The organism is Enterococcus sp. DIV1316a, assembly GCF_050536915.1.
GTDB lineage: Bacteria > Bacillota > Bacilli > Lactobacillales > Enterococcaceae > Enterococcus > Enterococcus faecalis.
Genome location: NZ_CP172913.1, coordinates 1,669,285 through 1,784,627, shown reverse-complemented (window position 1 = coordinate 1,784,627; position 115,343 = coordinate 1,669,285). Strand labels below are relative to the sequence as shown.

Annotated in this window: 95 protein-coding genes, 1 tRNA gene, 1 other RNA gene, 1 pseudogene, 1 CRISPR repeat array and 2 other annotated features (2 of these 101 only partly in view); of the genes and pseudogenes, 79 read left to right on the top strand and 19 right to left on the bottom strand. The window is 36.3% G+C overall.

The window, feature by feature from the left end; translation table 11 throughout:
• The 7 genes from IGL56_RS08550 to IGL56_RS08520 form a co-directional block, all read left to right on the top strand.
• On the top strand, positions 1-3,642 hold the 3' portion of the coding sequence (locus IGL56_RS08550; protein ID WP_375344977.1) for an isopeptide-forming domain-containing fimbrial protein. Its footprint begins 48 nt before the window's first position; the window shows 3,642 of its 3,690 coding nt (coding positions 49-3,690); its start codon lies off the left edge, out of view; the stop codon is at positions 3,640-3,642.
• Between the two features lie 538 nt (positions 3,643-4,180).
• Positions 4,181-5,137, top strand: coding sequence for an ABC transporter permease (locus IGL56_RS08545; protein ID WP_002356852.1), 957 nt, complete (start codon positions 4,181-4,183; stop codon positions 5,135-5,137).
• A gap of 11 nt (positions 5,138-5,148) precedes the next feature.
• Complete coding sequence (locus tag IGL56_RS08540) at positions 5,149-6,072, top strand: carbohydrate ABC transporter permease (protein WP_002359877.1); 924 nt, start codon at positions 5,149-5,151, stop codon at positions 6,070-6,072.
• A 23-nt stretch (positions 6,073-6,095) separates the two neighbouring features.
• Positions 6,096-7,562: an ABC transporter substrate-binding protein gene (locus IGL56_RS08535; protein WP_002356854.1), complete on the top strand. Its 1,467-nt coding sequence runs from the start codon at positions 6,096-6,098 to the stop codon at positions 7,560-7,562.
• 70 nt (positions 7,563-7,632) lie between these two features.
• Entirely contained in the window at positions 7,633-8,268 is a 636-nt protein-coding gene (locus tag IGL56_RS08530) for a YesL family protein (RefSeq protein ID WP_002362905.1), read from the top strand.
• Complete coding sequence (locus IGL56_RS08525) at positions 8,222-9,952, top strand: sensor histidine kinase (RefSeq protein ID WP_029655778.1); 1,731 nt, start codon at positions 8,222-8,224, stop codon at positions 9,950-9,952. Before IGL56_RS08530 ends, IGL56_RS08525 begins: the two co-directional genes overlap by 47 nt.
• Before the next feature lie 11 nt (positions 9,953-9,963).
• Positions 9,964-11,445, top strand: a complete 1,482-nt coding sequence (locus IGL56_RS08520; RefSeq protein ID WP_002356858.1) for a response regulator transcription factor — start codon at positions 9,964-9,966, stop codon at positions 11,443-11,445.
• A gap of 40 nt (positions 11,446-11,485) precedes the next feature.
• Here the strand turns inward: IGL56_RS08520 and IGL56_RS08515 are convergent, their stop codons facing one another.
• Positions 11,486-13,627, bottom strand: coding sequence for a GH92 family glycosyl hydrolase (locus IGL56_RS08515; RefSeq protein ID WP_002364393.1), 2,142 nt, complete (start codon positions 13,625-13,627; stop codon positions 11,486-11,488).
• A gap of 172 nt (positions 13,628-13,799) precedes the next feature.
• Between IGL56_RS08515 and IGL56_RS08510 the strand changes: the two genes are divergently transcribed.
• The gene (locus IGL56_RS08510) at positions 13,800-14,912 is read left to right on the top strand and encodes an FUSC family protein (RefSeq protein ID WP_002364392.1); all 1,113 of its coding nucleotides are present in this window, start codon (positions 13,800-13,802) and stop codon (positions 14,910-14,912) included.
• Positions 14,913-14,955: 43 nt separating this feature from the next.
• On the opposite strand, the gene IGL56_RS08505 is transcribed toward IGL56_RS08510, so the two are convergent.
• Complete coding sequence (locus tag IGL56_RS08505) at positions 14,956-15,438, bottom strand: SRPBCC family protein (protein WP_002356863.1); 483 nt, start codon at positions 15,436-15,438, stop codon at positions 14,956-14,958.
• A gap of 21 nt (positions 15,439-15,459) precedes the next feature.
• Positions 15,460-15,840: an SMU1112c/YaeR family gloxylase I-like metalloprotein gene (gene gloA2 / locus IGL56_RS08500; RefSeq protein WP_002356864.1), complete on the bottom strand. Its 381-nt coding sequence runs from the start codon at positions 15,838-15,840 to the stop codon at positions 15,460-15,462.
• 211 nt (positions 15,841-16,051) lie between these two features.
• On the opposite strand from gloA2, the gene treP reads away from it, so the two are divergent.
• Positions 16,052-17,518, top strand: a complete 1,467-nt coding sequence (gene treP, locus IGL56_RS08495; protein ID WP_002383776.1) for a PTS system trehalose-specific EIIBC component — start codon at positions 16,052-16,054, stop codon at positions 17,516-17,518.
• Between the two features lie 127 nt (positions 17,519-17,645).
• Positions 17,646-18,650, top strand: coding sequence for a nucleoid-associated protein (locus IGL56_RS08490; protein ID WP_002356866.1), 1,005 nt, complete (start codon positions 17,646-17,648; stop codon positions 18,648-18,650).
• Between the two features lie 37 nt (positions 18,651-18,687).
• On the opposite strand, the gene IGL56_RS08485 is transcribed toward IGL56_RS08490, so the two are convergent.
• Entirely contained in the window at positions 18,688-19,041 is a 354-nt protein-coding gene (locus IGL56_RS08485) for a YxeA family protein (protein WP_002387247.1), read from the bottom strand.
• Positions 19,042-19,239: 198 nt separating this feature from the next.
• On the opposite strand from IGL56_RS08485, the gene IGL56_RS08480 reads away from it, so the two are divergent.
• Both IGL56_RS08480 and IGL56_RS08475 read left to right on the top strand, forming a co-directional pair.
• The gene (locus IGL56_RS08480) at positions 19,240-19,944 is read left to right on the top strand and encodes a zinc metallopeptidase (RefSeq protein WP_002384290.1); all 705 of its coding nucleotides are present in this window, start codon (positions 19,240-19,242) and stop codon (positions 19,942-19,944) included.
• Positions 19,945-20,027: 83 nt separating this feature from the next.
• The gene (locus IGL56_RS08475; protein ID WP_002356871.1) at positions 20,028-20,366 is read left to right on the top strand and encodes a hypothetical protein; all 339 of its coding nucleotides are present in this window, start codon (positions 20,028-20,030) and stop codon (positions 20,364-20,366) included.
• A 26-nt stretch (positions 20,367-20,392) separates the two neighbouring features.
• Here IGL56_RS08475 and IGL56_RS08470 read toward each other — a convergent pair whose 3' ends face one another.
• Positions 20,393-21,238, bottom strand: a complete 846-nt coding sequence (locus IGL56_RS08470; RefSeq protein WP_002356873.1) for a PhzF family phenazine biosynthesis protein — start codon at positions 21,236-21,238, stop codon at positions 20,393-20,395.
• A 56-nt stretch (positions 21,239-21,294) separates the two neighbouring features.
• Positions 21,295-22,146, bottom strand: coding sequence for a PucR family transcriptional regulator (locus IGL56_RS08465; RefSeq protein WP_002383772.1), 852 nt, complete (start codon positions 22,144-22,146; stop codon positions 21,295-21,297).
• Positions 22,147-22,223: 77 nt separating this feature from the next.
• On the opposite strand from IGL56_RS08465, the gene tadA reads away from it, so the two are divergent.
• Together tadA and ffs are read left to right on the top strand one after the other, a co-directional pair.
• Positions 22,224-22,745, top strand: a complete 522-nt coding sequence (gene tadA, locus IGL56_RS08460) for a tRNA adenosine(34) deaminase TadA (protein WP_002362126.1) — start codon at positions 22,224-22,226, stop codon at positions 22,743-22,745.
• A 39-nt stretch (positions 22,746-22,784) separates the two neighbouring features.
• An RNA gene (gene ffs, locus IGL56_RS08455) (signal recognition particle sRNA small type) lies at positions 22,785-22,871 on the top strand.
• Between the two features lie 91 nt (positions 22,872-22,962).
• Here the strand turns inward: ffs and IGL56_RS08450 are convergent.
• Together IGL56_RS08450 and IGL56_RS08445 are read right to left on the bottom strand one after the other, a co-directional pair.
• Complete coding sequence (locus tag IGL56_RS08450) at positions 22,963-23,343, bottom strand: PH domain-containing protein (protein WP_002356881.1); 381 nt, start codon at positions 23,341-23,343, stop codon at positions 22,963-22,965.
• Positions 23,344-23,600: 257 nt separating this feature from the next.
• Positions 23,601-24,839, bottom strand: coding sequence for an aminopeptidase (locus IGL56_RS08445; RefSeq protein ID WP_002356882.1), 1,239 nt, complete (start codon positions 24,837-24,839; stop codon positions 23,601-23,603).
• Positions 24,840-25,089: 250 nt separating this feature from the next.
• Here IGL56_RS08445 and IGL56_RS08440 point away from each other — a divergent pair, with 250 nt between their 5' ends.
• Positions 25,090-25,662: a TetR/AcrR family transcriptional regulator gene (locus tag IGL56_RS08440; protein WP_002356883.1), complete on the top strand. Its 573-nt coding sequence runs from the start codon at positions 25,090-25,092 to the stop codon at positions 25,660-25,662.
• A 157-nt stretch (positions 25,663-25,819) separates the two neighbouring features.
• On the top strand, positions 25,820-26,293 hold the full coding sequence (locus IGL56_RS08435) for a TspO/MBR family protein (protein ID WP_002356884.1): 474 nt from the start codon (positions 25,820-25,822) through the stop codon (positions 26,291-26,293).
• Positions 26,294-26,367: 74 nt separating this feature from the next.
• Here IGL56_RS08435 and IGL56_RS08430 read toward each other — a convergent pair whose 3' ends face one another.
• The gene (locus IGL56_RS08430; protein ID WP_002356885.1) at positions 26,368-26,811 is read right to left on the bottom strand and encodes a flavodoxin; all 444 of its coding nucleotides are present in this window, start codon (positions 26,809-26,811) and stop codon (positions 26,368-26,370) included.
• Between the two features lie 174 nt (positions 26,812-26,985).
• On the opposite strand from IGL56_RS08430, the gene map reads away from it, so the two are divergent.
• From map to IGL56_RS08370, 12 genes are all read left to right on the top strand, one after another.
• Entirely contained in the window at positions 26,986-27,750 is a 765-nt protein-coding gene (gene map, locus IGL56_RS08425; protein WP_002356886.1) for a type I methionyl aminopeptidase, read from the top strand.
• A 15-nt stretch (positions 27,751-27,765) separates the two neighbouring features.
• Positions 27,766-28,674, top strand: a complete 909-nt coding sequence (locus tag IGL56_RS08420) for a YihY/virulence factor BrkB family protein (protein ID WP_002383768.1) — start codon at positions 27,766-27,768, stop codon at positions 28,672-28,674.
• Between the two features lie 110 nt (positions 28,675-28,784).
• Positions 28,785-29,921: an MraY family glycosyltransferase gene (locus IGL56_RS08415; protein WP_002366956.1), complete on the top strand. Its 1,137-nt coding sequence runs from the start codon at positions 28,785-28,787 to the stop codon at positions 29,919-29,921.
• 121 nt (positions 29,922-30,042) lie between these two features.
• A complete protein-coding gene (locus tag IGL56_RS08410) occupies positions 30,043-30,831 on the top strand; it encodes a glycosyltransferase family 2 protein (protein WP_002356889.1) in 789 nt (262 codons plus the stop codon).
• Positions 30,831-31,658 (top strand): glycosyltransferase, encoded by an 828-nt coding sequence (locus IGL56_RS08405; RefSeq protein WP_002356890.1) that lies wholly within the window; start codon positions 30,831-30,833, stop codon positions 31,656-31,658. The genes IGL56_RS08410 and IGL56_RS08405 overlap by 1 nt, the downstream gene beginning before the upstream one ends.
• A gap of 3 nt (positions 31,659-31,661) precedes the next feature.
• Positions 31,662-32,375, top strand: coding sequence for a glycosyltransferase family 2 protein (locus IGL56_RS08400; protein ID WP_002356891.1), 714 nt, complete (start codon positions 31,662-31,664; stop codon positions 32,373-32,375).
• A 121-nt stretch (positions 32,376-32,496) separates the two neighbouring features.
• Positions 32,497-33,363, top strand: a complete 867-nt coding sequence (rfbA, locus tag IGL56_RS08395; protein WP_002364387.1) for a glucose-1-phosphate thymidylyltransferase RfbA — start codon at positions 32,497-32,499, stop codon at positions 33,361-33,363.
• A 12-nt stretch (positions 33,364-33,375) separates the two neighbouring features.
• Positions 33,376-33,948, top strand: coding sequence for a dTDP-4-dehydrorhamnose 3,5-epimerase (gene rfbC / locus IGL56_RS08390; protein ID WP_002356893.1), 573 nt, complete (start codon positions 33,376-33,378; stop codon positions 33,946-33,948).
• A gap of 24 nt (positions 33,949-33,972) precedes the next feature.
• Positions 33,973-35,001: a dTDP-glucose 4,6-dehydratase gene (gene rfbB, locus IGL56_RS08385; protein WP_002356894.1), complete on the top strand. Its 1,029-nt coding sequence runs from the start codon at positions 33,973-33,975 to the stop codon at positions 34,999-35,001.
• Between the two features lie 92 nt (positions 35,002-35,093).
• A complete protein-coding gene (gene rfbD, locus IGL56_RS08380) occupies positions 35,094-35,936 on the top strand; it encodes a dTDP-4-dehydrorhamnose reductase (RefSeq protein ID WP_002356895.1) in 843 nt (280 codons plus the stop codon).
• 58 nt (positions 35,937-35,994) lie between these two features.
• Positions 35,995-36,720: a glycosyltransferase family 2 protein gene (locus tag IGL56_RS08375; protein WP_002356896.1), complete on the top strand. Its 726-nt coding sequence runs from the start codon at positions 35,995-35,997 to the stop codon at positions 36,718-36,720.
• Complete coding sequence (locus tag IGL56_RS08370) at positions 36,720-37,070, top strand: DUF2304 domain-containing protein (RefSeq protein WP_002356898.1); 351 nt, start codon at positions 36,720-36,722, stop codon at positions 37,068-37,070. The genes IGL56_RS08375 and IGL56_RS08370 overlap by 1 nt, the downstream gene beginning before the upstream one ends.
• Positions 37,071-37,143: 73 nt before the next feature.
• Here IGL56_RS08370 and IGL56_RS08365 read toward each other — a convergent pair whose 3' ends face one another.
• A complete protein-coding gene (locus IGL56_RS08365; protein WP_002356899.1) occupies positions 37,144-37,485 on the bottom strand; it encodes an EamA family transporter in 342 nt (113 codons plus the stop codon).
• Between the two features lie 247 nt (positions 37,486-37,732).
• Here IGL56_RS08365 and IGL56_RS08360 point away from each other — a divergent pair, with 247 nt between their 5' ends.
• The 24 genes and pseudogenes from IGL56_RS08360 (at position 37,733) to glnA (ending at position 71,604) form a co-directional block, all read left to right on the top strand.
• Positions 37,733-38,527 carry an ABC transporter permease gene (locus IGL56_RS08360; protein WP_002356900.1) on the top strand — a complete coding sequence of 265 codons (795 nt, stop codon included), beginning with the start codon at positions 37,733-37,735 and terminating at the stop codon, positions 38,525-38,527.
• Positions 38,528-38,539: 12 nt separating this feature from the next.
• On the top strand, positions 38,540-39,757 hold the full coding sequence (locus IGL56_RS08355; protein ID WP_002356901.1) for an ABC transporter ATP-binding protein: 1,218 nt from the start codon (positions 38,540-38,542) through the stop codon (positions 39,755-39,757).
• Positions 39,747-42,890, top strand: coding sequence for a glycosyltransferase (locus IGL56_RS08350; protein ID WP_002356902.1), 3,144 nt, complete (start codon positions 39,747-39,749; stop codon positions 42,888-42,890). Before IGL56_RS08355 ends, IGL56_RS08350 begins: the two co-directional genes overlap by 11 nt.
• A gap of 11 nt (positions 42,891-42,901) precedes the next feature.
• Positions 42,902-45,043, top strand: a complete 2,142-nt coding sequence (locus IGL56_RS08345) for a glycosyltransferase family 2 protein (protein ID WP_430599729.1) — start codon at positions 42,902-42,904, stop codon at positions 45,041-45,043.
• Entirely contained in the window at positions 45,044-47,047 is a 2,004-nt protein-coding gene (locus IGL56_RS08340) for a DUF7657 domain-containing protein (protein ID WP_002383759.1), read from the top strand. It abuts the gene before it with no gap.
• A 28-nt stretch (positions 47,048-47,075) separates the two neighbouring features.
• Complete coding sequence (locus tag IGL56_RS08335; protein WP_002356908.1) at positions 47,076-48,377, top strand: EpaQ family protein; 1,302 nt, start codon at positions 47,076-47,078, stop codon at positions 48,375-48,377.
• 105 nt (positions 48,378-48,482) lie between these two features.
• Entirely contained in the window at positions 48,483-49,880 is a 1,398-nt protein-coding gene (locus tag IGL56_RS08330) for a sugar transferase (protein WP_002356909.1), read from the top strand.
• A gap of 134 nt (positions 49,881-50,014) precedes the next feature.
• A complete protein-coding gene (locus IGL56_RS08325) occupies positions 50,015-50,773 on the top strand; it encodes a glycosyltransferase family 2 protein (protein ID WP_002356910.1) in 759 nt (252 codons plus the stop codon).
• 27 nt (positions 50,774-50,800) lie between these two features.
• Positions 50,801-50,992 (top strand): annotated as a pseudogene (locus tag IGL56_RS08320) (LicD family protein); the annotation flags it as partial.
• Between the two features lie 243 nt (positions 50,993-51,235).
• A complete protein-coding gene (locus IGL56_RS08315) occupies positions 51,236-53,692 on the top strand; it encodes a DUF5776 domain-containing protein (protein WP_104859209.1) in 2,457 nt (818 codons plus the stop codon).
• A 1,440-nt stretch (positions 53,693-55,132) separates the two neighbouring features.
• Positions 55,133-56,110: a glycosyltransferase family 2 protein gene (locus IGL56_RS08310; protein ID WP_430599728.1), complete on the top strand. Its 978-nt coding sequence runs from the start codon at positions 55,133-55,135 to the stop codon at positions 56,108-56,110.
• A 10-nt stretch (positions 56,111-56,120) separates the two neighbouring features.
• Positions 56,121-57,101, top strand: a complete 981-nt coding sequence (locus IGL56_RS08305) for a glycosyltransferase family 2 protein (protein ID WP_002356915.1) — start codon at positions 56,121-56,123, stop codon at positions 57,099-57,101.
• A gap of 25 nt (positions 57,102-57,126) precedes the next feature.
• Complete coding sequence (locus IGL56_RS08300; RefSeq protein WP_002356916.1) at positions 57,127-58,332, top strand: CDP-glycerol glycerophosphotransferase family protein; 1,206 nt, start codon at positions 57,127-57,129, stop codon at positions 58,330-58,332.
• A 28-nt stretch (positions 58,333-58,360) separates the two neighbouring features.
• Positions 58,361-58,762, top strand: coding sequence for a glycerol-3-phosphate cytidylyltransferase (tagD, locus tag IGL56_RS08295; RefSeq protein ID WP_002356917.1), 402 nt, complete (start codon positions 58,361-58,363; stop codon positions 58,760-58,762).
• A gap of 45 nt (positions 58,763-58,807) precedes the next feature.
• Positions 58,808-60,019 carry a CDP-glycerol glycerophosphotransferase family protein gene (locus IGL56_RS08290; RefSeq protein WP_002385799.1) on the top strand — a complete coding sequence of 404 codons (1,212 nt, stop codon included), beginning with the start codon at positions 58,808-58,810 and terminating at the stop codon, positions 60,017-60,019.
• A 14-nt stretch (positions 60,020-60,033) separates the two neighbouring features.
• Positions 60,034-61,419 (top strand): O-antigen ligase family protein, encoded by a 1,386-nt coding sequence (locus IGL56_RS08285; RefSeq protein WP_010816005.1) that lies wholly within the window; start codon positions 60,034-60,036, stop codon positions 61,417-61,419.
• Between the two features lie 47 nt (positions 61,420-61,466).
• Positions 61,467-62,891: a lipopolysaccharide biosynthesis protein gene (locus IGL56_RS08280; protein WP_002385800.1), complete on the top strand. Its 1,425-nt coding sequence runs from the start codon at positions 61,467-61,469 to the stop codon at positions 62,889-62,891.
• Between the two features lie 1,640 nt (positions 62,892-64,531).
• Positions 64,532-65,482, top strand: a complete 951-nt coding sequence (locus IGL56_RS08275) for a GDP-mannose 4,6-dehydratase (RefSeq protein ID WP_002372081.1) — start codon at positions 64,532-64,534, stop codon at positions 65,480-65,482.
• 132 nt (positions 65,483-65,614) lie between these two features.
• Entirely contained in the window at positions 65,615-66,595 is a 981-nt protein-coding gene (locus IGL56_RS08270) for a glycosyltransferase family 2 protein (RefSeq protein ID WP_010816004.1), read from the top strand.
• Between the two features lie 119 nt (positions 66,596-66,714).
• Positions 66,715-67,461, top strand: a complete 747-nt coding sequence (locus tag IGL56_RS08265) for a glycerophosphodiester phosphodiesterase (RefSeq protein WP_002356924.1) — start codon at positions 66,715-66,717, stop codon at positions 67,459-67,461.
• Positions 67,462-68,391 (top strand): tRNA (adenosine(37)-N6)-dimethylallyltransferase MiaA, encoded by a 930-nt coding sequence (gene miaA, locus IGL56_RS08260; protein ID WP_002356925.1) that lies wholly within the window; start codon positions 67,462-67,464, stop codon positions 68,389-68,391. It begins immediately after the preceding gene.
• Positions 68,392-68,394: 3 nt separating this feature from the next.
• On the top strand, positions 68,395-69,636 hold the full coding sequence (gene hflX, locus IGL56_RS08255; RefSeq protein ID WP_002356926.1) for a GTPase HflX: 1,242 nt from the start codon (positions 68,395-68,397) through the stop codon (positions 69,634-69,636).
• A 201-nt stretch (positions 69,637-69,837) separates the two neighbouring features.
• Positions 69,838-70,221 (top strand): MerR family transcriptional regulator, encoded by a 384-nt coding sequence (locus IGL56_RS08250; protein ID WP_002388239.1) that lies wholly within the window; start codon positions 69,838-69,840, stop codon positions 70,219-70,221.
• Positions 70,222-70,263: 42 nt separating this feature from the next.
• Positions 70,264-71,604, top strand: a complete 1,341-nt coding sequence (gene glnA, locus IGL56_RS08245; protein WP_002356929.1) for a type I glutamate--ammonia ligase — start codon at positions 70,264-70,266, stop codon at positions 71,602-71,604.
• Between the two features lie 25 nt (positions 71,605-71,629).
• Here glnA and IGL56_RS08240 read toward each other — a convergent pair whose 3' ends face one another.
• Positions 71,630-73,132 (bottom strand): DUF6056 family protein, encoded by a 1,503-nt coding sequence (locus tag IGL56_RS08240; RefSeq protein WP_002356931.1) that lies wholly within the window; start codon positions 73,130-73,132, stop codon positions 71,630-71,632.
• A gap of 160 nt (positions 73,133-73,292) precedes the next feature.
• Here IGL56_RS08240 and nifJ point away from each other — a divergent pair, with 160 nt between their 5' ends.
• The 11 genes from nifJ (at position 73,293) to IGL56_RS08185 (ending at position 89,310) form a co-directional block, all read left to right on the top strand.
• A complete protein-coding gene (gene nifJ, locus IGL56_RS08235; RefSeq protein WP_002385805.1) occupies positions 73,293-77,024 on the top strand; it encodes a pyruvate:ferredoxin (flavodoxin) oxidoreductase in 3,732 nt (1,243 codons plus the stop codon).
• 196 nt (positions 77,025-77,220) lie between these two features.
• Positions 77,221-78,105, top strand: coding sequence for a diadenylate cyclase CdaA (gene cdaA, locus IGL56_RS08230; protein ID WP_002389035.1), 885 nt, complete (start codon positions 77,221-77,223; stop codon positions 78,103-78,105).
• Positions 78,102-79,265 (top strand): CdaR family protein, encoded by a 1,164-nt coding sequence (locus IGL56_RS08225; RefSeq protein WP_002356934.1) that lies wholly within the window; start codon positions 78,102-78,104, stop codon positions 79,263-79,265. Before cdaA ends, IGL56_RS08225 begins: the two co-directional genes overlap by 4 nt.
• The gene (gene glmM, locus IGL56_RS08220; RefSeq protein WP_002356936.1) at positions 79,258-80,613 is read left to right on the top strand and encodes a phosphoglucosamine mutase; all 1,356 of its coding nucleotides are present in this window, start codon (positions 79,258-79,260) and stop codon (positions 80,611-80,613) included. Before IGL56_RS08225 ends, glmM begins: the two co-directional genes overlap by 8 nt.
• Before the next feature lie 229 nt (positions 80,614-80,842).
• Complete coding sequence (locus IGL56_RS08215) at positions 80,843-81,394, top strand: ECF-type riboflavin transporter substrate-binding protein (protein WP_002356937.1); 552 nt, start codon at positions 80,843-80,845, stop codon at positions 81,392-81,394.
• A gap of 100 nt (positions 81,395-81,494) precedes the next feature.
• Positions 81,495-83,201: an ABC transporter ATP-binding protein gene (locus IGL56_RS08210; RefSeq protein ID WP_002356938.1), complete on the top strand. Its 1,707-nt coding sequence runs from the start codon at positions 81,495-81,497 to the stop codon at positions 83,199-83,201.
• Positions 83,198-84,031 (top strand): energy-coupling factor transporter transmembrane component T family protein, encoded by an 834-nt coding sequence (locus IGL56_RS08205; RefSeq protein ID WP_065813924.1) that lies wholly within the window; start codon positions 83,198-83,200, stop codon positions 84,029-84,031. Before IGL56_RS08210 ends, IGL56_RS08205 begins: the two co-directional genes overlap by 4 nt.
• Positions 84,032-84,473: 442 nt before the next feature.
• A complete protein-coding gene (glmS, locus tag IGL56_RS08200; protein WP_002356940.1) occupies positions 84,474-86,282 on the top strand; it encodes a glutamine--fructose-6-phosphate transaminase (isomerizing) in 1,809 nt (602 codons plus the stop codon).
• A 310-nt stretch (positions 86,283-86,592) separates the two neighbouring features.
• Positions 86,593-87,831 (top strand): aminoacyltransferase, encoded by a 1,239-nt coding sequence (locus tag IGL56_RS08195; protein ID WP_002356941.1) that lies wholly within the window; start codon positions 86,593-86,595, stop codon positions 87,829-87,831.
• Between the two features lie 47 nt (positions 87,832-87,878).
• Positions 87,879-88,169, top strand: a complete 291-nt coding sequence (locus tag IGL56_RS08190; RefSeq protein ID WP_002356942.1) for a hypothetical protein — start codon at positions 87,879-87,881, stop codon at positions 88,167-88,169.
• Between the two features lie 175 nt (positions 88,170-88,344).
• Positions 88,345-89,310, top strand: coding sequence for a hypothetical protein (locus IGL56_RS08185; RefSeq protein WP_002356943.1), 966 nt, complete (start codon positions 88,345-88,347; stop codon positions 89,308-89,310).
• A gap of 87 nt (positions 89,311-89,397) precedes the next feature.
• On the opposite strand, the gene IGL56_RS08180 is transcribed toward IGL56_RS08185, so the two are convergent.
• The 3 genes from IGL56_RS08180 to IGL56_RS08170 form a co-directional block, all read right to left on the bottom strand.
• Complete coding sequence (locus IGL56_RS08180) at positions 89,398-89,577, bottom strand: hypothetical protein (RefSeq protein ID WP_002383739.1); 180 nt, start codon at positions 89,575-89,577, stop codon at positions 89,398-89,400.
• A 213-nt stretch (positions 89,578-89,790) separates the two neighbouring features.
• On the bottom strand, positions 89,791-91,281 hold the full coding sequence (locus tag IGL56_RS08175) for a glucosyltransferase domain-containing protein (protein ID WP_002385810.1): 1,491 nt from the start codon (positions 91,279-91,281) through the stop codon (positions 89,791-89,793).
• Between the two features lie 157 nt (positions 91,282-91,438).
• Positions 91,439-91,511 (bottom strand) — tRNA-Thr (locus IGL56_RS08170).
• Between the two features lie 263 nt (positions 91,512-91,774).
• Positions 91,775-92,020, top strand: a binding site (T-box leader).
• Positions 92,021-92,497: 477 nt separating this feature from the next.
• Positions 92,498-92,748 (top strand) — a binding site (T-box leader).
• Between the two features lie 85 nt (positions 92,749-92,833).
• Between IGL56_RS08170 and IGL56_RS08165 the strand changes: the two genes are divergently transcribed.
• The 5 genes from IGL56_RS08165 to IGL56_RS08145 all read left to right on the top strand — a co-directional run bounded on the left by IGL56_RS08165 (position 92,834) and on the right by IGL56_RS08145 (position 98,572).
• Complete coding sequence (locus IGL56_RS08165) at positions 92,834-93,904, top strand: methionine ABC transporter ATP-binding protein (RefSeq protein ID WP_002356948.1); 1,071 nt, start codon at positions 92,834-92,836, stop codon at positions 93,902-93,904.
• Between the two features lie 18 nt (positions 93,905-93,922).
• Positions 93,923-94,603, top strand: a complete 681-nt coding sequence (locus IGL56_RS08160; protein ID WP_002356949.1) for a methionine ABC transporter permease — start codon at positions 93,923-93,925, stop codon at positions 94,601-94,603.
• A 19-nt stretch (positions 94,604-94,622) separates the two neighbouring features.
• Positions 94,623-95,456, top strand: coding sequence for a MetQ/NlpA family ABC transporter substrate-binding protein (locus IGL56_RS08155; RefSeq protein ID WP_002356950.1), 834 nt, complete (start codon positions 94,623-94,625; stop codon positions 95,454-95,456).
• A 14-nt stretch (positions 95,457-95,470) separates the two neighbouring features.
• A complete protein-coding gene (locus IGL56_RS08150) occupies positions 95,471-96,664 on the top strand; it encodes an amidohydrolase (protein ID WP_002356951.1) in 1,194 nt (397 codons plus the stop codon).
• 369 nt (positions 96,665-97,033) lie between these two features.
• Entirely contained in the window at positions 97,034-98,572 is a 1,539-nt protein-coding gene (locus IGL56_RS08145; RefSeq protein ID WP_002362078.1) for an ABC-F family ATP-binding cassette domain-containing protein, read from the top strand.
• Between the two features lie 54 nt (positions 98,573-98,626).
• On the opposite strand, the gene IGL56_RS08140 is transcribed toward IGL56_RS08145, so the two are convergent.
• From IGL56_RS08140 to IGL56_RS08130, 3 genes are read right to left on the bottom strand one after another with little or no spacing between them, the layout of a single operon-like run.
• The gene (locus IGL56_RS08140; RefSeq protein WP_002356954.1) at positions 98,627-99,553 is read right to left on the bottom strand and encodes a metal ABC transporter substrate-binding protein; all 927 of its coding nucleotides are present in this window, start codon (positions 99,551-99,553) and stop codon (positions 98,627-98,629) included.
• Entirely contained in the window at positions 99,540-100,409 is an 870-nt protein-coding gene (locus tag IGL56_RS08135) for a metal ABC transporter permease (protein WP_002364373.1), read from the bottom strand. Before IGL56_RS08135 ends, IGL56_RS08140 begins: the two co-directional genes overlap by 14 nt.
• On the bottom strand, positions 100,406-101,155 hold the full coding sequence (locus tag IGL56_RS08130) for a metal ABC transporter ATP-binding protein (RefSeq protein WP_002356956.1): 750 nt from the start codon (positions 101,153-101,155) through the stop codon (positions 100,406-100,408). Before IGL56_RS08130 ends, IGL56_RS08135 begins: the two co-directional genes overlap by 4 nt.
• A 212-nt stretch (positions 101,156-101,367) precedes the next feature.
• Here IGL56_RS08130 and IGL56_RS08125 point away from each other — a divergent pair, with 212 nt between their 5' ends.
• The 4 genes from IGL56_RS08125 (at position 101,368) to mnmA (ending at position 105,406) form a co-directional block, all read left to right on the top strand.
• The gene (locus tag IGL56_RS08125; RefSeq protein WP_002356957.1) at positions 101,368-102,342 is read left to right on the top strand and encodes a ribose-phosphate diphosphokinase; all 975 of its coding nucleotides are present in this window, start codon (positions 101,368-101,370) and stop codon (positions 102,340-102,342) included.
• 156 nt (positions 102,343-102,498) lie between these two features.
• Positions 102,499-103,644, top strand: coding sequence for a cysteine desulfurase family protein (locus IGL56_RS08120; RefSeq protein WP_002356958.1), 1,146 nt, complete (start codon positions 102,499-102,501; stop codon positions 103,642-103,644).
• A 67-nt stretch (positions 103,645-103,711) separates the two neighbouring features.
• A complete protein-coding gene (locus IGL56_RS08115) occupies positions 103,712-104,056 on the top strand; it encodes a DUF1831 domain-containing protein (protein WP_002356959.1) in 345 nt (114 codons plus the stop codon).
• Positions 104,057-104,281: 225 nt separating this feature from the next.
• On the top strand, positions 104,282-105,406 hold the full coding sequence (gene mnmA, locus IGL56_RS08110) for a tRNA 2-thiouridine(34) synthase MnmA (RefSeq protein ID WP_002356960.1): 1,125 nt from the start codon (positions 104,282-104,284) through the stop codon (positions 105,404-105,406).
• A 179-nt stretch (positions 105,407-105,585) separates the two neighbouring features.
• On the opposite strand, the gene IGL56_RS08105 is transcribed toward mnmA, so the two are convergent.
• A complete protein-coding gene (locus tag IGL56_RS08105; protein WP_002356962.1) occupies positions 105,586-106,824 on the bottom strand; it encodes a multidrug efflux MFS transporter in 1,239 nt (412 codons plus the stop codon).
• Between the two features lie 16 nt (positions 106,825-106,840).
• A complete protein-coding gene (locus IGL56_RS08100) occupies positions 106,841-107,356 on the bottom strand; it encodes a YbhB/YbcL family Raf kinase inhibitor-like protein (RefSeq protein WP_002356963.1) in 516 nt (171 codons plus the stop codon).
• A gap of 132 nt (positions 107,357-107,488) precedes the next feature.
• On the opposite strand from IGL56_RS08100, the gene IGL56_RS08095 reads away from it, so the two are divergent.
• From IGL56_RS08095 to cydD, 7 genes are all read left to right on the top strand, one after another.
• The gene (locus tag IGL56_RS08095; RefSeq protein WP_002356965.1) at positions 107,489-108,058 is read left to right on the top strand and encodes a TetR/AcrR family transcriptional regulator; all 570 of its coding nucleotides are present in this window, start codon (positions 107,489-107,491) and stop codon (positions 108,056-108,058) included.
• A gap of 97 nt (positions 108,059-108,155) precedes the next feature.
• The gene (locus tag IGL56_RS08090; protein WP_002356966.1) at positions 108,156-108,521 is read left to right on the top strand and encodes a DUF1033 family protein; all 366 of its coding nucleotides are present in this window, start codon (positions 108,156-108,158) and stop codon (positions 108,519-108,521) included.
• A gap of 130 nt (positions 108,522-108,651) precedes the next feature.
• A complete protein-coding gene (locus IGL56_RS08085) occupies positions 108,652-110,733 on the top strand; it encodes a DNA topoisomerase III (protein ID WP_002356968.1) in 2,082 nt (693 codons plus the stop codon).
• A gap of 84 nt (positions 110,734-110,817) precedes the next feature.
• Positions 110,818-111,681, top strand: coding sequence for an AraC family transcriptional regulator (locus tag IGL56_RS08080; protein WP_002356969.1), 864 nt, complete (start codon positions 110,818-110,820; stop codon positions 111,679-111,681).
• A gap of 157 nt (positions 111,682-111,838) precedes the next feature.
• A CRISPR array of direct repeats spans positions 111,839-112,402; the repeat unit is 36 nt; unit sequence GTTTTAGAGTCATGTTGTTTAGAATGGTACCAAAAC.
• Positions 112,403-112,874: 472 nt separating this feature from the next.
• Complete coding sequence (locus IGL56_RS08075) at positions 112,875-114,293, top strand: cytochrome ubiquinol oxidase subunit I (RefSeq protein ID WP_002356974.1); 1,419 nt, start codon at positions 112,875-112,877, stop codon at positions 114,291-114,293.
• The gene (cydB, locus tag IGL56_RS08070) at positions 114,290-115,303 is read left to right on the top strand and encodes a cytochrome d ubiquinol oxidase subunit II (RefSeq protein ID WP_002356976.1); all 1,014 of its coding nucleotides are present in this window, start codon (positions 114,290-114,292) and stop codon (positions 115,301-115,303) included. The genes IGL56_RS08075 and cydB overlap by 4 nt, the downstream gene beginning before the upstream one ends.
• Positions 115,304-115,307: 4 nt before the next feature.
• Positions 115,308-115,343, top strand: the 5' end (the start) of a protein-coding gene (cydD, locus tag IGL56_RS08065) for a thiol reductant ABC exporter subunit CydD (protein WP_002364369.1). It continues 1,698 nt past the right edge of the window; only the first 36 of its 1,734 coding nucleotides appear in the window; the start codon lies at positions 115,308-115,310; its stop codon lies off the right edge, out of view.

Genomic DNA, 115,343 nt, shown 5'->3' with positions numbered 1-115,343 from the left:
GGGAGTTATACGTTGGCAGATATTCCTATGACAAGTAGTTTAAATGGTCAATATCAATATTATAACTTTAGTGGTTGGAGTTTGTTTGTTGTTACAAAGGATCAGGCAAGTAAGTCAAGAGCTTTTAGTATTTACTATGGAGCACGTGGTAATGCTGCTGGAACCAATAATGAATTTACTATGAGCAACTTTTTAACAGCAAAACAAGGAAATCTTGATCCAATTGTGACCTGGTTTACTGTTCAAGGAGATAAATACTGGACTGGAGACAACGCACAAATTAAAAATAGCGCAGGAACTTGGGCAAATATTTCGAACACGCTTAATCCAGTTAATAATGCTATGAACGCAACTGTGACAGACAACGATGAACATATGGTAGATAAGTATCCAGGAAAATTTGCGCCGGATCATCCTAATTTTTTAGATATTGATATCGATCGTATGGCAATTCCCGAAGGTGTTTTAAATGCTGGACAAAACCAAATTAATTTTAGAACAACAAGTAGTGGTGACGATTATTCTACGAATGCGATTGGTTTTGCTGTAAACGCAGAAACGCCTGAATTTGAAATTAAGAAAGAAATTGTGGAACCAAAAGAAACTTACAAAGTTGGTGAAACGATCACGTATCGTGTCTCACTAAAAAATACAAAAACTGATTCTGAAGCGATAAATTCAGTCTCGAAGGATGCACTAGATGGTCGCTTAAATTATTTGCCAGGCTCTTTAAAAATTATTAGTGGACCAAATTCTGGTGAAAAAACGGATGCTTTAGGCGATGATCAAGCTGAATATGATGAAACCAATAAACAAATTATAGTCCGTGTCGGCAATGATGCAACTGCTACACAAGGAGGTAGCTACAAAGCTGATACAGCTGAAACAATTTACGAATTTAAAGCGCAGATAAATGAACGAGCAAAAGCAAATGAATTAGTGCCTAATAGCGCAACCGTTGAGGCAGTAGATATTTTAACATCTGCAAAAGTCAACGAAACTTCTAATATAGTAGAAGCAAAAATTGCGGACGAACAAGTAACTGGCAAATTAACCGCAACAAAAACCGTTAATAACGCTAAACCAAAACTAGGCGAAACTATCGAGTACACAATTAGCTTCCGCAATACCATCGAAAACGGCGTCCTAAACAAAGTGGTTATCACAGACCAACTACCAAAAGGACTGACGTATGTCAAAGATAGCCTAACAAGTGTCGGTGATGAACCAAAGCCAACCAACTTGAAAGAAGCCAACGGCACAATCACAGCGGAATACCCAAGTCTCACTGATACGAAAGAACGGAGTATTCGTTTCAAAGTGATCGTTAACGAAGAAGCGAAAGCGGGCGAAACAATTCTCAACAAAGCCAAAGTAGATGACACAGTTAATCCGCCCGAAGAACCAGAGGTGCCGGTGGTACCAGAAGCGAAAGAAGGCAAATTAACAGCAACAAAAACCGTTAATAACGCTAAACCAAAACTAGGCGAAACTATCGAGTACACAATTAGCTTCCGCAATACCATCGAAAACGGCGTCCTAAACAAAGTAGTTATCACAGACCAACTACCCAAAGGACTGACGTATGTCAAAGATAGCCTAACAAGTGTCGGTGATGAGCCCCAGCCAATCAGTTTGAAAGAAACTAACGGCACAATCACAGCGGAATACCCAAGTATCACTGATACAAAAGAGCGGAGTATTCGCTTCAAAGTAATCGTTAACGAAGAAGTCAAGGCAGGCGAAACAATTCTCAACAAAGCCAAAGTAGATGACACAGTTAATCCGCCCGAAGAACCAGAGGTACCCATTACACCCGAAGAACCAATCACACCTCGAGTAAAAGAAGGCAAATTAACCGCAACAAAAACCGTTAATAACGCTAAACCAAAACTAGGCGAAACTATCGAGTACACAATTAGCTTCCGCAATACCATCGAAAACGGCGTCCTAAACAAAGTAGTTATCACAGACCAACTACCAAAAGGACTGACGTATGTCAAAGATAGCCTAACAAGTGTCGGTGATGAACCAAAACCAACCAGCTTGAAAGAAGCTAATGGCACAATCACAGCGGAATACCCAAGTATCACAGATACGAAAGAGCGGAGTATTCGCTTCAAAGTGATCGTTAACGAAGAAGCCAAAGCGGGCGAAACAATTCTCAACAAAGCCAAAGTAGATGACACAGTTAATCCACCAGAAGAACCAGAGGTGCCTGTGGTACCAGAAACGAACGCAGGCAAACTAGCCGCAACAAAAACCGTTAATAACGCTAAACCAAGACTAGGCGAAACTATCGAGTACACAATTAGCTTCCGCAATACCATCGAAAACGGCGTCCTAAACAAAGTAGTTATCACAGACCAACTACCAAAAGGACTGACATATGTCAAAGATAGCCTAACAAGTGTTGGTGATGAACCAAAACCAACCAGCTTGAAAGAAACCAACGGCATAATCACGGCGGAATACCCAAGTATCACTGATACAAAAGAGCGGATTATTCGTTTCAAAGTGATCGTTAACGAAGAAGCCAAAGCGGGCGAAACAATTCTTAACAAAGCCAAAGTAGATGACACAGTTAATCCACCAGAAGAACCAGAGGTGCCTGTGGTACCAGAAACGAACGCAGGCAAACTAACCGCAACAAAAACCGTTAATAACGCCAAACCAAAATTAGGGGAAGCAATCGAATACACAATCAGTTTCCGCAATACCATCGAAAATGGCATCCTAAACAAAGTAGTTATCACAGACCAACTACCAAAAGGACTGACGTATGTCAAAGATAGCCTAACAAGTGTCGGTGATGCACCAAAACCAACCAGCTTGAAAGAAGCCAACGGCACAATCACAGCGGAATACCCAAGTATCACCGATACGAAAGAGCGGAGTATTCGTTTCAAAGTGATCGTTAATGAAGAAGCCAAGGCAGGCGAAACAATTCTCAACAAAGCCAAAGTAGATGACACAGTTAATCCACCAGAAGAACCAGAGGTGCCTGTGGTACCAGAAACGAACGCAGGCAAACTAGCCGCAACAAAAACCGTTAATAACGCCAAACCAAAACTAGGCGAAACTATCGAGTACACCATTAGCTTCCGCAACACCATCGAAAACGGCGTCCTAAACAAAGTAGTTATCACAGACCAACTACCAAAAGGACTGACGTATGTCAAAGATAGCCTAACAAGTGTCGGTGATGAACCCCAGCCAACCAGCTTGAAAGAAACTAACGGCACAATCACAGCGGAATACCCAAGTATCACCGATATGAAAGAACGGAGTATTCGTTTTAAAGTGATCGTTAATGAAGAAGCCAAGGCAGGCGAAATCATTCTCAACAAAGCCAAAGTAGGTGATGGCATCAATCCACCAGAAGAACCAGAAGTGCCCATTACGCCTGAAGAACCAGCGAAAAATAAAAAGGAAACAAAAAAAGTTGTTACAGACCAGAACAAACCTACAAAAAATAGTAAAAATGAAATTGCCATAAACAAGAAAGAAACGTCTAAATCATCCTATTTACCAAAAACAGGAGAAAAAGTCCAAAAAATATTTGCGTATCTGGGTGTAGGACTGATCTTAATTGTATTAATTCTCTATGTTATAAAGAGAAACAAAGAAAAAGAGGAGTAAACAAAATCGATTGTTTTAGAACGACTAATTAGCTGAAAATTTAAGAGTTGACGACATAAGTCAAAATGACCTATGTCGTCAACTCTTTTTGATTTATAACAAGAAATCCAACATATTGTGTGTGCATAAAGGCAAATAGAAAAATAGTAGTGAAATAGCTAGTAATAATAAAGAACCAGCTTGCATTAAAACTGCAAAAAAATAAACTACAATTAAACGAATTGCTCTAGTGTTTTTTACGGATAAAATTCAAAAATAGTCCTCCTCAAAAATAATTAGAGGATATCCTTTGTGAAACTATCAAGTTCTCAGATTTTATAAAACAAATACACGCTAGCAAAATCGCTTTATGAGTGAGGTTTAGCCAATTGTTTTTAAGGTTCTTAAACAGTTGTAAAAAAAATATCAGATAAACGTTTTCACAAAGAACAGTCATTTCGGTAAATTTTTACCTTAAAATGACACAAAATCTATAATTTGTTTCTCAAATCCTATAATTTGTTCCTTAAAAAGATATTATGAAAACGCTATTATATTTATGAAAGGAGCGAAACGAATGAAGAAGAAAAACGGGTTTTTTCAAAATGTATGGCGTTATAAGGCCTTAATCCTTATGGCGTTACCAGGATTTATCTGGTTTATATTTTTCTTCTATATACCAGTCTTAGCCAATGTGGTCGCATTTAAAGATTTTCATATTTCACCAGATGGTTTCTTAGCTAGTCTAAGAGAAAGTCCTTGGGTTGGTTTTGAAAACTTTAAATTTTTATTTGCGTCAAAAGATGCTTGGTTAATTACTAGAAACACCATTTTGTACAATGTCGTCTTTTTAGCCTTTAACTTATTCTTCGCGATTGCTTTTGCTATTATTATGAGTGAATTAAGAAATCGTCGCTTGGTTAAAGTTTATCACACGATGTCATTGCTACCATATTTCTTATCTTGGATGGTTATTAACTATTTTGTTTATGCCTTTTTAAGTCCAGATAAAGGGATTTTGAATCAATGGATTACTGGTAATGGCGGCACAATGATTAACTGGTATGCAGATCCACGTTGGTGGCCAGTAATTTTTGTCTTCCTAAATGTTTGGAAGAGTCTAGGCTACAACAGTATTATCTACTATGCTTCTGTGATGGGGATTGATCCGACCTACTATGAAGCAGCGATGGTGGATGGTGCCAACAAATGGCAACAAATAAAAAATGTTACGATTCCACAAATTTTGCCAATGATGTCTGTTTTATTAATTTTAAACATCGGCGGTATCTTCAGAGCAGACTTTGGTTTGTTCTACATCGTACCAAGAAACTCAGGTGCGCTTTACAACGTGACAAGTGTGTTAGATACCTATATTTACAATGGCTTAACGGCTACTGGTGATGTAGGCATGACGGCAGCTGCAGCGTTATATCAATCTGTCGTTGGGGCATGTTTGTTATTAATTGCGAATTTAGTTGTTCGTCGAATTGAACCAGATTCAGCACTATTTTAGGAGGAAGGATTATGAAAAAGAAAAAAGTCACTAGCGTTAACGTTCGATCCTTCAACCCGACAGCGAATTTGATTTTCAATATTGTCATTGCGATTTTTGCTATTTCCTGTGTGGTTCCGTTTTTCTTTGTTATTATGATTTCATTGACAAGTGAAGGATCATTAGCAGCAAACGGCTACCGGTTTTGGCCAAAAGAATTTTCATTGGAGGCCTATCGTTACATTTTCCAAGGGGCAATGAGTCAACGCATTATTCATGCCTTAGGGGTAACGGTCTTCATTACGGTGACAGGGACGATTGTCAATGCAACAATGACGTCATTATATGCCTATGTCATTTCTCGTTCCAACTTTCCATTTAAAAAATTCTTTACATTGTTTGCGTTAATTACAATGTTATTTTCACCAGGGATGGTTGCGAACTATTTAGTAATGACAAACTTATTGCAATTGAAAGATACAATTTGGGCGTTAATTTTGCCTTTAGCTTTAGGACCATTTAATATTTTAGTGATGCGAACGTTTTTCAAGAAAACCGTGCCTGACAGTATTATTGAATCGGCACGTATTGATGGCGCAAGTGAAATGCGCATTTTTGTCAGCATTGTGTTACCACTAGCCGTTCCAGGGATTGCCACAATTAGTTTGTTTGCGGCTTTGGGTTATTGGAACGATTGGTTCAATGCGTTACTTTACATTCAAAAAGATACCTTGGTACCATTACAGTATTTATTGATGAAAATTCAAAACAACTTAGAGTTCTTATCAAGAAGTACGGATATGGGTGCAGCAGCACAAGAAGGCTTAGGCGTTCTACCAAGTGAATCGGCTCGAATGGCGATTGTTGTCTTATCTACGTTACCAATTGCGTTAACTTACCCATTCTTCCAAAAATATTTCGTGGGTGGTTTAACAATCGGCGGCGTGAAAGAATAAAATTGTACAGGAGGAAATAAGGAATGAAAAAATGGCAAAAAGGATTAGCCGTAGCTGGCGCAGCAGCTTTAGCTGTAGGATTAAGCGCGTGCGGTAAATCTTCAAAAGATGCAGCGTCAAAAGGTGATGATAGTACACCAACGTTATTAATGTATCGTGTTGGGGACAAACCAGATAATTATGACCAATTAATCGATAATGCGAATAAAATTATCGAGAAAAAAATTGGGGCAAAATTAAAAATGGAATTTGTTGGTTGGGGCGATTGGGACCAAAAAATGTCAACAATCGTTGCTTCTGGTGAAAGCTATGATATTTCATTAGCACAAAATTATGCAACGAATGCACAAAAAGGCGCCTATGCTGATTTAACTGATTTAGCACCTAAATATGCCAAAGAAGCCTATGATCAATTACCAGATAACTATATTAAAGGAAATACGATCAATGGAAAACTGTATGCGTTCCCAATTTTAGGTAACTCTTACGGTCAACAAGTTTTAACTTTTAATAAAGAATATGTCGATAAATACAATTTAGATATTAGTAAAGTTGATGGTAGTTATGAAAGTGCAACGGAAGTTCTAAAAGAATTCCATAAAAAAGAACCAAATATTGCTGCTTTTGCTATCGGCCAAACATTCTTTGCAACAGGTAATTATGACTTCCCTATTGGTAACCAATATCCATTTGCAGTGAAAACAACTGATACTGGCTCACCAAAAATTATTAACCAATATGCCGACAAAGACATGATTAATAACTTAAAAGTCTTACATCAATGGTATAAAGATGGCTTGATTCCAACAGATGCTGCTACAAGTACAACACCATATGACTTAAATACCAATACTTGGTTCATGCGTCAAGAAACACAAGGACCTATGGATTATGGTGATACAATCTTAACACAAGCAGCTGGTAAACCACTTGTTTCTCGTCCACTAACAGAACCATTAAAAACAACATCACAAGCGCAAATGGCTAACTATGTTGTTGCAAATACGTCTAAAAACAAAGAAAAATCTGTTGAATTGCTAGGCTTATTAAACAGCAATCCAGAATTGTTAAACGGACTTGTTTATGGTGAAGAAGGCAAACAATATGAAAAAGTTGGCGATGATCGTGTGAAATTATTGAAAGATTACACACCAACAACTCACTTGAGTGCTTGGAACACAGGAAATAACTTAATCATTTGGCCAGAAGAATCTGTCACTGAAGACATGGTTAAAGAACGTGATAAGAGCATCGAAGAAGCAAAAGATTCACCAATTCTTGGTTTTACTTTTGTAAATGATAAAGTGAAAACTGAAATCACTAACGTTGCTACAGTTATGAATCGTTACGCAGCAAGCTTAAATACAGGAACTGTTGATCCAGAAGAAACACTTCCAAAATTAATGGATGACCTAAAAACAGCTGGCTGGGATAAAGTTCAAAAAGAAATGCAAACACAATTAGACGAATATATCCAATCTCAAAAATAATCACAGGAGGCTGAGGCATTAGCTGAGCGCTTTTGGCTCAGCCTTTTACATAATAGAAAGGAAGAGGAAGATGGAAAGTACAGGGATTCAACGGTTGTTTTACCTTTCCTGGACAGTAATCAAACTAAATTTACTGTTTGTTTTATTTAGTTTAGCTGGAGGGATTATTTTTGGTGTTGGTCCAGCACTCCAAATGATGACTGATTTCATTTTGGAAGAGGGCATGAATTATCAAGCAATCACCGTTAAACGAGCATTTGAATCATGGAAAGCACATTTTAAAAGAAGTAACTGTTATTTTTTACTTTTTCTCTTCACTTTAGGATTTGTTTTTTATAATATTTATTTAGCCGTTCAATTTACCGGAATAATGTGGTTAATTATTACATTTATTTTATTTTTTGTTTCCCTAATACTCGTTATTTTTTACATTTATATGCTACTATATGAAGGAAGCTATTTTATCTCAACTATTGATTTAATGAAGCTTTCATTTATCAGTATCTTTTTAAACCTCGGTGTATTTTTTAAAGTCTTATTCGGTGTAATTAGTATCGTTGCTTTAACTTGGAAAATGAAAGGACTGCTACTATTTGCTTCGTTTGCCTTAATTATGATGTGGTGTGCCTATGTCACGCGCAAAAATCGCCAGTTTATTGATGGAAAGTTGGAACAAAATGAAGCGAATCTTCAAAAAACTGTTTAAAAAAAAATATTTATTAAATCGATTAGTACAAAAATACAGTCTACTGTTAACAAGTATTATTTTGTTAACGGTGGCTGCTTTGTGCGTTTATGTTACTTATACAATTAACTTATCAATTGATTCACAAAAAAATAACGCCGTTTCCCAAATTGACAGCTATGTAACGAATAAAAATAATGCGGCGACGAATATGATTAATGAATTAGCTGGCTCTGCAAGTAAAATTGAAAACATGCGAAAATATATGGAACTTTCTCCTCCTGAGTATTTTGACTATACTTACAGTCAATGGTCGGAAGATCGGGTCAGTACCCACTTTGGAAATAATTTAAGTACATTATTTAGCACCTTTCCTGACTTAGAAGAAGTGATTATTCGCTTAGATGAATTTGATCAGGTTTTGTTCGCCAATCGCACAGCTACAAATGGGAAAAAAATGGATATGTCATCAATTAAAAAACATGGCTTTCAACTAATGCGAATTATCTCCGATCCTTATACAGGACAACCACTGGGAGAGTTGTACACTGTGTTTTCAAGTCAAGAGTTGCTAGGCAACCAAGCAGACTTATTGAAAAAATCAGGTATTAATGCGTTTATCTATGATAGTGCTGGAAATCAAATTTTTTCTGAAAAAGCACAATTTACTAAAGAAGAAGAGCGGCAACTAGATAAAAGAATGCACACCGATAGTGACATTCAACAGGTTTTTCATAATCGCTACGATATTACGGAAATAGAAAGCAGTGGCCGGAGTACCATTCTCTTATTAACAAGCCGCCGAGTCTTATTTCAACAATTGTTTATGAATTATGCGGCCATTTTAGGGATTGGGTTACTTTTGATTGTTATTTTATTAGTGGGCTTAAACCGCCTATTTAAACGCTATTCTCAACAAGTCCAATTAATTTTAGAAGCGACACGAGCCATTGGCGATGGCAATTTAAAAGAACGAATTGACACGAATCAAGTTCAGGAAGAGTTGAATGATATTGCTTCCGCGATTAATTTTATGGTAGACAGTTTAGATCAATACATTCACGATATTTATACTTTAGAAATTAAGCAACGCGATGCTCACATGAGAGCGTTACAGTCGCAAATTAATCCTCATTTTCTTTATAATACGTTGGAATATATTCGTATGTATGCCTTGAGTCGGCAACAAGAAGAACTAGCTGATGTTGTCTATGCTTTTTCAACGTTACTTAGGAATAATATTAACCAAGAAAAAACCACGACCTTGGCAGAGGAAATCTTATTTTGCGAAAAATATGTGTATTTGTATCAAATGCGTTATCCCGACCAATTTGCCTATAAGTTCGAAATAGAAGAAACAATTGCTGATGTTGAAATTCCTAAGTTCATCATTCAGCCGCTTGTCGAAAATTATTTTGTGCATGGAATTGACTATCAACGACAAGACAATGCTATCAAGGTCCACGCCTACCGAGAAGGCGAAAAAATTATTGTGGCTGTTGTGGATAATGGAAAAGGAATCACCGCCAATCGGTTAGAGGAAATTCGCGAACGTTTAAATCAAACAGAAATAGAAACGGAACAATCCATTGGATTAAGAAATGTTCATGAACGTTTACAACGCTTTTTTGGGGAGAGTTATGGTTTAACCATTGAAGGGAAAGAAGGAGAAGGGACGACAATTCGTCTTTCGTTTGTAGCATAAGGGGTGAAAAGATGTATCGAGTGATGTTTGTTGATGATGAATATATGATTTTAGAAGGCTTAAAATGGATTATTCCTTGGCAAGAGTTAGGCTTTGAAATTGTTAAAACAGCGCGTAGTGCGCAAGAAGCATTGGCTTTTTTAGAAACAGAATCCATTGATGTTTTATTAACAGATATTACGATGCCGGAAATGAGTGGGATCGAATTAATTGAGCAAGCAAAGAAAAAAGGACATCAATTTATTAGTTTAATTTTATCAGGTTATCAAGAGTTTGATTACGTCAAAAAAGGCATGGCTTTGCAGGTCCAAGATTATCTTTTGAAACCAGTCAATAAGCAAGAACTATTAGCCAATATCCAGAGAATTAAAACAGAATTGGACCAACAAAAAAAATCCCATGCCCGCGTGCGTCTATATCTAGAAAATGGCTTGATGCGTTGGCTTAATGATGAAATCAGCGAAGGGGAATACGAAGAGTTAATGCAGCAATTTACGACTATAAAACCAGGTGATTTTACCGTTTTATTGGTTGAAGCTGAGATGCCATTTTTAGAAACAATCAAGGAACTATTTATGAAAAAAGGTCAACTGTTATTCATTGAAAGTTGGATGAGTACGTACCACCAATTGTTACTTATCTATAAAGGGGCTAGACAAGAAGCGTTCTTATTTATTCGTGAAATTGAAGCGATTCTAGCTGGTCAAGGTCAGATTTTTGTAGGGGAATCTGTCAATGAATGGGAAACGGTTTATGAAAGTTATGAGAAAGTAAAACAGTTGCAAGCAATTGAAACGTTTTATCAAGAATTTCTGCCAAATAATCAAAAAGAACAAATGAATCGTTCGGCAGAAGATTTTACTTTTCTAGCGTTTAACCAAGCCTTGATGATTGGGGATATGCAGACCATTCAACGGGAATTAGATGCTATTTTCAATCAGTTAAGTCAACAACATGCTACGCCAGAATATGTACGCTATGTAGTCTTCTTACTTTTTTCAGATATCTCCCGTCAGTATCCAACTGTGTTAGAAGAAAACTATGAAAAAATCGTGGAAGAAATTCGAGCTAGCAACAATCTTAATACACTGTATGCGTTAATGCAGCAAGTCTTGGCAGAAGTGAAAAATAAACCTAAAATAAAAAAATATTCAGAAAGTGTTAGCCAAGCTGTAGAAAGAATTGAACAAGGCTATTTAGAAGAATTAAACTTAAAAACGGTGGCGGATGAGCTTCATTTGAACCCTAGTTATTTAGGCCAAATTTTTAAAAAAGAAACCAAGCGGAGTTTTTCTCAATATTTGAATCAAGTGCGTACCAAGCATGCCCAGAAATTATTATTGTACACGGATGATACAATCAACGAAATTTCAGAAAAAGTAGGATTTAACAATACCAACTATTTTTCAAAAATGTTTAAAAAATTAAATGGAATTACGCCAAAAGAATTTCGAGAGCAATACCAATCAAATTACGCAGGTGTCGAAGAATAAAAAGAAAGATGTTCAATTTTTATGAACATCTTTCTTTTTATTATTTTTCCGTACTTAATGAAAACGGTCGTTCTGCTGTGGTTTGTGGATTCGGGACGATCCCTAATTGATAATCTAAAGTCCCGCCGTTTAATAGTTCTTGATGAGTAAAGTAAGGCGCAGTATGTTTTTCTTGGTTTAACTGAATTTCATGAATAAATTGTTGTTGGACTTTGTTTGGTGATGTCTGAATGGTTAATTGTTTACCATTTGACAGTTTTACTTCCGCCGTCTGGACTAAAGGCATCCCGATTACATATTCACCAGCTCCTGGTGTGACGGGATAAAAGCCTAAGCTATTAAAAATATACCAAGCAGACATGCTGCCATTGTCTTCATCACCTGGATAACCAGTTGGTGAAGCATCAAATGTTTGCATTAGTTGTTTTAAAAGTGGTTGAGCCATCTCTGGTTTGCCGATGTAGCTGAATAGAAACGGATAATGGAAACTTGGTTGATTTGAGATGGCTAATTGACCAAAATCAATTGCCGCCATTTCACTCATTTCATGAATTTCAAAACCATAGCCTTCAACGTTAAAGTTAGGCGCTTGATTGCATAGCTGAATTAATTTTTTTTCGAAAGCTAACTCGCTACCATATAGCTTAATCAAACCTGCAAAATCTTGATAAACCGCAAAACTTGATTGCCAAGCACTTCCTTCGGCGTAATCTTTGCCCCAACGAATATCTAAAAAGTCAGGACGGAAATTGCCTTCAGTATCCTTGGCTTGCATAAAGCCAGTTTCAGGATTAAAAAGTTGTTGATAATTCAAGGCTTGTTGACGATAAAACGTTGCGGTCTCTGAATCATTCAGTGTTTTTGCAACTTGTGAAATGCAGAAATCGCTGTACGCATAATCTAAGGTATGATTTACAGATTCATGATAGGTTGAAGGAACATAGCCATATTTTAGATAATCCAGAGTTCCTTGACGTCCATAATTTTCTCGTTCGCTTTGTTGTGTAGCGCCTTTTTTCATCGCTTCTAGGAACTGAGGCATCAAGTCAGGACGAATCTTTTTCACGGCGGCATCAGCAATGACAGCGTCAATCAAGGTGCCGGGCATTAAACCACGCTCATCTGGAGATAACCATTTTGGCAAGAAACCTGTTTCGTTGTAACTATTTAAAAAGCCTTCTAGCATCTCTTCGTATTTTTCTTGAGCAATTAGTGAGAACAATGGGTAGACCGTTTTATAAGTATCCCAAAAGCCATTATTGGTATATAGTACACCAGGACGAACCGTTTGCGAGAACGTATCATAATGAATCGGCTGCTGATTTTCGTCCAATTCATAAAAGGTTTGCGGAAATAGGAATGTTCGATACAGTGTATGATAAAACGTTTTAGTATGTTCAGGGTTTTCATGCGTTACTTTAAGGCGATCGAAATAATTATGCCAATCTGCGATTCCTTGTTGCAGCATCTCAGTAGAACGCAAAGAGATTTCTCGCGCTAAATTTAACTGCGCTTGTTTTTCAGAAATAAATGAACTACTAAAATGAACAACTTGTTGAGCAATATTTCCAAAAGAAAGAAGGATTTTGCCATCTTCACCTGAAGAAGGGGCAAACCATTTGGTTAAAGGCTGTTCAAAATGAAGCACAAAATAAAAACTAAAATCTGGATCTTCACAACCAGAATAGTTGATGACTTTTACAGCCACTTGATGGTCATCTAATTGTTTTACTTGATAACGTCCAGGCAGAGTTAGTAGTAAGTGATTATCTTTTTGTTGATAATCAATGGTTAAGATACCACCATACATGCTTGGGATTAATTGAGAAGTTATTTGATAGCGTAATTGAGTTAAGTTAATTTCGACAGGAGAAAAAAGGCTTTCTTCTGGACGATAAGAACTTTGGGCATGGAATAAAGAAAGTTCCGACAATGAACCACTGACAGGGGTCATTAATAAATGGCTAAAATCACCCATCCAAGGACTTGGTTGATGCGTTACTCGATAGCCTTGAAATGTTCGATCTTCTGGATGAAACCACCAGCTGCCTTTTTGGTCAGTTGTTTGCGGGGCGTAAAAATTCATCCCAAATGGCACGCCAGTATAGGGTAGACAATTTCCATTTGAAAAACTATGTTGGTTGGCAGTTCCGTGTCGCGTATCAATCGCTTGAATATTCATGAAAGTAGCTCCTTTGTTTTAAATGATATATCATATAGGCTGATTATAGCACAAAAAACAAGAAATGAAAGCGTATTTATTCGCTTTTTTATTTATTTTTAACGAATTGGTATATTCAATTTGAAGAGGGAATTGACAAGCATGTTACAATGGATAAGGAATCGATATTGGAGTGATTGTTATTTATTTTTTTAGTACAAAAAGTCAGCAATTTTTTGCGTATGTTTGGGCCATTTTCCCAGTCATCGCCTTTTTTTTGGTTAGTTTTTATACATTGGATTTTTTATTTTCCCCAAGCTATTTAATTATGGTGCCTGTATTTACTATTATGTTTAAAATTAACTATAAAAAAGATTATTCGTTTGTAGCGCTGCTCAAAATGAGTATCAGGCAATTTGTGATCAGTTTTTTAGCATTTATAGCTAGTAGTTCCTTTAGCTGGTCTATTATTTTAAATAGTAGTGTGACATTTTTAATTGTTTATTTATTTTATTCATCTGCGACACCGATGCGGTACCATAGTTATTTGATGATGTTTACGTTTTGTCAGTTAATCCAGGTTAAAGGAAATACATTTTTGATGCAATCTCAAGTTGTGGCCTTTTTAATTGGTCTTTTTTTATTGGCTTTAACACTAAACGCTTGGTGGCAAACGGGATTAAGTCAGCTTACCAGCTTAAAGAGTAGAGGCCATGTTCGCTTTTTTAAAAGCATTCAATTAAATATGAAGCAACAAAAATTGACGGTTATTAATTTCTGGCACGACTTACAACAGACTTTTTTTGGGATTACAAGTTTCAAACAATTTTTAGAAAGTCCTGACGAAAGAGTGCAACGATTTCGTTTAGCTATTCGTATGAGTTTCACCATTACGCTGAGTTTTATTTTAATGTGGAGTGTAGGAGGCATTAAAATAATTTGGATTCCGATGAATGTTTTTCTACTCTTGCATCCAGTGAAAGCAGAAATGAACACGCGTATTAAGACACGTTTTTGGGGGACTCTTTTAGGATGTTTCCTTAGTCTGTTTGTTGTCAATTGGCTTCAATTGCCACTGACACACCTCATTGTTTCTAGTTTGATTGGCATTTTTGTTTATGCCCTAAAACCAGGAACCGTGTTACAAGTGACAATGGCAACGATTTTTGGGTTATGTTTGGCAACAATTAGTTTACGAGGGATGTACGCCGCAGAGTTGCGGGTCTCTTTTGTATTATTGGCAATTTTTGTTGTTTGCTTAATTGATTTAGGTTTATTTGTTTATCAGCGTATTTTACGTTTTTAAAAAGTGTGGCACAGAGGGTGATTTACCCGTTGTGCCACACTTTTTAATTTTCTAAATTCGTTAATTTTTCCAAGTAATGATTTTCTATTTGCGGAAAATCTATTTTTTCTGGTGCTGCATCAGGAGTTTCAACTACTTGCTTCAAGCGATTGAGAACAATTGACCAACCAGCGATATCTTTATGGCGAGGTGTTGTAAAATTTTCTGGGAGAGATTCTGAAAAGACTAACAGGGTCTGATGAGGTGCTTGTTCTTTTAAGTCAAAATAGATGATACCAGTATCCCAAGTCACGCCCAGATATTTTTCCTCTGCATAATCAGTGAAAGGCATTGTTTCTTCAAAATCGGGCAGAATAAACCGCCAAAACCCGTTAACACCTAATTCACCAATTTCTAATTCTGGAAACCATTGTTTTAGCTTGTCTGTCTCAGTCAGGTAGCGCCAAATCGTTTGAGGGCTGGCTGAAATTGCCCGTTCTGTACCAAAATAAATCGTCTGGTTTTCTAAGCGAAAGGTATCTTTCATTTTGTTTCTCTCCTTTATTTATTATTCATGAAGTTCTAAAGGTAGTCCATCTGGATCAAAAAAGAAGGTCATTTTTTCACCCGTAAAATCATCTACTCGTAGCGGTTCTGTTTCAATTCCTTGCTCATTTAAAAAAGCAATCACTTCTTCAATATGTTCAACTTTAAAAGCTAAATGACGTAATCCTAAAGCTTCAGGATAAGAGGGGCGAGCGGGAAATTGATCAGAAATAAAAATTTCCAATTCTTGGCTGCCTAATTTTAAATCTAATTTAATATCGTTTTTTTCGGGACGATGATTTTCGCGAAGAACTTCAAAGCCCAACTTTTCGACATAAAAATTTTTAGTTGCTTGATAATTTGAGGCATTGATTGCCACATGATGAATTTCTTTAAAAAACATTTTTCATACTCCTTTTCGTTTTTTCCCTCTGTAGTATAGCAATAAAGAAGCAGCTAAAAAAGCGTTCTGTTTGACTCTTTAAGAAAAGACAAGGGATTTGCAAAAAAATAAAATTATTTTTTTGAAAGAAAGCGCTTGCCAAAAAAAGAATAATCGAGTATGATGTATATACAACTTAATTGTATATACAAGTTTGAGAGGAGAATGTAAAATGGGTAAGTTTCAAAGCGATGCACAACAGTTGTTGAAAGCAGTAGGAGGCAAAGAAAATATTTCAGCTGTTTCTCATTGTGCAACTCGAATGCGTTTTGTATTAAAAGATCCAAAAAAAGCGGATGTACCTGTGATTGAAGATATTCCTTCTGTAAAAGGAACCTTTACAAATGCTGGACAGTTTCAAGTAATTATTGGGAATGAAGTCCCACAATTTTATAATGATTTTTCTGCAATTTCCGGTTTAGAAGGGGTTTCAAAAGAAGAAGGGAAAGCAGCTGCCAAAAGTAATTTGAGTCCTGTTCAACGAGTTGTTTCTGTTTTAGCTGAGATTTTTACACCATTGATTCCTGCACTTGTTATCGGGGGATTGATTTTAGGGTTCCGCAATATTTTGGAAGGGGTTCCATTTGGCTTTCTTGATGGTCAAACAATCGTGGAAGTTTCTCAATTTTGGAATGGAGTCAATTCATTCTTATGGTTAATCGGCGAAGCAATTTTCCACTTCTTGCCAGTTGGGATTACGTGGAGTATTACGAAGAAAATGGGAACCACACAAATCTTGGGGATTGTCCTAGGGATTACATTAGTCTCACCACAACTTCTGAATGCTTATTCAGTTGCGACGACTAAAGCAGCAGAAATTCCTTTCTGGGATTTTGGGTTTGCTCAAGTTAACATGATTGGTTATCAAGCGCAAGTTATCCCAGCTATGTTAGCCGGCTTCTTGCTTGCCTATCTTGAAATTTTCTTTAGAAAAGTGATTCCTCAAGCAATTTCAATGATTTTTGTCCCATTGTTTGCTTTAGTACCGACAGTATTGGCTGCACATGTCATTTTAGGACCAATCGGTTGGACGATTGGTAGTTGGGTTTCTGATATTGTGAATGCAGGATTAACGTCAACATTTAATTGGTTATTTGGCGCCGTCTTTGGCTTTATGTACGCACCATTAGTTATCACTGGGTTGCATCATATGAGTAATGCTATTGATTTACAGTTGATTGCTGACTTTCAGTCAACCAACTTATGGCCAATGATTGCTTTATCAAATATTGCACAAGGTTCAGCAGTTTTAGCGGTTATCTTTATGCATCGTGGAAACAAAAAAGAAGAACAAGTTTCGATTCCAGCAATGATTTCTTGTTACCTAGGTGTGACTGAACCAGCGATGTTTGGGATCAACTTAAAATATGTTTATCCATTTGTTGCGGGCATGATTGGTTCAGCAATGGCCGGAATGTTTGCCACTTTAATGGGCGTTCGTGCGACAAGTATCGGCGTCGGTGGCTTGCCAGGAATTTTATCTATTGTGCCACAATATTACTTGCCGTTTTTAGGCGCAATGGTGATTGCCATTATCGTACCAATGGGCTTAACTTATATTTTCAGAAAGAAAGGCATCTTTAATAAAGTCGATCCAGTTGATGAAGCAACAGGGATGTTATACAGCGAAGAAGGGTAATCGCTTTTTGAAGTTAAGAAGAATTCGTAGACATTTGTCTACGAATTCTTCTTCTTTTTATAGAAACTATTGGCTTTTTTCTCTCTTTCAGTTAGACTAAAAAGGTTGAGAAAAGGAGAGCGTAAAAATGGATATTTATTTAAAAAAAGCAATTTTACACATTATTGATCGAGAAACTGGGACGCCGGTTTTTTCTGAAAAGGAACTAGATTTAACGACTGAGTATATTCGAACGTATTTAACTGCAAAAATTTCAAAACTTTCGACTGCACAAACAAAGACTGGAACATTGGCGGAAAATAGTTCCTTTGTTGACACGTTACGTGGGATTCCTAGTGATTTTGTAAAGAAAAGCCAAGAAGTTACCCAACATTGGTATGATGTTTATTCAGGAAGCGAAGATGCGCCTAGTGCTGATATTTTGTTCATTTTATATGAATTAGATACGGTGTTACATGTCGCAATGATTAAATTAAACTATAAAGAAAGTTACACGCATTACGTCGACTATGAAGAAGAATCCGTTTATAACAAACTGATTATCAATCGAGCAATTTTGTCTTCAAAATCACAAAAACCAGATGAAGGAATTACAGTTGACTTAGATACATTAGCGTTTGAATTACTAGAGAAAAGATATGAATTTTCAGGAGAAAAAATCTGGTATTTCTCTGAAAAAGTGATTGAGACGCAAGCGGCACCTTCCATGGAAGAAAATATCAAAGAAATTAAAAAAGCAGTCAAACGCATTGGAAAGAAATTTAACGAAGATGAGTTTGAACTAATGGCTTCTGTAAAAGAAGCGGTATATGATAGCATTGAGGAAACGGGAACGATTGACAATGAGCAGATTGCTGAGCAAGTATTTAAAGAAAATGTATCAGCTAAATTAGCTTACCAAGAAGAAGTGAATGAGTCGAAGTTTGTCGACAAAACACCGCCAGTCAGAGAATCTCGCGAAATTTCTGAAAAGAAATTTGGCAAACAGAAGTTAAAAATGGATAACGGTATTGAATTAATTGTTCCGTTAGATGTTTACCGCAATGGCGATTTAATTGAATTTGTTAATAATCCAGATGGCACAGTGTCCATTATGCTAAAAAATATCGAAAAAATTAGTAATCAATTATAAAGAAAAAACCGTTGGTCGCTTGCCAACGGTTTTTTCTTTATTTTAATTTTTCTAAAGCTTTTTCAGGGACTTCTTTTTCTGTCACTTCATTCCAGCTGATCACGCCTTTACGGGGATTAACTTTCAATTTTAGATAGGCTTTCATACGCAAAGGTTGATCACGGGATTCGTTTAATTCCACGGTTTTTTCTTCACCGTTTTTATTAAACGCAGGTTGTTGATAGTAATAAATGGTCATTGCTTCACCAGAATTTGTTTTTTCATCTTTCTTTTCACCAGATGTTGTGATTTGTGTATAATAGGCTTCTCCACCGTAATAGTAATTATAAACGCCCCAGCTACCACCGGCTAAAATGACTATGGGAATTAATATTTTTAGTAATGTTTTCATTTTCCTCACCTCAAGGAATAGTATGCCTTTTTTTTAGGAAATTTGCCATATTTTTTTCCGTTAATTGAGTGACAATTTTGTTAGTTTCGGCACTTTCTTGAAAAATTCATCATTTTTTTAAACAAAAGACAACGTTTGTCGCTCCCTTTTTTTCACTATCATGCTACAATAAAGAAAAAAAGATGGAGGTAGAGGACAATGATGCCCTTTTATTTTGGAATCGATCCAACCTATATATTGGTAATTATCGGAATTGCGATTTCTGGTGCGGCCTCCGCATATGTTAACAGTACCTTTCGTAAATATGATCAAGTACGAAGCAGTAAACATGTTACAGGCACGCAGGCAGCACAATATATTTTACAAAAAGAACAAATTAATGATGTTGGAGTTCAGCAAATTGCTGGTGATTTAACTGACAATTATAATTCTGGAAACAAAATGTTGAGCTTATCCGAAGCCACTGCTCAATCGACATCGGTCGCGGCTATTGGCGTGGCGGCTCATGAATGCGGACATGCGGTACAAGATCATACGAACTATGTGCCTTTACGTCTTCGTGCAGCTATTGTTCCAGTTGCCAACATCGGTTCAACCATTTCCTTTCCACTAATTTTGATTGGTGTTTTATTTAGTTGGAATCAAACATTAATCAACATTGGAATTTTGGCTTTTTCATTAGCCTTGATTTTTCAATTGGTGACTTTACCGGTGGAGTTTAATGCGTCTAGACGTGCATTAAGTATTCTTTCTGAAGGTGGGTTATTAACAGAAGAAGAAGTCCCAATGGCCAGAAAAGTTCTTTTTGCAGCTGCACTTACCTACGTAGCAGCGGCGCTTTCGACCTTTTTACAACTTTTACGTTTGGTTATTTTATTTGGTGGCAATAACCGACGAGACTAAGTGCTAGTAAAGGTCTTTCTATTACGCATAAAAGTAATAATATGTTATGATTAAAGTAGAAAATAACAGAGGAGCTGAAGGAAATGAAAGCATCAACAAAAATTGGTATCGGTTTAAGCATTGCTGCAGTTGCAAGTGTCTCTGTTGCAGTCATCGCTTCTGAAAAAATTATTAAGAAGGTATCTCATGTTTCCAATCGTTATAAAGTTAAAAAGTTTGTAGACGATAAATTTGATGGAAACCAAAAATTATTATCGATTGTCGATGATTTATCTGATGATGAATTAGATTCTGTTTTAAATGTTGTGGATCGTGTGAAAGATGGCGGTTCAAAATTAGCTGAATATGGCGAAAAAGTTAAAGACAATACAGATTCTTTAAAAGAACGCTTTTTCACATTTATTGAAGATGCAATGAAGTAAAAAAGATGGCCTAGGCCATCTTTTTTTTATAAAAATAATTCTTTTGTTTCAACATAATAGCCTCTGCCACCAACTAGAACTTGATCAATTGTCTTTTGAGGTGTAGTGTTCAAACGCACTAAGACTTCTGAAGGAGCGTTTAAGGTATAACCTTGGGCAAAGGTGTAATTGGTTTTTTGTAAAATTTGGTGATGGTACAGATAACAAGCTAACGCACCATTTGATGTACCAGTAGCGGCTTCTTCATCGATGTCATAAAGGGGTGCAAAATTCCTACAAATGATATTTTCTTCAGACAAAGCAAAAAGATGCATCCCAATAACTCCATACTTTTGACTAAGTAACTTAATTTTTTCAAAGTTTGGTTGTAAATCCTGTAATAATTGCGCATTTTTAATGGGAACCAAAATATCTTTTAGGCCCGTTGACACAATCTGGATAGGAAAAGCAGTTGCCACTGCGTTTAAATCAAAGCAGCCGCTCAATTCTTCTAAAGTGAGCGTATCATAAAAAGTTGGGACAGTTTGTTCCATAAATAGTTGTTCACCGTTAGCCGTGATTGCGAGCAAACCGCTGTTCGTTTCGATTGTATATGCTGTTTGCAATAATTTATTTAAGTGGTTCATGATGGTGAAAGCGCCAATTGTCGCGTGGCCACATAAGTCGACTTCTTCTTTTGGTGTAAAATATTCAAGGCGGAAATCAGCAATCTTTGAGTCTGAAATAAAAGCAGTTTCTGCAAATCCTAGTTCTTTAGCGATGGCCATTTTTTGGGTTCTCGTTAAGGGCTGTGTCATAAAAACAACGCCTGCTTTGTTGCCACCTTCGTGGTTTTTACTAAATGCACTAGCGACATATGCGGTAATTTTCATTGGAACGCCTACTTTCTAATTGGGAATAAAAAACATACGAGTAAAAAATGGACGTACTACTTTCTTAATAACAAATAACAAAAGATTAAATCATCCATTTTTTTTAAAGATAAGCCAGTTTGTTCAAAAAACTTTTCCAACCGATAGTGTAAAGTATTTCGATGCATAAATAAATCTTTTGCAGTGGAGCTGATATTGCCTTGATTTTTCCATAAAGCGCTGATGATTGGCTGAATATCGGTGTCTTTATTTAATAAACGACGATAATACTCAACAAGTACATTTTGGCTCATGGCTTCCTTGGTAAAATAGTGGAGGGCAACATCAGTTAAACTAAAAACAGTCGTCCGACTAGAGGAATTAAGTTCTTCTGAAAAAATACGTTGTTCTTCATGGAAACAACGCCGGAGAATGTCTTCAGAGGAATAAAAATTGCCAACAAATACAGCACTAGTGCAATCAAAGTCTGTATCTAATGTTAAAAAGATCCCTTGAATTTCTTCTTGTTGAAAGGTATTTTTTGACTGTTCTTCAACTAAAATATACATATTATTACTTGGACTGAAACAATCAACTGTATCTGGAAACATCTTTGTTAAATTAAATTGCCATTCAGCTTGTAATTCTTTTGTGACATTCGTTTGAATTTGCAACATACGAAAGGTCCCTTCGGCAGGTAATTTTGCCTGTTGAAATAAGTAACTGAACCAAGGATGGTTACCAGTAATTGTTGGGTTTTCAGAAATCGGGAAAAGCGCTTCCAACAAATGCTGTTCTTTAATACTTAAGAAAGCTTTATTCACAATGAAAAATTGGTCGTCAACAGGAATTGAATAGGTGGCTTCGGAACCAATTGTTTTTGATAAATAGCCTTTGGGATAAAGCTGAGATAAATTTTCAATAATCATAGACACACCTCACTGATTTATTGTACCATGAAGCAAGACAGAAGTTTAGTGGGAAAAAGCCGAAAGGTGGAAATTAATTGGGAAAAAAAGAAACAACGTTAACACAAGAAGAAAAAGAATTTTTTATGCGAGAAGCCATTGCAGAAGCGAAAAAAGCAGAAGGTTTGGCTGAGGTGCCTATTGGAGCTGTAATTGTTCGGCAAGGGGAAATTATTGGCCGCGGGCATAATCTGAGAGAAGCACGGCAAGAAGCAACGGCGCATGCAGAAATGTATGCAATCCAAGAAGCGTGTCGCGGGATAGAAAATTGGCGTCTAGAAGAAACCCAATTATTTGTAACTTTAGAGCCTTGTCCAATGTGTAGTGGGGCGATGCTTTTAGCACGAATTCCAGAAGTTTATTATGGCGCAACCGATCCTAAAGCAGGCACTGCTGGCACATTGATGAATTTATTAGAAGATGAACGCTTCAATCATGTGGCCTATGTCGAAGCAGGCGTTTTAGAAGAAGAGTGTCGCTTATTGCTAGTTCAGTTCTTTAAAAAGTTACGGGCAAAGAAAAAAGAAGAGAAACTTTTAAAAAATCAAAAGAAAGACTAGTCAAAAGAATAAAAATACGTTATACTAGGTTTTGCCGAAAGGCTAGGACAATGGCGGGCTAGTGAATTGTGTCAGATCCGGAAGGAAGCAGCACTAAGCAAGTGCCGCCATGTGTCTGATTGAATAAGGAACGTATCAAGGCTGAGAAGCCTTTTTTATTTTATCTAAAATTAAAAAGACAGGAAAGTTGGTCGCTTCCCTGTCTTTTTTTGTGGATTCAAGATAACACAGCAGCTGCTAAGGCTTGTTGAATAGCAACAATATCTTTATCTTTTCTAAATTGAAGACTTACTGAAGGTAACTCAGCACTTGAAATCCATATCTTTAGTTCTGCATCTAGGTCGAAATGTCCACTAGTTTCAACAGAAAAGCGTGAAATAGATTTGTAGGGAATCGATTTATAATCAACTTTTTTACCTGTAATTCCTTGTTTATCGACTAAAATTAAGCGTTTATCTGTAAAGACAATTAAATCTCTTACTAAAGTGAAGGCCATATCTACTTTTTCGTTAGGGATTAAAACATCCCGTAATTCTTTTTCAGCTGTTTCATTGTTATTTTGTGTTGCATTCCCTAATAATCCATCAAATAATCCCATGTTAATTCTCCAATTCTACTTTTTTGAAAAAATTCTTTTATTTAAAAGTAAACTTATATCGTGTAAAAGAATCCGCTTTCAATTTAATTATAACGTTAAAGGTCCTTCGAATGCAATTGATTTTTTAGCATAAGAAAGTGAGGCCTAAATCGCTGCAACTTAGGCCTCACTTTCTAAATTTTAAAAGAACCTACTGAATAAAAGCAGTTTCTTCTTATTTCTTGGAGCTAAAAACTTTGGTTTCAACATTTGGTAGACTATGCCCAATCGCCATTTCTAAAAACTGGAACAATCGTCCCGTCTTCCTTAATGCCGTCAATATTCATTTTGTCAGATCCTACCATAAAGTCCACATGTGTTTGGCTACGATTTAAACCAGCTTCAGCTAATTCTTCTTCGCTCATCTCCGTGCCGCCTTGTAAGTTGAAGGCATAGGCTGAACCAAAGGCTAAATGATTAGAGGCATTTTCATCAAACAATGTATTATAAAAAATCAAACCGGATTGTGAAATTGGTGAAGGGTCTGGTACTAAAGCAACTTCTCCTAAGTGTTTGGCACCTTCATCAATAGCTAAGAGATTTTTCAATGCTTCTTCGCCTTGTTCAGCTGAGAAGTCAACAACTTTTCCATCTTTAAATGTAAATTTCATTCCCGAAATGATTGTGCCAGCATAACTTAGTGGTTTTGTACTAGAAACATAACCATCAACGCGGCGACTATCTGGGGCGGTGAAAACTTCTTCTGTTGGCATATTAGCCATGAATTCTTCCCCACGAGCGTTATAACTACCAGCGCCTTCCCATAAATGGTTTTTAGGCAAACCAATCGTTAAATCTGTCCCAGGAGCTGTGTAGTGTAAAGCAGTAAATTGTTGTTCGTTTAATTCAGCCGCTTTTTCTTGTAATTTTTTATCATGGATATTCCAAGCAATGACTGGGTTTTCTTCATAAATTCGTGTTGTTTTGAAAATTTCATTCCAAAGTGCATCAACTTGTTCTTCACTTGTTGCTAATTCTGGAAAGACTTTAGCTGCCCAGCCTTCACTAGCAGCAGCTACAACAGTCCAACTTACTTTGTTGGCTTGCGTTGCTTTTCGTAGGTTGACCAATGCTTTCCCATTAGCCGCTTGGAAAGCTGCTACACGTTGTGCATCCACGCCAGCTAATGCATCAGGATTAGAAGAAACCACGCTAATTCGGCTTGCGCCTTTGGCAATCCAATCATCGGTTTGATCAATTTTATATTGAGGAACATTTTCAATACGATCAGTTGCAGCATGAGCTAAAAATTCACGTTGAATGGTTTCGTCGCTCCATTGAACAATTACTTCGGCCGCACCTAAGCGATAAGCTTCTTCCGTAATTAAGCGGGCAAGGGGCGCTTGATCAACACTGATTTGTAAAACAACCGTATGATTGTCCTGAACATTGACACCCGTTTCAGCAATTAAACGTGCATATTTCTTTAGATTTTCATTAAAATTCTCTAAGGTCATTCGTGATTCCTCCTTCATTTTCATGGGTAATGACTGCTCATATCATAACACGGAAGAGCAGGGAACTCAACGAAATAAAGCCTTTATCAACTGTTATTTTAAGTTGGGGTAAAAGTTGTCGTGCTCCCGCTCAGTGAACTTTTGTACAAAGAGTTGTTCTAATTTTGCATAATAGAAAAATCGTGTTACAATAACCATAAGCATTTATTTGGAAGCGTTGTATATGAATGAATAAAGGGGATAGGGAATTATGGCAAGAAAAAAAACCATTACGAAAGAGCAGATTTTAACAGCTGCCTATGAAGTAGTCGCCACTGAAGGATTTTCGAAGTTCACTGCACGTAATATTGCTAATAAAATGAAATGTTCCACCCAACCGATTTATTTGGAATTTAAAAACATGGATGATTTACGCGATGCTTTATTCCAAAAAATTCATAAATACTTAGCGAAAGAAGTCTTTCCAGTAAAACATACTGGGAATACAATTGTTGATTTGGCTTTAAACTATATTCATTTTGCGACAAGTGAAAGTAAGTTATACCGTGCGCTTTATTTAGAAGAATATGGTGGCGGCAAAAAAATGCAAGAATTCTCTTATCACTATTTTACTGAAGCGGTAAAAGCTGATCCTGAGTATGCTAATTTAAACGATGTTCAAATTGACTCTTTACACATGGGAACATGGGTGGTCGCTACTGGTGTGGCTGCATTGATGACTTCTGGAATTATCCATCCTTCAGAAGAACAAATCATTCATTTAATGAAAGATAGTATTGAAGCAATTCTTGAACGAGATGAACCAATTGATATTGACCTATAAAAATTAAAAAAAGTGTAACCTCATGCTGATAACTTCTGTGAGGTTACAGCAAAAGACTGTTTCTTAAAAGAACGGTCTTTTTTTGTTAAGTGTATTAATGGTAGATTATTCGCAACCATGCTACAGTAAAGAAGAGAAATAGAAAGGGGCAAAAAACATGAACCGAGTGAAAGATAAGCGTTTATGGCTAAGTATTGTAGGAATTACCGGACTAGGGCTCTTGTCGGGCTTATTTTCAGTAAATGCGAGAGAATATTATCAAGCGTTGAGATTACCAAGTTTTGCTCCGCCAGGCTGGTTATTTGGACCAGTGTGGTTGGTGTTGTATATTTTTATGGGCATTACTTTTTATTTCATCTTAGTTCATCCAAATAAACAACAGAAAAAACGGATGATTACGCTATTTATTTTACAATTTATTGCGAACTTTTTCTGGACATTTTTCTTTTTTTCTTTACAAAATAATTTATTATCTGTGATTGATATCTCATTGTTATGGCTATTATTAATAGTTCAACAGTGGGACTACTTGCGTTATAAATTAATAACGCGTGGCTGGTTGATGATTCCTTATATTCTTTGGGTTACTTTTGCGGCAGCATTAAATTACAGTATTTTATTTTTAAATTAGGAATATCAAAACACCAGAGAAAAATGGGAACTAGCCATTTTTTTCTGGTGTTTTTTTTATTTATTTCAACGTAGTTATTCTGCGGCAGTTGCTAATTTTTTCGCAAATTCTTCTAAACGTTGGATGTCGTCTTCTTCAGCGGCTAAATCAACTTTAACGCTGTCGGCGCCTTTTTTTGCCCCAATTTGAGTAAAGACTGCTTCGAAGTCGTCCACCGATTTACAAAAATCATCATAAAACGTGTCTCCTGAACCACAAACGCCGAAGATTTTTCCTGATAAATCAATCTCTTGTAAGTCTTCATAAAAGTCGACAATTTCATCAGGTAAATCGCCATCGCCATACGTATATGTAGCTACTACACAGATATCGGCCTCTTCAAAATCAGCGGCATCGACTTGCGTACACTCATCAATTTCGACCTCTAATTCTAAATCTTCAAATGCTTCTGCAACAATGTCGGCAATTTCTTCTGTATTCCCAGTCATGCTTGCATACACAATTTTAGCTAACGTCATAAACTTTCTTCCCCCTCATACAATTCTGTCACTTATTATAGCAGATGCGCATTTCTTATAAAAGACTAGCGAGTGCTTTTATTAAGGGACTTTTTGAAAATTGGTGTTTGAACAATCTTTTTTGCAAAAAATGTGATAAAATAATTTGAATGAAACAAGTTTAGGAGAGATAGTATGATTACATTAAAATCACCACGAGAAATTGAAATGATGGATGAATCAGGGGAATTATTAGCGGATGTTCACCGTCATTTACGGACGTTTATTAAACCTGGCATTACAAGCTGGGATATTGAAGTATTTGTGAGAGACTTTATTGAAAGTCATGGTGGCGTGGCGGCTCAAATTGGCTATGAAGGTTACAAATATGCTACTTGTTGTAGTATCAACGACGAAATTTGCCACGGATTTCCTCGTAAAAAAGTATTAAAAGATGGCGACCTAATCAAAGTAGATATGTGTGTCGACTTAAAGGGCGCAATCTCTGATTCATGCTGGTCTTATGTCGTGGGTGAATCAACACCTGAAATTGATCGCTTGATGGAAGTAACCAAAAAAGCGCTATATCTTGGGATTGAACAAGCACAAGTAGGAAATAGAATTGGCGATATTGGTCATGCAATTCAAACGTATGTAGAAGGAGAAGGCTACGGGGTAGTTCGCGACTTTGTAGGTCATGGCATTGGCCCAACTATTCATGAAAGTCCAATGATTCCTCACTATGGTGAAGCAGGTAAAGGACTACGTTTAAAAGAGGGAATGGTTATTACCATTGAGCCAATGGTTAACACAGGAACTTGGCGCATGAAAATGGACCCAAATGGTTGGACTGCTTATACTGAAGATGGCGGTCTAAGTTGTCAATATGAACATTCATTAGCGATTACGAAAGAAGGTCCAAGAATCTTAACGTCACAAGGCGAAGAATTGACTTATTAATAAGGAGAGTGTGTGATGAAGTTTCTCGACAACATCAAAAAGAATCAATCTTTGATGCGTTTTATTGAGACAACGCAAAGTCACATGGTCACAGCCGAAATAGGCAACAGCTCAGTGGTTGTTGCCTATTATTTATTACTCTCGCTGTTTCCATTACTGATTGCGGTAGGTAATGTCTTACCTTATTTAAGAATCGACCCTAATTCTGTGTTGCCTTATATTGCAGAGGCGATTCCGAAAGATGTTTATAAGAACTTAGAACCAGCGATTCGTTCACTACTGACTCAACGTTCAGGCGGGTTGCTTTCTGTTTCCGCTTTAGCAGCATTTTGGAGTGCCAGTCAAAGTATTAATGCACTACAAAATGCGATGAATAAAGCTTTTGGTGTCGAACAAAGGAAAAATTTTATTCTCGTAAGAGTGGTCTCATTTTTAGTTATTTTGTTATTTATGGTAGCGATTGTTGGTGTAGTAGTAATTTTAGGTCTGGGTCAGTACATTATTGAATTACTGCAACCAATTTTCCATTACTCAACGTCTGTGATCGATACTTTCCAAGCGTTAAAATGGCCGTTAACGACCGTTGTTTTATTAGTGATTATGTGTTTGATTTATGCGGTCGTTCCTAATCGGAAATTATCGTTACGTTCTATTTTGCCAGGGGCTATTTTTTCGACAGTCGGTTGGATGCTATTATCACAAATTTTTGGTTTGTACGTAAAATATTTTAGTTCTAGAATCGCAAGTTATCAAATCATCGGGAGTTTTATCATCTTGATGTTATGGCTGAATTTTGCTGCCACGATTATTATTTTAGGAGCAATTGTCAACGCTGTCGTCGATGAATACTTATCTGGAGATAAAGAAAAAAAACAACCAAGTTTTGAACAACGCTTGTTTAGATGGTTTAAAAAGAAAAAATAAATGGATTTCTTTAAAAAAGTCTAAACCGTTGCCAGAACACATGTTTCAGCTTGTAAATGCTTCAGTTTACGGTATAATATACCCTGAACGAGAAGAAAGTGGGTTCGACTATGTCACTATTTATTTATGAAGTTTTGATACGTTTATTTATGACATTTATCTTATCTTTGCTATTAACACCACTTGTTAAGCTTCTAGCGTTTCGGATTGGCGCCTATGATGCACCAGGAGAGCGACGAATCAATACCAAAAATATGCCTACAGCAGGAGGACTTGCAATCTACATTGCTTTTGCTAGTTCATGTTTATTGATTTTTCGTTCGATTATCCCACAAGATTATATTTGGCCGATTATTTTGGCTGGTGGAATGGTTGTTTTGACAGGCCTCATTGATGATATTAAAGAGATTACTCCAATGAAAAAAACAATCGGTATTTTGTTAGCAGCATTAGTTATTTATTTTGTTGCTGGAATTCGGATAGATTTTGTGACGTTGCCAGTTGTTGGAATGATTGATTTGCGCTGGTTTAGTTTACCACTAACTTTATTGTGGATTTTAGCGATTACGAATGCAGTAAATTTAATTGATGGTTTGGATGGTTTAGCATCAGGCGTATCCATTATTGGATTAACCACGATTGGTATTACAGGGTATTTTTTCCTACATGCTAAAACGGTCTATATTCCAATTGTTATTTTTATTTTAGTTGCGAGCATTGCGGGATTTTTCCCATACAATTTTTATCCGGCTAAAATATTTCTAGGAGATACCGGGGCGTTATTCCTCGGGTTTATGATTGCAGTAATGTCGTTACAGGGCTTGAAAAATGCTACGTTTATTACGGTAATTACGCCAATGGTGATTTTAGGTGTGCCTATTACGGATACGGTTTATGCAATTATTCGACGGCTATTGAACAAGAAGCCCATTTCCTCAGCAGATAAAATGCATTTGCATCACCGCTTGTTATCTTTAGGTTTTACCCATAAAGGGGCGGTCATGACTATTTATGCATTAGCGTTAGTTTTTTCCTTTGTCTCTTTATTGTTCAGCTATTCAAGTACAGTAGCATCAATTTTATTAATTGTCTTTTGTTTAATTGGCTTAGAACTATTCATTGAACTAATCGGTCTAGTTGGCGAAGGACATCAACCGTTGATGTATTTGTTACGGATTTTAGGGAATCGTGAATATCGTCAGGAGCAAATGAAAAAGCGACTTGGCAAGCATTCTAAGAGAAAGTAAAGAAATCTTTAGGTTGCTTTGCGAGAGCGTAAACCTATGATATAATTCCATTAAACTTAAAAAAGTATATGTGTGAAACATATGCTTTTTTTTTAAGACGATGTTTCAGTAGTAAGGAGAAATGAGCATGCAAGAAATGGTAACAATCTCGATTGTCACTTATAATAGTCGTTACATTTTTAATGTACTAAACCAATTAAAAGCCGAATTGGGTACTGATAGTATCTATGATATTCATATCTATGACAATCATTCTGAAACAGCGTATCTTGAAAAATTAACAACATATGAACCATTTATTACTATCCATCGCGCTGAAGAAAATCAAGGGTTTGGTCATGGTCATAATCAAGTGTTATTCAATGCTTCGACAAAGTATGCAATTATTTTTAATCCCGATGTTTTGGTTACTAAAGACGTGCTTGATCGTCTATTAGACCGTATCAAAATAGATAAGAACATTGCAGTCGTTAGCCCTAAAGTGTTAAATGAAGATGGCACGACGCAATATTTAGTTCGTCAAAAATTAGATGTCTTCGATTATATGTTACGTTTTATTCCCTTTCAATTTGTAAAGAAAATTTTTGATAAACGTTTGAGCATTTATGAATGTCGCGATTTGTCGGATACAGAAACAACGGATATTAAAATGGGCTCAGGCTGTTTTATGTTGATTGATCGTGAAAAATTCGTTGAAATTGGTGGGTTCGATGAACGTTTTTTCATGTACTTTGAAGACAACGATTTATGTTTACGCTTTGGCAAAGCAGGCTATCGGATTCTCTATACGCCTTTTGAAACGGTTGTTCACATGTATGAAAAGGGCGCCCATAAAAGTCGAAAATTGTTTAAAATCTTTATGCAATCAATGGGGAAATTTTTTAACAAATGGGGCTGGAGGTTCTTTTAATGAGTCAAAGATTAGCGGTAGTCATCGTCTTATATCAAATGAAAATGGCTGATGCGCCAAATTATTTGTTATTAAAAGAAGTTGTAAATCATCCCGAATTGCACTTATTTATTTATGACAACAGTCCACTTCCTCAAGAAGATGCATTATTTTTACAACAAAATGTTACTTATCGACATAATCCTGATAATCCAGGCCTAGCGACCGCTTATAATGAAGCGATTGCTTTTAGTCAAGCGAATCAATGTGAATTATTGTTGCTCCTTGACCAAGACACAGAAGTGCCAGCTTCTTATTTTGATACGTTGATCATCATGCCGTTAGATCCGACTGTGGCAGTCTATGTTCCAATTGTAGATGCAAATGGACAACAAATTTCGCCAGTGTATAGTGATCAATACGTTGGACTTAAAGGAGCAAAGCCAACAGCAGGTATAGCCAACCAACCGTTGATGGCTATCAATTCTGGTACAGTCATTACGGCAGAAACACTGCGCTGGTTGGAAGAATTTTCGGAAGAATTTCCTTTGGACTATTTAGACCATTGGTTCTTTTATCAATTAAATCAAGCCAATAAAAAGATTGAAGTCTTACCAATCCACCTAAAACAAGAATTGTCTGTTTTAGATTATCGTACAATGAGTCCTCAACGTTATCGCTCTATTATTGAAGCAGAAACGTTATTTTATCGTCGATATGATCAAGAAAAGTTTTCCCATCATCGACGCCATTTATTTTTACGCAGTAGTAAGCAATTTTTAACTGTCAAAAATCGCCAAATTTGGCGGCAAACATTGGCAGAATTTCTCAAGTTAATGAAAGGATAATCTATGATCTCAGTTTGTATTGCGACATATAATGGAGAAAAATATCTCGCGGAACAATTAGATAGTATTCTTTTACAAGTCAGTGAAGAAGATGAACTAATTATTTCAGATGATGGTTCTACTGATCATACGTTGGAAATTTTGAGGACGTATGCAGCGAATTATCCCCAAATTCAATTGTTACAAGGTCCAGGGCAAGGAGTGATTGCTAATTTTGCATTTGCGCTTACGCATACGAAAGGCGAAGTGATATTTTTAGCAGATCAAGATGACGTTTGGTTGCCAAATAAAGTAACGACAGTGACAGAATATTTTGAAACGCACCCTGACATCCAAGTGGTTATTAGTGACTTGAAAATTGTTGATGCGGATTTACAAGTTACCAATCCCTCTTATTTTAAGTTTCGAAAAATCAAACCAGGGTTTTGGCGAAATGCGATAAAAAGTGGCTATATTGGGGCAGGTATGGCCTTTCGTCAAGAGATGAAAAACGTCATTTTACCCATTCCGCCAGAAGTTCCTATGCATGATATGTGGATTGGCTTATTAGCTGCACGGAAAAAGCAAACGGGTTTCATTAAAGAACCATTAGTGCTTTACCGAAGACATGGAGCGAATGTCAGCCCTATTATTACCAAAACAAGTTTCCAACAAAAATTAAATTGGCGTGTGAATTTATTAAAAGCTTTACATCAGCGTTTAAAGGAACAACGCTAAACTTTTACAGATTTGTAAAATTTACGTAAAAAACATGACAAACCCTATGCTTAATGCGATAATAGGGAAGGATATTTGGTTTTATAGAAACTAAAAATAGAAGTATTTAAGGAGATTGTTCATGAAAGGAATTATTTTAGCAGGCGGAAGCGGGACACGCTTATATCCGCTAACAAAAGCAACATCAAAACAATTAATGCCAATTTACGACAAACCAATGATTTATTACCCAATGTCAACGTTAATGTTGGCGGGAATTAATGAAATTTTGATTATCTCTACACCAGAAGATACACCACGTTTTGAAAGCTTATTCGGCGATGGCCATGATTTAGGCATTCATATCGAATACGCGGTACAAGAAAGCCCAGATGGTTTGGCGCAAGCATTTATTATTGGTGAAGAATTTATTGGTGATGATAGTGTCTGCTTAGTTTTAGGGGACAATATTTATTATGGTGGCGGCTTATCAAAAATGTTGCAACGAGCAGCTTCTAAAGAGTCAGGGGCAACAGTCTTTGGCTACCATGTAAATGATCCAGAACGTTTCGGCGTGGTAGAATTTGATGAAGAGATGCGGGCGCTTTCTATTGAAGAAAAACCAGCACAACCGAAGTCAAATTACGCAGTGACAGGTTTGTATTTTTACGACAATGAAGTGGTTGAAATTGCGAAAGGGATCAAACCGTCAGAACGTGGGGAATTAGAAATAACAGACGTTAATAAAGTCTACCTTGAAAAAAATAAACTTTCTGTTGAGGTAATGGGCCGTGGCTTTGCTTGGTTAGATACAGGCACACACGAATCCTTATTAGAAGCGTCAACATTTATTGAAACAATTGAAAAACGTCAAAATTTAAAAGTCGCTTGTTTGGAAGAAATTGCTTATCGAATGGGCTATATTACAAAAGAACAATTGGTAGAATTGGCACAACCATTGAAGAAAAATGGCTACGGCCAATACTTGCTACGTTTAGCAGCAGAATAGGAGCGAAGAAACGTGAAAGTTATTGATACAAAATTACAAGATGTCAAAATTATCGAAATGGATGTTTTCGGTGATCATCGTGGCTTTTTTACAGAAAGTTATTCCAAAGCTAAATTTGCAGAACATGGATTAGACTTTGATTTTGTCCAAGATAATCATTCATTATCAACAGAAGCAGGTGTCTTGCGTGGATTGCATTTTCAAAAAGGCGAAGCTGCGCAAACAAAACTAATTCGCGTTGTAACAGGTGCGGTATTAGATGTGATTGTTGATATTCGTAAAGGGAGTCCAACCTATGGCCAATGGGAAGGCTACATTTTATCAGAACATAATCACCGTCAGCTTTTAGTACCAAAAGGTTTTGCTCATGGTTTTGTCACTTTGACACCGAACGTGAACTTTATGTACAAATGTGACAATTACTACAATGCGGCAGCAGACGGCGGTATTGCTTTTAACGATCCAGCGTTAGCTATTGATTGGCCAATTGCGCCAGAAAAAGCGATTACGTCAGAAAAGGATCAAAAACATCCAACCTTAAAAGAATTTGAAGCGGAAAATCCGTTTATCTATGGCGAAATTTAAGAAAAAAGTAGGAGAGTTTCAATTATGAAAAAAATCATCGTAACAGGTGGAGCTGGTTTTATCGGCTCAAATTTTGTTCATTATGTTGTAAAGAATCATCCAGAAGTTCATGTAACTGTATTAGATAAATTAACGTATGCAGGAAATGAAAAAAATCTTGAAGGTCTACCAAGTGATCGCGTGGAATTAGTCGTAGGAGATATCGCTGATGCTGAATTAGTTAATCGTTTAGTTGCTGAAACAGATGCGGTCGTTCACTATGCTGCTGAATCGCATAACGACAACTCATTAAACGACCCATTCCCATTTGTACAAACCAATCTGATTGGGACGTACACATTGATCGAAGCTTGCCGTAAAAACAATGTTCGTTACCACCATGTATCGACTGATGAAGTTTATGGTGATTTACCTTTAAGAGAAGATTTACCAGGACATGGAGAAGGCGAAGGGGAAAAATTCACTGCCGAAACGCCTTACAATCCTTCAAGTCCTTATTCTTCAACAAAAGCAGGATCTGACTTGTTAGTCAAAGCGTGGGTTCGTTCTTTCAACTTACAAGCAACAATTTCAAATTGTTCAAATAACTATGGGCCATATCAACATATTGAAAAATTTATTCCTCGTCAAATTACCAATGTCTTAAGCGGTATTACACCAAAACTTTATGGTGCTGGTAAAAATGTTCGTGACTGGATTCATACAAACGACCATTCTTCGGCTGTTTGGGCAATTTTAACAAAAGGGCAAATTGGCGAAACATATTTAATTGGAGCCGATGGTGAAGAAGACAATAAAACAGTGATGGAATTAATTTTAGAATTAATGGGACAACCTGTTGATGCCTATGAGCATGTCAACGATCGTGTAGGACATGACTTACGTTATGCGATTGACTCAACCAGATTACGCGAAGAATTAGGTTGGGAACCAGAATTCACGAATTTCCGTGAAGGCTTGGCAGAAACAATCAAGTGGTATACAGAAAATGAAGACTGGTGGCGTGCAGATAAAGAAGCTGTTGAAGCAAAATATGCACAAAATGGTCAGTAATTTTTTCTGACATGTGAGATAACAGTCGAAAGGCGATGGCAAAGTACAAAAGCTACTTTGCCCTGCCTTTTTTTCAAGAAGGAGCGAAAAAAATGATTTTAATTACTGGTGGAAATGGCCAATTGGGCACAGAATTACGTCACCTATTAGACGAACAAGGAATTGAGTATGTTTCAACGGATTCCACAGAATTAGATATTACTGATGCGGATAGTACGTTGGCAAAAGTGAAAGAAATTCAACCAAGCGTCATTTATCATTGTGCTGCTTATACAGCTGTTGATAAAGCAGAAGACGAAGGCAAGGAATTAGATGAAAAAGTGAATGTAGATGGCACACGTCATGTTGCAGAAGCTGCTAAAGCAGTGGGGGCGACACTTGTTTACGTAAGTACAGATTATATTTTTGATGGAACTAAAAAAGAAGGCGTCTATGCGATTGATGATCAACCGAATCCTTTAAATGAGTATGGTCGGACGAAGTTATTAGGTGAACAAGCGGTCCAAGAAATCCTGGACGATTATTATATTATTCGAACATCATGGGTATTTGGTCAATACGGTCATAACTTTGTCTTTACCATGCAAAAATTAGCGGAAACAAGAGACCAACTAACGGTAGTGGACGATCAGTTTGGCCGCCCAACTTGGACAAGAACGTTAGCCGAATTTATGGCATTTGTTATTGCAGAAAAAGCGCCATTTGGTGTTTATCATTTGTCTAATGAAAACAGCTGTAGCTGGTATCAGTTTGCTAAAGAAATTTTAAAAGATACTGAAGTGGAAGTACTGCCAGTGGATTCAACTCAATTTCCACAAAAGGCGCAAAGACCACAATATTCTGTCATGGATTTAAGTAAAACAGAAGCGTTAGGCTTTAAAATTCCTACTTGGCAAGAAGCCTTAGCACAAATGTTAGAAAATGTTCAACAATAAATTGTTTTGTGTAAGTGAGGGGTTTTGTTAGAGAAAAAGTGGAAAGGTGTTTCTCTTTATGAAGGTACTTTTAATCATTCCTGCTTACAATGAGGAAGAAAACATTTTGCGGACGATTGCTTCCATTGAAACATTTAAACAGGAAGTTACGCATTTTCAACATGAATTGGATTATGTGGTAATTAATGATGGCTCGACAGATGGAACCAAACAAATTTTAGAAGTCAACCAAATTAATGCCATTCATTTAGTGTTGAATTTAGGTATTGGCGGGGCGGTACAGACCGGCTATAAATATGCCTTAGAAAATGAGTATGATGTGGCGGTTCAGTTTGATGGTGATGGTCAACATGATATCAATAGTTTACCTATTTTACTGGAACCATTAGCAGAGGGTAAATGTGATTTTTCGATTGGCTCTCGTTTCATTCCTGGAAACGAAGCGTCTTTTCAAAGTACGAAAATGCGCCGTTTTGGTATTCGTTTGTTATCCTTTTGTATTCGAATGGCTTCTGGTAAAACAATTTATGATGTGACTTCTGGTTATCGAGCGGGAAATCGGAAAGTGATTGCTTTTTTTGCAAAGCGTTATCCGACAAATTATCCCGAGCCAGAATCGATTGTTCACTTAATTAAAAAACGCTTTGTGATTGTTGAAAGACCTGTCAATATGATGGAACGGCTTGGTGGTGTTTCTTCGATTCGTGCATTGGCTTCTGTGAAGTATATGCTGGAAGTCGGCTCAGCAATTCTGATTGCTGCCTTTATGAAGGAGGGAGATTAATGCTACCAACCGTGTTATGGCTAGCTTTATTTTTATTTGCAATTGGCTTTTTCTTATACATTATTCGAGGAATTAATAAAAATATTTTTCTCCTAAAAAATGCTTTGATTTGGTTATTAATCTCAATTGTCTTAATTATTTTTGCTATTTTCCCGCATGTGGCAGAATGGTTAGCAATGGCCTTTGGGTTTGAAACAACATCAAACTTTTTATTATCAGCTGCGGTGATTGTCCTTTTAATCATGGAAATTAAAAATTCTGTGTTGATTTCAAAACACGAAAATCGCATTAAAACATTATTGCAAGAATTATCTATCATGAAATCTGAAGAAAATAAAAAAGATCGCTAATGTGTAGTGACCCTTAAAAGTTGGACCTGAAAGTCTAATATTTAAGGGTCAGCTCAATGAATAGCGATCTTTTTTATTTAAGATTCATAATCACAATGCCGACAATAATAACCACAGCACCAATAAGGGCATTCGTTGTGATTGTCTCTTTTAGAATAAGATTTGAAGCAATTAAAATAGCGATGTTTGTACAGGCAACGCCTAAAGGAACAATGTAAGAAACATCGGAACGACTAATAATTAACATCCATAAAATAAAACTAATTAAATAACAAAATAAACCTAATAAAGATATAAGTGAGATATTCATTGAAAAGATTGTTTGTTGGAGTTGGATGTTCAAACTGCTAGAACCTAGTTTAAATAAGACCAGACCAGCAGAAGACAGAAATACGTAAATAATAAAAAGAACCATAATTTCCCTTCTCTCAAAAATAATTTCCGTGCAAAAAAATGCAAGACCTCCATTATTGTAGCATAATCTCCTAAAAATTGGACAAGATTTTTTAATATAGCGAAATCAGTTAAATTTTTCTTTATAAAAAGGGGTCTACTATTGAAAAGCTAGGCGTTTATCGATAAAATAGAAATGTTGTTTAAAATGGCATTTTTGTATCCAAAAATTTTAGATAAAAATAGTTTATTACGGAAGGAATAAGTATATGTTTAAAGAAACATTTTCAATTTTCAAGAATATTTTTCAGAACAAAAAATTGTTATTACAATTTTCATTTAATGATTTTAAGGCCAAGTATGCTGGTTCAGCACTAGGAATTGTCTGGGCGTTTTTAACGCCATTAGTAACTGTTTTGACGTATTGGTTTGTCTTTTCTGTAGGCCTTCGTTCTAGAGCTGGCGACAATATGCCATTCATTGTCTATTTAGTAACAGGGATGGTACCTTGGTTCTTCTTTTCAGATTCGTTATTATCAGCCACGAATGTGTTTCGTGAATATAGTTATTTAGTTAAAAAAGTCGTGTTTAATGTACAAATTTTACCAACGTCTAAAATTTTATCGAACTTGTACACCCACTTGTTTTTCATTCTAATTGGTTTTGTAATTACTACAGCTAACGGTTATTACCCAAGTCTGTACAGTTTGCAATTAATTTACTACTTAGCTTGTTTATTAGTCTTTTTAACAGCAATTACGTGGATTACTGCTTCAACACAACCATTTTTACCTGATATTATGCAATTTATCAATATCATTATGCAAACAGTTATGTGGACATTGCCAATTTTATGGCAACCAACTGGAATGATTGCGACAATCTTAAAAATCAATCCATTATATTATATTGTTCAAGGATACCGCGAATCTTATTTAGGCGGTGCATGGTTCTGGGAACATTGGCAATATAGCTTATATTTCTGGGGAGTTACTATTGTTTTACTATTAATTGGCTCAACCGTGTTTAGACGCTTAAAACCACATTTTTCAGATGTACTATAAGGAGAGAACGACATGTCAGAATATGCAATCGATATCCAACATATTACCAAAACATACAACATGTATAAAAAGCCGTCCGATCGGTTTAAAGAAGCGCTTAGTCCAACCAAAAAATCTTACCACGATTTGTTTTATGCGTTAGACGATGTCACGATGCAAATTAAAAAAGGCGAGATGATTGGCTTTGTCGGCGAAAATGGTTCTGGAAAATCAACCATGTTAAAAATTATTACAGGAGTATTAACGCCAACCTCCGGGTCCATGGTGATTAATGGGAAAATTTCAGCGTTGCTTGAATTAGGTTCAGGTTTTAACCCTGAATATTCAGGATATGAAAATATTTTCTTAAATGGAATGGTCTTGGGTTTTTCCCGAGAAGAGATGGAAGAGCGTGTCCAAGATGTCATTGATTTTGCTGACATCGGCGATCATTTGTATCAACCAGTTAAGACATACTCTAGTGGTATGTTTGTCCGCTTGGCTTTTGCGGTAGCCATTAACGTGGATCCCGATATTTTAATTGTCGATGAAGCGTTGGCTGTCGGGGATTTAGAGTTTCAATTAAAATGTATGGAAAAATTTACAGAAATTAAAAATTCTGGTAAAACAATTTTATTTGTTTCTCACGATGTAAACTCCATCCGTCGTTTTTGTGACAGAACTTTTTGGTTGCAACACGGGAAAGTCGTTGAATATGGAGATACGATGGACGTGACGACCAACTACGAAAACTTTTTGAAAAAGAAATCAATTAAAACGGTTGACCGCGAAGCGACCATGAAAGATGAAACTCCAACACCAGATATTATTGAAGTGGATCATGCGGAACTTTTAAATGCGGATTATGAACCATTAGAAATGGTAACGCAAGATGAAAAAGTGATTGTAAAAATTGAATATACTGTCAAAAACGACCAAATTAAGAAGCCTGTTTGTGGGGTCGCTATTCGAACAGTGGACAATCATTATGTCTGTGGCTTAAATACGTTGTTAGATGGCGTGCAAATTCCTTGGAAAAAAGGACGGAATGTTTTTTATTTAGAATATGAAAAAATGTCATTATTAACAGGTGAATATTATTTTGATATTGCTTTCTTTGAGGAACATGCAACAGTCCCATTAGTCTACAAAACAAAATACGTGACGATGTTTATTACCGGTCGTTATGCCGGAGAAGGAATTGTCATCTTAGATCATAAATGGAAGGATACGACAAAAGATGAAGTATGATTTTGAAATGGAAACAGACGAGAGTACCAGTGTTGGGAAAATCGTAGCACAAATCAAAGAAAATAGTGATGTCTTGGAATTTGGTCCAGGTAATGGGCGAATGACTAGCTATTTGATGGAAGAAAAAAAGTGCCAGGTCTCAATTGTTGAATTAGACAAAGAACTTTATGATCATGTCAGTCAATTTTCAACAGATGCCTTTTATGGCAATATTGATGAAAATGATTGGGTCGAATACTTTGCTGGTAAGACGTTTGATTATATCGTTTTTGCAGATGTGTTGGAACATTTAATGAATCCTCAAAGCGCCTTAGCAAAAGTCAAACCGTTTTTAAAACCAGGCGGTCAAATCTTAATCACTTTCCCTAATTTGGCGCATAATTCTGTCTTAATTGATTTATTTAATAATCGTTTAACGTGGAATGAAACTGGGCTGTTGGATGCTACGCATAAATCATTCTATTTACAAGAAGGATTTGAAAAAGTTTTTGTAGAAGTTGGTTTATACATTGCCAAAGAAGATTTTACATTTAATCAAGTTGGCTACAACGAAATTCCTACGACGTATGAAGCGTTACCTGTAGAAGTACAAGCAGCTTTTAAAGCGCGTCCCTTTGGCGAAGTGTATCAGTACTTTTTTGCCTTGACTGCTGAACCAGTAGAACAGCCAGAGCGAGTGACACCAGTAAATTCATACAATGAAAAAAACGTTCATATTTTAATTAATTGCGGCGAAGAAAAAGAGACTGAGTTGGATCAACCAGTTGATTTACAAAAACCTGAAACAAAACAGTTCCAACTGAAGATACCAGAAGACGTCCAACTGATAAAATTATTCCCAAGTTTAACGGGGGCAATTATTAAATTATCCATGACGATAGACGGCGAGACAGTCCCAGTCGCAGCCACGAATGCTTTTCTGGTACAAGAGAATATCTATTATTTCTTAGATACGCAAGTACCTGTAATCGAAGTAACCGATGCACAAATGGCAGGCAAAGACCTGACAGTAGACATTGATTATTTCTTTGAAGGCAACTATTCAGAACGTGAAAATACCTTTATTCATGCACTGTTAGATGAAAGAAATCAATTTTTAGAAGAAATGAATAAACAGACGGAGACTGCCCCTATGCCTACTGGAAAATATAAACGAATCACGTTAACTAAATTTGATAAAATGATTAATTTAACCATCGATGATATTGCTCGCGATGTAGAAAATAACGTTTCTGTTATCAGAGGGTGGGCGTATGACAAACAAACAAATTATCCGCTAAGATTCAGCATTGCAGAAGCTAGTGAATCAGTCACTTATACGGTGGAAACAGAATACCGTCGTGATGTTATTGATATGTTTGAATTAGAAGGCGATCAAGATTATGGTTTTGTCATTACGATTAAAGATCCAGAAGATTTACCAGCCTACACGCTAAACATTGACACAAAATCAGGCCAGAAGGTTCAATACGTGGTGGAGCGTCCAAACATGGTTCAACCAGGCACAAAATTTGATCGAGCATGGCGTTCGATTCAGACACGTGGTTTGATGGGCTCAGTGAAGTGGTACTTTAAACGACAAGAAAAAGCAGAAGCCCCTGTTGACGTGGAGGCAGTTTTAGCGGAAATTAAAACGTTCCAATTTCAGCCTAAAATTTCTGTCGCTGTGCCTGTTTATAATGTCGAAGAAAAATGGCTTGCAGCGTGCGTTTCTTCTTTACAAAATCAGTACTATGAAAATTGGGAGTTATGTTTAGCAGATGATGCATCGCCAAGCGAACATATTAAGCCCATGCTAGAAAAATATAAAGAACTAGATCAACGAATCAAAGTTATTTATCGCGAAGAAAACGGACATATTTCAGAAGCAACTAACTCAGCTTTGTCGATTGCTACTGGCGATTTTGTTGGTTTCATGGATAACGATGATGAATTAGCGCCACAAGCATTATATGAAGTGGTCAAAGCTTTAAACACAGACCCAACGATTGATTTTCTTTATACTGATGAAGATAAAATTACAGAAAATGGTCGTCGCTTCAACGCGTTTTACAAATCGGACTGGAATCCAGAACTGATTTTAAACCATAATTACATTACACACTTTGTTGTTGTGAAACGTGATTTATTAGAAAAAGTAGGCGGACTGAACTCAGCATATAACGGCGCTCAAGACTATGATTTCGTATTACGAGCAACGGAACAAGCAACGAAAATCAAGCATATTCCTGGTATGATGTATCATTGGCGTGCCATTGAATCATCGACTGCTCTAAACCCTGAAAGCAAAGGTTACGCCTATGTAGCTGGTCAAAAAGCGGTCCAAGCGGCAACGGAACGCCGTGGCTTAAAAGCACAAGTAGAGATTGCCGAATTTTATGGTTCCTATAAAATTAACTATCTTTATGATCATGTGCCGATGGTATCATTGATTATTACGAATGATACAGAGAATATGAGTAGTTACTTACGTCAATTATTAGAAAAAACTGCCTATACAAATTATGAAATTCTATTGCCTGCACGCTTCGAGAATCAAATAAATATCCAAAATGACCGTCTTCGTTATGTTTCAACAGAAACTCGTCATGGCATGATTCAAGCTGCTAAGGGAGAATATGTGGCTTTATTAAATGCTGGATTGGTACCAACGAAAAATGATTGGTTAAAAGAGTTAATGAACATTGGTCAACAAGAGACCTCTGGTTTAGTGACTGGCCGCGTAGTTGACGCACGCTATCGCGTGGAAACGGTGGGAGTATCAGTTGATACAGACAAAGGTCGATTACTTTATCCCGAAAAAGGCACCCCTGGTAAAAGCTTAGGTTACTATTACAGAATTGCTTTACCAAGAAATATTCAAGCAGCAACTGAAGACTGCTTACTATTCAACAAACAACTTTACCTAAATTTAGAAGGAATTAACGAAAGCTTAGGAAAAGAATGGATGGGTGTCGATTTATCGTTACAATTTGCTAGCGCTGGTAAACGAAATGTATATGTGTCCTATGCAATTTTGAAAGCAGACGAAAAAATGCAAAACCATGATAAAAAAGGATCTTATAAAGAACTTGCGGAAAAATGGACCGCGGAAGCTTTAGTTGATCCCTACCGAAATCCGAAACATCTATAAGGAGAATGCACATGAATGAAGACATTAAGGTGATCTTTGATAGTATCTATCGCGACAAAACAACAAATAATTTAACCATTACAGGTTGGGCGTTGGATACAATCACTAAAGAAAGCACAACTTTCACAATTAATAATGAAAACCAAGTGTCCGCTTATAACATTCAGCGCGTTTTACGTGAAGATGTTAATCAAATTTATCAAACAGAGCCTGCGATTGAAGCTGGCTTTGTTGTTACACTTGAAGGAATTAAACAAAAAAAAGTACTCCCTTTTCATTTTCAATCATCAGCACATGTTGTAACGGTGGATTTTCCCTTGAATAAAAAATATCCAGTGATTCCAGGGACAGAAGATAAAGTAACTCGTCTTTGGATAAAAGCCAAAAAAGGATTTAAGTATATGGCTAAAAATGGTATTTCTCATACCATTCAACGAGCGAAAATTGAGAAACTGAGAAATCAAGCTTCGTATCCTAACTGGTTAGCTAGAAATGAAGTACTAGACATAGAAGCGATGACGCAAGAAATCGCAACATTTCATTATCAGCCTAAAATTTCCATTGCGATGCCAGTGTATAATGTTGAAGAAAAATGGCTTCGGTTGTGCATTGATTCTATTTTGAATCAAGTCTATACTAACTGGGAATTATGTATGGCCGATGATGCCTCAACAGATCCTAATGTCAAAAAGATTTTAACAGAGTACCAGCAATTGGATGAGCGAATTCGGGTCGTCTTTCGTGAACAAAATGGTCATATTTCCGAAGCAACCAACTCTGCTTTAGCGATTGCTACCGGAGAATTTGTCGCCTTACTAGACAACGATGATGAATTAGCGATCAATGCTTTTTATGAAGTGGTTAAAGTGCTGAATGAAAACCCAGAACTGGATTTAATTTATAGTGATGAAGATAAGATTGACATGGATGGAAATCGTTCTGATCCAGCCTTTAAACCAGATTGGTCACCTGATTTACTTTTAGGAACCAATTACATTTCGCATTTAGGCGTGTATCGTCGGAGTATTCTAGAAGAAATTGGCGGCTTTCGAAAAGGTTACGAAGGTTCTCAAGACTACGATTTAGTCTTAAGATTTACTGAAAAAACGACAAAAGAACGCATCACACATATTCCAAAAGTTCTTTACTATTGGCGGATGCTGCCAACCTCAACAGCAGTGGATCAGGGCTCCAAAGGTTATGCTTTTGAAGCGGGGCTAAGAGCCGTGCAAGATGCGCTCGTTCGTCGAGGTATTAATGGTCATGCAACGCATGGGGCGGCGAATGGCTTATACGATGTTTATTATGACATTGAATCTGAAAAGTTAGTCTCAATTATTATTCCAACTAAAAATGGCTATAAAGACGTACAACGTTGTGTTTCATCGATTATTGAAAAAACAACCTACCAAAATTACGAGATTATTATGGCTGATAATGGAAGTACAGATCCAAAAATGCACGAATTATATGCAGAATTTGAACAACAATTACCTGGCCGCTTTTTCGTTGAATCAATCGATATTCCATTCAATTTCTCAACTATTAACAATCGTGCAGCGAAAAAAGCGCACGGAGAGTATTTATTATTTTTAAATAATGATACCGAAGTGATTACAGAGAATTGGTTAACCTTGATGGTTTCATTTGCTCAGCAAGAACGGATTGGCTGTGTAGGTGCGAAATTATTGTATCCAAATAATACGGTCCAACACGCAGGCGTTATTTTAGGATTAGGTGGTGTTGCTGGACATGGTCATTATGGTTATCCCCATGGTGACTTAGGCTATTTTGGTCGGTTAGCTATTAATGTTAATTATTCAGCAGTAACTGCCGCATGCTTACTTATGAAAAAAGCAGATTTTGATGCAGTTGGTGGTTTTGAAGAAGCGTTTACCGTAGCTTTCAATGATGTTGATTTATGCTTGAAAGTCCAAGCTTTAGGACGTGACAATGTCTGGCTTCATGAAGCAGAGCTTTATCATTTTGAATCTCAAACTCGTGGATATGATGATAAAGGCAAAAAGAAAAAACGTTTTGAACAAGAAAAAGTGATGATGGAAGAAAAATGGGGACCTTTAATTGAAAATGATCCATTTTATAATCCTAATCTGACAAGGGATATTCCCAACTTTTCATTACGAATTGACTAGATGCAATTGCGGATGACGAAATGGAGCGAAAAGATGGAACAACAACTAACTACAAGAAAAGAAAAACAACCATTACGCAACCAAGCTGAGCAGAGTGCTCGCTTGGTTGATCATTTGTTACGCTGGCGCTATCTGCTAGCGGCAGTCATTTTTATTTTACTGGTCGCCTTTAAAGTCCATGGTAGTTCATTAAACATGTGGGATGCGTATGTTTCTGAATATGCGGATGGTCAAAAAAGTTCATTAATTGCTGGTGAACCAAGAGGTGTTCGCTCGGATGAATGGCTCGTTCAAACCCCATTTAGCCTCTCACAAACACAAACAGGTTTGAAAACACATAATGATGTGATTACGTTAAATGGGCAAGACATGGTGGTAGGCTATAATTCCCCAGCGTGGAATTTGGCCACGTTAGCGAAACCTTTTACGTGGGGCTATGTACTATTAGGCAAAGAATATGGCTTATCGTGGTATTGGAATCTTAAATTAATTGGCTTAATTTTATTTTCTTTTGAAATTGGCTTGATCGTCACACGGCGGAATAAATATTTAGCTTTGTTAGCAAGTGTTTGGATTCCGTTTTCTTCGGCCCTTCAATGGTGGTTTGTCTCGCCAGTTGGAGATTTAGTATTTTTTGGCTTAGGTTTTTTAGTGGGAATTTATAATTATTTCTATTATCATAGTAGTGTTCGACGTCGTGTCATTTGTGCGATAACGGCTGTTATTATGGCCTCAGGATTTGTTTTAGTTATTTATCCTGCGTTACAAGTACCACTTGGTTATTTGATTTTATTATTTTTAATTTTATTCTTTTTAGAATTTCGTAAAAAAATTAAGTTGGATAAGTGGGATGGGGTCCTGATAGGTGGGGCACTCTTGATGACGGCGATTATTGTTGGCGGATCGCTATATGGCTCATTGGATTCCTTAAAAGCAGTAATGGATACCGCTTATCCAGGAAAACGGGTAAGTTTAGGTGGCGATATGCCTAAACGCGATATTTTGTTATTTTTAACAAATTGGAAAATGCCGTTTCAAGATGTTCCATATTCCAATAATTCGGAAATCAGTAGTTTTTATCAATTATTTTTTGTTATTTTGCCGCTCTCACCATTTATTTTTTATAAAAAAATCAAAGAAAACATTTACGGTTTTGTCTTATTCGTGTATTGTTTATTTAACTTAGTTTGGATGAGCGTGCAATTTCCAACCATTTTTGCTAAGTTGACATTGTGGTCTTATGTGCCAGAACAACGGGCGATGTTATCCTTCGGGTTTGCAGCTGTGTTGTTGAGTTTATGGTTCATCGATTATTTATGGAATCGCCAAGCAAAAATTCCAATGATGGCCTGGTTAGGGGCGCTAGGATTAAATGTTGTTCTGTATTTCTTTGTTTTATATACGGGCAATTTACGGTTATACGTTACACGAATGGACATCATTGGTGTCTTAGTTGTCGCTACCGTTTTAATTGTTGCTTTATTTAAACGTTGGCGCACGTTATTTGTCCTTGTCTTATTAGGAATCATTATGGTTTCTGGAGCCTTTGTAAATCCAATTTCTCGTGGCGTTTCTGCTGTCTATGGTAAAAAATTAGCGGTAGAAGTGGAAGAAATTAACAAAAAAGACCCCAACCAATTGTGGGTGGGCGAACGCTTGATGTATGGCTATTTGCCAATGTTAGGTGTGCATACATTTAACGGTGTTGCTTTTACACCTGACTTAGAGGCTTGGAAACCATTAGATCCAAAAGGAAAAGACACATTTATTTATAATCGCTATGCGCACATCAATGTTGAAGTAGGAAATCAGACCCCTGTTTTAGAGTTGATGCAAAAAGATGCGATTATTGCTCGTTTATCTCCAGAAAAATTAAAAGAATATGGGATTAAATATGCGGTCGTTTATAAACCATTAGAACCGTTAGACACACCAACGATTCATTTTGAAAAATTATATGGACCTGATCAGAACGGGGCATATATTTATCGAATAAACGACTAGTGATTCATTCATGGAATGAGGTTTGAATATGGGAAAAGTATTGAATAGAATCGGTCGACTTATTTTATTAGTTACAATGATCGGCTCGTATACGATGTGGGTCGTAGGAATTGATGCGCCAGTCACAAAATATATGTATGCCAATAGTTCAATTTTATTATTAATAGCAGTAATACTTGTACTGCTATTAAATTGTACGAAATTAAAATTTATTGACTGGCTGACCGTAGCGTTGGCGCTAGCCACCTGGCTCTTGTTTCACTTTACGGAATCAATCCGTCATAGCACAATGCAAACAGATACAATGATTCCTTTAATTATTTTGTTGGTCCTTTGTTTTAAAGTTTGTGTCTTTGACCGTGTGGATCAAACGCTTTTATTAATTGTCTCTTTAGTTGCTTTGAGTGCGACTTTGTATCGGATGTCCGTGGAGTTGCCACAGTTGATTCCAGCAGACGAAATTTTTAAAGAATCAAATAAACTAGAAAGTATTTGGATTAATACCAATACGATTGGTGCAACGTTGATGTTTTCAACAATGATGGCCAGTAGTTTGATCAAAGCATATAGAAATAAGGTTTTTAACCTGCTGCTTTTACCTGTATACATTGGTGGTGTTTTAGGTACATGGGTCAGTCAATCCAAAACCTCTTTTGCCATTTTAGTTGGTTTTATTCTGGTGGATAATCTTTTACCAAAACGTTTCTTGCAACGTTCGAAAGTTTGGCTGTTTGGTTTTGTCGGAGTAGCTGCATTGGGACCATTGTTATTTTACTTATGTGCGGAATCGGATACTGTTGATTTATTTACAGGAAGAGAACGAATTTGGCATGAGTTTTTTGCTAAATGGTTATCTGATCCTCAACATATTAAAGTCGGTATGGAGCCTTTTGTGGCCTCATGGAAACCGCTGGGGACACATAATGCTTTTCTATTTACGTTAAGTAATTTTGGTGTCATTGGCTATCTGATTTTATTTGGTTTTTTAGTCAGTATGATTTTATTGATTGGTTTTCGCAAAAAAACATTGGATCGTTTGCAAGTTAGTTTACTTTTAGGCTTCCTTTTAATCTGGATTCATTCATTTATGGAAGATATTTTATTAGCGCCTCATTGGATGCCGATTGTTTATAGTTTCCTTGGGCTAGCCTTCTACTTCCGGCCAGAGAAAAAACGAGGAAGACATGAAAGTCCAACGACACCTAAAAGAAGAAAACGAGTGAAACAAACAAGTCCTGTTAGCAATGAAGAGCGCCCGATAGCACCTGTTGACGAAGAGGGCTGGGACCAACCTGAAGAATTAAGTCGTGTCCAAAGACATCGCAGATAATTTTCATCCTATAGAACTTTCTTGTCCGCTGACATTATGGTAATATAGGGGTTGCATGTTATTACAAATAATGTAATTACTGGAAGTGAAGAGAGGAAGTTTTTAATGACATCAAAAAGTGAATGGAGTAATGCAAGACGAATTGTAATTATTTTAGCAGACGTTTTGCTCTATAATTTATCAATCATCTTAGGGTTTATGGTGAAATTTGGCCGAGAAATTCCTTCATTTAACTTTGTGGCTTATGAAAAATCTGCAATTTACATTTCAATCTTTTTTATCTTTTTGAATTTGTTGTTAGGTGCGTATATTTTTTATAATCGCAAAATTAGTGACATCATTTTTGTCACGGTGATTGGTCAAATTTTAATGACTTTAACGATTATGATTGTGACATTTGCCGGACGTTGGTTTACGTTCCCGCGTTCTGTTTTAGGATATTCCTTTATAATCGGAATTATTGTTCTAAGTCTTTGGCGAATTCTTGTTTATTATCTTTACTTAAAGGTCAGCAATGAGCGAAAAGTTGTTTTACTAGGTAAAGAAAATCAAGTCATGCGGTCAATTCAAAACTTTATGTCTGATAAAAATAACAAGCATAAAGTAACGAGCGTTGTTGTCAGCAATTACTATGAAAACTTAAAAAAAATTATCGATGAAATCGATATTGTTTATATTTCAAGTAATGTTGATGAGAACGAAAAAGTAAAATTGTATCAATTAATTGTCAAACACAAGAAAAAAATCTTTTTAGATACAAGTTTTGAAAATCTAATTATGTTAAAACCAAACATGATGAACTTTGAAGATGAAAGTATTATCGAAGTCTCAAATTTTGAAATCCAACCAGAAGAGAATTTTATTAAACGTTTATTCGATATTTTAGTCTCTGTTTGCCTATTTGTGATTACCTCACCCTTAATGCTTATTGCAGCGATTTTAGTCAAAGCAACTTCACCGGGACCAGTGATTTACAAACAAACTCGGATTACATTAGATCAACGTGAGTTCTCGATTTTAAAATTTAGAACGATGTCGGCAACAGCGGAAGCAAAATCAGGTCCAGTCTTATCTACAAGTAACGACAGTCGCGTCACTACAGTTGGTAAATACTTGCGCGCTTTACGTATTGATGAGTTGCCACAACTAATCAATGTTATTCGCGGGGATATGTCCATTGTCGGACCACGTCCTGAACGACCATTCTTTGTTGATCAATTTAATCAGGAAAACCCGAATTACTATTTACGTCACAATGTACGTGCGGGGATTACCGGCTATGCCCAAGTTTATGGGAAGTATGCTTCTGACTACAATAGTAAATTGAACTTTGATTTACTGTACATCAAGAATTATTCATTACTGTTGGATATGAAAATTCTGCTTCAAACCATCAAAATTCTCTTTGATAAAGTATCATCAAGAGGATTGGATGAGTCTGAAGAACGTGAAGAATTGACGATGGATTATTGTAAAGAGAATGCTATTAGAATTTACCGTTAAAAGTTTGAGACATAAGTTATTTAAGCTTATGTCTCAAACTTTTTTTGGAAACAAGGAACGTTGAAATAATAAAAGAGCTATGCGATAATATAAACTGTTACATTCTTACATAAAATGCAACGAGGAGTGAACAAATGGAAACAGCACTTGTTTCAATTATTATGCCCATGTACAATGCTGGCAAATTTTTATCAAAATCTATTGAAAGCGTTCTGGAACAAACCTATCAGAATTGGGAATTATTACTCATTGATGATGGAAGTAAAGATGATTCTATTGATATTGCACTTGCCTTTATGGAAAAAGATTCAAGAATCTTTTTACTGAAAAATGAACAGAACATGGGCATTGCAAAGACCAGAAATAAAGGAATTGAAGCTTCAAAGGGACAATATATTGCCTTTTTAGATAGTGATGATTTATGGCTTCCTAATAAATTAGAAGTTCAAATCAAGTGGATGGAAGAAAAAAAACTTTTATTTACATGTAGTTCTTATTTTGTATGTAATGAAAATGGCAACATTACTCATGAGCGTAATTTTAGTGAGGGACCACAAACCTATCAAGATCTTTTAAAAACAAATACTATCGGCTGCTTAACAGTCGTAGTCGAATCTAATCTGCTTAAACGCCATTTAATGCCGGATTTAAAACATGAAGACTATGCTACTTGGTTAAACATTTTGAAAGAAATAAATACGGTCTATTTTATTAACGAAAAATTAGCCATTTATCGTAAGCTAACCACCTCTACATCTTCTAACAAATGGAATACAATCAGTTGGGTTTGGAAAATTTTGCGTCAAAATGAACAGTTTTCAGTTATTAAAAGTTCATTCTACTTAATGCGTTTTTTATTCTATACAACATTTAAATATGCAAAGAATGAATAGGGAGGAAAAGGAAAAGTGGAACAAATAGCAGATTTTAAATCTGCTATTTTTGTTCCGTTTGAAGATACAAAAATGCCAATACCAGTGGACTACAAGCGCTACTTAACACAGGTTTTTGGGGATTATATGCAATTGCCACCAGAGGAAGATCGCCAACCCCATCATGAAGCGCTAATTGTTGATGCTAAAAAATCGTACACAGAATATCTTAAAAAATAAATAAAAGATGAAAACAATCGATTAAAGATCTGTTTTCATCTTTTTACCATTTAAAAGTAAAAAATTGATATAGGAATGTTAAAAAAGCGTAATTGAATTTGAAATAAAGGTATGAGATAATAATTGGTGTTAGTTTTAAAATGTGAAAACAATTAGTTGAAGGTTATAGGATACACATTTTTCGAGAGCGAATGGCAAGTGTTTAAGAAAGATACATATTATTAAATATATAAGGAGAGTTTCATGAAAAAAATCATTTCAGGTATGTTAATTTGTACTGTATTATTAAATAGTTTTAGTGTGATTGCATCAGGAGAAGAGCTTGTAAAAACAGAAACAACGGGGGAGACTGGCTTGGTCACTCAAGCTACGTCAGAAACAACGACTAATTCAACGGAGGATACATCTTCTGTTACAGAAGAAAATACCTCTGAAAGAGATAGTTCTACTTCAAGCACAAAAGAAGAGTCTCTTGATTCTTCAACAAATAGTACAACGGAAGAACATTCTTCTGTTTCAGAAACAAACACAACAGATAGTAAAACAGAAGCATCACAAAGCTCTGAAGTAGAAAAAAAGACCATTGACCAAGATGAAGCGGATTATCAAGAAGCAGCACGTGAAGGAACGAACCATAAAAAAGGAACATATGCTATGAAAAACGGCCTTTCTTCTAGGGTAGCGCGAGCAACAGTTGCGAACGTCTATGCGAATGATCCTAATTTGCCTGGCAAGAATTTTATTGACGTTTCTAGTTGGAATGGAGACATTTCAGTAGCTGAATATCAAAAAATTAAAAGCTATGGTGTAACAGGTGTCTCGGTTAAATTAACAGAAGGAACTTGGTATGTTAATCCATATGCTGCGGGCCAAATTAGAAATGCCAAAGCTGCGGGCTTAAAAGTTTCAGCATATCACTATAGTATGTATGTCTCTGCTGCGACAGCACAAGATGAAGCAAGATATTTTGCTCAGGCAGCGGCTAACTCTGGCTTAGATAAAAATACCATAATGTTTAATGATGCGGAAGATCCAACGCTTACAAACAATGGGCGAAACGCCCATGCTAATTCTGTTGCGTTTAACCAGCAATTAAAGGCACTAGGGTATAAAAATGATGCGTTGTATGTTGGCAAATGGTGGTTAACAAATGGCTATATCGACACCTCCGCCTTCGGAAGAGACAGAGTATGGGTAGCGCAATATCCATATACTCCAGATAGTTCCATGCAGTGGAATAATGACCATGGTGCTTGGCAATGGTCTTCGCAAATGTATTTCCCTGGTTTAGCTAATTATGAAGGGCGTCCGTTTGATATTTCCATGACCTATAGTAATTTTTTAAATATGGGTAATAGTAGTGGGCCTGACTTAAGTAAGTATTACACAACTAATCCAGGTCGAGTAGTAGTAATGAAAGATGAAACATTTTATAACAACGCTGACTTTACAAGCAAAGGTGCCGCAGTGAAAAAGAATACACTAGTAGAAGTGCAAGGGATTGAGTACTCATCAACTGGGTACCCCCGTTTGGTAACACCTCAAGGATATTTAACGGCAAGAAAAGATATCGTTTTAGCGGCAATCAGTAATATTGATAAGTATTACACAGTTAATCCAGGTCGAGTAGTAGTAATGAAAGATGAAACATTTTATAACAATGCCGACTTTACAAGCAAAGGTGCCGCAGTGAAAAAGAATACACTAGTAGAAGTGCAAGGAATTGAATATTCATCAACTGGGTACCCTCGTTTGGTAACACCTCAAGGATATTTGACAGCGAGAAAAGATATCGTTTTAGCGGCAATCAGTAATATTGATAAGTATTACACAGCTAATCCAGGTCGAGTAGTAGTAATGAAAGATGAAACATTTTATAACAATGCCGACTTTACAAGCAAAGGTGCCGCAGTGAAAAAGAATACACTAGTAGAAGTGCAAGGAATTGAATATTCATCAACTGGGTACCCCCGTTTAGTAACACCTCAAGGATATTTGACAGCAAGAAAAGATATCGTTTTAGCAGCAATCAGTAATATTGATAAGTATTACACAGCTAATCCAGGTCGAGTAGTAGTAATGAAAGATGAAACATTTTATAACAATGCCGACTTTACAAGCAAAGGTGCCGCAGTGAAAAAGAATACACTAGTAGAAGTGCAAGGAATTGAATATTCATCAACTGGGTACCCTCGTTTGGTAACACCTCAAGGATATTTGACAGCGAGAAAAGATATCGTTTTAGCGGCAATCAGTAATATTGATAAGTATTACACAGCTAATCCAGGTCGAGTAGTAGTAATGAAAGATGAAACATTTTATAACAATGCCGACTTTACAAGCAAAGGTGCCGCAGTGAAAAAGAATACACTAGTAGAAGCGCAAGGAATTGAATATTCATCTAATGGATATCCCCGCTTGGTAACAAGAAAAGGATATTTAACGGCAAGAAAAGATATCGTTTCAGCAGCAATCAGTAATATTGACAACTACTATACAGAAAATCCAGTAAAAATTGTAATGCTTGTCAATGATCGTTATTATACTGATTTAGAATTTAAAACACCTGGATCTCCAGTAAAAAAAGGAACTACTATTAGAGTGCAAGGAATTGAATATAGTAAAAATGGTTATCCAAGATTAAAAACATCACAAGGGTATATCACTTCAAATAAACGTTATGTACAAAAAGTGAATTAGTTAAGTAACTTAAAAAGACTCTTTGTCAAATAATATCGGGAAAGAGGAATTATAGAATCGTGTCAAATCCAGAGGATAAAATCCTCTGGATCTTTTCTATTTGAACGTTTTCCCGCACAGACAGTGGAAAACGATTAAAATAACGTTCTAAGCAAGGCAGTTGTCGGTTTTCAACAATATCAAATAATTTTCTTGTTTGCCCATTAAAAATTAGGAAACTCATGGCATCAGACACATGACGAACGGATAAAAATCCGTAAAAGTGAAGAAGTTGGTAAGAGCGTTTAGTTATTTGTGAGAAAAAAAACGGCGAATGTCACCTAATACACCAATAATGAGTCCTGCAGAGAGTTTACTAATTCCTAGAATACTTTCGAATTATTCCGTCTGTTTGGCTGCTTCAACTAGCAGTTTGCTTAATTGTTCTAGTGAAGGAGACTGTTTTTTTGTGTGGGGCTCGAAGTCAAAGAGGCTATGTTCGGTCATCCTTTCACTTACAACTCTACGCTTAAAAGAGCAATAGAGGGGAAATTCATCCGTCAATGCATTTCCCCTCTAATCTTAGTATGTTTTTATTACAGAGAGATAAAACTGTGGATAATCATTATAAAAGATTAATTGAAATATATGTATGCGTATGAGATAATATGGGGTGTTATTTACCTAGTAAGCAATAAAGTAAGAGCAGGGGTGAATGGATGGAAAAGATACTTGTATCAGCTATTATGCCTGTTTATAATTCCAATATATATCTTGAATGCGATAGAAAGTATCGGAAAGCAAACTTATAAAAATTGGAAATTAATAGTTAATGAGAATGGTAGTAGAGATCGATTGATTTTTGTTACTAACAAGTACATTAAAAAAATAAGCATATCAAGTTGATAAAGAATAATAAAAATCTAGGGATTGTAAAAATAAGGAATTATAGAGTTGAAAAAAGCTACTATAGAATGTATTGCTGTTCTTATAGTGATGATGTTTAGTATCCCGAGAAATAAACATTCCATATAACGTTGATGCAAGAATAAAAACTTAATTTTTCTGGTACAGCGTGTTCCATAGTCAATGGAGAAGGACATAAAGCTGGCTCGCGATTATTAAAAGAAAGCTATAAGATTTATTAAAAATCAATTTTATAGGCTGTTTGACAGCTATAAGGAATTACTACAACTATACCATATGCCAGAAGTCAAAAACAGATGCTATATATCTTGGTTTATGTTACTAAAGAAGATTATAAAGTTTATGCAATTAATTAGGAACTATCTATTTATATCATGAGAGAATTCAATATCAGCTAATAAATATAATACGATTAGTCGGGCTTGAAATATCTATAGAGATATTTTAAAGATCTATTGTGCTCAATCATTTTGTACATGTTAAGTTCCTTGAACATGAAAACGTCAAAATATATTAATAAAATGAGGGAAAAGTGTGGAAAAAGAAAATTTAAAGTTAAGCGTGATTATTCCAGTATATAATGTGATGACCACGTTAACTCGTGCAGTAACTAGCGTTTTGAACCAAGATTTATCAGTTCCTTATGAAATAATTTTGGTTAATGATGGTTCTTCTGATGACAGTGGCAAATTAGCTGAAAAATTAGTAGAAGAACATAAAAATATAAAAGTGTACCATAAAAAAAACGGTGGACTTGCTTCTGCAAGGAACTATGGTTTGAAGTATGCCGAAGGTACCCTTATTGCCTTTTTAGATAGTGATGATTATTTTTTACCAAGCATTTTAGATAAAGCAGTCCAAGCTTTTGATTCTCTTGAAATAGATGTAGTAGTGTTTGGTCTGATAAAGGGTAACGAAACCAAAGAAATTTCTTTGATTCCTAAAGAGCAAATAATTACTGACAAAGAGGCAATCATCCGCTCTCTCTTTGTTGATAAAGGAATAGATTTTTACGCTTGGAATAAGATATACCGCAATCACCTTTTTGATGAAGTACGTTTTCCTGAAGGTAAATTATATGAAGATATAGTGCCTACCTATGAGGTTATGAAACGAGCCAAAGCCGTTAATTACTTAGCCATGCCAGGGATTTATTATTACCAAAATCATTCGAGTATAGTACATCAAAAATTTAACGAGAAACAATACGATAATGTTACTCAACGGGAGATTTTGTTAAATAAAATAGTAGAGGAGTATCCTGCTTTATCGTCACTAGCTTTAGATAAAGTATTAGATGGATATTTATCTACAGGATTTAAAATAACAAGTAAACCTAGAGGGGAAATCAATAAAAAATATCTGGATTTTTCTAGAAAAAGGATTAGAAAAAATCTCGTTGGGTTAATGAAAAATACTAAAACAAGTAGTGCCAAAAAAATGGGTTTACTTCTATATTTAGTAAATGGCCCATTATATAATTTTATGTATCGAAAAATTTTAGGGAAGTAAGGAGTTAAAGATGTCAGAAATTAGTATAATTGTTCCTGTTTATAATGTCGAAAATTATTTGAAAAAATGTGTTGAATCAATACTTTCACAAACCTTTACTGATTTTGAATTATTATTAGTAGATGATGGTTCTACAGATTCATCAGGAGAAATGTGTGACGAATTAAAGAGATTAGATGAGCGGATAAAAGTAATTCATAAAGAAAATGGTGGATTAAGTTCTGCACGAAATGCAGGGATTGATGTTGCTAAAGGGAAGTATCTAACTTTTGTAGATAGTGATGACTATATTGATACACATATGCTAGAAGTATTGTACAAAAATATGGTACAGGAAGATGCTGATTTATCCATTGTGGGGGTAACAAGTGTTTATTCTGGTCAAGAGCCTGAGATAACTCCTTCTGAAAAATATGTAGTTACCCAAAAAGAAGCAACTAAAATGATTTTAATCGGTAAACAAGCATCTGTTTATGCGGTGGCTAAACTATATAAGAGAAATATATTTGATGACTTAAGATATCCAGTTGGTAAGGCCCACGAAGACGTTTATGTAATTATGGATGTTTTAAATCAATGTAAAAAGGTAGTTGTAGATACTGCTAGTTATTATTTTTACGTTCATAGAGAAGGAAGCATTACCGCTTCTAAGTTTAATATTCGAGACTTAGAAAGTATTGATTCTTGGGAACAAGCATGGCATACTATTCAAGAAATTATGCCAGAATATAGCGACCTTGCATTCAAACGTGTATGTGCGGCTAATTTTTATGTTTTGGACAAGATGATGAAATCAGACAGTGAGTCAGAATACCCTGAGATGACTAAAAGAATAGTAGGCTTTTTAAAAGAAAATCAAAAGTTTATTTATGCTAACCCCTATTTTACTAAAAATAGAAAATTAAGTTTAACATTTCTTCGAATACACCCAATGCTTTATAAAGTTTTTCCTAAAATGCAACAGAGGTATTTAAGAAAGGTTAATAAGTAGCTATACTGAGAGGTGGATTTAATAAGTGGTCTTAAAATTAAAGGATAAGTGGCTTTATTTGAAGACAAGGGTCTTTTCAAGAATATTTGCAAATAGTATATTCTATTTACTGTATCCAATTTTAATTTTTTTTCCAATTAAAAAGAATAAAATTGTAGTCAGTAACTTTAATGGTAAAGGCTATGGGGATAATGCAAAGTATATATGTAATTATTTGTTGGAAGCTAAGGCACCGGTTGATATAGTATGGTTAATTGACAAACATTGGGTTAAAGAAAACGGTGGTTGTCCAAATAGTGTTCGTACTGTTCATGTTCGATCATTTCAAGCATTATTTGAAATGTTTACGGCAAAAATTTGGATTGACAATTGTCGAAAAAGTTTTTATCCCCCAAAAAGAGCGAATCAGTTTTATATTCAGACCTGGCATGCTGGCTTTACATTAAAACAAATTGAAAAATATGTTGAAACTAAATTGCCATCAAGGTACGTAAAAACAGCAAAAAAAGATTCTCAAATGTGTGACTTACTATTATTTGAAACTTCTAATATGATTCCTGATGTACAGGATACATTTTGGTATGAGGGAGAGACTTTTAGAAACGGTCTTCCTAGAAACGATTTGTTAGTAAACTATGATAAGCTCATTATCGAAAAAGTATATAGCTATTTTAATATTGATTCTTCAAAAAAAATAATTATGTATGCACCTACTTTTAGGCAAGAGTATGATTTAGAAATGAATAATGAATTACTTTCTAAAATTATTCAAGTCTATTCTAAAACATTTAATCAAGATGCTGTAATGTTGATTCGCTTGCATCCAAATGATACAGTAAACAAAAATCGTATAATTGGCGAAGGACTTCCTGCAGGAATGATAGATGCTTCTTCGTATGATGATATGCAAGAATTATTATGTGCAACAGATACATTGGTGACAGATTATTCTTCAACTTTAGGAGAAATGTTGATTATGGAAAAAAAATGTTTTATTTATGCCTATGACTATGAAGAATATCTAAAGGATCGGGGATTGTTGATGGATTTTAAAGAGCTGCCCTTTCCGTTTGCTTTAACAGAAAAAGAGTTGCTTAGATCTATCAAAGATTTTTCGGCCTCTGATTATGTAAAAAAAGTCCGTGATTTTAAAAAAGAACATAACATTTATGAGACGGGACATGCGAGTCAAGATATAGGAAATCGTATTTTATTAGAAATGAAAAAATAACTGAGACTAGAATAGAGGAGAATAGATTATGAAAAGAGTAATAACATATGGGACATTTGATTTATTGCATTACGGGCACGTAAATCTTTTAAAGAGAGCTAAGTCAAAAGGAGATTATTTGATTGTTGGTTTGTCTACAGATGAATTTAATCTCAATAGTAAAGACAAAGTCTGTTATTTTTCCTATGAAGAACGGAAATCTATATTAGAAGGCATCCGTTACGTTGACTTAGTTATTCCAGAAGAAAACTGGGATCAAAAAGTAAAAGATATGAAATTATATGATATTGATACCTTTGTAATGGGGAACGACTGGGAAGGTAAATTTGACTATTTAGCTGAAGAAACGGGTGTTGAAGTTGCTTATTTAGAAAGAACTCCTGAGATTTCAACTACTCAAATAAAAAAAGAACTAAAAGATTTTAAATAAGGAATCTTGTTATTTCATCCGATAGCAAAGAACTGGAGTGCTAAAATGAAACAAAAGTATAAAAATGAAATAAACTACTGGCGGAAAAGAGTAATTCCCAGAATTATTAGGACAACCTTTTTTTATATCTGTTATCCTGTTTTGTTTTTTGTTCCAATAAAAAGAAATAAAATTGTTGTTAGTAATTTTAACGGACAGGGGTATGGAGACAATCCAAAGTACATTTGTGAATATTTACTTAGTCAAAACGAAGCATTAGATATTGTATGGCTTATTGATGAAAAACGGGTGAAGAACGCGCAAGCTTTTCCATCTTCTATAAGGTTGGTATCCTTGACTTCATTTAGAGCATTGTATGAGCTACATACAGCAAAAATCTGGATAGATAATTGTCGTAAAAATATATATCCTAAAAAGAGAAAGAATCAGTTTTATATTCAAACATGGCATGCAAGTTTCTCTCTGAAAATGATGGAACGTTTAGTGGAGGATAAACTACCACCTAAATATGTCAAACGAGCAAAAAAAGATTCTAAGATGTGTGATTTATTGATTTTTGAAAGTGCCAATACGATTTCGGATGTTCCGTATAATTTCTGGTATGAAGGTGAAATGTTTAGAAATGGTACACCACGTGGTGATATATTTATTAACTATGATGAGAGACTGGTCCGTAAAGTCTATGATCACTACAATATAGATTATCATAAAAAAATTGTGATGTACGCACCGACATTTCGTCAAGGATATGATTTAGAAGTGGACATAACATTTTTGGAACGACTAACGCAAACTTTTGAAAAGAGATTTAAAAATTCCTATGTAATGCTAGTGCGTTTACATCCCAACGACACAAAAAATAAAGAAAGAATTTTAGGGGGAAGCCTTCCTCAAAATATTATCGATGCATCTGATTATGAAGATATGCAGGAACTTTTATGTGCTACAGATACATTAATAACTGATTATTCTTCTAGCTCAGGAGAAGCACTGATTTCAGAAAAAAAATGTTTTATTTATGCGTATGACTATAAAGAGTACTCTAAAGATAGAGGCTTACTGATTGATTTGGATAATTTACCTTTTCCAGTTTCAACAAATCAAGAAGAATTAATAAACCAAGTTTATAAATTTTCTAATAGTGATTATCTTGAAAAAGTTGAACGCTTCAAAAAAATATATAATGTTTTTGAAACTGGTCATGCAAGTCAAGATATAGGGGATCGAATCCTTCAAGAAATTGATCAGGTGAAATGATAGGAGGAAATTTAATGAAATCAAATGTGCAAAGGTTTAATCAGTTAAGCAAAGAGTATTATATTCTTTTTATGTTAATTCTGTTGATGTTCAGAGCAATAGGGCCATACAGTTTATTGCCATCTATTGTTGATAATCTTCTATATGCTGCGGGTGCAATTTTTGGTAGTATTATAATATTAATTGATTTAGTCAACATTGTACGTGGTAAAAAGAAGTGGAATTATAATTGGTGGTTAATTGGTTTTTTGGTTGTAATATTTATTTCTTCAATTGTTAATAGAAGATATGGAATTACAGGAAATATTAAATTGTTAGTTTGGCAATCTATTTATTTTTTAGTTGTTTACGAAGTCACACAAGACAACGAAATTTTTCCAAGATTAATCAAAAAATTCACTGGTTTACTAACAAGTGTATGGTTTGTCTTAGCGTTAGTTTCTTTAATAATGTTTTTCTTTCAATATAGTTATACTGTTCACCTACAAACAAGATCTCGTTTCCTACGTATAGGTTTCTATGAAGGCCGACTGTTTGGGGTTTTTGAAGACCCTAACTTTGGTTCAACTGTTTGTGTGGTTGTTATTATACTCTCTTTTGCATATCTAGTCAGAAAAAGTTATGGAAATAAATGGCTTGGTTTATTACTGAAAATAAATATTATTTTACAGTTCTTATATATTGTGTTGTCAGGATCTAGGACTGGAGTGTTAGTCTTAATATCTGTTTTCTTCGTTTATTCCTTCTTTAAAGTTTTTTATTCTAAAAGAATAAACAAGCAGCATGTTCTTGTGAAATTTTTATGTGCAATTTTGTTATCTTTAGTAGGTTGTGGAATAATCTATTTATCTGTTGATTTGTTTAAATGGATTCTTTCTTATATTCCTGAACTATTTAATGAAGTGAAAACAAAAAATCCAGTCAAAGAAAAACCAGTTGATTTAACTCGTCCAGATGTTGAAAATAACGATGATATTTCGAATGGGCGTTTGGCACTTTGGAAAAGTGGTATCGAATTATTTAAATCAAGTTGGTTAGTAGGGGTTTCTCCTAGGAACATGTTACCTTACGCATCAGATATGTTGCCACAAACGTTTATTGCTAAAACACAAAAATATACACATAATTCATATATTAATTTGTTGGCATCTACTGGATCTTTAGGAGTTGTAACTTTTGTTAGCTTTTTTGTATCGAGAATTATTGAAATTGTAGCTTTTTCTTTTAGTAAAGTTAATAATTTCTTTCAACAAGGGTATGCTACCTATGTATTAAGTGTTTTAGCTGTGGCAGTTTCAGGAATGTTTTTAAATGACATTATTTTAGTAAACTCCATCGGTTCCTTAATATTCTGGTTATTTTTAGGAAGAATTGTCTATCTATCAAAAGAATTTAAATAAAGGTATTATTTAGGGGTAGTTCAACAAGGTAGCTATTCCTTTCTATAATGGAGGCATTGATTGCTATGGGAAAATATAAGAAGCTTGCTGGGAACTCAGTTGTTTTTGCTGCAGGTAATTTAGGAAGTAAGATGATTTCATTTATCTTGGTTCCTCTATACACATACTATTTAACTACTACAGAGTATGGAATTGTAGATTTGGTTACAACGACGACTAGCTTGTTACTGCCAATTGTTTCTGGTGGAATTGCTGTAGCAGTTTTACGATTTACTTTAGATAAGAATGCAAATAAAAGTATTGTAGTGTCAAACTCAGCTGTGATTTCATTAATAGGAATCGTCTTATCCTTTGCTTTATATGTTGCATTGTCTTTTTTTAATGTTTTGGAAAATGCGTTAATCTATTTTGTTTTATTATTATCTCTACAAATTTTAACACAGATTTTAGCTCAGTTTGCTAGAGGAAATGGACAAGTAAAAGTATTTGCATTCAACGGAATGTTAAAGACAGCAGTTATTGGCGTTACTAACATTCTCTTTTTAGTTAATTTTCATATGGGCTTGCAAGGGTATTTACTTGCTTTAGTAGTGGCAGAAATTGTTTCTTTAATATATCTGTTAATAACAACACCTTATTTTAGTTATTTAAAATTATCAGCTGTAGATTTTACGTATATGAAAGATATGTTGATTTTTTCATTGCCTACTATTCCAAATGATGTTCTTTGGTGGTTTGTTAACAGCTCAAGCAGATATTTTATTTTGTTTTTTTTAGGTGCAGGTGCAAATGGTCTTTACGCTGTAGCTAACAAAATTCCCTCTCTAATTTCTATGATTCAATCTGTTTTTTCTCAGGCATGGCAAATTTCATTAGTGGAAGAAAAAGATTCTAAAAATAAACACGAATTTCACGGACAAATATTTAAGGTATATTCATTTCTGCTATTTACAGTGGCTTCAGGAATTCTTGTCTTTTTAAAATTTTTTACAGCCAATTTAGTTGCTAAAGCTTATTATGATAGTTGGCAAGTAACGCCTTTACTATTATTATCTGCTATTTATTCAGGATTCATTGGATTTTATGGTCAATTTTACGTTGCCGAGAAAAAAACAAAAGGTTTAATGAATACATCTATAATATCAGGTATCTTAAGTATTATTTGTAATTATATTTTTATTTCAGCATTTGGCTTAATGGGTATCGGGATAGCATCAGCCATCAGTCTCTTCGCTGGCTGGATGGTAAGAATTTATGATACTCGATCATTTGTTCATATAAAAATAGATTGGTCAAGGCTAATAGGCAATCATATGATTTTACTTATTCAATTTATTTTGTTGTTTTTAGTAGATGCCGGATTATTAATGGTTATTGAATTTATAATGTTTATTGCATTAATGTTTTTTAACAAAGATATTGTTTCAAATTTTATCGAACAATTCATAAAAATAATTAAGCGAAAAAAATAATTTGAGAAAATGGAGAATTTTTCTGATTTAATAGAAAAATTTTTCATTTTTTTAAATAAAGTATTGAATTTGAATAAATAAAATATACTAGTTCTTGACCGTTCGATAAAAGTGTTAGAAAATCACTACAGTAACAATAGGTATAAAAAAGAAATCAAAATTACGGAGTAGAAAGATACAAAGATATTTACTTAAATAAAAAATCTGTCAATGGACACATTATTAATGGTAGGAGCTCTGTTTTCAAATACTCGTATTGCTGATTTCCGTAAGTCCCATAAAAAAGAGATAGAACATTCAACAGTTATAAAAATAAATTTTTCATAAACTACAGAGAATTCAAGTGAGCTACATCAGCAGATAATTACGTAGAACCGTACTAAGAAGTTACTACGACTGAAATGAAAGAAACAAATTTAAGTGATAACGAATTGTTAACAGCCATTGAAAAAACTACCGAAACTTTGTTTATATCTGAAGAGCTTTCAAGTTTAGGAAACTCTTCAAATCAATAGAAAGATACTGATTTAGAAAATGAGCTAAGCTTCAAGTTAAATGAAGATATGCTAATGGGAAGTAGCTTAAAAAGCAAGAGCTGATCATTCTATAGAAAGATGTACTTATGGGGCTAATTAATGTAACAGGACTAATAAACCACCCAAAATTTTGTCGATATGTATCCACGGAACATATATTTAACTGCAAACTATGAAGAAATATAGTGTGAAGGAGGAGTGGGCTGTTAAGATTAACCAAAGCAATCATTATTATGAGAGAAACGGCTTCAACACAAATTAAAAATGCACAAGAAGTTAGATTAGAGATTTCTGGATATTATTTTAGTGTATTTGCTAATCAGAGCCAAGCCACTCGAGAAGTAAACTGCTTTGTAGATGCAGTAATTTAAAGATACGATTATGGCAAACGATGCAGAATATACTACTATGAATGATGGACAGTTAGCGAATAACTCAATCACTTTTGTGAATCAGTTGAAAGCTAGGGAATACTTTAATGTTAGACACTATTTCCAACCACTTTGACTTACTCAAACAATGCTTTCTCCTTCTCATCTAGGGTGAGGCTCATAAGGATAGCTATCTTTATGAGCCTGTTGCAAAGCAAATATGATTAGCTATTTATATAGCATAGAATGAATGGAGCGCTTTTTAATGTTAAAGCTGATTATACGGGGAGTGTTGCAAATGGGAATAGCGCTCTTAACTACGACATAATCCTTGAGTCGCATAACTATAACTGATCAGTGAAAATCAAACGTAGGGTAAATATACGAGTAGTTGTTTAGAGCGTGCCAAAAATAATGGTTAACAGTAAAATATTAGGTTGGATGGACAAATGAGGGTTAAACGAAGCTTTGTATACAGCAAATTTGAAAAAAGAAAACAAGATAGCTGTTATTAAAATTTCAAATAAGTAAAAAACAGCATGTCATATATTTAAAACCATCAAAGACAATAGAAAATGTGGTAAAATTAGGTTGAAGATCTAAATATGCCAACCAACAAGCAAAAGTTATTAAATCAGCAGAACTGTCGAATTGTTTGATGGTGTATCAATTTTAATTAAATAATAAAACTATTGGGTATATTTAACTAAGATAGTAAGGAGTTATTAATAAAGTGGAAACATTCCTAATCACAGGCGGCGCCGGCTTTATCGGCTCAACCTTAGCAAATTATTATAGTAAAGACAATCAAGTTGTGGTCATTGATGATTTATCAATGGGCCAAACTGAAAATTTAAACACATCTGAAAATATCACGTTCATTGAAGGTAGCGTGATTGATCAACAATTAATGGAAAAAGTACTGCAAGAGTATCAGTTCGATTACATTTTTCACTTAGCAGCGATTGCTAGTGTAGCAGATTCAGTAGCACGTCCAGTGGAAACACACCAAGTCAATTTTGAGAGTGTGTTACAATTACTGGAATTAATTCGGAAATACCAGAAAGATTTAAAACGTTTGGTGTTTGCTTCTTCTGCAGCGGTTTATGGTGATGAGCCAACTTTACCAAAACAGGAAGAATCAGTAATTCGTCCATTAACGCCTTATGCAGTGGATAAATTTGCTTCTGAAAAATATGTGTTAAACTATTGTCATTTATATGATGTTCCAACAAGCGCTGTTCGCTTCTTTAACGTTTACGGGCCAAACCAAAATCCTAATTCCCCTTATTCTGGCGTTATTTCGATTGTGATGGACTCTTACAAACGCTTATTAGCCAATCAAGAAGTGACATTCAATATCTTTGGCGATGGAAAACAATCCCGTGATTTTGTCTTTGTTGAGGACGTGGTTCAAGCGTTGAATCTTGTCGCTCATTCTGACCAATCACTTGGGGAAGTGTATAATGTCGGGACTGGGAAAGCAACCGATTTAAATGAGTTAATTTCTTCTTTAAATGATATTATGAAAGTCACTTTGCCAGTTGAATACAAAGAAGCGCGAGCTGGGGACATCAAAGATTCCTTAGCGGATATATCTAAATTACGTGCCATTGGTTATGAACCGAAATATAGTATTCAGTCCGGTTTGGATAAATATGTTAATTATGAATTAAAAGAATAAATAAAACTTCTTGAGAACTATCAGCTCTCAAGAAGTTTTCAAGTAATTTGTACGAAGTAGTCATAGATAAAAAAAGTTTAATATGGTATGCTAAAATTTGTATGCAAGTATTAAATTTGGGGGATTTAACCTGTGAAAAAGAAAATTTTAATTTCAATACCCGCGTATAATGAAGCAAATAATATACGTCCTCTATATAAAAAATTAAATGAAACTTTAGAAGAAAAAAGAGATGAAGTTGATTTTGAAATACTATTCATTAATGATGGAAGTAAAGATAACACTGTAAGTGAAGTTTTATCATTAATTGAGCAAACGGACAATGTTTCTTTAATTGATTTGTCCAGGAATTATGGAAAAGAGATAGCAATGAGTGCGGGCTTTGATTATTCTACACATGATGCTGTTATTACAATGGATGCTGATTTACAACATCCGCCAGCTACAATTATTGATATGATTGATCTTTGGCAGCAAGGTTATGAAGATGTCTATGCTAAAAGAAATCAACGCAAAGGGGAGTCATGGTTCAAAAAAACATCCTCTAAATGGTTTTATAAAGTATTAGGAAAACTAGCCAATACGCCTGTTTTACCAGATGCAGGAGATTACCGGTTACTTGATCGCAAGGTAGTAGAGGCGCTGAAGCAAATGAGAGAATCTCAACGTTATACGAAGGGGTTATATAATTGGGTAGGCTTCAAAAAGGTTGCAATTGAATTTGATGCGGATGAGAGATTACATGGTGAAACAAAATGGAGTTTTGGCGCATTATTGAAATTGGCAATTGAAGGAATTACTTCTTATACAACGGCTCCTTTAAAGATTTCAATGTATTTTGGCTTTTTAGTTTCTTTTGTTGCGTTTATTTACATGATATATGTATTAATTAAAACATTGATATTTGGAGCGGACACATCAGGCTTCCCTTCGCTAATGATTATGATATTATTTTTAGGTGGCTGCCAATTGATTTCTGTAGGGATTTTAGGGGAGTATGTTGGCCGTGTATTTTTAGAGACTAAGAAACGTCCCTTGTATTTTGTAGAAAATATATACAGTTTGCCAAAGAAAAATGAGACTAAAGAATCAGAGTTAAAAGAGATTGATTAATGAATATATTCATTTTACTTATAAAAAACGAGGTAGTAGTCGAATGACTGTATCTCGTTTTTCCTATATTTGAACCCACCTCACTCCAATGGTACAATAAACAAGATTGGAGTGAGAGCATGACAGATATTATTGCACATCGAGGAAGTAAAGGCACCCATCCTGAAAATACGTGTATTGCTTTCAGAGAGGCTGTTCGTGTTGGTGCTGAAGGAATTGAATTAGATGTTCATCTTTCTAAAGATGGTTATTTAATCGTTATGCACGATGAAACGGTGGATCGTACAACAGATGGTCATGGTGAAATCCAACAGTTAACATTAAACGAATTAAAACAACTAGATGCTGGAAGCTGGTTTCAGAAAAATTCTTCTGTTCAATGTGTTCCAACATTGGAAGATGTTTTAAATTGTCTTGTAGAAGAACAATTCAATGGTTTTTTGAATATTGAACTTAAAACGGATATTATCCATTATGAAGGAATTGAGAAAAAAGTCGTCCAACAAATGAAGCAAAAAAACTGGCCGTTTCGTTATTTATATTCCAGTTTTTATTTTCCGAGTTTAGTTAAATTAAAAAAAGCTGATCCTAAGACAGAAATTGCCTTTATTTATGAATCTGCAGAGGATTTAAGTCAAGCGGGACCGGCATTCGCGCTTGTCGATAGTTTACATCCAAAAATGTCTTGGGTGTTGGCTCATGAAAAAGAACTTATCGCAATTGGCAAACCGCTGCGGCCGTGGACTGTTAATCGGATGGAAGAAATGGAAAATTGTTTTCAGCTAAAATTGGCAGGCGTTCATACAGATTTTCCTGAAGAAGCAAAATTTGCTCGTCAAAATTGGCAAGAAGAAGGAGAAACATAATTGGAGAAAGTATTAGTTATTGTAGGACCCACCGCGGTGGGGAAAACAGCATTAAGTATTGCTTTAGCAAAAAAATTTAATGGTGAAATTATTAGCGGTGACTCCATGCAAGTTTATCGCTCGTTAGACATTGGCACCGCTAAAGTCACAGAAACAGAAAAAGAAGGAATTCCTCACTATTTAATTGATTGCCGTGAAGTCAGCGAAACATATTCTGCCGCTGATTTTCAGAAAGAGGGTCGTCAAAAAATCAAAGAAATTACTGAAAAAGGGAAACTACCAATTATCGTTGGAGGAACAGGTTTGTATATTCAATCACTCCTTTATGATTTTCAACTAGGAAGTCGTGAGATAGATGACTCGCCTGAAATTAGAGAAACGTACAATTTATTTGCGGAAGAAAAAGGGAATCAAGCTTTATGGCAGTTATTACAACAAAAGGATCCTCTAGCGGCTGACAGCATTCATTTTAATAATCGCAAAAAAGTCATTCGTGCGTTAGAGGTCTTTGATAAAACAGGTTATAGTATTTTGACCCCGAAGGAAAAACCAGCTCGTCTCTATGATTATTATTTGTTAGGTTTGGAAACAGATCGCGCTTTATTATATGAACGTATTAATCAGCGGGTGGATCAAATGATGACAGAAGGGCTGGTGGAAGAAGCAAAACAGATGTTTCAGCAACCACATGCACAAGCAGCTCAAGGTATTGGCTATAAAGAATTTTTCCCGTATTTTTCCGGTGAACAATCATTAGAGATGGCGGTTGAAACAGTCAAACAGCAATCGCGGCGATATGCCAAACGTCAATTGACTTGGTTTAGAAATCGCATGGCTGCGCATTGGTGGGATTTGGTTCAACAGCCAACAGATTTGCCCAAGTTGGAAAAAGAAGTAGCGCAATGGCTACAACAGAAGGAGAGTGAGTAGGCGATGACCACTCATGAAAAAGTGATTCTAGTAGGAGTTGAGACGGAAAAAAATTATCAGACATTTTCTGCATCAATGGAAGAACTGGCGAATTTAACGGAAACCGCTAATGGAGAAGTGGTGTTTGTTTTAACACAAAAACGACCACAAGTTGATCGACAAACCGTAATCGGTAAGGGGAAATTGGAAGAATTAATTCAATTAACAGATGCCTATGAAGCGGATCTTGTGATTTTTAATCATGAGCTCACACCGCGTCAAAATCAACTGTTATCTGAAGCGTTAGCTGTGCGAGTAATTGATCGTGTACAATTAATTTTGGATATCTTTGCTTTGCGTGCGCGCTCCAAAGAAGGAAAGTTACAAGTTGAATTAGCACAATTGGATTATTTATTGCCTCGCTTGGCTGGTCAAGGAAAACAGTTGTCACGACTTGGAGGAGGTATTGGGACACGCGGGCCTGGTGAAACGAAATTAGAGTCGGACCGCCGACACATTCGGAATAAAATCTTAGGCATCCGTCGTGAGTTAAAAGAAGTCACTGCTCATCGTGAACGAAGCCGCCAGAAAAGACAAAATTCAGAACTATTTCAAATTGGCTTGATTGGTTATACCAATGCTGGCAAATCAACCATTCTCAACATGTTGACAACAGCAGGAACTTATTCAGAGGATCAATTGTTTGCAACGTTAGATCCTTTAACTAAAAAATGGCAATTGCCTCAAGGCATGGAAGTTACGCTGACCGATACGGTCGGCTTCATTCAAGATTTACCAACACAACTGATTGAAGCCTTTCAGTCGACATTGGAAGAAAGTCGGACGATGGATTTACTGCTCCATGTGGTGGATGCAAGTGCGCCAGATCGGTTACAACATGAACGCACAGTTCAAACATTGATTAAAGAATTAGCGTTGGAAAATATTCCATGCTTGACGGTTTATAATAAAAGAGATCAAGTGGACAGCAAAGAATTTGTCCCAACCTTATTTCCCAATGTATTGATCTCAACTAAAATTTCTGAAGATAAAGAACGACTGGTTCAAGCTATCCGTGCCCAAATGATGGAATTACTCGAGCCTTATCAATTAGAAATTAGCCCAACTGACGGACAGCTATTAAGTGAACTTCGCCGGATGACACTAATGATTTCAGAAGAATATGCTGAAAATGAAAATCGGTATATCGTGAAAGGCTTTGCGAAAAAAGAGTCTAAATGGTTGGCTGAATCCGAAAAAGAATAAAAAATGGTAAGTTGATTAGAAATGATTTGTAAAAACAAATCATTTCTATTTTTTTGGTTAGCAGGAGAAAATCAGCCATGAAAAGATGTGAAAGTCCATATTTATCAGGTTTTTGTTTTATGTCAGAAAATATAACATAAGTTCTTGACAATTTGTCATTCTATTGTTATTCTAAGAAATAACTAAGAGAGGAGGATGGAGATGAGAGAAAAAGAGTTACGCCGTTCCATGTCAGTTTTTCCAATTGGTACAGTTATGAAACTAACGGATTTGACCGCTCGACAAATTCGCTACTATGAAGAACAGGGATTGATTCATCCAGAACGTAGTGAGGGCAACCGACGCATGTATTCTTTAAATGATATTGATGTTTTGTTAGAAATTAAAGATTATTTATCTGATGGATTGAACATGGCAGGGATTAAGCGTGTGTATGAAATGAAATTAGAGGAACAAAAAAACACCGCCGAGGCAACTCGTCCGTTAACCGATGCAGATGTTCGTCAGATTTTATACGACGAAATCCTTTCGCAAGGAGGACTTACTCAGCAAAATCCGTTCCAATCGAATGTACCAAGGCTTTAACGTTTCAGCAGCCAATAAAAATGAAGGATGGGGATCAGACCGATGACAAGAAAAGCCAAAACGGCAGAAGAGATTAAACATATTGCAGAAGAAGAAAACGTACGTTTTTTACGACTAATGTTTACCGACATTATGGGAACAATTAAAAATGTTGAAGTTCCTGTGAGTCAGCTAGATAAAGTATTAGATAATAAAATGATGTTTGATGGGTCATCCATTGAAGGATTCGTTCGTATCGAAGAAAGTGACATGTATTTATACCCTGATCTATCTACATGGATGATTTTTCCGTGGGAAAGCGACCATGGAAAAGTTGCGCGCTTAATTTGTGATATTTACAATCCTGATGGTACCCCTTTTGCCGGAGATCCCCGCGGTAATTTAAAACGCGCCTTAGCAGATATGAAAGAATTAGGCTTTACTTCGTTTAACTTAGGACCAGAACCAGAATTTTTCCTATTTAAATTAGATGAGAATGGTGAAATTACCACTGATTTGAATGATAAAGGTGGCTATTTTGATTTTGCGCCAACCGATTTAGGTGAAAATTGTCGCCGTGATATTGTTTTAGAGTTAGAAAGTTTAGGCTTTGAAGTGGAAGCTTCGCATCATGAAGTAGCACCTGGTCAACATGAAATTGACTTTAAATATGCTGATGTAGTTGATGCTTGTGACAATATTCAAACGTTCAAATTAGTTGTGAAAACTATTGCGCGCAAACATGGCTTGCATGCAACATTTATGCCAAAACCTTTGTTTGGAATTAATGGTTCTGGTATGCACTGCAATATGTCATTATTTAATGAAGAAGGTAATGTTTTTTATGACGAGTCAGGAGAGATGGGCTTAAGCCAAACTGCGTATCATTTCTTAGGTGGTTTATTAAAACATGCCCGTGCCTATACTGCGGTATGTAACCCAACAGTGAACTCTTATAAACGCTTGGTACCAGGTTATGAAGCACCTGTTTATGTAGCTTGGAGCGGCAGAAATCGTTCACCACTCATTCGAGTTCCTGAGTCTCGTGGTTTATCGACTCGTTTAGAGTTACGTTCTGTCGATCCTTCAGCGAATCCGTATTTAACAATGGCAGTCTTATTACAAGCAGGTTTGGATGGTATTCGTAATGAACTTACGCCACCGCCAGCGGTTGATCGTAACATTTATGTGATGAATGAGGAAGAACGTCAACATGCACAAATTGAAGATTTGCCATCAACCTTACACAATGCCATCAAAGAATTACGTAAAGATCAAGTAATGATTGATGCATTAGGTCGTCACATTTTTGCCAATTTTGTAGAAGCGAAACGAATGGAATGGGCAGCCTTCCGTCAAACCGTTTCTGAATGGGAAAGAGAACAATATTTGGAGTTGTACTAAAAAAAAGAGCCTTATGGCTCTTTTTTTATTTTGTTTCCATCGGCACGAATGTAATCGTTATTTCTTGTGGAATGTTATAAAATGTTTTGTAACGGCGTATCCAATATTCTGAGGTTGTTCCTTTCTCCCAAAAGTATTCTCCATTTGGTAATAAAGGTAATTTTACGGAAGTTTCTTTATTAGCGATTGCCTCATCTATAATTTCTTTTCTCTGTTGTTCTACCCTGTAGGTATATGCAAACATCAAGGTATAAAAGGTTAATAAGATAAGAATTCCTTGTTTAAGAATTTTCGTTATAAACAGTATTTCATGGTTGTTTTCTGCTTCACTTTGTAAATTAAAATAATAAGCGATAAATTGCAAAATAAGTATAATCCAAAAAACGTAAGTAATATAAAATGACCGAGGACCGATGGGCTCAGCAATGAAAAGAGGCCCAGCTGTACATACGATAGATAAGAACAAGAAAAGTAGTTTTGCTTTTAAATTACCTTTAAATTGAATGAGTATAAATATAAATATTGAAAGGTAGTATAGTAAAGCTAATAGTGCAGTGAAATCTTGACTACGATTATAGGATATTGTGAAATAAGGGTAAATAAAGACAGAGAAAACCGTATAAGTACTTATAAAAAATAGGGCTCCTTTATTTATAAGCTCCATTGTCTTTGATTGTAAAATATCTTTATCTTGTTTTTTAGAGATTAATAAAGTTAACGTTGCTATACAAAGATTAATGAAACGATTTTGATGAAAAATATTTTCTGCCATCGGTCCAATTGTTTTATAGTAAAAATATGAAAGCGATAAATTGATTTTTTTATAGCCATCAGTATTATTGGCAGCATTTAAGTAGGCTGGATTAATTATCATAATAATCAAACTAAGGAAACTTGTAACTAGAAAAGCAAGTAAGAACGAATCAATCATCTTTCTGGTTTTCCAAGAATAAATACATAAAGCAATCGCAAGGAATGTGATATAAACGCTGATGTTTTCAGAAAAAAATTGAGTCCCTAAACTTAAAACAATACCTGTTAGAACAGGGTGTTTTAAATTAGCTGTTTCATTAGTAAATAAGTAATTCACTATTATGAAAAAAACCACTAAACTAATGACAGGAGGAACGAAGTTCACAAAAGCTGCCGGCCATCCATAAGTTTGTTGAAAAAGTTTTGTGGGAATTAATATAAGCAGAGCTAGGCTAAAAATCAAAAGAAATTTTTTATTTGCAGTTGTTTTTCTATCTAAACTTAGGTTAGTGAATTTTGTTAGTACTGTAAGTAATAATAGAATCGTGCCACTCATAAACAAGCTTTTAATTAAAACACTACGAGTAATAATTAAAGCGAAGATATTTCCAAAGTAGCGTCCATTGTATCCTTGAAAGCCGTTTTTTAATAAATCAAGCCCTTCTTGACTTCCCCACATCCATTCATCGTGAGCGTAAGGGATAAAATAAAAAATGATGGTTAGTAGTAAAAAAGCAAGGATAATAAATTTATTTTTTTGAAGAGTTTTCAACATATTCTCCCTTTCTGTAGATCGTTATTTTCAGTTGTTATTATAAACTAATTATATATAAAAACATAGAGATAATTTGTAACTGGAAAAGGAAACTCTAAAGAATGTTTGTGAAAAATGTTTCAAATGTTTGGTTTTTACGCTATAATAAACAAGAATATGCGTGCAACTATTCTATTTTTTAGATATAAAGGATGAGAAAAACATGCGGAAAATGAAAACAATGGATGGAAATGCTGCAGCAGCTTATATTTCCTATGCTTTTACAGAATTAGCAGCCATTTATCCAATAACACCAAGTTCAACAATGGCTGAGCTTGTTGATCAGTGGTCGGCCGAAGGTAAGAAAAATATCTTTGGTCAACCTGTGAAAGTAGTCGAAATGCAATCGGAAGCTGGTGCTGCCGGCGTGGTCCATGGCTCTTTAAAAACAGGCGCGCTTACCACGACCTATACGGCTTCACAAGGGTTACTTTTAATGATTCCTAATATGTACAAAATAGCTGGAGAACTATTACCATCTGTTTTTCATGTGGCGAGCCGAGCTTTAACCACGAATGCTTTAAATATTTTTGGTGATCAAGGAGACGTAATGGCCGCACGCCAAACAGGCTTTGCTATGTTGTCAGAAAGCAGTGTACAAGAAGTGATGGATTTGGCACCAGTGGCTCACTTAGCTTCGATTGAAGCGAGTGTTCCATTTATGAACTTTTTTGATGGCTTTAGAACAAGTCATGAAATTCAAAAAGTGGCAGTTCTTGACTATGAAGAATTAGCACCCTTAGTAAATCAAGAGAAATTAGCCGAATTTCGTCGTCGGAGCATGAACCCGAATCACCCTTCCGTTAGTGGAATGAACCAAAATCCAGATATTCACTTTCAACAACGAGAAACAATAAATCCTTATTATGAAAAATTACCTGGTATTGTTCAAAAATATATGACAGAAATTAACCGGTTACGGGGAACCAATTATGATTTGGTGACGTATTATGGCGCAGAAGATGCAGAAGAAGTGATTGTCACAATGGGTTCAGTTGCACAAACAATTGAACAGACGGTTGATTATTTACAAGAACAAGGAAGAAAAGTTGGTTTTCTTAATGTCCATCTTTATCGGCCATTTCCAGTTGAAACATTTCTTGAAAAAATACCACAATCAGTTAAAGCAATTGCTGTCTTGGATCGGACGAAAGAGCCCGGTGCTGGTGGCGAACCGTTATTATTGGATGTCCAAAGTGCGATGTATGAAGCGGACATTCGCCCAACAATTATTGGTGGGCGCTATGGTTTAGGTTCTAAAGATGTGCTGCCAAATCAAATTGTTGCGGTTTTTGATGAATTAATGAAAGAACGTTCTGCCATGAAGAAGCGTTTTACAATTGGGATTGATGATGATTTAACTTATACTTCATTAGAAGTTGGCAAACCACTTGATTTGACGAATCCGAAAACCTATCAAGCTAAATTTTGGGGCTTTGGTTCTGATGGGACAGTAGGGGCGAACAAGTCAGCAATTAAGATTATCGGTGATCATACAGACAAGTATGCACAAGGCTTTTTCTATTATGATTCAAAAAAATCAGGCGGGTTGACCGTTTCTCATTTACGTTTTGGCGAGACGCCTATTCGTTCAACGTACCTCATTGAACATTCTGATTTTGTGGCTTGTCATACAGCCGCTTATTTGCATACTTATGATTTAGTAAAAGGGTTAAAAAAAGGCGGGACTTTCCTCTTAAATACCATTTGGAATGATGAACAACTAGCACGATTTTTACCCAATCAATTAAAACGGTATCTAGCTGAAAATGAGATTCAGTTTTATACAATCAATGCAGTGAAATTAGCTAGTGAAGTCGGACTAGGCGGGCGAATTAATACCGCGATGGAAACAGCTTTCTTCAAATTAGCGGAAATTATGCCTTTTGAGCAAGTGTTGCCAATTTTAAAAGAAGAAGCACTGAAAAGTTATGGTCATAAGTCCATGAAAGTTGTCGAAAAAAATATTCAAGCAATCGATAAGACCGTTGAATTGTTGCATCAGGTAACTGTTCCAGCAGAGTGGAGAACGCTTGAAGTTCAACCGCGAAAACGTTCAGAAAATGTTAGTGATTTTGTTCATGAAATTGTTGAACCGATTAATCGTCAAGAAGGGAATGCGTTATCTGTTGCGACACTAGCGAAAAATGGGATGACAGATGGGCGGATGCCTTTGGGAACTGCGGCAGTTGAAAAACGTGGAGTTGCATTAGAAGTACCCGAGTGGATTAGCGATCGATGTACTATGTGTAATGAGTGTGCCTTTGTATGTCCTCATGCGGCGATACGACCATTCTTAGCAGATGAAGAAGAAATGACTGAAGCGCCAGAAGGGTTCATTGTGCGTGATCTACGTGGTGCCGACGGCTTGAAGTATCGTATCCAAGTCTCAGTCAAAGATTGTACTGGCTGTGGTCTTTGTGTTGAAGCCTGTCCAGCTAAAGGCAAAGCTTTAGTAATGAAACCTTATGAAGAAGAAAAAGAACAGGCTATGAATTGGGCGTTTGCTATGACGTTACGTCAAAAGGAAAACCCAGCAAAACCGAATACTGTTTTAGGTTCGCAATTTAATAAACCTTTATTAGAGTTTTCTGGTGCTTGTTCTGGTTGCGGCGAAACGCCTTATGTTAAATTATTGACGCAAATGTTTGGTGACCGAATGCTGATTGCTAATGCAACAGGTTGCTCATCGATTTGGGGTGCTGCAGCGGGTGTGACACCTTACACTACGAATGAACAAGGACAAGGTCCAGCTTGGTCAAATTCTCTTTTAGAGGATAATGCCGAGTTTGGTTACGGCATGTTGTTAGCAACGCAAGCGCGTCGCGAACGTTTAGCTAGTAAAATGACCGAAGCTTTTTCTGTAGCCAGTGATTCTTTACGTTTATTGATGGAAGATTGGATAGCACATCTGTCCGAAAGTGAAGGTACGCAACAACGTGCAGCTAAATTACGTGCAGCTTTGCTTGAAGAAAAAACAAATCAACCTTTATTGGAAGCAATTTATGACGATCAAGATCTTTTTGTCAAACCAAGTCAGTGGATGATTGGTGGGGACGGCTGGGCTTACGATATTGGCTACGGCGGTATTGACCACGTGTTAGCTAGTGGCGCGGATGTAAATATGTTAGTTTTAGATAATGAAGTCTATTCCAATACAGGTGGCCAAACTTCCAAAGCAACTCCGGCATCAGCGATTGCGAAATTTGCTGCCAGTGGGAAATATGCCTCTAAAAAAGATTTAGGGATGATGGCAATGACTTATGAAAATGTCTATGTCGCTCAAATTGCCTCAGGTGCAAACCAAATGCAGACGATTAAAGCTTTTGAAGAAGCGGAAAAATTCCCTGGACCATCGATTATTATTGCTTATACACCATGTATTACACATGGTTTAGCAGGTGGGATGAGTCAAACGTTGAAAGAAGCGAAAGACGCAGTTCATTCAGGTTACTGGTCTTTATATCGCTATAATCCATTATTGCGAGAAAAAGGCAAAGAACCAATGACACTGGATTTCAAAAAACCAGATTTTTCATTAATGAAAGAGTTTATGCGCCAACAAGTTCGCTTTGCGTCCTTAGAATCTAGTCAACCAGATACAGCGGAATTGTTATTTAATAAAACAATTAATGATGCTAAGAGACGGTTCTATAATTATGCTCGTTTAGCTGGTCAAGAAGAAAAAATTCGAGCAAAACTTGAAAAACAAAGTGAACCAGAAATAACTGCGCCAGAGAACGAGAAGCCACGAGTGAAAAAAGAACGCGTAGTTGATCCGGAAGTGGAAGCAAGAAGGGCTGCCCGCCGCGCAGAACGAGCAGCCAAGAGAAAACAACGTGAGCAAGATTAAATAGAAATCAAAAAAACGTGTCTGAGCTTTTTGCTTGGACACGTTTTTTAGTTAGAAATGCGATTTTTTGATGAAAAATTTCAAGTTATTTGAAAAAGTTCCTAAATTTTTTTGATGTTTCCGCTTGCGTTCTGTGATGAAAGAAAATAATGTGGTATACTTGTTAGGAAATCTTGAGAGAGAAGTGAGGGGTATGATGTCGTTTCAATTGAATCAATTATTAGATTTGAATTATTGGCAGCAAGTCATCTCAACGGATTTCTTATCTAAGGATTTTGTTATCAATATCATAGATATCCTAGTCGTATGGTACCTCGTTTACAAATTAATCATGCTTGTTCGTGGAACAAAAGCAGTTCAACTATTAAAAGGTGTCGCTGTTTTTATCATTATCCGCATTCTAAGCGAGATAATTGGTCTACATACATTATCTTGGTTAATGAATCAAGTCATTATGTATGGTGTAATCGCCGCGGTTGTTATTTTTCAACCAGAAGTGCGAAGAGGGCTGGAACATCTAGGGAGAAGTTCGTTTTTCCGCCCGAATAAAGGTGCGCAACAAGAAGATGAGCGTATTATTCAGGCCTTTGACAAAGCCATTCAGTACATGTCAAAACGGAAAATTGGTGCTTTGATAACCATTGAACGCAATACTGGTTTAGATGAATACATTGAGACAGGTATTGATTTGGATGCCGATATTACTGGTGAATTACTGATTAATATTTTCATTCCAAATACACCACTACATGATGGTGCAGTGATTATCAAAAATGAAAAAATTGCTGTTGCTAGTGCGTATTTACCGCTATCAGAAAGCAATTTAATTCCAAAAGAATTTGGAACGCGCCATAGAGCCGCAGTCGGTATCAGTGAAGTCAGTGACGCCATTACGATTGTTGTTTCTGAAGAAACTGGTGACGTTAGTTTGACGTTGAACAATGAATTAATTCCTGGACTAACGCAAGAAGAGTATTTAACAATTTTGCGTAAGGAGTTAATTTCGGAATCATCGGAAGATAAAAAAAGTGCTTTGCAGCATTTTATCGATGATGTAACAAAGGGGGTTAAACGCAAATGAGAAAAGCCTCCCAAAAAAGCTGGTTTAATGGTTTGCTTTCATTGCTGTTTGCATTGTTGTTATTTTTTAATGCCAATGCAACAGGCAATAATCCCTCCAATTCAGGTTCAAGCCAAACGTATAGTGAAACATTGAATAATATTCCTGTCCAAGTCCAATACGATAAAGACAAATATTATGTCTCTGGATTTGAAGAGAGTGTGAATGTTCATTTGCGTAGTGCGAACCGCATTCAATTAAACATGGAATCAAATGCTGACACGCGAAATTTCCAAGTGGTCGCAGACTTAACCAAATTGCCATTAGGGACTTCGGAAGTGCCTTTGACAGTTCGGGGACTAAGTTCAGCTGTTACAGCTGAAATTGAACCGAAAACAGTGACTGTAACGATTGAAAAGAGAGTAACAAAAAAATTCGATGTAGAAGCACAACTTTCTGATAACATTGAAAAAGAAGGCTACAAAGTAAAAAATATTTCTGTAGATCCGAAAACCGTAGAAGTAACAACTGGAGAAGAAACAGCGAAAGCAATTGACAAAGTGATTGCGCCAGTCTCAAGTGCCAAACAAACAATTGATACGATTAAACAAACGGTAAATGTTCAAGCGCTAGATGCCAAAGGTCAAGTCCTAAGTATCGAAAATCCAGCACCACAAGTCAAAGTAACAGTAGGCTTAACTGCGCCAACAAAAGATGTACCACTGAATGTTAGTATGACAGGTACGCCACCTGCTGGGATCGCTCATTACAATTATAGTTTATCAACGTACCAAGTTAGGGTCAGTGGCCCGCAATCAATTTTAGATACGCTAGAATCAATTGAGGTACCGGTAGATATTTCTGATATTCGCAAAGAAACAAAACAATCAGTGACTATTCCCGTTAATGGAGAATACGTAGTTACACCAGATGAGGTTGACGTTTCTTTGAGCCCCGTGTACAATCAACAACAGTCATCAAATACAAATGAAACTTCAGAGGAACCTGCAAGTTCAACAACGGTTGGCTCAGGTAGCCAAGCAGTACAACCAAGTACATCCAGTCAAGTAGAATCAAATACTTCTGAAACAACAAGTGAGGGATCAACAGTAGAAAGTACAACTGCTGGTTCAACTGAAAATACAGAGAATCAAGTGACTAAGGAGAATCAAAATGGGTAAATATTTTGGAACAGATGGTGTAAGAGGAATTGCAAATAAGGAGTTAACACCTGAATTAGCCTTTAAATTAGGGCGTTACGGTGGTTATGTGTTGAGTCAACATGAAGATAGTTCAAGAAAACCTCGTGTTCTCGTAGGCCGCGATACACGTATTTCAGGTGAGATGTTGGAACAAGCATTGATTGCCGGGTTATTATCAGTCGGGATTGAAGTTTTCCAATTAGGGGTGATTTCAACACCTGGTGTAGCATATCTTACTCGTTTACAAAAAGCATCCGCTGGCGTAATGATTTCAGCTTCACATAATCCTGCGGAAGACAATGGGATTAAGTTTTTTGGGGCAGATGGCTTCAAATTAGTAGACGATCAAGAAGCAGAAATTGAAGCATTGTTAGACGCAGAAGAAGACACCTTACCAAGACCTTCTGCAGAAGGCTTAGGCTCATTAGATGAATTTCCAGAAGGCTTACTAAAATATTCGCAATTTTTAGTTCAAAGTATTCCTGGCGATTTAGCAGATATGACTGTTTGTTTAGATGCGGCCAACGGAGCAACTGCAACAGCAGTCAATCGTGTCTTCGCGGATTTAGAGACAGATTTCTATACAATGGGAACAAGTCCTAATGGATTGAATATCAATGATGGTGTGGGTTCCACTCATCCTGAAGCTTTGGCAGAAATGGTTGTTGAAAAAGGCGCAGATGCTGGTTTGGCTTTCGATGGCGACGGCGATAGAATTATTGCAGTCGATGAATTAGGACGAATTATCGATGGTGATAAAATCATGTATATTTGTGCTAAATATTTAGCTGAGAAAAAACGTTTGAAAAAAGATACAATCGTTACAACGGTGATGAGTAATCTAGGTTTCCATAAAGCTGTAGAAGAAATTGGCTTAAAAGATGTGGTAACGCAAGTGGGTGATCGCTATGTTGTAGAAGAAATGCGTAAAAATGATTACAATTTTGGTGGCGAACAATCTGGTCACATGATCTTTTTAGATTACAACACAACAGGTGATGGTATGCTTTCAGGGATTCAATTGTTGAATGTTATGAAGCAAACGGGCAAAAAATTATCTGAATTAGCGGATGAAGTGACGATTTATCCACAAAAATTAGTCAATATTCGTGTCACAGATAAAAATGGTGCAATGGAAGTTCCGGCAATCAAAGCAGTTGTCGAACAAGCAGAAGCAGAAATGAATGGCGAAGGTCGTATTTTAGTTCGTCCTTCTGGAACAGAACCATTGTTACGTGTGATGGCCGAAGCGCCAACACAAGAAAAAGTTGATTATTACGTTGATAAAATTGCTGAAGTAGTACGTGCAGAAATCGGCGTTGAATAAGAACCAATTAGAAACCAGACACTTAATGCTAGCTTGCGTTAAGTGTCTGGTTTCTTTGTTGGAAATCAAAAAAAGAAAATAGCTAATAAGCTCCGTCTATCATTGACATAGAGCGGTTAAAAGGGTACTATTTTAGAAGTAAGATGCACCGCGTATCTTCTTTTTTTATTTGATAAAATCAAGAAGGGAGCGGCTGTAAATCAATGGAGTTATAGAATGGAGGAGCGAAATGAAAGAAAAAATGTCCGTCAAGACAATTGTAGCAATTGGAATTGGCTCTGCAGTTTTTGTTATTTTAGGTCGATTCGTTGTAATTCCAACTGGGATTCCTAATACGAACTTAGAAACGTCGTATCCATTTCTTGCTTTAATGTCAGTTGTTTTTGGACCAGTAGCTGGAGGGCTAATTGGTTTGATCGGTCACACATTAAAAGATTTTACCACGTATGGTAGCGCTTGGTGGAGCTGGATTATTTGTTCAGGAATTATTGGTATTATTTTTGGCTTCGCTGGTCGTAAAATGGATCTTCAACATGGTGAATTTACAACAAATGACATGGTGCGTTTCAATATTTTCCAAGCCTTTGGCAATATCGTCGTTTGGGGCTTAATCGCGCCTAGCTTGGATATTTTGATTTATAGTGAACCCGCAAGTAAAGTGTTTACACAAGGCGTATTCGCGACTGTTTCAAATATTGTCGCTGTGGGGATTATTGGAACATTGTTGATGAAAGCTTATGCATCAACAAGAACAAAGAAAGGCAGTTTATCAAAAGATTAAGAAACTGTCGAAATAATTTAAATGGTTAAGGGTCTGCCCTAGTAATTACTTTGCTAATGCTCAGACCCTTTCTTTTATGGAGAAACTGAGGTGAGGCCGAATGAAAAAACCAATCATTACTTTTAATAATTTTTCCTTTCAATATCATAGCCAATCTGAACCGACATTAAAGGGGATTCAATTAACCATCTATGAAGGAGAAAAGGTTTTAATCGTTGGGCCTAGTGGTAGTGGTAAATCAACATTGGCGCAATGTATCAACGGGTTAATTCCCAATATTTATGAAGGTGAAATTCAAGGAACAGCTACGGTTGCTGGTAAAAATATCCAAGAAACAAGTCTATTTGATTTGTCTTTTGATGTAGGAACTGTTTTGCAAGATACCGATGGGCAATTTATCGGCTTAACGGTTGCTGAGGATATTGCTTTTGCTTTAGAAAACGATGCAGTTGAACAAGCAGAAATGAAAAAAGCGGTCCACAAATGGTCCGAGATTGTTGAACTGAATCAGTTATTGCAACACCGTCCACAAGATTTGTCAGGTGGTCAAAAACAACGTGTATCTATGGCGGGCGTTCTAATTAACCAATCAAAAATTTTACTTTTTGATGAACCTTTGGCTAATCTTGACCCACGAGCGGGACAAGAAACAATGACTTTGATTGACACCATTCAACAAGAAACAAAAGCGACTGTTTTAATAATAGAACATCGCTTAGAGGACGTTCTTTGCGAATCAGTTGATCGAATTATTGTCATGAATGAGGGCGCAATTATTTCTGACACAACACCAGATGAATTGTTACGTCAAGATACGTTGACCCAACAAGGGATTCGTGAACCTTTGTACGTTACAGCCATGAAATATGCTGGGATTGATTTAACACAAGTTAGTCATTTAGACAAATTAGCCGAAGTATCAGGCGAAACGGTTTTGCCTAAAATGACACAGTGGTCTGTCCAACCTAGTTCAGTTAGTGCAGTCAAAGGAGCTGAACTATTACGTTTGGAACAAGTGTCCTATCAATATGATCGTCACGGTGAAAAAGTGTTAGATGACTTCTCAGTAACTATTCATCATGGAGAAATGATCAGCATTGTAGGAAAAAATGGTGCCGGGAAGTCTACACTTTCTAAAATAATTTGCGGGTTCATCACGCCTCAATCGGGCAAGATTTTATGGGAGGGACAGGATTTTTCCAATTATTCAATCAAAGAACGTGCAGATAAAATTGGTTATGTGATGCAAAATCCCAATCAAATGATTTCTAAAAAAATGATTTTTGAAGAAGTAGCTTTAGGATTAGTTTTACGAGATGTGCCACAAGCAGAAATTGAGGAACGTGTGACGAATATTTTACATATTTGTGGGCTGTATCCCTTCCGGAACTGGCCGATTTCTGCGTTGAGTTTTGGGCAGAAAAAACGGGTAACTATTGCATCAATCTTAGTTTTAGAACCTGAATTATTAATTTTAGATGAACCAACAGCTGGGCAAGATTTTAAACATTATACAGAAATGATGACATTTTTAGAAGAATTGAACCGCTTAGGTGTGACTATTTTAATGATCACTCACGATATGCACTTAATGTTGGAATATACAACACGTGCGTTAGTAGTTTGTGATGGACGTTTACTAGCAGATGCGACTCCAGTTGCTGTTTTAACAGATGAAAAATTAATTCAAGCAGCTTCTTTAAAAGAAACGAGCTTGTTTACCTTTGCTAAAGCGTTAGGCTTGGAAAATCCCTTGCTATTTACGGAAAAATTTGTTGCTTACGATCGTGAGGTGCGTTTTGGATGAGTGAACGACAAATGTTAGGCTATCATCCTGATTCAACCTGGATTCATCGCTTAAATGGCACAAGCAAATTAGTCTTTTTAATCGTTGTCTCTGTGGCTTGTATGACCACGTATGATACTCGTTATCTGTTAGGAATGTCTGTGGTTTCGCTTGTTTTGTTAAAATTATCAAATATTAAATGGCATCAAATATCTTTTGTTATTAAATTTATTGCTATTTTTTCTTTGTTAAATATCTTAACGGTTTACCTTTTTGCACCTGAATATGGGGTTGATTTATATCAATCACGTACCGTGATTTGGGAAGGAATCGGACAGTTTACTTTGACACAAGAAGAATTATTTTATGAATTTAATTTAGTTTTAAAATATTTCTGTACGATTCCGTTGGCATTAATCTTTTTATTAACAACAAATCCTAGTGAATTTGCCTCCAGCTTGAATCGAATTGGTGTGAGTTATCGGATTAGTTATGCAGTAGCGCTGGCTATTCGTTATATTCCCGATATCCAAGAAGATTTTTTTAATATTTCTTTAGCACAACAAGCGCGAGGTTATGAGATGTCTAAAAAGGGACGGTTAGGCCAACGAATCAAAGGCGTAGCACAAATCGTTTTACCCTTAATCCTATCTAGTTTAGATCGAATTGAAACTGTGAGTACCGCTATGGAATTAAGGCGTTTTGGTCAAAAGAAAAATCGAACGTGGTATGCGCAACAACCTTTTCATCTGCGTGATTTTTCGGTAATGATACTTGCCTTATGCTTATTAGGAATCAGTTTCTGGTTGTTCCATGTGAATGGTGGCCGGTTTTATAATCCATTCCAATAAATAACAAATTGATAAGGTTCTATAAATAGAACGGATATTTTTTTATTATTAAGAATCTAGTACTTTCTCTTACTATGAGTGTACTAGATTCTTTTTTTACAACTTTAAAGAACTAGACCAATTTTCGGTTTTTAGATTTTTGTTGACAAGTACCTACTTTTAATTGTATGATTGTTTATGTTTCTACGGAATATATTTACAAAGGAGGTATATAGACCAATATCGGATAGCGCCAGACCTGAACGTTCAGGTGACGAGGAGAGAGCTTATCGAAGATTCGGCGGGTGGCTCTAGGGACTGCACTCTACAGATAACAAAGAAAAACTAATTGTGAAGTTAGAACAAAGCGGTTATCACGCAGGTAGAAACATATAATGGGATTTGCTAGTTAAACAGGACCTAGTAAATACAGAATTTCAATTGGAAAGTAGGAATTAGCATTATGTGTGGAATTGTCGGAATGATTGGGAAAGAAAATGTCACGGAAAGTTTGATTCAAGGATTAACAAAATTGGAATATAGAGGTTATGATTCTGCTGGGATTTGTGTGAATGATCAAAGCCAACAGCCCCATGTAGTTAAGGCAGTTGGGGGCATTGCCGATTTAGCAGCAAAATTAACGCCAGAAATCGATGGAACAGTTGGTATTGGTCATACTCGTTGGGCCACTCATGGCGAACCAACTGTCGCCAATGCACATCCCCATGTTTCAAGCGATCAACGCTTTGCATTAGTGCATAATGGTGTCATTGAAAACTTTGAAGAATTAAAAGAACAATTTTTAAGTGGTGCTCACTTAATTGGTGATACAGATACTGAAATCGTCGTTCAATTAATTGCTCATTTTGCTGAAAATGGTTTTTCAACAAAAGATGCTTTTAAAGCGGCTTTAGCCGAAATTAAAGGTTCATACGCTTTTGCATTAATGGATAAAATGGACCCCAATACTATCTACGTAGCGAAAAATAAAAGCCCGTTACTTATCGGTCTAGGCGAAGGCTTTAATGTTATTTGTAGTGATGCGATGGCGATGATTAAAGAAACCAATCAATTTGTTGAGATTGTTGATGGTGAAATTGTAACTGTTACAGCGGACAAAGTAGTAATCGAAACGCCAGAAGGACAAGTAATCAACCGAGAACCTTTTGAAGCGCAATTAGATTTAAATGACATTGAAAAAGGAACATATCCGTTTTATATGCTCAAAGAAATTGATGAACAACCTGCAGTGATGCGCAAAATTGTTCAAGCGTATACTCAAGGTGAAAAAGTGACTTTAGATGAGGCGTTACTTGAAAAAATTAATCAATGTGACCGAATTTACATTATTGCTTGTGGGACAAGTTATAATGCAGGTTGGGTCGGAAAATCTTTAATTGAAACGATTGCCAGTATTCCTGTGGAAGTTCATTTATCAAGCGAATTTGGCTACAACATGCCTATTTTATCTGAAAAACCGTTCTTCATTTTCTTAAGTCAAAGTGGTGAAACGGCAGATAGTCGCCAAGTACTGGTACAGGTTAATGAATTAGGGCATCCATCACTTACATTAACAAATGTTGCTGGCTCAACATTATCACGTGAAGCGGACGATACCTTGTTATTACACGCAGGACCAGAAATTGCTGTCGCTTCCACCAAAGCTTATACTGCTCAAATCGCTGTCTTAGCTATTTTAGCAAAAGCAATTGGTGAAGAACGCCAAACATTAGCAGCCGTCTCATTTGATGTGGCTCACGAATTGAGCGTGGTAGCAGCTGTCATGGAAACCTTGATTGATGAAAAACAACAAATGAAAGCCTTGGTGGAAGATTATCTGACGTATACTCGAAATGCCTTCTATATCGGGCGAGGAGTCGACTATTATGTGTCCATGGAAGCGGCCTTGAAGTTGAAAGAAATTTCCTACATTCAAGCAGAAGGCTTTGCGGCAGGTGAATTGAAGCATGGAACGATTGCCTTAATTGAAGAAGGAACACCTGTGATTGGGATTGTGACAGATGCAAAAGTCGCAGCCCATACAAGAGGCAATTTAAAGGAAGTCGAAAGTCGTGGAGCAAGAAATATTGTGATTGCCTTGGAATCCTTGGCAAAACCACAGGACCAACTGATTATTCCAGATGTTCATCCGTTACTTTCTGCCTTAGTTAGCATTGTTCCAGGTCAATTATTAGCGTACTATGCAACCTTACAAAGAGGCTACGATGTTGATAAACCAAGGAACTTAGCCAAAAGTGTAACTGTTGAGTAAATCAAGAACCTGAGAGAAAGATGTTCAACGGGTTTTCATGAGTTTTAATATCTGAGACAAAAATCACTTTAGATTTTTGTCTCAGATATTTTTTATAAAAGAAAGATATTTAGTCAAAAATGAAAGATTCCAAAGAAATTCTTTTTTTCCGTTGAAAACTGTTTGCATTTTAGCAAAATTAGATATAATTAATAAGAACCGAAAAATAAGAATTAGCCAGTTAGGTAACTTTGTTTGAAAGAAAGCAAAAAGTAGGTTAAGCTGAAAAGTGCTAATTTATTTAACAAAAAAAGATTGTGAGTTGTTTGATATGGATCAGTTTAGTACATTAACTGAACAAGAATTTACTACCTTTGCAATGACACATCCTGCAGGTAACTTTTTAGAAACACCCGAAATGAAACATTTATTGGAACGACGTGGCTGGCATTGTGAATACGTTGGCGTCAAACGAGAAGGCCAACTAATTGCTGCGTGTATCCTAAGCAAGAAAAAAGTCAAAATTGGTTATGCTTTCGACATTGACGGCGGAATTTTGATGGATTATACAGATAAAAAATGTATAGAAGCCTTTTTCACAGGCTTAAAAAAATATGTGAAAAAAAATGATGGCCTTTATTTAACCTTTACTCCAAATAAACAAATTTGTTTACGTGATTTTAATGGCGGTGAAGTTGAAAAGGTCAATCAAGAAACATTTGACTATTTCACATCAATTGGTTTTGAACACCAAGGGTTTGATGTGCACAATTTTGATGGCGCGCCACGTTGGCTGTTTGTCAAAGATATGGCTGGATTAACAGAAGAAGATCTTTGGAAATCTTATGGAAAAGATGCTAAATATGACATCAAGAAAACATGGGAATATGGAGTGACAACCCGAGAACTTCGTTACGAAGAGTTACCTCTCTTTAAGAAATTAACGGAAGAAACAAGTGCACGACGTAATTTTGAAGATAAGGATTTAGCTTATTACCAAGCTGTTTATGAAGAGTTTGGTGAACGAGCGAAATTTATGGTAGCGGAACTAAACTTTGCTACTTATTTAGAAAATCTTCATGAGAAATTACGCAAATTACAAGAGACGCTCAACGAAGTCAATGAAGCGTTAATTGCCAATCCTAAAAGCCGTAAAAAAAATAACCAGAAACGTGAATTTGAAGATGAAGTTCGTACCGTGCGCAAACGGATTGACGAGGCTAAAGAAATGAAAACATCAGATGAACCTGAAATTTTAGCAGGCGCCTTATTCATTGTTCATCCACAAGAAGTTGTTTACTTGTTTAGTGGTACGTATGAAAAATATAAACAATACTATGCACCGTATTTAATTCAACATAAAATGTTAACTTACACAGTAGAAAATAACATTCCCAAATATAATTTTTATGGCGTTGACGGTGTCTTTGATGGAAGTGATGGGGTTCTTAAATTCAAACAATCCTTTGGTGGTCATGTCGAAGAATTAATGGGCAATTTCCAATGGAAAGCCAAACCAATGAAATATGCCTTATATCACGCATTAAAAACAATTAAAGAAAAAGTCTAAAATTAAAACCCAATCCTAAAAAAGGAATGGCAAAGTGAGGCGTTTAAATGGAAAATCAAGTCGAGGTTATGACGTATGCACAGTTAAAAGAAATTATGCAGGTGTTAGAAGCAAACGAAGCGATTACAGAAGATACAAAAGTCTTTATTGATACAGGCTGGGATAGCGTGCAAGAAGTAGCACCAGATGCAGTCAGTATTGAAAAAGTTGCTAAATTTACAGTAGCAGATGTTTTAACAAACGAAAGTTTTGCTGGGTATAGTTTAGAAGAAAAGGCGGAAAAGATGAACGCTGAAGGCGACCTAGAAACGGCAATTATTATTCGTAATCTTTACTAAAAAAGTCCGTTTGAATAGTTAAAATCGAGGTCGGGACAGAAGTGTATAGCTCCGAGCAACGCGTAGTGTTGGTTCTATTCCCGCCGGTTATCAGGTTTTGAGCCTGGAGCAAAAATACAAAGTGATTTTTGTCCCAGGCTCATCTGCTTGAAATAAGAAATAAAGGAGGTTAGATATGAGTACCATTCATGAATTTCCAAAAAACTATGAACGTTTTATTGCACAAGGAGAAGAAGCACTTGTAGAACATAATCAGATCGCCGCTTTAGAAAATTTTCAACAAGCCTATCAGCTACAACAAACGCCGCCAGTAAACCAAAAAATTGTCCAATTATTGTTGGAAATGGGTGAAGCTGACGAAGCACTAGCATTGGCAGAAGCGTTCCAAGAGACTTATTTTGAGAACCTTGAAACAGCGGCAATTTATATGCAAATTTATAGTCAAAGTCGTCGCTTTATTGAAGGGTATATTTTATTGAAGCAATTACTTCAAACTAAAAAAATAACGCTAGCACAACAAAAAACGTTAGAACAGCAATTAATGCAAGTGGAAGAGGCGTATCAACAATTAGAAACGCAGCAAATTCAAGCAATTAAAAGGAACTTGTTAGTAAGCGATCAATTGCCCGTTTATCAACAATTAGCGAACATTAAAACCAGTTTATATTTGCCTAAACCAGTATTTGTGGAAGTCGCAAAAGATTTAGTTATGAACCAAGCACTTAGTTATTTTGCTCGGGAATGGTTCATTGAAGAATTAGCACTGTTGCAATTTTCAGAACCACTGACTTTTCTTTGGTATGACAATCAGCCTCAGACAGTTTTACTAGAAGGGAAAACCGGACCGTTAAATACGCCGATCTATTCCAAAATTTGTACTGAACTTAGGAATCGTTTAGAAAATGATGATCCAATTATGCTACAGCATTTGGAAGAAGAAATTCGGTTGCATTTTGCCTATTTGTATCCATTAGCAGAGACGGTTATTTCAGATCCAACTATCTGGGTCTTGGGTTATTTGGCAACCTACTATCCTGAATATATTGAAAAAGAATTGACTGAAGCAAAAGGCCATCAAATCGCTGCTGTTCAAAAAGTTCAACAGCCGATACGAACGGCTTTTACACAAATAATGCTTTAAAAAATGGCACGTCCTAAAAACGAGGACGTGCCATTTTTTCGGTTTCAGAAATTTGCTGAATCTGCTCTAATTGCTTTTCTTGACTGATTATTGCGGATAATAGAAAAAAGCAAGACAGAAATAAGTAAAAAGAATTCCTTGAATCAAGCAAATCACAACGAACAACGGCGTTGCTCCTGGAAAAGAATCAGAAATCCGTGTAATTAAAAATTCAACTAACCATAAAATCATTGAAAATAAAAATAATTTTTTCTGACGAGTTCTCATAGTCCGCAACAACCTTTCTGGTGATTTTCACTTCTCTATCATAACATAGAAAACGAGCTGTTTTTTCTCAAAAATTTTGTTACTTCATAAGAAAAATGGGAAATAAACAAGTTTCAGGAAGTAATAAATGTACCCGAAAAGAATACTTAATCCATCTTAATCAAACCATACAGTCACGTTTATTGCAAAAGAAGTGTTTTTGGATGGAACAAATTATTTCATAAACACAAATATTTCTTTGTTGTTTGTATAAATGTCATAAAAGTGATTACTTACTACTTTTTGATTTTTAGACATATCCGTATCGGTCAGTGGTGCCATCTCTACTCCTAAATTCGATGAAGTATTGAACCAAACGTAATTAGGGAAATATAGACCGTCATTTGGTGGCACGATTTTTGAAAGAATTGGGTAGTTTCGACTTGTATTAGCATAAACAGTTGAATTTTTGAAAAACGTATTTAAATAAACTTTTTTTCGTTCGTTTGTTACAACATTTTTTAAATCATCTGTTAAAACAGCTGCTTGGCGATTGAATGCTTCTTTTTGATAGTTTAATGTGGAAGAATACACCAAAACAAACGATAAAATATAATAAGATAACAAGCTGGCCACAAGTAACGAAGTTAGATAAATTGCTTTCACTTGTCGATTGTTAAATAAACTTAACATGCTGATTGTAACAAAAACAGCAAATCCGTAAATATAGCGAGGCGCATCACCAGCGATATTTCTTGAATAGACAATAAAAATACCAAAACTTAAGAGAGAAGCAAGTCCTAAATACAAGATACAATAAAGGAAACTTAAGCCCAAGTTGATTTTACTATTTGATAGATGACTAATAAAAAATAAAACAAGCAGTAGGAGCAGTAATAAGAGCCATAAACGATTACTCTGGTTCAATAGCTCTGAAAAATAATGGTAACTATTTTGATAAGCCACACTGGGAATATCGTGCAAACTTGGTAAGGCCTGACTGCCCCCAATGTTGTTTGTTGCGGAAGGTACAAATTTTAACTCGATAAGGTAGCTGACTATAGAAAGTAGATAAGCGATAGCAGCAAGTGCGACTTTTTTACAAAGAGCAATGAAATTTTCTCCAGCAAGTAACTGCTTGAAAGTAAGGAATAAGACGATAACTATATAAATTCCTGACGAGGCTTGGTAAGTATTAAACATAACAAACAGTGAAAAGACAGAAACCAAGAAAAACGTAAAAGAATTACGCTGCCACCAATAAAAAGGAAGAAACGAACAAAAAATACTCAATGCCATATAGGGACTATCAAACCTGAAACTAAGACATTGGAGGAACCAAGGATTGAGGCCAATTAAAGTAGCTACTAAAGAGGAACCCCAGCTAATTTTTTGGTCATTGATGATATAAATTGCCAGTATGCTTGTGAGAGATAAGATAAGACCTGTTAGAATCGGTGTGGTCAAGCCCAGATCTGTCAAATGACGACTTCCTTGAACAAACCATGAGAGAAATTCACTGCCCCAACGTGCGTAAGTCGTACCAAAATCTGTCATTCCAGCGACTTGGCGAGCATTATCATCTAAGTAAGGGAAATTGATAATGCCGATGGATAAAACTGCCACTTGATAAATTAAAATGATCAATAGAAGATAGGCTTTATTTTCAATACACCAATTCTTTAAATCAAATTTTTTTGATTCTGTAGGTAATTGTTTCATCATTGTACTCCACTCCAATAATTATTTAACAATTAAAATATACCATAACGAGTGGAATGAAGAAATTGCTTTTGTTATTTTCTCATCTTGACAGAACACTAAGGGTAGGCAAAACAAAAAAATCCCAACTCTTTATTAAAGAGTTGGGATTTTACCAAAAAGCCACCTGCCGGGCTTGAACCGGCGACCCCCACCTTACCATGGTGGTGCTCTACCAACTGAGCTAAGGCGGCACTTTCAAAGGCTAAACTAACTCGAGGATTGCAACGAAGTGAAACCCATAGAGTTCATTTTCAAAGGCTACACTGCGACGAGTAATCGTCAAAGTTCCTTTTGAAAAATCGTACAAATCTCGTACACAAGAAATAGAATAACGTATAGACGAAAGTTTGTCAATTGCTCTTTCGTAAAAAAAGAAAAATGATTTTTTTCTAAGAAAAACTGTTGACAATCTCTTTTTTCTCTAGTAAAGTGTAAATCAACATCACAGATAACTATTCATTCGTTGAAGAGAAGAGTAAATTTTGATGACCTTCAAAAGAGAGTCCTGATTGGTGAAAAGGGACAAGGTTCAGAAAAGTTGAAGATGGCCTCTGAGAATAAATTGCTGATAAGTAAGCAATTTCGGCTAAGCACCCGTTACCATGTGCACCAAGTTAATAAAGACTTGGATAAGAGATGAGATATAAAGAATCAGTTATATTTCGAAAAAAGGTGGTACCGCGAATCATTCGCCCTTTACTAGCAAAACGCTAGTGAAGGGCTTTTTGCTGTGAATCACTACGACTGGCGCGAAGCGACAGAGTAGATGATGAACAGTACAAGATGACCGAAGGGCAGGTTGTATCATTTGCACGAAAGTGTTCCTACGATTCTCGCCAAGGCTGTGATTCTCGTCACAGTTAAATCCTGTTGAGCACTACGACTGGCGCGAAGCGACAGAGTAGATGCTGTCTGCGATTACTCGACGCAGTATGGCCTTTGTAAGTGATGAACAGTACAGGGTGACCGAAGGACAAGTTGTGTCATTTACACGAAAGTGTTCCTACGATTCTCGCCAAAGCTGCGATTCTCGTTACAGTTAAATCCTGTTGAGCACTACGACTGATGCAAAGAGAGAGTAGCTATTATCTGCGATTACTCGATGCTTGAAGGGATAGGAACTCTAGTCTGTTTAATTTTGAAAACAGATGAAAATCAGTTTAAAATGAATAGAAATAAAAAAGCAGTGATATAGTAAGTACAAGACTTGATTTGTCTAACAGAGAGCCTAGGTAGCTGAGAATAGGTGACAAAGACGTTTTGGAAAATGGCTATTGAGCAAGCGCTCCGAGTGTTAAACACAAGGCGGCGACGGGGGCTCCCGTTATCGAGCTAGGGTATCGAACATATTGTTCCGTACTTGAAAAGGGAATTTGTGTGAGCAAATTCTGAACATGAGGTGGTAACACGCAAAAAAGCGTCCTCAACGATACAACTCGAGTTGTGTCGTTGAGGATGCTTTTTTCTTTTTTATGAAAAAATGCAGGTTGGTAAGAATGAAGGGGGATAAAGAATGATTGAACTAAAAAATATCAGTGTGACATTTCAACAAAAAAAACAAGAAATTCAGGCTGTCCAAGATGTGTCTTTGACAATTGATAAAGGGGATATCTACGGAATCGTTGGTTATTCCGGTGCTGGAAAAAGTACGCTAGTACGGGTAATTAATTTATTGCAACGACCAACAGCGGGCACCGTTATTATTAACAAAGAAAATATTTTAACTTTTTCTAAAAAGGAATTACGACAACAACGAAAAAAGATTGGAATGATTTTTCAACATTTTAATTTGATGAAAGAGCGGACTATATTTAGTAATATCGATTTTTCATTAAAATATTCTGGGCTAAGTAAAAGTGAACGGCGTCAAAAAATCAGCCATTTATTAGAGCTAGTTGGACTAAGTGAAAAACGGGACGCTTACCCCAGTCAACTATCAGGAGGGCAAAAACAGCGGGTTGCGATTGCCCGCGCTTTAGCAAATGATCCTGAAATTTTACTTTGTGATGAAGCGACGAGTGCGTTAGATCCAAAAACAACGGGACAGATTTTAGCCTTGTTAAAAAAGTTAAATCAAGAACTGAACTTGACGATTGTCTTAATCACCCATGAAATGCAAGTGGTTAAAGAAATTTGTAATAAAGTCGCGGTGATGGAAAATGGCTGCGTTGTCGAATCAAACGATATTGTTTCGATTTTTAGTCAACCCCAACAACCTTTAACCAAAGATTTTATTCGGACAGCAACTCATATTGACCAAGCATTAACCACGATTCTTGAACATCCTAAATTAGCTGATTTAGATAAAAATCAAGAATTAATTGAATTTTCTTATGTGGGAGATCAAACGAACGAGCCATTAATTGCACAATTGTATAGCCAATATCAGGTATATACAAATATCCTTTATGGCAATGTCGAAATTGTTCAAAACGTTCCTATTGGCCATTTAATTGTGGTGCTTTCTGGTGATGAGGCCCAGCGTCAACAAGCCCTTACTTATTTAGCGAAACAAGGCGTGCGAACCAATGTTTTGAAAACCTATCAGCAAACGAAGCAAAAGCAGAATTTACAGGTGATTTAAAAAAGGAGTGAACTGAGAATGTATCAATTATTTGAGAAATATTTTCCGAATGTTGTCCAATTAAAACAAGAGTTTCTTCAAAGTACATGGGAAACATTATACATGGTTTTTTGGACAGCATTGATTGCTGGTGTGTTAGGAGTCTTATTGGGTGTCGTGCTTGTCAGTACTGGCCCCAGTGGTGTTTTGAAAAATTCACCCCTGTATAGCGTCTTAGAAAAAATTATTAATGTTTGTCGTTCTATTCCTTTCATCATTATGCTCGCACTGATTCAACCATTAACACGAATTTTGGCAGGAACGACAATTGGTACAACCGCAGCGTTAGTCCCATTAGTTATTGGCGTAATTCCGTTCTTCGCGCGTCAAATTGAAAATGCGTTATTAGAAGTGGATCCTGGCGTTATTGAAGCGGCAGAAGCCATGGGGACGAGTCCCTTAGGGATTATTTTTCGGGTTTATTTAATTGAAGGGTTACCAAGTATTATTCGTGTTTCAGCAGTGACAATTATTAATTTGATTGGATTAACAGCCATGGCAGGAGCGATTGGAGCCGGTGGTCTGGGCAACTTAGCGATTACTCGAGGATACAATCGGTTTCAAACCGATGTGACATTTATGGCCACGTTAATTATTTTAATTATGGTATTTATCAGTCAAGCCATTAGTAATCAATTAATCAAAAAAACATCACATTAGAAAAAAGGAGAAATGACAAATGAAAAAATTTAGTAAATTAATTGGACTTATTGGGGTATTAGCTTTTACGATTGCAGGTTGTGCATCGGGGTCTGCGAAGGATACTAAGGAAGAAACCGTTAAACTAGGGGTTGTAGGAACAAAAAATGATGAATGGGAATCGGTCAAAGACCGTTTGAAAAAGAAAAATATTGATCTACAATTGGTAGAATTTACAGACTATACGCAACCAAATGCAGCATTAGCAGAAAAAGAAATTGATTTAAATGCCTTTCAGCATCAAATCTTTTTAGACAATTACAATAAAGAACATGGGACGAAATTAGTATCAATTGGCAATACAGTCAATGCACCATTGGGAATTTACGCTAATAAATTGAAAGATATCACGAAAATTAAAGACGGCGGAGAAATTGCTATTCCTAATGACCCAACGAATGGTGGGCGGGCGTTAATTTTATTACAAACTGCAGGACTGATAAAAGTTGATCCTGCGAAACAGCAACTACCGACTGTCAGTGATATTACTGAAAATAAACGCCAATTGAAAATAACTGAATTAGATGCTACGCAAACAGCGCGCGCTTTACAAGATGTCGATGCTTCAGTGATTAATAGCGGCATGGCTGTCGATGCTGGGTATACACCAGATAAAGATGCTATTTTCTTAGAACCTGTAAACGAAAAAGCGAAACCTTATGTGAACATTGTCGTGGCTCGAGAAGAAGATCAAGAGAATAAACTTTATCAAAAAGTTGTAGAAGAATATCAACAAGAAGAAACGAAAAAGGTCATTGCGGAAACATCAAAAGGCGCCAATGTTCCGGCCTGGGAAACATTTGGTAAAAAATAAAGGAGGCATTTATAATGAGTACAACAACGATTCAAACAATCCAAGAAGCTATTGCTACAGAAAAGGAATGGATAATCCATTTAAGACGTCATTTTCATCAATACCCTGAAGCAAGTTTAAAAGAATATGAAACGATTAAGCGAATTAAAGAAGAACTACTAGCCTTAGCTATTCCTTTTGTAGAAGTAGGGGAAACGGGTGTTTTAGCAACCATTGAAGGAAGTCTTGGCGCTGGCAAAACGATTTTGTTACGTGCAGATATTGATGCGTTGGAATTGCCAGATGCAACAGGTGCTGCCTATGCTTCTAAAAATCCAGGACTCAATCATGCTTGTGGACACGATGGTCATGCGGCAGCATTGCTAGGTGCAGCTAAAGTGCTCAAAAAACATCAGGATACCTTTTCAGGAACGATTAAACTGGCCTTCCAGCCAGCTGAAGAAATTGGTGCAGGCGCTCGACAATTTGTGGAAGGAAATTATTTAGAAGCAATCGACCAAGTGTTTGGGATTCATTTAGATTCTAGTGTGCCGGTCGGAAAATTAGTCGCTACCAAAGGCGCCACCAACGCCTCTTGTGATATTTTTAAAATTGAAGTCAGTGGTCAAAGTAGTCACGTCGCCCAACCACAGAATGGCCGAGATGCTGTTTTAGCAGCGGCCAGTATCGTTGTGGAATTACAAAAAATTGTAGCTCGCGAGATTGATCCTTTAGATTCTGTCGTAGTAGGAATTGGCGTTTTACAAGCAGGAACACGCTATAATATTGTAGCAAACCAGGCAACCATTGAAGGTACTGTTCGAACATTTAGTCAGGAAACGCGCCAATTTGTTTTACAACGAGTCGAAGAAATTGCCCATGAAATTGCCCAGTCTCATCGCACAGAAATTGCTGATTTTTCTGTTTATGCGGCAGCGAATCCATTAATTAATGAAGAACAAGCAACCAACCGTGCACAGCAGGTAGCCAGTGAAATTGTTGGTTTTGAAAATGTTGTGACCGATCATCCTAAAAGTTTAGGGGCGGATGATTTTGCTGATTACTTAGCGGTAATTCCTGGTATCTATGGACGGGTCGGTTCACGAAACCCTGAAAATCCTGCTACTCATTTTGGACACCATCATGAACAATTTGATATTGATGAACGTGCCTTACTTTTAGCAGCAGAGTACCACGTACGCTATGCATTAAACTATTTGTCAGAATAATAGGGATAGGGAGCCGACAAAATGATTGTTTGTGGGCTCCTTTCGTTATAAACCAACGTGGCTTGCTTTCTTGTCATTCTATGGTAGAATACAAGCATAAGAAAGGTGATTCACATGTTTTTTGTTTTAACTGATAAATTAACAAGAAAAGTAGCTCCCGATAGTTTAAGAACAGATGAAGCACTGTTGTGGAGCCGAGCAATTAATTTTTTCATCGCTTGATAGCACATTTTTTGACTAGAAAAGCTAGTCTTATTTGAGTGTACGTACAAGCGGTTGTCGGGATTTCTGTCAGGATGGACGACGTGCAGACGTGGTTCTTTTTTTGTTGTCCCAAAATAATCAGTTAACAAGAAAGAAGTGACGAAAATGAGTATTTTAACTATTGAACATTTAACGCATCGATTTGGCGAAAAGGTCTTGTATGAAGAGGCTTCATTGCAAGTGAATAAAGGAGATCATTTAGGCTTAACTGGCCAAAATGGTGTCGGCAAATCCACCTTAATTAAAATTTTAACGGGGGAAGTATTGCCAGACGAAGGAACGATTCAGTGGCAAAAAAATTGCAAGATTGGGTACTTGGATCAGCATGTTTCTGTAGAACAATCACTAACGATGGTTGATTTTTTGAAACAAGCCTTTCAAGAACTTTTTGATAAAGAAGCGAAACTGACAAAACTTTATGAAGAATACAGTCAAACGGCTTCGGAAAAACTTTTAGAACAAGCAGGCAAATTACAAACAGATTTAGATGAAAGTAATTTTTACCAAATCGACACGATTATTCAGGATTTAGCCAATGGGTTAGGACTACAAGCAATTGGTTTGGATAAAAAGTTAGGGGAGCTAAGCGGTGGTCAACGTTCAAAAGTGATTTTAGCAAAATTATTGTTAGAGGCCCCTGATGTGTTACTTTTAGATGAACCCACCAACTATTTAGATGATACACATATTCAATGGCTTGTTCGCTATCTGAATAATTTTGAAGGAAGCTTTCTATTAGTCTCTCATGATTATCAATTTTTAAATGAAGTGACGAATTGCATCGCAGATATTGAGTTTGGCAAATTAACCAAATATACTGGAAATGTAGAAAAATCTTTTGCACAAAAAGAGCAGAATAAACAAACCTATTTGAAACAGTATCAGGCCCAACAAGAAAAAATTGAAAAAATGGAAGCCTATATTCGTAAATACAAAGCTGGAAATCGAGCAACGATGGCTAAAAGTCGACAAAAACAATTGGACCGGTTGGAACGATTGACTCCGCCTGGTTCCTTGACTAAGCCAGCGATTGAATTTCCTTATCAAGGGTTAGTTGCAACGCAAGCACTAACGACCCAGAAGTTAGTTGTCGGCTATCGGGAACCTTTGTTAGAACCGTTAGATTTAATGGTTCATGTCGGTGAAAAAGTCGCATTGAAAGGCTTTAATGGGATTGGCAAATCAACATTAATTAAAACGTTAACGAAAGTGATTCCTTCATTAGATGGAGAATTTCATTATCCGCTGAATACAAAAATTGCTTATTTTACCCAAGACTTAGCGTGGCCTAATGAGCAGTTAACGCCGCTAGACTATTTATCAGATCGTTTTCCAGATACAACGATTAAAGAGCGAAGAAGTCATTTGGCTAGGGCAGGTTTACCAGATAAGTTAGCAATGCAGTCGTTAGCCCTGTTAAGTGGTGGTGAGCAAACAAAAGTAAAACTAGCGGAACTAATGATGCAAACTAGTAATTTGTTATTTTTAGATGAGCCAACCAATCATATTGATGAAGCGGCCAAAAAAAGTTTACAAGAAGCAATTCACGTTTACCCAGGAACGGTTTTTCTGGTTTCCCATGAAGCAGATTTTTATGAGGAAATTGTGGATCGAGTAATTGATATTGAGGAATTAGTTAAATAAAGAAGAAAGAACCAAGTTGAGGAGGAGTCAACTTGGTTCTTTCTTCTTTATTATTTATTTACTCATTAAGCCATCATGGATTTTTGTTAAATTCCAGTTCATCATGCTGTAGTACGTATCGCCTTCTGTTCCTTCTTTGGCAAGAGAGTCTGTGAAAAGTGTATCGTAAATTGGTCGTTTCACTTCTTTTGAGACCCGTTCCATACTACGTTTATCGACACTGGTTTCAACAAATAACACAGGTGCTTTTGATTTCTTAATGGTATCAATAATCGTGGTCATTTGTTCAGGTGTTCCTTGACTTTCTGTGTTAATTTCCCAAATATAAGCGGCATTTAAATCATAAGCTTTGGAGAAATATTTAAAGGCACCTTCACTTGTAACTAATAATTTTTTATCATCAGGAATATCAGCAAATTTAGCTTTGGCTTCCTCATGTAGTTTGCTAAGTTTTTCGGTATAATTTTTCGCGTTTTCTGTATAGAAATCTTTATTTTTTGGATCTTTTTCTACTAACACGTCACGAATGTTTTCTACATATTTAATGCCATTTTCAATGTCTAACCAAGCATGCGGATCTTCTGTTTGTTCTTGACCGGCACTTGTTAAATATTGTGGCGTAACATTTTTGCTTGTAGAAAAGTAATCTTTATTCTCAACTTTTTTGGCCGTTTTCATTAATTTGTTAAACCAGCCATTTCCGCCTGTTTCTAAGTTCAAGCCGTTAAAGAATAAAATGTCCGCTTCAGAAGCTTTCGCAATGTCTTCTGGTAACGGTTCATATTCGTGAGGGTCTGTCCCAATTGGCACAATACTATGCAGCTCAATTTTGTCTTGCCCAACATTTTTCACTAAATCGGATAAGATCGAGTTCGTTGTCACAATTGCTAATTTTTCTTTCTTTTCAGCGGCTTGATTCCCGCAAGCAGCTAACGTTAACCCTGCTAAAAGTGTTAAAAAAAATAAACTAAATTTTTTCATTCGTTGATTCCTCCATTTCTTTCTCACGGTTTACAAATACTAGGCCTTTCTTTGGTGAGAAAAAGAAAGCCAATAAAAAGAATAAGGCGGCGGTTAAAACAATCGTCGCACCAGAAGCTAAGTTATAAGAATAACTGAAGAATAGGCCAATCACTGAACTTAAAATCCCAAAAGTAGAGGCTAAGCCAATCATTGTTGGTAAGTGATTTGTTAATAGATAAGCTGTTGCCGCTGGTGTAATCAGCATGGCAATGACTAAAATAGTTCCGACGGTTTGCAAAGAAGAAACAGCGACTAATGTTAGTAAAAACATCAATGCATAGTGGAAAAATTGAATATTTAAACCGTAGGCCTGAGCCATTGTGGGATCAAAAGAAGTGAGTTGCAACTCTTTATAAAACAATGCCACAAAAATCAAAACAATCACACCGACGACACAAGTAATTAAAATATCGGTATCTGCGACCGCTAATACATTTCCAAACAGAATATGATATAAATCGGTGGAACTTTTTGCAAAAGAGATAAAAATAATCCCTAAAGCAAAAAAAGAACTAAAGACAACACCAATGGCAGTATCATTTTTTAGTGGACTTTTTTGGGTAATAAAGCCAATCGATAATGCAGCTAATAAGCCAAAAATAGAAGCGCCAAAAATATAATTGAAACCAAACATATAAGAAACAGCGACCCCTGGTAAAACAGCATGTGAAATCGCATCACCCATCAAAGACATCCCACGTAAAATAATGAATGAACCAATTACCCCTGAAATGAGTCCGACAATTATAGACGTCAAAAGGGCATTTTGTAAAAATTGATAACGGAATAAACCATCAATAAATGCAGCAATCATTTTGCAACCCCCTGTATTAATAAATCACCTAACAAATCACCGTATGCTTCTTGGAGCGTTTCTGCAGTAAATGTTTGTTCAACAGGACCCGCAGCAATTAGCCGGTTTTTCAAAACGATTAATTCATCAAAATAGTGGGACACTTTGTGCAAATCATGGTGAACAATGATAATCATTTTACCTTGATTTTTTAATGATTTAAGAATATCCATAATCACTTTTTCACTAGACATATCAATGCCGACGAAAGGTTCATCTAAAAAAATCACCTCAGCACCTTGGGCCAAAACACGGGCGATAAACACACGTTGTAATTGGCCACCAGAAAGTTCGCCAATCTGGCGTTGCGCATAGTCTTCTAATTGCACCATTTTTAATGCAGCCATGGCTGCTTGCTTTTCTTTCTTTCCTGGGCGTTTTAATAGTCCCAAGTTTGGATAGGTTCCTAGCAAGACCGTTTCAAAAACGCTAATTGGGAAACTAAGATCCAAGGCGCTACGTTGTTCTACATAGGCAATGGTTGTTTTTTGTTGGTCAATCGCTTGATTATTTAACAAAACATTACGTTCCTTTGTTTTAATCAAGCCTAATAACCCTTTAATAAATGTTGACTTTCCAGCACCATTTGGTCCGATAATTCCAGTAATTTTACCGGAGGGAATAGTAACGTGGATATTATTTAAAGCGGTCCGTCCTTGATATTGAACGGTTAACGCTTGAACAGCTAAGTTAAAGCTTTTTCTCATGAAATTCCTCCTTTTTAGGTTTGCCTTAAAATCAGTATAAGGGATAGTTTAAGAAAATGCAAATGATTTTTAGGCACGCCTAAATACAAGCGCTTTTTTCACAAAGAAAACCGTTTCTTTCAATAAATTAAGGAGGATCCCATGATTTTTATGACAAAAAATGGTAGAATATGAATGAAAACGACTATTATTTTATATTGACGGAGGATATCATGACCGAAAACTATCAAGATGACACCTTACGCATCTTCAGTTTAAATGCAAATCGACCACTTGCTGAAAAAATCGCAGCATCAGTAGGAACAGAATTAGGAAAAAGCACCGTGCGCCAATTTAGTGATGGCGAAATTCAAATTAATATTGAAGAAAGTATTCGTGGCGATCATGTCTACATCATCCAAGCAACGAATGCTCCTGTAAATGATCATTTGATGGAATTGCTTATTTTAATTGATGCATTAAAACGTGCTAGCGCAAAAACAATTAATGTTATTTTGCCTTACTATGGTTATGCTCGCCAAGACCGCACAGCGAAACCAAGAGAGCCCATTACTGCGAAATTAGTTGCTAATATGTTGGTAGAGGCAGGCGCAACACGTTTGTTGACATTAGACTTGCATACTGTTCAAGTCCAAGGATTTTTTGATATCCCAGTAGATAATTTATTTACAATGCCTTTGTTCGCTCATTATTATCGTCAACAAGCATTAGTAGGGGAAGAAATTGTGATTGTTTCGCCTAAAAACAGTGGCGTTCAACGCGCACGTAGTTTATCGGAGTACTTAGATGCGACCTTAGCAATTGTCGACCATGAAGAGATTGATGGGGTGCGCCAAGAAGGTTACGTTATTGGGAATGTCGCTGGGAAAAAATGTATTCTTGTTGATGACATTTTGAATACTGGTCAAACGTTAGCCACAGCGGCGGAAGTTTTAATGAAAAATGGTGCGCAAGAAGTGTATGCTTGCGCCTCGCATGGTTTGTTATCAGAAGGCGCAAAAGCAACCTTAGAAAATGCGCCAATTAAGGAAATTAGTATTACTGACTCTGTTTATACGACAACAGACCGCCAACCAGCAACCTTGAATATTATTTCTTGCGCTGAGTTAATGGGGGAAGCGTTACTTCGTATTCATGAAAATAAACCAATGAGTCCATTATTCCGTTTAGAACCAAAAGGAGAATAAGTGATTCCTTAAACTAGAAATAGGTCTAACAACTTTAATAGTGTTGGGCCTATTTTTCTTATCTCTTTTATAAATAGAAGAGAAAGTATTCTGATTTTGTGTTTTAAGCTTTTTATGCTAGAATAACGCCAGAACATAAGGAAAGGGACGAGTCATTTGGAACCCATTTATTTAGATCATGCGGCAACAACACCGCTTCATCCAACGGTCATTCAAGCGATGACTGAAAATATGCAAACGACTTTTGGCAATCCATCAAGTATTCATCAGTTTGGACGAAAGGCACACGGTCTTCTGGAAGAAGTGCGTCAAACGATTGCCGAGAGCTTACAAGCCAAACCCCACGAAATTATTTTTAATAGTGGTGGCACAGAAGGGGATAACACAGCCATCTTGGCAGTTGCTTTTTCTCGTCAAAAGGAAGGAAAACATATTATTACTACGGCAATTGAACATCCCGCTGTGTTACGAACGATGGAATACTTAGAAACGTTAGGCTTTGAAGTGACTTACTTGCCTGTGAATGAAAATGGTCAGATTTCAATGGATCAATTCAAAAAGTCTTTACGCGAAGAAACGATCTTGGTTTCAATGATGTATGGCAATAATGAAATTGGAAATCGATTACCGATTGCTGAAGTTGGTGCAATTCTTAAAAATCATTCGGCGATTTTTCATACAGATGCCGTCCAAGCTTATGGAAGTGAAGTCATTTTACCTCATGAATTAGGGATCGACTTATTAAGTATTTCCGCTCATAAAATCAATGGTCCAAAAGGCGTAGGTTTTTTATTTAAAAGCGATGCAATCCAATTACCACCTCTTTTACATGGTGGGGAACAAGAAGAAAAACGACGTGCGGGCACGGAAAACTTAGCTGGAATTATTGGCATGGGTACTGCCGTTTCATTACTAACTTCTGCAGAAAAGCAAGCAAGAAAAACAGCCTATCAAAGTTTTCAAACGATTATTTTAAAAGCGTTAGAAGAAGCCAATATTGATTTTTCAATTAATGGTGAACCAACGAATCGTTTAGCGCATGTCTTAAATCTTCATTTAAAAGGAGTTCCCAGTGATTTGCTCTTAATGCATTTGGACTTAAGAGGTATTGCGATTTCAACAGGATCGGCTTGTACAGCGGGAACTGTGGATCCTTCGCACGTGTTGACAGCGATGTATGGAGAAAATTCCTCAGCTATTAAAGAATCAATCCGGATTAGTTTTGGCTACGGGAACACACCAGAAGAAATTGCGACTTTTTCTGAAGTACTAGTTGCAGTGATTCAACAATTGAAAAAATAATCTGATTGCGGCAGCTACAGGTTTTCGCTATAATGAAGATAACAATGAAAATAATGAGGTGGAACCCATGGCATTTACAACAACGGCTGCTGTTGAAGGCTCAACAGTTTTTTACAAAGTACATCCTAGTGCAAAACGCTATACATTAAAAGATAACGGCTTTACTGAAACAAAATCAGGGAACTTTCAATTGATTCGTTCCTTAGATCCAACGCCTCAGAGAAATGAAGGCTTCAAATTGAAAATTACGATCACTGCTGATCTAAAAGAGTTGAAAATGTCCATTACAACGGCAAATGGTTTAAAACCAATGAATATTTTCAAGAATGAACAACATGAAATGAGTAAAGAAAAATACTTTTTCTTAATGGATGGCTTAATTAGCCGTGGTGTATTAGAGAAAGTAGAATAATTTAGAGAAACCTGAAGAAACAAGTGAAAGTAGCTTGTTCCTTCAGGTTTTCTGTTTATTTGAAAGCAACAGCTTGTTGGCTGTGTCTTTGTTCCAAGTATTTTCTCATTATACGCCCGGCTTGCTTTACTTATTTCAAAAAAATAGTATAATGAAAAGCACTGAAAAGTTACGACCTTCAAATCGTGGATGATTTCAGAATCTAATTGAAATGATGGTGATAAAATGGCAGATAACAGCAAAACGCGTGTCGTGGTAGGCATGAGTGGCGGTGTCGATTCATCTGTCACAGCGTTGCTTTTAAAAGAGCAAGGCTATGATGTAATTGGGATCTTTATGAAAAATTGGGACGATACAGACGAAAATGGTGTCTGTACCGCAACTGAGGATTATAAAGATGTCGCAAAAGTAGCGGATCAAATTGGGATTCCGTATTATTCGGTCAATTTTGAAAAAGAATATTGGGACCGTGTGTTTGAATATTTTTTAGCAGAATATCGGTTAGGACGGACACCAAATCCAGATGTCATGTGTAATAAAGAAATTAAATTTAAAGCATTCCTAGATTATGCTATGCAACTAGGCGCTGACTATGTTGCAACTGGCCACTATGCGCAAGTAGAAACGGATGAAAATGGCGTAGTGCATATGTTACGTGGAATTGATAATAATAAAGACCAAACCTATTTTTTAAGCCAATTATCACAAGCCCAATTGGCAAAAACAATGTTTCCATTGGGTGGCATGGAAAAATCAGAAGTTCGTGCAATTGCTGACCGTGCTGGATTAGCCACAGCCAAGAAAAAAGACTCAACGGGCGTTTGTTTTATTGGTGAAAAGAATTTCAAAGAATTTTTGAGTAATTATTTACCAGCTAAAAAAGGCAACATGGTGACAGAAGATGGCGAAATCAAAGGACAACATGATGGTCTGATGTATTATACTATCGGTCAACGCCAAGGCTTAGGAATTGGTGGCGGCGGTAAAACACAAGAACCATGGTTTGTGATTGGGAAAGATTTAACTACCAATACATTATATGTGGGACAAGGATTTCACCATGAAAAACTATATGCAACACATTTAGAAGCTAGTGAGGTTCATTTTACTGTTGATACGCCAATGCCAAAAGAGTTTGACTGTACGGCTAAATTCCGTTATCGTCAAGCAGATATTCCAGTGCATGTTTCCTTATCTGAAGATGGCACAAAAGCAACCGTTACGTTTAAGGAACCAGCGCGTGCAGTCACTCCAGGTCAAGCTGTTGTTTTTTATGATGGGATGGAATGCTTAGGGGGCGGCTTAATTGATCGCGCCTACCAAGATGAAAAAGAACTACAATACGTCTAAAAAGTTTCACGAGTTGTGAAACAAAAAGCGTATAGTTAACCAAATGAAAAGCGGATATGCTGGTCGTAAAACCAGTAAATATCCGCTTTTCTTTTTTGTTTTATATGCCTATTTTTTTTAAAATAAGAAAAAGAGAAAAATTAAAAATTCAAATTGTGGATAACTTTTCTGTGTATAACTTAGTCATCATTTTTCTCTTTTTTTAATTCGGCGGTGCTTCGACGAACCCATAGAAGGTTAATGAGAACCAGACAAGAAGTGGAAATAAAGACTCCACGATAACCGAAAGCGGCAGATACGCTTGAACCAATCATAGGACCAATCACATTTCCTGTCGCTTGGAAAGATTGATTGTAACTGAAAATACGACCTGCAGCGTCACTTGGGGAATAACGAGTGATCAACGTTTGAACAGCTGGTAGTAAACAGGCATCGGAAATCCCAACTAAGAAACGAAGCATGGCAAGCTGCCAGACATTTTGAACAAAGGCCATTGGTAGGTAAACGAAAATGGCTAAAATTAAGCCAATTGTCAAGATGCGTTCACTGCCAATACGATCGCCTAACCGGCCGAAACGAGGGGCGGCTATTAACGTTGCAATCCCTGGAATAGAAGCAATGACTCCGCTAATTAAGGTGACATTTCCGTGACCACCCAACAATTGTTGAATATATAAACTGATGATGGGACTAATTGAATTATTGGAAGCTTGAATGATTAATGTCGTAATAAACATTCCAAGAATCACGTGGGGATGTTCTAGTTTTTTTAAAATTTGTTTCCCAGATGCGGCTTGATTTTTTTCAATTGGCACAAACTCTTCATGGACAAAGACGAGACTCAAAACAAAAACGAGTAATAAAATCGTACCAGTAATGAAAAAGGTTGGCCGATAACCGAAAATAGACGCAGTGACACCGCCCAAAAGAGGACCAAGCAACGTGCCGGTAACAGAACCAGTTGCTAAAGTACCAAGCACTTGACCGCTTTTTTCCTTAGGTGTGCCTGTAGCAACTAACGCAGTCGCATTACTGATATAACCAGAAAAAACACCTTGTAACAAGCGTAAGCCAATCAATTGATAAACACTTGTGACTGCGCCCATTAAACTAATGACGATAGCCATCCCTAATGAAGCGCGTAATAACATTAACTTGCGTCCTTTTCGGTCGGCTAAACGGCCCCACCAAGGTGAAACAATGGTTGTGACTAAAAAAGTGGAAGAGAACGTGATTCCGCTCCAAAAATTCAATTGTTGGTGGGTAAAAGTACCTAATGTGTTGATATAAAGAGGCATAAATGGCATCACTAAGCTAAAGCCAATACCAGCCATAAATGTGCCAAACCATAAAACGAGCAGATTTTTTTCCCAAGGTTGTCTTGGACGGAAAATTTTACTTTTAATTAATTCATACATTCTATTTCCTCACTTTCTAGTAAAGAAATTCAAATTTGGCTTTGGCGAGTAGTTGATCATTCAATGCTTGATGCAATTCATTCGCAAAAAAGCCTTCTTTTAAATTTAGTGGATTTTTTGTAGCGTACACATATAACGTATAGGTGTGCACACCAGAGCGAGGGCTTAACCCCAGATAACGTTCGGTTAACTCAGGTAACGTTTCAGTGGCAAGCGCAGGAATCATCTGTTTCCCCAAAGGAGAAGCAAGACTATTTTTTCCTTGAATGGTAGGCTTGAGTGCTGTTCGACTAAAGTCTTCAGGAATCTCATTGGTTACAGGAACATTGGCAGCTAACCAATGAATAAAAGGGAAACCGATTAGAGGAATCGTGTCATAATCAATTAATTCCCAGGATAAATAACGGGCTTCTTTAGGAATGGCCGCTAAAGAAATAGGAAAAGATAAAATAGGACGTTCGTGTAATAAAAATTCTGCACTGGTTCGTTTGCCATAACGATCGGCCAAATGAGAACGGTTGGTAATATGCATGCCAAACAGCCTTCTTTCAAAAATGATGTTTACAAATTATTATTATAAACTATAATTTATAGTTTAAAAAGAGTCAATAGATATGATAAACTAATAATTGTCCAAAATTTAAGAATTGGAGGCGTCAGAAAGATGGCAAAAAAACGGAATTTAACGAAAGCCAAAATCCTTGAAAGTGCCCGCAATCTAGCGGAAGAATTGGGCGTTCAACAATTAACCTTTCAAAATTTAGCCGTTGATTTAGGCATCAAGTATCCTTCACTCTATAATCACTTTAAAAATATTGCTGAAGTAAAAAATGCTCTAGTGGACTTGTTAATTCAAGAATTAAATGATGCATTGCGAAGAGCCTTAGTGGGTAAGAGTGGCGCAGAAGCAATTCGGATATATGCTGAAACGTACCAACAATTTGCTTTTGAAAATTCTGCAGTCTATGAATTACTTATCAGTGTGCCGAAAACGCAAAACCAACAATTAATTGAAGGCATCCATGAAACCAATCAAATTATCTTACAACTTTTAGCTTTTTATCCATTTAATAATGAAGAACGACTGCATAAAAGTCGAGAATTACGTAGCTTAATCCATGGTTATATTACCTTACGTTTTTTAGGTTATTTTCAACGCGAAGAAGCCACGCCGGAAGAAAGTTATCGTCGCATGATTGAAGATTTTATTGCTTCTTTAGAAGTGGCAGGATAAAATAAATTTCAAAAATTTCTCAGTCCGAAACCAAATCCTTGCAACTTTTTCAGAAAGTGACTATGATACCTACAGTAGCAAAAAAAGGAGCGGTTCAATGTATCAAGTAATTACAATGTATGGCGACAATGAACCTTGGTGGTTTTTTGATGATTGGCAAGAGGACATTGTTCAAGAAAAAACCTTCGATAACTTGACCGATGCAGAGACATATTATGTGGAAGTTTGGCAAAAACTTTCTCAGAATTATACATACGTCAACACAAAGCCTAACTATTTAACGGCTTTCTGGAATGATGGGGAAGAACGCTGGTGTGAAGAATGCGATGAAGATTTACAACAATACTTCGGTTTAGCATTACTAGAAAATCATCATGCGGTTACTTTTGAAAATAAAGCTGAGTTTACCACAATATCCAATCATTTTGGCAAAACAAAATTCTGCAAACGGAAAGTTATTTGAAACGCATGAGTTTAAAGAAAAACCTCAGGGAATTTTCTTTAAACTCTTTTTCTATTCTCGGAATTTAGAGAAAATCGAACCAATATTTGGTATAATACGAAAAGATAGCACTCAAAAAGGAGCGAAACTAGTGGTTGCAAAACAATTAATTATTGCTGAAAAACCTAGCGTAGCAAAAGATTTAAGCCGCGTTTTAGGAGCAAATCAAAAAAATAAGAATTATTATGAAGGACCCAACGTGATTGTCACCTGGGCTTTAGGCCATCTCTTAGGACTAAAAATGCCAGAAGATTTAAACAAAGAATGGCAAACGTGGCAAATGGAAACTTTACCGATGATTCCTAAGAATTTAGGGATTAAACCGTTACCGAAAACGGGACATCAATTAAAAGCGATTAAACAATTAGCCAATCGTAAAGATGTTTCTGAAGCCGTGATTGCCACTGATGCTGGTCGTGAAGGTGAATTAGTGGCCCGCTGGATTTTAGAATATGTCCGTTTTAACAAACCAGTCAAACGCTTATGGATTTCATCTCAAACAGACAAAGCCATTAAAGACGGGTTTAAGAAAATTCGCCCAGCGAAAGACTACGATAATTTGTATTACTCTGCCTTGGCGCGCGCAAAAGCTGACTGGTTAGTGGGGCTAAACGTCACACGGGCCTTGACAGTGAAATATCAAGATAACTTATCCGCAGGTCGTGTTCAAACACCAACTTTAGCAATGGTGCGCCAACAAGAAAAAACGATTGAACAATTTAAGCCTCAAACTTATTTTACTATCTCGTTAACTGTTGAATCAGAAAAAGCAAAGATGACCCAAAAAAATCCATACGCTTTAAAAGAACGGCAGGAAGCAGAACAATTAGTCAAAGAACTCTCAAAACAAAAGGGCTTAGTTACCGATATTCAAGAAAAAGTTAAAACAGAAAATGCGCCGTTACCATATGATTTAACCGAAATCCAGCGTGAAGCCAACCAGCGATTCCAATTTTCTGCAAAGAAAACGTTGTCTCTTGTACAAAGTTTATACGAAACCCATAAAATTGTTTCCTATCCTCGAACTGACAGCAAATATCTAACAACGGATATGAAAGGAACGATGAAAGAACGACTTCAAGCCATTGCTGATTTTTCACCAGAAGTGAAAGGCTACCTTAAAAATGGGGCCGTTGTTAAACAACAAAAAGTTTTCCAAAATGCAAAAGTCACAGATCACCATGGGTTGATTCCAACTGAACAACGTCCTCGTTATGAAAAGCTAAGTAATGATGAACAAAAAATCTATCAAATGATTGTTCAACGATTCTTAGGTTTGTTTGCTGAGCCAAATCAAACCAAACAAACAAAAGTTACAGTCGCTTTTGGAAAAGAAACATTTGTCTTTCATCAAAATAAAGTAGTTGTTGCTGGCTGGAAAACAACAGCCGAACAGCCGCTGTCCATTGTCCAATGGCAAAAAGGCATGACCGTTGCGCCAAACTTTACCATTAACAAAGAATTAACGTCGCCGCCAAAACCATTAACCGAAGGAACGTTGTTAGGAAAAATGGAGAAACACAGTTTAGGCACACCGGCAACGCGAGCTGAAATCATTGAAAAACTGATTAAATCAGAATTGATGGAACGAACCAATAGCGGTTTAAGTGTCTCTGCCAAAGGAAAGCAACTATTAGACTTGGTGAATCCATCACTTGTGACACCTGAACTAACGGAAAAATGGGAAAAGTCGCTCGAAGCAATCGCTTCGGGTCAACAAAAGAGTCAACTTTTCTTAAAGGATATTGAAGAGGATACGAAAAAATTAGTCCGTGAAATTAAACAAAGCGAGAAAAAATATCAAGATTTTTCCATTACGCAAAAAAAATGTCCAGATTGTGGCTCAAACTTACGGGAAAAAAATACGAAAGATGGGAAGATTTACGTTTGTACAAACCAAGAATGTTCTTATCGTCGGCGAAAAGATCCTAAAGTATCCAATCACCGTTGCCCACAATGCCATAAAAAAATGGTCATCATAGAAGGAAAAAATGGTCGTTCTTTCAAATGTAAATTCTGTTCGATTACTGAAAAAATTCCCGATAAAAAAGAACGAAAACAAAAAATGACTAAACATGAAGAACGTCGTTTGATGAAAAAATATTCACAACCAGACGAACCAGAAGAAAGTGCTTTAGCGCAGGCCTTAAAAGCCGCTATGAATCAAGAGTAGCGACTTGACGAATGTTGGCTCTAAATAATCAAGTCATCCTTGTTGGTCTTTAGTAAACTTTCAAATAGAAAGAGAGGGACACGGATGCTCGCAAATTTAAATCAAGCAATGGATTATATTGAAGAACATTTAACGGAAGAAGTATCCTTCGATGAATTGGCGAAAAAGACAGGGATTTCTGTTTACCATTTTAAACGAACTTTTTCGTTTATTACGGGGATGAGTCTGGCTGAGTATATTAAAAAGAGACGTTTGGCGGAAGCAAATTTAGCATTACTTGCTGGTGAAAAAGTGACAGATGTAGCTTTTAAATATGGTTATCAAAGTATTGAAGGATTCTCAAGAGCTTTTCGCGATTGGTCAGGACAAGCCCCTTCTGAAGTAATGAAAACACAAATCCAAAAAACGTTTCCTAAATTCTCTTTCTATATTGATATTAAAGGAGGACAATCAATGGATGTTAAATTGATTGAAAAACCAGCGTTTCAAATAGTCGGAGTTAGTCAGAAGGTTCCCTTGCAGTATCAAGGGGAAAATCAAGCAATCATGGAATTAGCACAGCGCATTACACCACAACAACGAGCGGAAATGCATACATTTGATGACATATATCCTTATCAAGTAGTAAATGCTTCTTTTGACTTTCAAGAGGGACGAACAACAGAAGGTGGAGAAATGACACACATGATTGGCTTTGCCACTTCGCAAGAAAATACCTATGAAGATTTGGAGCAACTAAGCGTACCTGCTCATACATGGGCGGTTTTTCCAAATGAAGGTCCTTTCCCACAAACTTTACAAGAAACCTGGGCAAGGATATTCTCTGAATGGTTGCCTTCATCTGGTTACCAAGTCGTTGCAGCACCAGAAATTTCGTTTACGCAATATCAAGGACCAGCAGAAGCTAAGTATAGTGAAATCTGGCTCGCTGTTACAGCTACTAAATAAAGAAAACCCACCATTGAAAAATGGTGGGTTTTTCCGCCAAGAAGGAGAAAGTTTGGTATAATAAACGTGAAGAAAAAAATCAGACCTTCTAAACTGAAATCTAGCTATGGATAAGTGATGCGAATACGGAATCATGGAGAAAAAATAATTCTCCGAGGTTTTAGAGTCATGTTGTTTAGAATGGTACCAAAACTTATATTGAGTCACGTCCGAGAGTTTACGGGTTTTAGAGTCATGTTGTTTAGAATGGTACCAAAACAACAAATTCATCTATTGTTTCGCAATGTTCGTTTTAGAGTCATGTTGTTTAGAATGGTACCAAAACAAAATAAATGGAACTCATAGTAAGAGGGTTGTTTTAGAGTCATGTTGTTTAGAATGGTACCAAAACTTCCTCATTTTTAGACAAGTTCATTGCCACGTTTTAGAGTCATGTTGTTTAGAATGGTACCAAAACTTCTGGATCAGGAGGTGGATCTTATCAAGGGTTTTAGAGTCATGTTGTTTAGAATGGTACCAAAACTGCACCGTCAACGTATGTTGGGAGCTCGTAGTTTTAGAGTCATGTTGTTTAGAATGGTACCAAAACATGTTGAAGTAGAGCGTGATGCAATCCTAAGTTTTAGAGTCATGTTGTTTAGAATGGTACCAAAACTGGGTTGACTAAAGAGCCGTCAAAAGTTTTGTTTTAGAGTCATGTTGTTTAGAATGGTACCAAAACTCAAGAAATTGCATTAAGTTCAAAAAATTTGTTTTAGAGCCATGTTGTTAAAAAACAAACTATCACCACAAGCAATCCGTAATTTTCATCACAAGATTAGAATTTTTATCATCAAAGACGAGCTGCTTCGATTTTCGAAAACTAATCAAGTGATAAGTCAAAATGTTGATAGATTGAGATTAGTTCTTCCTTTTTTTAGGAAGGGCTTTTTTTATTGATAGAAGAAAGGGAAGAAATCTTGGGAGCACCTAAAAAAATTGTGAGAAATGCTTCTGTATTGTTTGGTTTCTGCCTCAGAAAGTTGTATACTTAGATTGGAATTATTCTATATTACATGCATTTTCACACTTTTTGGAAAAGTTCACTTGAATTTTCTTTTAGTTTCGTAGATAAAAGGAGTCATCGCTAATGGAAATGAACAATTCAGGTAAGCTTGTTTCTTTGTGTGGAGGCAAATCAGGGAGGAAATAATATGTTTGATATTGTAACATTGGCGAGAATCCAATTTGCGATGACAACAGTTTTCCACTTTTTCTTCGTACCGTTTTCAATAGGATTAGCACTTGTTGTAGCAATTATGGAAACAATGTACGTTGTGAAAAAAGAGGAACGTTATCGTAAAATGGCCAAGTTTTGGGGAAATATATTCCTATTAAGCTTCGCTGTTGGGGTTGTAACCGGGATTATTCAAGAATTTCAGTTTGGGATGAACTGGTCTGATTATTCTCGATTCGTCGGAGATATTTTTGGGGCACCGTTGGCGGTAGAAGCGCTCTTAGCTTTCTTCTTAGAGTCAACATTCTTAGGTTTATGGATCTTTACTTGGGATAAAATGAATCCGAAAGTTCACGTAACCTTTATCTGGTTAGTCGTATTCGGTTCAATGATGTCTGCTTTCTGGATTTTAGTTGCCAATAGTTTTATGCAACATCCAGTAGGTTATGTCATCAATAATGGCCGTGCTGAAATGGTGGACTTTGTAGCTGTCATCAGCAATCCAAAAGTTTGGTATGAATTTTCACACGTTATCATGGGCGCCTTTACATTGGGCGGCATGGCAGTAGCTGGTATGGCTGCTTTCCAATTGTTGAAAAAACGGGATATTTCATTCCACAAAGCATCTATGCGCATTGGCTTATGGGTTACTTTGTTCGGTTCAATCGGCGTTTTATTAGCTGGCGACTTGCAAATGAAAGCTCTAATTGAAGGACAACCAATGAAATTTGCGGCGATGGAGGGGGCCTATGAAGACTCTGATGATCCTGCTGCTTGGACATTGATTGCTTGGGCAGATGAACGAGAACATAAACAAGTTTTTGGTATCGATATTCCGTATATGCTAAGTATTTTATCGTATAATAAATTATCAGGTTCGGTTGATGGGATGGATACAGTCAACAAGCGCTTGGTAGAAAAATATGGGGATGATAAAAATTATTATCCACCAGTTAACACTTTATTCTGGAGCTTCCGTATCATGGCTGGTTTTGGTGCCTTAATGTTATTGGTTGCTGCCTTAGGACTATTCTTTACAAGGAAGAAAAAACCATCGCTGTACGAGAAGAAATGGATGCTGTGGATTGTTGCTTTATGTACGTTCGCACCATTCCTTGCCAATACAACAGGTTGGTTAGTCACTGAATTAGGTCGTTATCCGTGGACTGTCTATGGATTATTTACGATTGAACAAAGTGTTTCGCCAAATGTATCGGTTGCTTCATTAATTACGTCAAATGTCATTTATTTCTTATTATTTGCTGGTTTAGGTAGTGTCATGGTTTACTTGGTTATTTTAGAATTACGTAAAGGACCAGACTATGAAGCGAAAAAATTAGCGAAAGAAAATGAACCAGCGTTGGATCCATTTGATAAGGGGGTATTTGGCGAATGAGTACACTACAATTATTATGGTTTGTCCTTATCGGCGTCTTGTTCTCAGGTTTCTTCTTCTTAGAAGGATTTGACTTTGGTGTTGGAATGGCCGTTCAAACGTTGGCACACAATGACGACGAAAAAGATCAAGTCGTTGCAACAATTGGACCTGTTTGGGACGGAAACGAAGTTTGGCTATTAACAGCGGGCGGCGCAATGTTTGCCTCTTTCCCATATTGGTATGCTTCATTATTTAGTGGCTACTATTTAATTCTATTTACGATTTTATTTGGCTTAATTATTCGCGGAGTTTCCTTTGAATTCCGCCATAACATGCCGGAAGGTAAACGTCGTCGGATGTGGAACTGGACACTATCAATTGGTAGTTTCCTTGTACCGTTCTTCTTTGGTATTTTGTTTATCAGCTTAGTCCAAGGGATGCCTTTAGATGCAAACGGCAATATGCATGCGCAATTTACGGATTATTTTAATCTGTTTTCAATTGTTGGTGGAGTAGCCTTAACATTACTTTGCTACTTACACGGCATGAACTATATTGCTTTAAAAACAGAAGGCCCAATTCGCGAACGTGCTCGAAATTATGCAGAAATCTTATACGGCGTTTTATATGTCGGTTTAGTTGTTTTTGCAGTGTTGATGTACTTCAAAACGGACTTTTATGAAAAGAACTTTGCGGTCACTTTAATTTTAACGTTAGCAATTGTGGTCTTAACGGTCATTGCCAATGTTGGGGTGTTTAAACGCAAAGAGATGTTAGCTTTTCTAGCGAGTGGTTTAACATTAGTTGTACTAGTTGCTCTCTTGTTCAGTGGCTTGTTCCCACGTGTTATGATTGGTAGTGAAGGTTTTGATTTGTTGATTAAAGATGCAACAAGCACACCATATACACTAAAAATTATGACGTGGATTTCTTTAAGCATTTTACCATTCGTGTTAGCTTATACTGCTTGGTCCTATTATATTTTCAGAAAACGTATTTCACAGACAGCCGTACCAGAGGGGTATTAAATCTATGATTGATAAAGACATCTTACAGATGCCTAAAATC

Coding starts and splice junctions, on each gene's coding strand:
- map (WP_002356886.1), top strand. CDS start 26,986: ATGATTACATTAAAATCACCACGAGAAATTGAAATGATGGATGAATCA.
- IGL56_RS08440 (WP_002356883.1), top strand. CDS start 25,090: ATGGCAAGAAAAAAAACCATTACGAAAGAGCAGATTTTAACAGCTGCC.
- IGL56_RS08350 (WP_002356902.1), top strand. CDS start 39,747: ATGAAGTATGATTTTGAAATGGAAACAGACGAGAGTACCAGTGTTGGG.
- glmM (WP_002356936.1), top strand. CDS start 79,258: ATGGGTAAATATTTTGGAACAGATGGTGTAAGAGGAATTGCAAATAAG.
- IGL56_RS08160 (WP_002356949.1), top strand. CDS start 93,923: ATGTATCAATTATTTGAGAAATATTTTCCGAATGTTGTCCAATTAAAA.
- IGL56_RS08180 (WP_002383739.1), bottom strand. CDS start 89,577: ATGAGAACTCGTCAGAAAAAATTATTTTTATTTTCAATGATTTTATGG.
- IGL56_RS08375 (WP_002356896.1), top strand. CDS start 35,995: ATGAAGGTACTTTTAATCATTCCTGCTTACAATGAGGAAGAAAACATT.
- IGL56_RS08195 (WP_002356941.1), top strand. CDS start 86,593: ATGGATCAGTTTAGTACATTAACTGAACAAGAATTTACTACCTTTGCA.
- IGL56_RS08205 (WP_065813924.1), top strand. CDS start 83,198: ATGAGTGAACGACAAATGTTAGGCTATCATCCTGATTCAACCTGGATT.
- IGL56_RS08410 (WP_002356889.1), top strand. CDS start 30,043: ATGAGCATGCAAGAAATGGTAACAATCTCGATTGTCACTTATAATAGT.
- glmS (WP_002356940.1), top strand. CDS start 84,474: ATGTGTGGAATTGTCGGAATGATTGGGAAAGAAAATGTCACGGAAAGT.
- IGL56_RS08075 (WP_002356974.1), top strand. CDS start 112,875: ATGTTTGATATTGTAACATTGGCGAGAATCCAATTTGCGATGACAACA.
- hflX (WP_002356926.1), top strand. CDS start 68,395: ATGACCACTCATGAAAAAGTGATTCTAGTAGGAGTTGAGACGGAAAAA.
- IGL56_RS08435 (WP_002356884.1), top strand. CDS start 25,820: ATGAACCGAGTGAAAGATAAGCGTTTATGGCTAAGTATTGTAGGAATT.
- IGL56_RS08415 (WP_002366956.1), top strand. CDS start 28,785: ATGTCACTATTTATTTATGAAGTTTTGATACGTTTATTTATGACATTT.
- IGL56_RS08370 (WP_002356898.1), top strand. CDS start 36,720: ATGCTACCAACCGTGTTATGGCTAGCTTTATTTTTATTTGCAATTGGC.
- gloA2 (WP_002356864.1), bottom strand. CDS start 15,840: ATGTTTTTTAAAGAAATTCATCATGTGGCAATCAATGCCTCAAATTAT.
- IGL56_RS08535 (WP_002356854.1), top strand. CDS start 6,096: ATGAAAAAATGGCAAAAAGGATTAGCCGTAGCTGGCGCAGCAGCTTTA.
- IGL56_RS08225 (WP_002356934.1), top strand. CDS start 78,102: ATGAGAAAAGCCTCCCAAAAAAGCTGGTTTAATGGTTTGCTTTCATTG.
- IGL56_RS08305 (WP_002356915.1), top strand. CDS start 56,121: ATGTCAGAAATTAGTATAATTGTTCCTGTTTATAATGTCGAAAATTAT.
- IGL56_RS08480 (WP_002384290.1), top strand. CDS start 19,240: ATGATGCCCTTTTATTTTGGAATCGATCCAACCTATATATTGGTAATT.
- IGL56_RS08140 (WP_002356954.1), bottom strand. CDS start 99,553: ATGAAAAAATTTAGTTTATTTTTTTTAACACTTTTAGCAGGGTTAACG.
- IGL56_RS08525 (WP_029655778.1), top strand. CDS start 8,222: ATGGAAAGTTGGAACAAAATGAAGCGAATCTTCAAAAAACTGTTTAAA.
- mnmA (WP_002356960.1), top strand. CDS start 104,282: ATGGCAGATAACAGCAAAACGCGTGTCGTGGTAGGCATGAGTGGCGGT.
- IGL56_RS08545 (WP_002356852.1), top strand. CDS start 4,181: ATGAAAGGAGCGAAACGAATGAAGAAGAAAAACGGGTTTTTTCAAAAT.
- IGL56_RS08515 (WP_002364393.1), bottom strand. CDS start 13,627: ATGAATATTCAAGCGATTGATACGCGACACGGAACTGCCAACCAACAT.
- rfbB (WP_002356894.1), top strand. CDS start 33,973: ATGAAAAAAATCATCGTAACAGGTGGAGCTGGTTTTATCGGCTCAAAT.
- IGL56_RS08420 (WP_002383768.1), top strand. CDS start 27,766: ATGAAGTTTCTCGACAACATCAAAAAGAATCAATCTTTGATGCGTTTT.
- IGL56_RS08190 (WP_002356942.1), top strand. CDS start 87,879: ATGGAAAATCAAGTCGAGGTTATGACGTATGCACAGTTAAAAGAAATT.
- IGL56_RS08365 (WP_002356899.1), bottom strand. CDS start 37,485: ATGGTTCTTTTTATTATTTACGTATTTCTGTCTTCTGCTGGTCTGGTC.
- IGL56_RS08475 (WP_002356871.1), top strand. CDS start 20,028: ATGAAAGCATCAACAAAAATTGGTATCGGTTTAAGCATTGCTGCAGTT.
- IGL56_RS08265 (WP_002356924.1), top strand. CDS start 66,715: ATGACAGATATTATTGCACATCGAGGAAGTAAAGGCACCCATCCTGAA.
- IGL56_RS08165 (WP_002356948.1), top strand. CDS start 92,834: ATGATTGAACTAAAAAATATCAGTGTGACATTTCAACAAAAAAAACAA.
- IGL56_RS08540 (WP_002359877.1), top strand. CDS start 5,149: ATGAAAAAGAAAAAAGTCACTAGCGTTAACGTTCGATCCTTCAACCCG.
- IGL56_RS08145 (WP_002362078.1), top strand. CDS start 97,034: ATGAGTATTTTAACTATTGAACATTTAACGCATCGATTTGGCGAAAAG.
- IGL56_RS08485 (WP_002387247.1), bottom strand. CDS start 19,041: ATGAAAACATTACTAAAAATATTAATTCCCATAGTCATTTTAGCCGGT.
- IGL56_RS08530 (WP_002362905.1), top strand. CDS start 7,633: ATGGAAAGTACAGGGATTCAACGGTTGTTTTACCTTTCCTGGACAGTA.
- rfbA (WP_002364387.1), top strand. CDS start 32,497: ATGAAAGGAATTATTTTAGCAGGCGGAAGCGGGACACGCTTATATCCG.
- IGL56_RS08450 (WP_002356881.1), bottom strand. CDS start 23,343: ATGGGATTATTTGATGGATTATTAGGGAATGCAACACAAAATAACAAT.
- IGL56_RS08465 (WP_002383772.1), bottom strand. CDS start 22,146: ATGATTATTGAAAATTTATCTCAGCTTTATCCCAAAGGCTATTTATCA.
- IGL56_RS08470 (WP_002356873.1), bottom strand. CDS start 21,238: ATGAAAATTACCGCATATGTCGCTAGTGCATTTAGTAAAAACCACGAA.
- glnA (WP_002356929.1), top strand. CDS start 70,264: ATGACAAGAAAAGCCAAAACGGCAGAAGAGATTAAACATATTGCAGAA.
- IGL56_RS08185 (WP_002356943.1), top strand. CDS start 88,345: ATGAGTACCATTCATGAATTTCCAAAAAACTATGAACGTTTTATTGCA.
- IGL56_RS08080 (WP_002356969.1), top strand. CDS start 110,818: ATGCTCGCAAATTTAAATCAAGCAATGGATTATATTGAAGAACATTTA.
- IGL56_RS08360 (WP_002356900.1), top strand. CDS start 37,733: ATGTTTAAAGAAACATTTTCAATTTTCAAGAATATTTTTCAGAACAAA.
- IGL56_RS08100 (WP_002356963.1), bottom strand. CDS start 107,356: ATGCATATTACCAACCGTTCTCATTTGGCCGATCGTTATGGCAAACGA.
- IGL56_RS08150 (WP_002356951.1), top strand. CDS start 95,471: ATGAGTACAACAACGATTCAAACAATCCAAGAAGCTATTGCTACAGAA.
- cydB (WP_002356976.1), top strand. CDS start 114,290: ATGAGTACACTACAATTATTATGGTTTGTCCTTATCGGCGTCTTGTTC.
- cdaA (WP_002389035.1), top strand. CDS start 77,221: ATGTCGTTTCAATTGAATCAATTATTAGATTTGAATTATTGGCAGCAA.
- IGL56_RS08520 (WP_002356858.1), top strand. CDS start 9,964: ATGTATCGAGTGATGTTTGTTGATGATGAATATATGATTTTAGAAGGC.
- IGL56_RS08095 (WP_002356965.1), top strand. CDS start 107,489: ATGGCAAAAAAACGGAATTTAACGAAAGCCAAAATCCTTGAAAGTGCC.
- IGL56_RS08280 (WP_002385800.1), top strand. CDS start 61,467: ATGGAGGCATTGATTGCTATGGGAAAATATAAGAAGCTTGCTGGGAAC.
- IGL56_RS08335 (WP_002356908.1), top strand. CDS start 47,076: ATGGGAAAAGTATTGAATAGAATCGGTCGACTTATTTTATTAGTTACA.
- IGL56_RS08430 (WP_002356885.1), bottom strand. CDS start 26,811: ATGACGTTAGCTAAAATTGTGTATGCAAGCATGACTGGGAATACAGAA.
- IGL56_RS08130 (WP_002356956.1), bottom strand. CDS start 101,155: ATGAGAAAAAGCTTTAACTTAGCTGTTCAAGCGTTAACCGTTCAATAT.
- IGL56_RS08505 (WP_002356863.1), bottom strand. CDS start 15,438: ATGAAAGATACCTTTCGCTTAGAAAACCAGACGATTTATTTTGGTACA.
- IGL56_RS08400 (WP_002356891.1), top strand. CDS start 31,662: ATGATCTCAGTTTGTATTGCGACATATAATGGAGAAAAATATCTCGCG.
- IGL56_RS08355 (WP_002356901.1), top strand. CDS start 38,540: ATGTCAGAATATGCAATCGATATCCAACATATTACCAAAACATACAAC.
- IGL56_RS08115 (WP_002356959.1), top strand. CDS start 103,712: ATGGCATTTACAACAACGGCTGCTGTTGAAGGCTCAACAGTTTTTTAC.
- IGL56_RS08240 (WP_002356931.1), bottom strand. CDS start 73,132: ATGTTGAAAACTCTTCAAAAAAATAAATTTATTATCCTTGCTTTTTTA.
- IGL56_RS08315 (WP_104859209.1), top strand. CDS start 51,236: ATGAAAAAAATCATTTCAGGTATGTTAATTTGTACTGTATTATTAAAT.
- IGL56_RS08405 (WP_002356890.1), top strand. CDS start 30,831: ATGAGTCAAAGATTAGCGGTAGTCATCGTCTTATATCAAATGAAAATG.
- IGL56_RS08135 (WP_002364373.1), bottom strand. CDS start 100,409: ATGATTGCTGCATTTATTGATGGTTTATTCCGTTATCAATTTTTACAA.
- IGL56_RS08290 (WP_002385799.1), top strand. CDS start 58,808: ATGAAACAAAAGTATAAAAATGAAATAAACTACTGGCGGAAAAGAGTA.
- IGL56_RS08325 (WP_002356910.1), top strand. CDS start 50,015: ATGGAAACAGCACTTGTTTCAATTATTATGCCCATGTACAATGCTGGC.
- rfbD (WP_002356895.1), top strand. CDS start 35,094: ATGATTTTAATTACTGGTGGAAATGGCCAATTGGGCACAGAATTACGT.
- IGL56_RS08090 (WP_002356966.1), top strand. CDS start 108,156: ATGTATCAAGTAATTACAATGTATGGCGACAATGAACCTTGGTGGTTT.
- IGL56_RS08285 (WP_010816005.1), top strand. CDS start 60,034: ATGAAATCAAATGTGCAAAGGTTTAATCAGTTAAGCAAAGAGTATTAT.
- IGL56_RS08330 (WP_002356909.1), top strand. CDS start 48,483: ATGACATCAAAAAGTGAATGGAGTAATGCAAGACGAATTGTAATTATT.
- IGL56_RS08210 (WP_002356938.1), top strand. CDS start 81,495: ATGAAAAAACCAATCATTACTTTTAATAATTTTTCCTTTCAATATCAT.
- IGL56_RS08250 (WP_002388239.1), top strand. CDS start 69,838: ATGAGAGAAAAAGAGTTACGCCGTTCCATGTCAGTTTTTCCAATTGGT.
- IGL56_RS08345 (WP_430599729.1), top strand. CDS start 42,902: ATGAATGAAGACATTAAGGTGATCTTTGATAGTATCTATCGCGACAAA.
- IGL56_RS08490 (WP_002356866.1), top strand. CDS start 17,646: ATGGATATTTATTTAAAAAAAGCAATTTTACACATTATTGATCGAGAA.
- IGL56_RS08340 (WP_002383759.1), top strand. CDS start 45,044: ATGCAATTGCGGATGACGAAATGGAGCGAAAAGATGGAACAACAACTA.
- IGL56_RS08175 (WP_002385810.1), bottom strand. CDS start 91,281: ATGATGAAACAATTACCTACAGAATCAAAAAAATTTGATTTAAAGAAT.
- IGL56_RS08125 (WP_002356957.1), top strand. CDS start 101,368: ATGACCGAAAACTATCAAGATGACACCTTACGCATCTTCAGTTTAAAT.
- treP (WP_002383776.1), top strand. CDS start 16,052: ATGGGTAAGTTTCAAAGCGATGCACAACAGTTGTTGAAAGCAGTAGGA.
- IGL56_RS08215 (WP_002356937.1), top strand. CDS start 80,843: ATGAAAGAAAAAATGTCCGTCAAGACAATTGTAGCAATTGGAATTGGC.
- IGL56_RS08445 (WP_002356882.1), bottom strand. CDS start 24,839: ATGACCTTAGAGAATTTTAATGAAAATCTAAAGAAATATGCACGTTTA.
- IGL56_RS08155 (WP_002356950.1), top strand. CDS start 94,623: ATGAAAAAATTTAGTAAATTAATTGGACTTATTGGGGTATTAGCTTTT.
- tagD (WP_002356917.1), top strand. CDS start 58,361: ATGAAAAGAGTAATAACATATGGGACATTTGATTTATTGCATTACGGG.
- IGL56_RS08105 (WP_002356962.1), bottom strand. CDS start 106,824: ATGTATGAATTAATTAAAAGTAAAATTTTCCGTCCAAGACAACCTTGG.